A 112705-nucleotide genomic window follows, 5' to 3' on the forward strand; every position below is an offset into this window, starting at 1 on the left:
GACTCCAGCAGGCCGTCGCCCTGCACACATCGAAAGGCCGTACGGCATGATCGCCTTCGTCAGCGGCACGGTCGCCGCGCTCGCCCCCGACGCAGCGGTCGTCGAGGTCGGCGGCGTCGGCATGGCCGTCCAGTGCACGCCGAACACGCTGTCCACGCTCCGCATGGGCCAGTCCGCCAAGCTGCACACGTCCCTGGTCGTGCGCGAGGACTCGCTCACGCTGTACGGCTTCGCGGACGACGACGAGCGGCAGGTCTTCGAGCTGCTCCAGACGGCCAGCGGTGTCGGCCCCAGGCTGGCCCAGGCCATGCTCGCCGTGCACAGCCCGGACGCCCTGCGCCGGGCCGTCTCCACCGGCGACGAGAAAGCCCTCACGGCCGTCCCCGGCATCGGCAAGAAGGGCGCCCAGAAACTGCTCCTGGAGCTGAAGGACCGACTCGGCGCGCCGGTCGGCGCACCCTCCGTCGGCGCGCCGGTCAGCAGCGGCTGGCGCGACCAGCTGCACGCTGCCCTGATCGGCCTCGGGTACGCGACCCGGGAGGCCGACGAGGCGGTGGCCGCCGTGGCTCCGCAGGCCGAGGCCGCCGAGGGCACGCCCCAGGTGGGCCAGCTGCTGAAGGCGGCCCTGCAGAGCCTGAACCGCGCCCGATAGCCCGTACCGAGATTCCGAGGCACACTCCATGAACTGGGACGACACGACCGACGCCGATGCCGCCGAGCGGCTGGTGGGCTCCGTCGCCGACCGTGAGGACCAGGCCGTCGAGGCCGCCCTGCGCCCCAAGGACCTGGGCGAGTTCATCGGCCAGGAGAAGGTCCGCGAGCAGCTCGACCTCGTCCTGCGCGCCGCCCGCGCGCGGGGCGCCACCGCCGACCACGTACTGCTCTCCGGGGCCCCCGGGCTCGGCAAGACCACCCTGTCGATGATCATCGCGGCCGAGATGGGCGCCCCCATCCGCATCACGTCGGGCCCCGCCATCCAGCACGCCGGCGACCTGGCCGCGATCCTCTCCTCCCTCCAGGAGGGCGAGGTCCTCTTCCTCGACGAGATCCACCGCATGTCCCGGCCCGCCGAGGAGATGCTGTACATGGCGATGGAGGACTTCCGCGTCGACGTCATCGTCGGCAAGGGCCCGGGCGCCACCGCCATCCCGCTGGAGCTGCCCCCCTTCACCCTGGTCGGCGCCACCACGCGCGCGGGCCTGCTGCCGCCCCCGCTGCGCGACCGCTTCGGCTTCACCGCCCACATGGAGTTCTACGAACCGGCCGAACTGGAGCGGGTCATCCACCGTTCCGCGAACCTCCTCGAAGTCGAGATCGAGCCGGACGGCGCCGCCGAGATCGCCGGCCGCTCCCGCGGCACGCCCCGCATCGCCAACCGTCTGCTGCGCCGCGTCCGGGACTACGCGCAGGTCAAGGCCGACGGGCTGATCACCAAGGACATCGCCGAGGCCGCCCTCGCCGTCTACGAGGTGGACGCCCGCGGCCTCGACCGCCTCGACCGTGGCGTACTGGAAGCCCTGCTCAAGCTGTTCGGCGGCGGCCCCGTCGGCCTGTCCACGCTCGCGGTCGCGGTGGGGGAGGAGCGTGAGACCGTGGAAGAGGTCGCCGAGCCCTTCCTGGTCCGGGAGGGACTCCTGGCCCGCACTCCGCGCGGCCGGGTCGCCACCCCCGCCGCATGGGCGCATCTCGGCCTCACCCCGCCCCGCTCCCAGACTGCCGGAAACGGACAACAGGACCTGTTCGGGGCGTGACGGCGCCGTCACGGCTCCGGTACGGCGAGGCCAGTGGCCGGAGCAGGAACCCCGGTGCCATGCTGAGCGTTGTTCCATGCGCGCGGACTCGCTTAGACTCCGCCGATGCCGCCTTTGTCGGCGGCGTACACACCCCCAACCATCTGGCCGCTCACAGCGCGGTCGTGTGAAGGAAGTACCGACCCGTGAGTCTCCTGACCCTCCTCCCGTTCATCGTGCTCATCGGGGCCATGTTCCTGATGACCCGGTCGGCCAAGAAGAAGCAGCAGCAGGCCGTGGAGATGCGGAACCAAATGCAGCCCGGCAGCGGTGTCCGCACCATCGGGGGCATGTACGCCACGGTCAAGGAGGTCAACGAGGACACCGTCCTCGTCGACGCCGGCCCGGGCGTCGAGCTCCTCTTCGCCAAGAACTCCATCGGCGCCGTCCTCACCGACGACGAGTACAACCGCATCGTCCACGGCGTCGAGCACGACCTGAAGTCCGACGCCGACATCGTCCCGGACGACGCCTCCTCCCTCACCGAGACCGGCGACTCCGCCGTCGACGCCACCGCTGACGACAAGGCCGTCGACCTCGGCAAGAAGGACGCGGCCGAGGAGCCGGCCGACGACGCCCCGGCCGGCGAGGCGAAGACGGACGAAGAGCCGAAGAAGACCGACGGCGACTCCGAGGCGAAGTAGTCGCGTCCCGGGGTGCACGGGCCCGGCCCGCGCATCCCGGGACACGACCGGCTCGCACGGAGTCCCGACACCATGTGATGGCCGCCCGTCCGCCGATCCGGAGCGAGGCGGCCCGAGAGGGAGTACGAGAAGGTGGCCACACCTAAAAAGGGCCGGAGCGCGAGCGCCCAGAGCAAGCCGGGGCGCTCGCTGGCCCTGATTCTGATCGCCATCGCGGCGCTCACCGGTGGGATGTTCGCCTCAGGGCACACGAAGCCGCGTCTCGGCATCGACCTTGCCGGCGGTACGAGCATCACGCTCCGCGCGGTCCCCGAGGCCGGCAACGAAGCGGCGATCAACAAGACCAACATGGACACCGCCGTCTCCATCATGGAGCGCCGTGTCAACGGTCTGGGCGTCTCCGAGTCCGAGGTCCAGACGCAGGGCCGGGACAACATCGTCGTCAACATCCCCAAGGGCACGAACTCCGAGCAGGCCCGCAAGCAGGTCGGCACCACCGCCAAGCTCTACTTCCGCCCGGTCGTCGCCACCGAGGTGGCCGGCGGCGGTGGCGCGGCGAGCCCCTCGCCGAGCCCCACGGGAAGCCCCTCGGGCCAGCCGTCCGGCAAGGCCACCGACAAGCCCGAGGCCACCGACAAGGGCTCCGCCTCCCCGTCCGCCTCTCCCAGCACCCAGGGCCGCGCGGTCACGGACGCGCTGAAGGCCGACGCGACGCCGTCCGCGAGCGCCTCGGACAAGGCGAAGGCCAGCCCCTCCGCGTCCGGCGGCGCCGCGGGTGACGACCCGAGCAAGCTCCAGGAGCAGTACGCCAAGCTCGACTGCACCAACGAGAAGACGCGCTCCACCGTGGGCGACGGCGTCAAGGCCTCCCAGCCCACCCTGGCCTGCGGCAAGAACGCGCAGGGACAGTGGCAGAAGTACATCCTCGGCCCCGCCCAGGTCGACGGCACCGACGTCGACAAGGCCCAGGCCGTCCTGAACACCCAGACCGGTGCGGGCTGGACCGTCACGATGGACTTCACCGACGGGGGCGCCAAGAAGTTCGCGGACATCACCGGCAAGCTGGCGCAGAACCAGTCGCCGCAGAACCAGTTCGCGATCGTCCTCGACGGTGACGTGGTCTCCGACCCCTACGTGCGCCAGGCCCTGACCGGCGGCAACGCGGAGATCTCCGGCAACTTCACGCAGCAGTCCGCCCAGGAACTCGCCAACATGCTGTCGTACGGCGCGCTGCCGCTGACCTTCAAGGTGGACAGCATGACCACGGTGACCGCCGCGCTGGGCGGTGACCAGCTGAACGCCGGCCTGATCGCAGGCGCGATCGGCCTCGCGCTGGTCGTCATCTATCTGCTGGCCTACTACCGCGGCCTGTCGTTCATCGCGATCCTCTCGCTGCTGGTGTCCGCCGCACTCACGTACACGCTCATGGCCCTGCTCGGCCCGACCATCGGCTTCGCGCTGAACTTGCCGGCCGTGTGCGGTGCCATCGTCGCGATCGGCATCACCGCGGACTCGTTCATCGTGTACTTCGAACGCGTCCGCGACGAGATCCGGGAGGGCCGCTCGCTGCGCCCCGCAGTCGAGCGGGCCTGGCCGCGTGCCCGGCGCACCATCCTGGTCTCCGACTTCGTGTCGTTCCTCGCCGCCGCGGTGCTCTTCATCGTCACCGTCGGCAAGGTCCAGGGCTTCGCGTTCACGCTCGGCCTGACCACCTTGCTCGACGTGGTCGTCGTGTTCCTCTTCACCAAGCCGCTGCTGACGCTGATGGCCCGCCGCCCGTTCTTCGCCAACGGCCACAAGTGGTCCGGCCTCGACCCGAAGAGCCTGGGGGCGCAGCCACCGCTGCGCCGCACCCGCCGTCCCGCCGTCCCCGTCGACCCCAAGGAGGCCTGAGATGTCGAAACTCGGCAACCTCGGCGCCCGGCTGCACCGTGGCGAGGTCGGCTACGACTTCGTCAAGAACCGCAAGATCTGGTACGGCCTGTCCATCCTGATCACCATCACGGCCATCGTCGGCCTGGCGGTCCGCGGCCTGAACATGGGCATCGAGTTCGAGGGCGGCGCCGTCTTCAACACCCCGAAGAACACCAGCGCTTCGGTGTCCCAGGCGGAGGAGTACGCGGAACAGGCCTCCGGCCACGACGCGATCGTCCAGAAGCTGGGTGACGGCAGCCTGCGCATCCAGGTCGCCGGCATCGACACGGACGCGGCGAACACGATCAAGAACACCCTCGCCGACGACCTCAAGGTCGACTCGGAGCAGATCAACGCCGAACTGGTCGGCCCCAGCTGGGGCGAGCAGATCGCGAACAAGGCCTGGCAGGGCCTCGGCATCTTCCTGGTCCTCGTGGTGATCTACCTCGCGATCGCCTTCGAGTGGCGCATGGCGCTCGCCGCGTTCGTCGCACTGATCCACGACATCACCATCACGGTCGGCATCTACGCCCTCGTCGGCTTCGAGGTCACACCGGGCACGGTGATCGGTCTGCTGACCATCCTCGGCTACTCGCTCTACGACACGGTCGTGGTCTTCGACAGCCTCAAGGAACAGACGAAGGACATCACCAAACAGACCCGCTGGACCTACAGCGACGTCGCCAACCGCTCGATCAACAGCACCCTGGTCCGCTCCGTCAACACCACGGTGGTCGCGCTGCTGCCGGTGGCGGGCCTGCTGTTCATCGGTGGCGGTGTCCTCGGCGCCGGCATGCTGAACGACATCTCGCTGTCGCTGTTCGTCGGTCTGGCCGCCGGTGCGTACTCCTCGATCTTCATCGCCACGCCGCTCGTCGCCGACCTCAAGGAGCGCGAGCCGCAGCTGAAGGCCCTGAGGAAGCGCGTCCTGGCCAAGCGGGCCCAGTCCGCCGCCAAGGGCGAGACCGAGGTCCACGGCGACGACGAGTCCTACGAGAGTGAGCCCGAGGACGCCGCACCCGCGGTCGTCGGCCCGCGCAACCAGCCCGCGTCCCGCACTCGTGGGCGTGGCCGTCCCTCGGGGAAGCGCCGATGACCGACATCAGGGAGCTGCTGCTCAGCCGCATCAGGGACGTGGCGGACTATCCGCAGCCGGGCGTGATGTTCAAGGACATCACCCCGCTCCTGGCGGACCCGGCGGCGTTCACCGCGCTCACCGACGCCCTCGCCGAGATCGCCGAGCGCACCGGTGCCACCAAGATCGTCGGCCTGGAGGCCCGGGGCTTTATCCTCGGCGCCCCGGTCGCCGTGCGCGCCGGCCTCGGCTTCATCCCCGTACGCAAGGCGGGCAAGCTCCCCGGAGCCACCCTCGCCCAGGCCTACGACCTGGAGTACGGCTCGGCGGAGATCGAGGTGCACGCCGAGGACCTGTCCGCCGACGACCGCGTCCTGGTCGTCGACGACGTCCTCGCCACCGGCGGCACCGCCGAGGCATCGGTCCAGCTCATCCGCCGTGCCGGCGCCGAGGTCGCGGGTCTCGCCGTCCTCATGGAGCTCGGCTTCCTGAGCGGCCGGGCCCGCCTGGAACCGGCTCTGAACGGTGCCCCGCTGGAGGCGCTGCTCACGGTCTAGAAAGCCCGCGGCAGCCCGGTGAACACCGGCATGACACCGCGGAGGCGGGCCCGGAGAAATCCGGCGCCCGCCTCTCGCGTTTCTCGGGTAGACGGCCCTCACATTGGCCTGAAGGCGATCCTGGGGTCCAGGATGGCTACCATGGGGTCTCCGGAGCCTGACCGGGGGACCCGGATCGCGCACGAGGAGCCCTCTTGCCAGACGAGGCCCAGCACCTGACCGCCGCCAAGCCCGAGTCCGCCTCGGCAGCCGCGGCGAAGCCCGCGCCGAACGCGCCCCACGCGAAGAACGACACCCGCGGGCCGGTCGAGCGTGCCCAGTCGGCACCGGTCGACAAGCCGGCCGAGCAGTCGCGGCCCAAGCCCGTCCCGCCCCCGCCCGCCGTGCGCCAGTCCGGCAACCAGTCCGCCCGCACCGGCTCCTCCAACCGCGTCCGCGCCCGTCTGGCCCGCCTCGGCGTCCAGCGCGCGAACCCGTACAACCCGGTGCTGGAGCCGCTGCTGCGGATAGTGCGCAGCAACGACCCGAAGATCGAGACGTCGACGCTCCGCCAGATCGAGCGCGCCTACCAGGTCGCCGAGCGCTGGCACCGCGGCCAGAAGCGCAAGAGCGGCGATCCGTACATCACGCACCCCCTCGCCGTGACGACCATCCTCGCCGAGCTGGGCATGGATCCGGCCACCCTGATGGCCGGTCTGCTGCACGACACGGTCGAGGACACCGAGTACGGCCTGGAGGACCTGCGCCGCGACTTCGGCGACGTGGTCGCCCTGCTCGTCGACGGCGTCACCAAGCTGGACAAGGTCAAGTTCGGCGAGGCCGCGCAGGCCGAGACCGTGCGCAAGATGGTCGTCGCCATGGCCAAGGACCCGCGCGTCCTGGTCATCAAGCTCGCCGACCGCCTGCACAACATGCGCACCATGCGCTACCTCAAGCGCGAGAAGCAGGAGAAGAAGGCGCGCGAGACCCTGGAGATCTACGCGCCGCTCGCCCACCGCCTGGGCATGAACACCATCAAGTGGGAGCTGGAGGACCTCGCCTTCGCGATCCTCTACCCCAAGATGTACGACGAGATCGTCCGCCTGGTCGCCGAGCGTGCCCCGAAGCGCGACGAATACCTCGCCATCGTCACCGACGAGGTCCAGCAGGACCTGCGGGCGGCCCGCATCAAGGCGACCGTCACCGGCCGCCCGAAGCACTACTACAGCGTCTACCAGAAGATGATCGTCCGCGGCCGTGACTTCGCGGAGATCTACGACCTGGTGGGCATCCGCGTCCTCGTGGACACCGTCCGCGACTGCTACGCGGCCCTCGGCACGGTGCACGCGCGATGGAACCCGGTCCCCGGCCGGTTCAAGGACTACATCGCGATGCCCAAGTTCAACATGTACCAGTCGCTGCACACGACGGTCATCGGCCCCGGCGGCAAGCCGGTCGAGCTGCAGATCCGCACGTTCGACATGCACCGCCGCGCCGAGTACGGCATCGCCGCGCACTGGAAATACAAGCAGGAGGCCGTCGCGGGCGCCTCCAAGGTGCGCAGCGACGCCCCCAAGTCGTCCGGCAAGAGCAAGGACGACCACCTCAACGACATGGCGTGGCTGCGGCAGCTGCTGGACTGGCAGAAGGAGACGGAGGACCCCGGCGAGTTCCTGGAGTCCCTGCGCTTCGACCTGTCCCGCAACGAGGTCTTCGTCTTCACCCCCAAGGGCGACGTCATAGCGCTCCCCGCCGGTGCCACCCCGGTGGACTTCGCCTACGCCGTCCACACCGAGGTCGGCCACCGCACCATAGGCGCCCGGGTCAACGGCCGGCTGGTCCCGCTGGAATCCACCCTCGACAACGGCGACCTGGTCGAGGTCTTCACCTCCAAGGCGGCCGGCGCGGGCCCCTCCCGCGACTGGCTCGGCTTCGTGAAGTCGCCGCGGGCCCGCAACAAGATCCGCGCCTGGTTCTCCAAGGAACGCCGCGACGAGGCGATCGAGCAGGGCAAGGACGCCATCGTCCGCGCCATGCGCAAGCAGAACCTGCCGATCCAGCGCATCCTGACCGGCGACTCCCTGGTGACCCTCGCACACGAGATGCGCTACGCGGACATCTCCGCGCTGTACGCGGCGATCGGCGAGGGTCACGTCTCCGCGCAGAACATCGTGCAGAAACTCGTCCAGGCCCTCGGCGGCGAGGAGGCCGCCACCGAGGAGATCGACGAGTCGGTCCCGCCGGCGCGCGGCCGCAGCCGCAAACGCCGCTCCAGCGCCGACCCGGGTGTCGTCGTGAAGGGCGTCGAGGACGTGTGGGTCAAGCTGGCCCGCTGCTGTACGCCCGTGCCCGGCGATCCGATCATCGGCTTCGTCACCCGCGGTAGTGGCGTATCGGTTCACCGCAGCGACTGCGTGAACGTGGACTCACTCTCCCGTGAGCCCGAGCGGATCCTGGAAGTCGAGTGGGCGCCCACCCAGTCGTCGGTCTTCCTGGTCGCCATCCAGGTCGAGGCCCTGGACCGCTCCCGGCTCCTCTCGGACGTCACCCGCGTGCTGTCCGACCAGCACGTCAACATCCTCTCCGCGGCCGTCCAGACCTCCCGCGACCGCGTCGCCACCTCCCGCTTCACCTTCGAGATGGGCGACCCGAAGCATCTCGGCCACGTTCTCAAGGCGGTCCGGGGAGTGGAGGGCGTCTACGACGTCTACCGGGTGACGTCGGCACGCAACAGGTCGTGACAGGGCCGTGAGCGTCCATGACAGGTCACCGCAGTCGTAGCGACCACGCGAAAGGGGCCCCGTACACCGCGTACGTGGCCCCTTTCGTCCGGCTGCGGCTGATCAGCCTCCGAACTCCTGGAGGCCCTTCAGCGCCTGGTCCAGCAGCGCCTGGCGGCCCTCGAGCTCACGCTCGAGCTTGTCGGCCTTGGCGTTGTTGCCCTGCGCCCGGGCCTGCTCGATCTGGCCCCTCAGCTTGTCCACGGCGGCCTGGAGCTGACCGGTCAGACCCTCGGCACGCGCGCGTGCCTCCGGGTTGGTCCGGCGCCACTCGGTCTCCTCCGCCTCCTGGAGGGCCCGCTCGACCGCGTGCATACGGCCCTCGACCTTGGGCCGGGCGTCGCGCGGCACGTGACCGATGGCCTCCCAGCGCTCGTTGATCGTACGGAACGCGGCCCGGGACGCCTTCAGGTCCGTGATCGGCAGGAGCTTCTCGGCCTCCTCGGCCAGCTCCTCCTTGAGCTTCAGGTTCTCCGCCTGCTCGGCGTCCCGCTCGGCGAAGACCGAGCTGCGCGCGGCGAAGAAGACGTCCTGGGCGCCGCGGAAGCGGTTCCACAGGTCGTCCTCGTGCTCACGCTGGGCGCGGCCGGCGGCCTTCCACTCGGCCATCAGCTCGCGGTAGCGCGCGGCCGTCGCACCCCAGTCCGTCGAGTTCGACAGCGCCTCGGCCTCGGCGACCAGCCGCTCCTTGGTCCGCCGCGCCTCCTCGCGCTGCGCGTCCAGCTGCGCGAAGTGCTGCTTGCGCCGCTTGGAGAACGCCGACCGCGCGTGCGAGAACCGGTGCCACAGCTCGTCGTCGGACTTGCGGTCCAGACGCGGCAGACCCTTCCAGGTGTCCACCAGGGCCCGCAGCCGCTCACCGGCCGCCCGCCACTGGTCGGACTGCGACAGCTCCTCCGCCTCGGTGACCAGCGCCTCCTTGGCCTTGCGCGCCTCGTCGGACTGCTTCGCCCGCTGCGCCTTGCGCTCCTCGCGGCGCGTCTCCACCAGCTCGGTCAGCTTGTCCAGCCGGACCCGCAGGGCGTCCAGGTCGCCCACCGCGTGGTGCGCGTCGACCTGCTCCCGGATGTGGTCGATGGCGGCCTGGGCGTCCTTCGCCGACAGGTCGGTGGTCTTCACTCGCTTCTCGAGGAGGCCGATCTCGACAACCAGGCCCTCGTACTTGCGCTCGAAATAGGCCAGCGCCTCGTCGGGGGAGCCTGCCTGCCATGAACCGACGACCTGCTCGCCGTCGGCCGTACGCACGTACACGGTCCCCGTCTCGTCGACGCGGCCCCACGGGTCGCTGCTCACAGCGCCTCCTCCACATGATGCCTGCGAGGGGCCTCAGCACCCCCGGGCATCGTCCACAGTTTCGTCACGGCCAACATAGGCGACCGGCGGGGGGCGTGTCCGCATCCCGCGCGACCGAAATTACGCAGTTGAGGGTCAGGATTTGCTGACCGTGGCCTTGTTGATCACGACCGTCGCGTTGGGCGCCGTGTTGCCCGTCTGAGGGTCGGGAGCCTGGGCTCCGGCGTCGGCGATTTTCTTGAGGACCTTCATGCCCGCCTCGGACACCGTTCCGAACGGTGTGTAGTCGGGCGGCAGCTGACTGTCCTGATAGACGAGGAAGAACTGGCTGCCGCCGCTGTTGCGGCCCTGCTTCGTCTGGGCGTTGTACTGGTTCGCCATCGCGACCGTGCCCGCCGGGTACACCCCGCCCTTGAGGCTCTTGTCCTTCAGGTTCTCGTCCGGGATCGTGTAGCCGGGTCCGCCCATGCCGGTGCCCTGCGGGTCGCCGCACTGGAGGACGTAGATGTTCTGGTTCGTGAGCCGGTGGCACTTGCTGTGGTCGAAGTAGCCCTTGCCGGCGAGGAAGTCGAACGAGTTGACGGTGTGCGGGGCCGCCGACGCCTTCAGCGCGATGTCTATCTCGCCGCAGGTCGTGTCCAGCTTCATCGTGTACTTCGCCGACTCGTCGATGGCCAGCGCCGGTTCCTTCTTCCAGGTCTCCGACTTGACCTTGCCCGCGGCGGGCTTCTCACACGGGTCCGGGGCCTTGCTGGGCGAGGCGCTCGGGGTGACCTCCGCGCCCGCGTTCTCCGTCTTGCCGTCGTCCTCGAACGGCTTGGTCAGGTAGACCGAAACGGAGAGCACCACGACCACGCCGACAACCGAGGCGATCACGGAGTTGCGGATACGAGCCTTGCGTCGCGCATCAGTGCGTCGCTGCTGCTGCCGCAAGTACTTCTCACGGGCGAGCTGACGCCGCCGCTGTTCCTGGCTGACCACCGGGTTCTCTCCTCATGCGTCTCGAACGTCGACCGGTACGCGTGGGGCCTGTGCGCCGACCGCCTGCGTGTGCCCCGTACCGTATATGGGTTCGCTGAGGAATCGGCAGCGCCGGTAGGCTCTGACCGCAGCCGCAGCCGCCCGTATCGACACAACGAAGGACGATCGTGCTCATTGCCGGGTTCCCCGCCGGGGCCTGGGGGACGAACTGCTACCTCGTCGCCCCCGCCGCCGGTGAGGAGTGCGTGATCATCGACCCCGGCCATCAGGCCGCCGACGGCGTCGAGGAAACGATCAGAAAGCACCGTCTCAAGCCCGTCGCGGTCGTCCTCACGCACGGTCACATCGACCACGTGGCCTCGGTCGTCCCGGTGTGCGGCGCGCACGACGTGCCGGCCTGGATCCACCCCGACGACCGGTACATGATGAGCGACCCGGCGAAGGGGATCGGCCGTTCCATCGGGATGCCGCTCCTGGGCGAGCTGACCGTGGGGGAGCCCGACGACGTCAAGGAGCTGGCCGACGGTGCGAAGCTGGAGCTGGCGGGCCTGGAGCTGTCCGTGGCGCACGCGCCCGGCCATACCAAGGGGTCGGTGACCTTCGGCATGCCCGAGGCGGCGGACATCCCGCCGATCCTGTTCTCGGGCGACCTGCTGTTCGCCGGCTCCATCGGACGCACCGACCTGCCCGGCGGTGACATGGCCGAGATGCTCGACTCGCTGGCCCGCGTGTGCCTGCCGCTCGACGACTCGACCGTGGTGCTGTCCGGCCACGGCCCCCAGACGACCATCGGCCAGGAGCGCGCCACCAACCCGTATCTGCGGCAGGTGGCGGGCGGCCAGGGAGCATCTCCGGCTCCCCGACGAGGAATGTGACGAGACCTTCCGTGAGCACCTTCAAGGCCCCCAAGGGCACGTACGACCTGATCCCGCCGGACTCCGCGACGTTCCTGGCGGTCCGCGAGGCGATCGCCGCACCGCTGCGCAACTCCGGCTACGGCTACATCGAGACACCGGGCTTCGAGAACGTCGAACTCTTCGCGCGCGGCGTCGGCGAGTCCACGGACATCGTGACGAAGGAGATGTACGCCTTCGAGACGAAGGGCGGCGACAGGCTGGCCCTGCGCCCCGAAGGCACGGCCTCCGTCCTCCGTGCCGCCCTGGAGGCCAACCTGCACAAGGCGGGCAACCTCCCGGTCAAGGTCTGGTACTCCGGCTCGTACTACCGCTACGAGCGCCCCCAGAAGGGCCGCTACCGCCACTTCTCCCAGGTCGGCGCCGAGGCGATCGGTGCCGAGGACCCGGCGCTGGACGCCGAGCTGATCATCCTGGCCGACCAGGCGTACCGCTCGCTGGGCCTGAGCAACTTCCGGATCCTGCTCAACAGCCTGGGCGACAAGGAGTGCCGCCCCGTGTACCGGACGGCGCTCCAGGACTTCCTGCGCGGCCTGGACCTGGACGAGGACACCCTGCGCCGGGCGGAGATCAACCCGCTGCGTGTCCTGGACGACAAGCGTGAGTCGGTCCAGAAGCAGCTGGGGGACGCCCCGCTGCTGCGCGACTACCTCTGCGACGCCTGCAAGGCGTACCACGAGGAGGTCCGCGAGCTGATCACGGCGGCCGGCGTCGCCTTCGAGGACGACCCGAAGCTGGTCCGCGGCCTGGACTACTACACCCGCACGACGTTCGAGTTCGTCCACGACGGCCTGGGCTCCCAGTCCGCCGTCGGCGGCGGCGGGCGCTACGACGGCCTGTCCGAGATGATCGGCGGTCCCGCGCTGCCGTCCGTCGGCTGGGCCCTCGGCGTCGACCGCACGGTCCTCGCGCTGGAGGCCGAGGGCGTCGAACTCGAACTCCCCGCCACCACCAGCGTGTTCGCCGTCCCGCTCGGCGAGGAGGCCCGCCGGGTCCTGTTCGCCAAGGTCACGGAGCTGCGCAAGAACGGCATCGCGGCCGACTTCTCCTACGGCGGCAAGGGCCTCAAGGGCGCGATGAAGAACGCCAACCGCAGCGGCGCCCGGTACACGATCGTCGCCGGCGAACGCGACCTCGCCGACGGCGTCGTCCAGCTCAAGGACATGGAGTCGGGCGAGCAGACGGCGGTGGGCGTGAACGAGATCGTGGCGGAGTTGGAAGCACGACTGGGCTGAGCCACCGCTCCCGCCTGGGCGGCCTCGCCCCCTCAGCCCGTCCGGCGTTTGAGGACGAGGCCGTTCAGGCCGATGGGGCCCCAGGGGGCGGAGCCCCCTGGCGGGGTCGAAGGGGCGGAGCCCCTGGGGATGGGACGGGTAGGGGCGGCGGGGGCGAGACCCCTCAGTCCAGCCGCCCGCACCGCATCGCGCTCGTCACCGCCGCCGTCCGGTCGTCCACGCCCAACTTGCCGAAGACGCGCAGCAGATACGTCGTCACGCGACCAGAACTGCCGCCGGGCCGGCGGATCGAACCCGGTCGTCGGCTCGTCCAGAAGCAGCAGGTCCGGGCCGCCGATCACGCCGAGCGCCACGTCCAGACGCCGGCGCTGGCCCCCCGACAGCGCCTTGATCCGGCTGTCCGCCTTCGCCTCCGGACCGACCAGGCCGATGACCTCCTCCGGGTTGCGCGGCCGCGTGTAGTACCCGGCGAAGTGCCGCACGGTCTCCCGGACCGTCAACTCCGCGGGCGCCGATTCGTCCTGCCAGACGATTCCCACGCGTGAGCGCCACGCGCGCGTGCCGGTCGCCGGGTCCGACCCGAGCACGGACACCTCGCCCGCGTCCCGGGTCCGGTTGCCCTGGGGGGTCTCCACCGTGGTGCTCTTGCCCGCGCCGTTGGGTCCGAGCAGGCCGAACACCTCGCCCCGACGGATGCCCAGATCGATGCCGCCGACGGCGGTCACGTCCCCGTACCGCTTGCGCAGCCCCCGCACCTCCACGGCGAGGTCGTACCCCTGTGCTGTCATGCGACGAGCGTCGGCCGGAACGCAACCCTCAGGGACGACCTTGTGGACACGCTTATGTCCACTGAACGGTGGACACAGGCCCTCGTGCGGCAGAATGGCCCTGACCGAAGCAGTCCGGGTCTCAAGTGACGGAATCGGCGGGATGAGCAAGACGACAGTCAAGGACGTCTCCACGGAGCCCGAGCGGGAGCGCGCCGAGGTCGCGCCCCGCGCCGAGGGCGGCAGCCGGGCCCTCGCCCTGCTGCTGATGATCACCGGCGCGGCCGGACTGCTCGCCTCGTGGGTCATCACGATCGACAAGTTCAAGATCCTCGAGGCCAAGGTCGAGGGCAAGACGTTCACCCCCGGGTGCAGCCTCAACCCCGTCGTCTCCTGCGGCAGCGTCATGGAGAGCGAGCAGGCCGCCGTCTTCGGGTTCCCGAACCCGATGCTCGGCCTCGTCTGCTACGCCATCGTCGTCGGCGTCGGCGTGAGCCTGCTCGCCCGGGCCCGCTTCCCGCGCTGGTACTGGCTCACCTTCAACGCCGGCTGCCTGTTCGGTGTCGGCTTCTGCGCCTGGCTGATGTTCCAGTCCCTGTACCGGATCAACGCGCTGTGCCTGTGGTGCTGCCTGGCCTGGGTCGCGACGATCCTCATGTTCTGGTACGTGACGTCGTTCAACATCCGCAAGGGCTTCCTGCCCGCCCCGGCCTGGCTCAAGGGCTTCTTCGGCGAGTTCACCTGGGTCATGCCCGTGCTGCACATCGGCATCATCGGCATGCTGATCCTGACCCGCTGGTGGGACTTCTGGATGAGCTGAGCCGGGAGAGCACCAGGGCCCGGAGGGATTGTCAGTGCCGTGATTTAGGGTTTCTGACGTGGAGCCCGACCTGTTCACCGCCGCAGCAGAAGAACGCCAGGAGAAGGAGCCGTCCAGCAGCCCCCTGGCGGTGCGGATGCGCCCGCGCACCCTCGACGAGGTCGTGGGCCAGCAGCATCTGCTGAAGCCGGGCTCGCCCCTGCGCAGACTGGTCGGCGAGGCCTCCGGCCCGGCCGGTCCCTCCTCGGTGATCCTCTGGGGCCCGCCCGGCACCGGCAAGACCACCCTGGCGTACGTCGTCTCCAAGGCCACCGACGCCCGCTTCGTCGAGTTGTCGGCGATCACCGCGGGCGTCAAGGAGGTCCGCTCGGTCATCGACGGCGCCCGCCGCGCCTCCGGCGGATACGGCAAGGACACCGTCCTCTTCCTCGACGAGATCCACCGCTTCAGCAAGGCCCAGCAGGACTCGCTGCTCCCGGCCGTCGAGAACCGCTGGGTGACACTGATCGCGGCGACGACGGAGAACCCGTACTTCTCGGTGATCTCGCCCCTGCTGTCCCGCTCCCTGCTGCTCACCCTCGAACCGCTGACGGACGACGACATCAAGGACCTCGTCCAGCGGGCCCTGACCGACGAGCGCGGCCTCAAGGGCGCCGTCACCCTCCCCGAGGAGACCGAGAGCCACCTCCTGCGCATCGCCGGCGGCGACGCCCGCCGCGCCCTGACCGCCCTGGAAGCGGCCGCCGGAGCCGCCCTCGACAAGGGCGAGACGGAGATCGGCCTGACGACGCTGGAGGAGACGGTCGACCGGGCCGCAGTGAAGTACGACCGCGACGGCGACCAGCACTACGACGTCGCCAGCGCCCTGATCAAGTCGATCCGCGGTTCCGACGTCGACGCCGCCCTGCACTACCTGGCCCGGATGATCGAGGCCGGCGAGGACCCCCGCTTCATCGCCCGCCGCCTGATGATCTCCGCCAGCGAGGACATCGGCCTCGCCGACCCGAACGCGCTGCCGATCGCGGTCGCCGCCGCCCAGGCCGTCGCCATGATCGGCTTCCCGGAGGCCGCCCTCACCCTCAGCCACGCCACCATCGCCCTCGCCCTGGCTCCCAAGTCCAACGCCGCGACCACCGCGATCGGCGCCGCCCTGGAGGACGTACGCAAGGGTCTGGCCGGCCCCGTCCCCGCGCACCTGCGCGACAGCCACTACAAGGGCGCCACCAAGCTCGGCCACGGCCAGGGCTACGTCTACCCGCACGACCTGCCCGAGGGCATCGCCGCCCAGCAGTACGCCCCGGACGCCCTCAAGGACCGCGAGTACTACGAGCCGACCCGGCACGGCGCGGAGGCCCGCTACGCGGACGCGGTCGAGTGGACCCGGAAGAACCTCGGTCGAAAGCGGTCCTGAGCACCCTGTAAACTCGTTCGGAGTGCCGCGTCCCGTGCAGTCAGAACGGGACAGTCGGCCGGAGCCCGGTCCCCTGGGGATCGGCTCCAGGAGCGTCGCGCACCGTCGAAGGTGTCGCGGGCAGCCCACCACCCCTCGTCCTGCGGACGGGACCGGTCGGTGGGCCACTCGCGTGCTGCACGTATGTGCCCAGACCAGGGAGCGGCTGCCCGCCCCGTCCGCAGGGACGAGGAGGGTTTCCCCGGCTGCGGATGCGACCTCCCACAACCCTGACAAGCCGACACTAGGAAACGAGAAACAGTGGCGAACCAGTCCCGCCCCAAGGTCAAGAAGTCGCGTGCCCTCGGCATCGCGCTCACCCCGAAGGCCGTCAAGTACTTCGAGGCCCGTCCCTACCCGCCCGGTGAGCACGGCCGTGGCCGCAAGCAGAACTCGGACTACAAGGTCCGTCTGCTCGAGAAGCAGCGCCTGCGCGCGCAGTACGACGTGTCCGAGCGCCAGCTCGTCCGCGCCTACGAGCGTGCCTCCAAGGTCCAGGGCAAGACCGGTGAGGCCCTGATCATCGAGCTGGAGCGCCGTCTCGACGCCCTGGTCCTGCGTTCGGGCATCGCCCGCACGATCTACCAGGCCCGCCAGATGGTCGTCCACGGCCACATCGCGGTCAACGGCAAGAAGGTCGACAAGCCCTCCTTCCGTGTCCGTCCGGACGACGTCGTGCAGGTCCGCGAGCGCTCCAAGGAGAAGACGCTCTTCACGATCGCTCGTGAGGGTGGCTTCGCCCCCGACGGTGAGATCCCGCGCTACCTCCAGGTGAACCTCAAGTCCCTGGCGTTCCGCCTGGACCGCGAGCCGAACCGCAAGGAGATCCCGGTGATCTGCGACGAGCAGCTCGTCGTCGAGTACTACGCCCGCTGATCCCCGGCAGGCACGCGGTACTTCAGCCCGTCGTCTCCCCGCCCCTCCGGGCGGGCGAGGCGGCGGGCTTTCGCGAATCCGCCGTCGCCCGGCGGTAATCCGGTACGGAGCCGCAGCCCCGGCGCGATAGGCTCGTCGCACGACTTTTTCGATGTTCAGGCACGTTTTCAGGGAGCGGGTGCACACAGTGTCCGGTGGAGAGGTGGCCGGAATCCTGGTGGCCGTCTTCTGGGCGATCCTGGTCTCCTTCCTCGCCGTCGCGCTGGCGAGGCTGGCCCAGACGCTCAGGGCGACCACCAAGCTCGTGGCGGAAGTGACGGATCAGGCCGTCCCGCTGCTGGCCGACGCCTCCGCGGCGGTGCGCTCCGCGCAGACCCAGATCGACCGGGTCGACTCGATCGCCTCCGACGTCCAGGAGGTCACGTCGAACGCCTCCGCGCTGTCGACCACCGTCGCCTCCACCTTCGGCGGCCCCCTGGTCAAGGTCGCCGCCTTCGGCTACGGCGTGCGCCGGGCCCTGGGCGGCCGCAAGGAGGACGTGCCCGGCAAGGCGCCGAGGCGTACCGTGATCGTGGGCCGCACGGTCTCTCGGCGCAGCGCCCGAGGGAAGAGGGACTGAGAGCCAGCGATGTTCCGCCGTACGTTCTGGTTCACCACCGGCGTCGCCGCCGGAGTGTGGGCCACCACCAAGGTCAACCGGAAGCTGAAGCAGCTGACGCCCGAGAGCCTCGCCAGAACCGCGGGGAACAAGGCGCTCGAGGCCGGCCACCGGCTCAAGGACCGCGCGGTCGACTTCGCGCTCGACGTCCGCGACAACATGGCCCAGCGGGAGGCCGAACTGGGCGACGCGCTCGGGCTCAACGCCCCCGTCGACCCCGAACTCCCCGCACCCAGGCGGCACGCCGCCATCGAGAACCGCACAGAGCCGAAGACGTACGTCATCGACAACACGTCGTCCACGTACAAGAAGAATTCGTACAACCGGAATGAGGACCACTGATGGAGTCGGCTGAGATTCGCCGCCGCTGGTTGAGCTTCTTCGAGGAGCGCGGTCACACCGTCGTCCCTTCGGCGTCGCTCATCGCGGACGACCCGACTCTGCTCCTCGTCCCGGCCGGCATGGTGCCCTTCAAGCCCTACTTCCTGGGTGAGGTCAAGCCGCCCTTCGCCCGCGCCACGAGCGTGCAGAAGTGCGTGCGCACGCCCGACATCGAAGAGGTCGGCAAGACCACGCGGCACGGCACGTTCTTCCAGATGTGCGGCAACTTCTCCTTCGGCGACTACTTCAAGGAAGGCGCCATCAAGCTCGCCTGGGAGCTGCTCACCAGCCCCCAGGACAAGGGCGGTTACGGCCTCGACCCCGAGCGCCTGTGGATCACCGTCTACAAGGACGACGACGAGGCCGAGCGCATCTGGCACGAGGTCGTCGGCGTGCCGAAGGAGCGCATCCAGCGCCTCGGCATGAAGGACAACTACTGGTCCATGGGCGTCCCCGGCCCGTGCGGCCCCTGCTCCGAGATCAACTACGACCGCGGCCCCGAGTTCGGCGCCGAGGGCGGCCCCGCCGTCAACGACGAGCGGTACGTGGAGATCTGGAACCTCGTCTTCATGCAGTACGAGCGGGGCGAGGGGACCGGCAAGGACAACTTCGAGATCCTCGGCGACCTGCCCAGCAAGAACATCGACACCGGCCTCGGCCTCGAGCGCCTCGCCATGATTCTGCAGGGCGTGCAGAACATGTACGAGATCGACACCTCGATGGCCGTCATCGACAAGGCCACCGAGCTGACCGGCGTCCGCTACGGCGACGCCCACTCCTCGGACGTGGCCCTGCGCGTGGTCACCGACCACATGCGCACCGCCACCATGCTCATCGGCGACGGCGTCACCCCGGGCAACGAGGGCCGCGGCTACGTGCTGCGCCGCATCATGCGCCGCGCCATCCGCAACATGCGCCTGCTCGGCGCCACCGGCCCGGTCGTCAAGGACCTGATCGACGTCGTCATCGGCATGATGGGCCAGCAGTACCCCGAGCTCATCACCGACCGCGAGCGGATCGAGAAGGTCGCCCTCGCCGAGGAGAACGCCTTCCTCAAGACGCTGAAGGCCGGCACCAACATCCTCGACACGGCCGTCAGCGACACCAAGGCCGACGGCTCCACCGTGCTGCCCGGCGACAAGGCCTTCCTGCTCCACGACACCTGGGGCTTCCCGATCGACCTCACCCTGGAGATGGCCGCCGAGCAGGGCCTGTCCGTGGACGAGGACGGTTTCCGCCGCCTGATGAAGGAGCAGCGGGAGCGCGCCAAGGCCGACGCCCAGTCCAAGAAGACCGGCCACGCCGACCTCGGTGCCTACCGCGAGATCGCCGACCGGGCCGGTGCCACCGACTTCATCGGCTACACCGACACCGAGGGCGAGTCCACGGTCGTCGGCATCCTGGTCGACGGCGTCTCCTCCCCGGCCGCCACCGAGGGCGACGAGGTCGAGATCGTCCTCGACCGCACCCCGTTCTACGCCGAGGGCGGCGGACAGATCGGCGACACCGGCAAGATCAAGACCGACTCCGGTGCCGTCATCGAGGTCCGCGACTGCCAGAAGCCGGTCCCGGGTGTCTACGTGCACAAGGGCGTCGTCCAGGTCGGCGAGGTCACCGTCGGCGCCAAGGCCCACTCCGCCATCGACGACCGACGCCGCAAGGCCATCGCCCGCGCCCACTCGGCCACGCACCTGACCCACCAGGCCCTGCGCGACGCCCTCGGCCCGACGGCCGCCCAGGCCGGTTCCGAGAACCAGCCCGGCCGCTTCCGCTTCGACTTCGGCTCCCCGTCCGCCGTTCCGACGGCCGTGATGACCGACGTCGAGCAGAAGATCAACGAGGTGCTCGCCCGCGACCTGGACGTCCGCGCCGACGTCATGGGCATCGACGAGGCCAAGAAGCAGGGTGCCATCGCCGAGTTCGGCGAGAAGTACGGCGAGCGCGTGCGCGTCGTGACCATCGGCGACTTCTCCAAGGAACTGTGCGGCGGCACGCACGTGCACAACACCGCCCAGCTCGGCCTGGTGAAGCTGCTCGGCGAATCGTCCATCGGCTCCGGTGTCCGCCGTATCGAGGCCTTGGTCGGTGTCGACGCCTACAACTTCCTCGCCCGGGAGCACACGGTCGTCGCCCAGCTCCAGGAGCTGATCAAGGGCCGCCCGGAGGAGCTCCCGGAGAAGGTCTCCGCCATGCTCGGCAAGCTGAAGGACGCCGAGAAGGAGATCGAGAAGTTCCGCGCCGAGAAGGTCCTCCAGGCCGCCGCCGGTCTCGCGGAGTCCGCCAAGGACGTCCGTGGCGTTGCTGTCGTGACCGGTCAGGTCCCGGACGGCACCACCGCCGACGACCTGCGCAAGCTGGTGCTCGACGTGCGTGGACGCATCCAGGGCGGACGAGCCGCCGTGGTCGCCCTGTTCGCGGTGGCGAACGGCAAGCCGCTGACGGTCATCGCCACCAACGAGGCCGCCCGCGAGCGCGGCCTGAAGGCCGGCGACCTGGTCCGTACGGCTGCCAAGACCCTCGGCGGCGGCGGTGGCGGCAAGCCGGACGTCGCCCAGGGCGGCGGCCAGAACCCGGCCGCGATCGGCGACGCCGTGGACGCCGTCGAGCGCCTGGTCGCCGAGACGGCCAAGTAAGAAACGGGTCCGGACAATGCGCAGAGGACGTCGACTCGCGATCGACGTCGGGGACGCCCGCATCGGGGTCGCCTCGTGCGACCCCGACGGGATCCTCGCCACCCCGGTGGAGACGGTTCCCGGGCGTGACATCCCCGCAGCTCAGCGACGGTTGAAGCAACTCGTCGAGGAGTACGAGCCCATCGAGATCGTGGTCGGTCTCCCGCGCTCCCTCAAGGGCGGCGAGGGCCCGGCCGCGGTCAAGGTCCGCGGCTTCACCCAGGAACTGGCACGCATGATCGCCCCGGTTCCGGTGAGACTCCTGGACGAACGCATGACGACGGTGACGGCCAGTCAGGGACTGCGCGCTTCGGGCGTGAAGACCAAGAAGGGGCGGTCCGTCATCGACCAGGCGGCAGCGGTGGTCATCCTGCAACAGGCGCTGGAATCCGAACGGGTGTCAGGTAAAGCACCCGGCGAAGGCGTCGAAGTGGTCATCTGATCGCGATACGGTAACGTTCCGCGCGATGCGGCGGCATTCGAACAGCCGCCGCACAGCAAGAGGCGGGACGGGAGCCGAGCCGGAAGCCGCGTGACCGCCGCCTCGCGGCTCTAGGGGATCGATGACTGAGTATGGCCGGGGCCAAGGCTCCGAACCGTGGCATCCGGAGGACCCGTTGTACGGGGACGGCGGATGGGGTGGAGAGCAGGCCCACCAGGGCCAGCAGTCCCCCTACGGCGGCCAGCCACAGCACTATCCAGAGCAGCCGCAGCAGCCGCAGTACGGCGACTGGGGCACCGGTGAGCAGGCCGGATACGGTCAGGCGCAGCAGCAGTACCCGTACGACCAGCAGCAGTACGCGGCACAGGCCCACGGCCATCAGCAGTACCCGGGGCAGGGGAACCAGGGGCACCAGCAGGACCAGGGGTACCAGGACCAGGAGTACCCGCAGGACCAGGGGTACCACCAGCAGCAGTACGACAACGGCGGCTGGGCCACCGGCCCGCACCAGCAGGTCTCGTATCCCGGCGACCCCGCCGACCCGTACGGTCAGCAAACCGGTGCATACGGCCAGGGCCAGTCCGACTACTACGGCACGCCCGAGGCGTATCCACCACCGGAGCCGCCCGGGCGGCGGCGGGCCGAGCAGGAGCCGGAGACCGACTGGGACCCCGGCCCCGACCAGGGCGAACACGCCTTCTTCGCGGGCGGCGACGACGATGACGACGGCGACGAGCCGGGCGACCGCCGCCGACGCGACGACCAGCGCGGACGCGGCGGCAAGCCCAAGAAGCGCCGCAACGGAACGGCCTGCCTGGTCGTGGTCCTGGTCCTCGGCGGCGGCCTGGCGGGCGTCAGCTACTTCGGCTACCAGTTCTTCCAGGATCGTTTCGGCGACGCGCCGGACTTTGCGGGTGACGGCAACGGGCAGGAGGTGTCCGTCGAGATCCCCGAGGGAGCGCTCGGCTACAAGATCGGCCAGGTGCTGAAGGACGCGGGGGTCGTCAAGAGCGTCGACGCGTTCGTCGCTGCCCAGCAGGGCAACCCGGAAGGCAAGAGCATCCAGGACGGCGTGTACACGCTGCAGAAGCAAATGTCGGCCGACAGTGCGGTCGAATTGATGCTCAGCCCGGAGAGCCGCGACAACCTGATCATCGCCGAGGGCAAGCGCAACGCCGACATCTACCGGCTCATCGACAAGCGGCTCGAGGTCAAGGACGGCACCACCGCAGCGGTCGCCAAGAAGGACTGGAAAAAGCTCGGCCTGCCCGACTGGGCGCTCGGCCACGAGAACGTCAAGGACCCGCTGGAAGGGTTCCTCTACCCCTCCAGCTACGGCATCGCCAAGGGCGAGAAGCCCGAGGACGTGCTCAAAGACATGGTGACCCGGGCCACCCAGACGTACGAGAAGCTCGGCGTGGAGAAGAAGGCCCGGAGTCTCGGGCTGGAAGACCCCTGGCAGCTGATCACCGTCGCGAGCCTGGCCCAGGCCGAGGGCACGAGCCACGACGACTTCCGCAAGATGGCCGAGGTCGTCTACAACCGCATGAAGCCGGGGAATCCGCAGACCAACGGCATGCTGGAGTTCGACTCCACCTACAACTACATCAAGAACCAGAGCAAGATCGATCTGAGTCTGAGCGAGCTGCGGAACTACGACAACCCGTACAACACGTACTTCCACAAAGGTCTGCCGCCGGGACCGATCGACAACCCGGGGGAGGAGGCGCTCAAGGGCGCCCTGAACCCGACGAAGGACGGCTGGTATTACTTCATCTCGCTGGACGGCAAGACCAGCGAGTTCACCAAGACCAACGCCGAGCACCAGAAGCTGGTCGACAAGTTCAACGCCTCGCGGAACAACTGATCGCGGATTGACTGGTCGCGCGGAACAACTGAGGAAGACCTGATGGCCGCACATCGCCGAGCCGCCGTACTCGGCTCCCCGATCGCTCACTCGCTCTCCCCGGTGCTGCACCGCGCGGCCTACGAAGAGTTGGGGCTGACCGGCTGGACGTACGACCGATTCGAGGTCGACGAGGCCGCGCTGCCCGGGTTCTTCGAGACGCTCGGTCCCGAATGGGCGGGGCTGTCGCTGACCATGCCGCTGAAGCGGGCCGTGATCCCGCTGCTCGACGGGATCAGCGAGACCGCGGCCTCCGTCGACGCCGTCAACACGGTCGTCCTCACCCAGGACGGCCGCCGGACCGGCGACAACACCGACGTCCCCGGCATGGTCGCGGCTTTGCGCGAGCACGGCATCGACAAGGTCGAGGCCGCCGCGATCCTGGGCGCGGGCGCCACCGCCTCGTCCGCACTGGCCGCGCTGTCCCGGGTCTGCCCGGGCGAGATCGCCGTGTACGTGCGCAGCGAGGCCCGGGCCGCCGAGATGCGGCAGTGGGCCGAGCGGCTGGAGGTCTCGGTGCGCATCGCCGACTGGGCGGACGCCGAGCAGGCCCTGCACGCCCCGCTGGTGATCAGCACCACGCCGGCGGGTGCCACCGACGCCCTCGCCCGATCCGTCCCGGAGCGCCCGACGGCTCTGTTCGACGTGCTCTACGACCCCTGGCCGACCGCCCTCGCCGCCCGCTGGTCGGCGTACGGCGGCGCGGTCGTCAGCGGCCTCGATCTGCTGGTGCACCAAGCCGTGCTGCAGGTCGAGCAGATGACGGGGCGGGCCCCGGCCCCGCTGGACGCCATGCGAAAAGCGGGCGAGCGCGCACTGGCGGCCCGATAAGATCCGCTCTCGGTTCCGCAGGGGGCGGAACAGGGGAGGGAGAACCAGCCATGTCCACCGGCATGCCTCAGGCGTCCGTCAAGTCCCAGATATTCGAGTCCGTACTGGGATTCCTGCCCGACTGGGTGCAGATCACGGTGCTCGCCCTGATCGTGCTCGCGGTCCTCGCGTCCTGGGCGGTCAAGATCAAGCGCAAGATCGCCTACCGGCGGGCCGTGCGGAGCGGCGGGTCCGTCCACGCGGCGGCCCAGTACGGGCAGGGACGCGGAGCGGACTACCTGGGGGAGTACGCACCTCAGCAGGCGCAGCAGCAGGGCAGCGGAGCCGACCACCTGGGCACGTACGCACCGCAGCAGACGCAGACCGCGCAGCAGCCGAGCGGCGCGGACTTCCTGGGCGCGTACGCGCCGCAGCGGCAGACCGGTGGCCCGGCCTCGTCCGCCTGATGGACCGGCGGCCGGGTCCACGTTCCGGACGTGGCAGGATCGTGGTGGCGGACCGGGGCCGCGCACCCGGTCGGGCCGTAGCCGTACGCGATGACCTGCGTACGCTGGGCAGTAAACAGGTCGCGAACACTGAGGAGCACCGTTGAGCAGGTTGCGCTGGCTGACCGCGGGGGAATCCCACGGTCCCGCACTCGTCGCGACGCTGGAGGGTCTTCCCGCCGGCGTGCCGATCACCACGGACATGGTGGCGGACCATCTCGCGAGGCGGCGCCTGGGCTATGGGCGCGGTGCCCGGATGAAGTTCGAGCAGGACGAGATCACCTTCCTCGGCGGCGTCCGGCACGGCCTCAGTCTCGGCTCCCCGGTCGCGATCATGGTGGGCAACACCGAGTGGCCGAAGTGGGAACAGGTCATGGCGGCCGACCCGGTCGACCCGGAGATCCTCGACGGCCTCGCCCGCAACGCGCCGCTGACCCGGCCCCGGCCCGGCCACGCCGACCTCGCCGGCATGCAGAAGTACGGCTTCGACGAGGCCCGGCCGATCCTGGAGCGCGCCTCCGCGCGGGAGACCGCGGCCCGGGTGGCCCTCGGCGCGGTGGCCCGGTCGTACCTGAAGGAGACGGCCGGCATCGAGATCGTCTCCCACGTGGTGGAGCTCGCGGCCGCGAAGGCGCCGTACGGCGTGTACCCGACGCCCGCGGACGTGGAGAAGCTGGACGCGGACCCGGTGCGCTGCCTGGACGCCGACGCCTCGAAGGCGATGGTCGCCGAGATCGACCAGGCCCACAAGGACGGCGACACCCTCGGCGGCGTCGTCGAGGTGCTGGCGTACGAGGTGCCGGTCGGCCTCGGTTCGCACGTGCACTGGGACCGCCGGCTGGACGCCCGTCTGGCCGCCGCCCTGATGGGCATCCAGGCGATCAAGGGAGTCGAGGTCGGCGACGGCTTCGACCTGGCACGCGTCCCCGGCTCCAAGGCGCACGACGAGATCGTCACGACCCCCGAGGGCATCCGGCGGACGTCCGGCCGCTCCGGCGGCACCGAGGGCGGGCTGTCCACGGGTGAGCTGCTGCGCGTGCGGGCCGCGATGAAGCCGATCGCGACCGTGCCGCGGGCGCTGAAGACGGTGGACGTCGTCACCGGCGAGGCCACGGCCGCCCACCACCAGCGTTCCGACGTGTGCGCGGTGCCGGCCGCCGGCATCGTCGCCGAGGCGATGGTCGCCCTCGTCCTGGCGGACGCGATCGCGGAGAAGTTCGGCGGCGACAACGTGACCGAGACCCGCCGCAACGTCCGGTCCTACCTCGACAACCTGGCCATCCGATGAGCCCGCTGATCGTGCTGGTCGGCCCGATGGGCGTGGGCAAGTCCACCGTCGGGCAGCTGCTGGCCGAGCGGCTCGGGACCGGCTACCGGGACACCGACGACGACATCGTCGCCGCGCAGGGCCGGACGATCGCCGAGATCTTCGTCGAGGAGGGCGAGTCCGCCTTCCGCGCGATCGAGAAGCAGGCCGTGCGCGAGGCACTCGCCGGGCACGACGGTGTGCTGGCGCTGGGCGGCGGCGCCGTCCTCGACCCGGACACCCGTGCGCTGCTCGCCGGGCAGCGGGTCGTGTACCTGTCGATGGACGTGGAAGAGGCGGTCAAGCGCACCGGCCTCAACGCGGCCCGGCCGCTGCTCGCCATCAACCCGCGCAAGCAGTGGCGCGAGCTGATGGAGGCCCGCCGGCACCTCTACGAGGAGGTCGCCACGGCCGTGGTCGCCACCGACGGCCGCACCCCCGAAGAGGTCACCCGAGCAGCCCTGGACGCACTGGAGTTGAAGGAAGCATGAGTGAGGCAGTGACCCGGATCCAGGTCGGCGGCACGGCGGGCACCGAGCCCTACGAGGTCCTCGTGGGCCGCCAACTCCTCGGCGAACTGCCGGGGTTGATCGGCGGCAAGACCAAGCGGGTGGCGATCGTCCACCCCGAGGCACTGGCCGAGACCGGTGACGCCCTGCGCGCCGACCTGGCCGGGCAGGGCTACGAGACGGTCGCCATCCAGGTGCCCAACGCCGAGGAGGCCAAGACCGCCGAGGTCGCCGCCTACTGCTGGAAGGCGCTGGGCCAGTCCGGGTTCACCCGGACGGACGTCATCATCGGTGTCGGCGGCGGCGCGACCACGGACCTGGCCGGATTCGTGGCCGCCACCTGGCTGCGCGGAGTGCGCTGGATCGCGATCCCGACCACCGTGCTCGCCATGGTCGACGCGGCCGTCGGCGGCAAGACCGGCATCAACACCGCCGAGGGCAAGAACCTGGTCGGTGCCTTCCACCCGCCCGCGGGCGTGCTCTGCGACCTCGCCGCGCTGGACTCCCTCCCGGTCAACGACTACGTCTCCGGGCTCGCGGAGGTCATCAAGGCCGGCTTCATCGCCGACCCGGTGATCCTCGACCTCATCGAGTCCGACCCCGAGGCGGCCCGCACCCCGGCCGGCCCGCACACCGCCGGGCTCATCGAGCGCTCCATCCGGGTCAAGGCCGACGTGGTGTCGTCCGACCTGAAGGAGTCGGGCCTGCGCGAGATCCTCAACTACGGCCACACGCTCGGCCACGCCATCGAGAAGAACGAGCGCTACAAGTGGCGGCACGGCGCGGCGGTCTCGGTGGGCATGCACTTCGCCGCCGAACTCGGCCGCCTGGCAGGCCGGTTGGACGACGCCACGGCCGACCGCCACCGCACCGTCCTCGAAGCCGTCGGGCTGCCGCTGCACTACCGGCACGACCAGTGGCCCAAGCTGCTGGAGAACATGAAGGTCGACAAGAAGTCCCGCGGCGACCTGCTGCGCTTCATCGTCCTCGACGGTCTGGCCAAGCCCACCGTTCTGGAGGGACCCGACCCGGCCGTGCTGCTCGCCGCTTACGGCGAAGTCGGACAGTAAGTACCCGGGCGCGCCTTCCGCCCGAAATCGCCTTGCGGGGCCGGGCACTTCGGACCGCCCCCGGCCGTTCACACAACACCGGCCGGGGGCGGTACCGTTCGGTAGCAGCGGGTTCCGCCCCCGCTGTTCAGCGCCCATCGCCTGTACGAGACGGAGTGGCACCGGATGCAGCACGCAGTGGGTTCTCCGCTGCCGCCGCCCCATCAGCCGGGGCACGGACCGGCCGTCGGCTGGTCGCCGGCCGCACACCACCCGGGGTCGCACCACCCGGGTGCGCATCAGGGCTCCGTGCCCGTGCCCCCGCCGCCCCCGGCGCCGGGTTATCCCGTGCCCCCGCCCGGGCCCGCCGCGACCCCGCCGCAGGTCTCCGTTCCTCCGCCGCCGGACACCACCGGCCATGTGCCGCTGCCGCCCGGCGGTCCGGTCGCCATGCCCAGCCCCCCGCCCGCGACGGCGGTCCCCGACCCGGCCGGTACGACGCTCGCCGTGCTGCTCATCGGGCCCGCGGGTGCCGGGAAGACCAGCGTCGCCAAGTACTGGGCGGACCACCGCCGGGTTCCGACGGCGCACATCAGCCTCGACGATGTACGCGAGTGGGTCCGCTCGGGCTTCGCCGACCCCCAGTCCGGGTGGAACGACAACTCGGAGGCGCAGTACCGCCTCGCCCGCCGCACCTGCGGTTTCGCCGCGCGGAACTTCCTGGCCAACGGCATCTCCTGCATCCTCGACGACGCGGTCTTTCCCGACCGGCCCGTCGTCGGCCTCGGCGGCTGGAAGCGGCACGTCGGGCCGGGCCTGCTGCCGGTCGTCCTCCTTCCCGGGCTGGACATCGTCCTCGAACGCAACGCGGAGCGCACGGGCAATCGGCGGCTGACGGACGAGGAGGTCGCCCGCATCCATGGGCGGATGGCCGGGTGGTACGGCTCCGGTCTGCCGATCATCGACAACTCGCAGCTGGATGTGCCGGAGACGGCACGGGTGCTGGACGATGTGCTGGCCAGGTCGATCGCGAGTCCGCCGCAGTGGTAGCAGCCCGGCGTTGCTGCTGAGGCGGGTGGGTCCGCGACCCGGCGGAACGGGGTGCCGCTGCGCCCACCCGTGCCGCCCTGGGGGCACCTGGCCAGGGCCTTGAGCCACTGGGGGAGGCACGCATGCCCGTAGCTGAGCGGATGCGAACCCCCACTCGGCCCTCCCGACCGGCGGCATCTCCCCGTCGCTCGTAGGCTCGGGTCATGTCAGAGGTGTACGCGGCCCGCCGGACGCGTCTGAGGGAATACTGCAACGCGGGCGGCAGCGCGGCGGCGCTGGTCTCCCGCCCCGCCAATGTGCGCTATCTCGCGGGCGCCGCCCCGCACGGCGCCGTTCTGCTGCTGGGCAAGACCGAGGACCTCCTGGTGTGTGCCGGCCCGACGGCCGACCGCCCCACGCAGGAGCGTCCCGACGAGGCCCTGCGCGTACAGCCCCTGCCCGGTGTCGGCGGGGGCGACCCGGCCGTCGCGGCCGCCGGCCTCGCCGCGCGCCAGGGTGCCGACTCCCTCGCCGTGGAGGAACACCACCTCACCGTGGCCCGGCACCGCGCCCTCGGCTCGGTCGCCCCCGGGCTGCGCCTGGCCAACCTCTGCGGCGCGGTCGAGCAGCTCAGGGTCGTCAAGGACGAGGAGGAGATCTCCTGCCTCCGCATCGGCGCCGAGATCACCGACCAGGCCCTCGGCGAACTGCTGGAGTCCATCCTCGTCGGGCGGACCGAGCGCCACCTCGCCCTGGAGCTCGAAAGACGCCTCGTGGACCACGGGGCCGACGGCCCGGCCTTCCCCACTTCCGTCGCCACGGGGCCGAACGCCGGACGGCCCGGGCACCGGCCCACCGACCGTCGCGTCGAGGAGGGCGACTTCCTCTCCGTCTGCCTCGGCGCGACGTACCGCGGTTACCGCTGCGAGATCGGCCGTACGTTCGTCATCGGGACCGCTCCCGCGGACTGGCAGATCGAGCTGTACGACCTGGTCTTCGCGGCGCAGCGCGCCGGACGTGAGAGCCTGGTACCCGGCGCCGCCTGCCGGGACGTCGACCGTGCGGCCCGCCAGGTGCTGGACTCCGCGGGGTACACGGAGGGCCTCACGGCCCTGACCGGACACGGGGTGGGGCTCGAAATCGACGAGGACCCTCAATTGAGTCCCGCGGCCATGGGTAAACTGGACGCTTGCGTGCCGGTCACCGTCGAACCTGGGGTCCACCTCCCGGGACGGGGCGGTGTCCGGATCGATGACACGCTCGTCGTCCGCCCCGAGGCGGATGGCGGACCCGAGCTACTCACCATCACGACCAAGGAGCTGCTCGCCCTGTAGGCAGGTGCGTGCCCCGGGGTCGTACGTCAGTCCAGGAGATTCCGCAACCGTGGCTTCCACGAACGACCTCAAGAACGGCATGGTGCTCAAGCTCGAAGGCGGCCAGCTCTGGTCCGTCGTCGAGTTCCAGCACGTCAAGCCCGGCAAGGGCCCGGCCTTCGTGCGCACCAAGCTCAAGAACGTGCTCTCCGGCAAGGTCGTCGACAAGACCTTCAACGCCGGCGTCAAGGTCGAAACGGCCACCGTCGACAAGCGCGACATGCAGTTCTCCTACATGGACGGCGACTACTTCGTCTTCATGGACATGGAGACCTACGACCAGCTCATGGTCGACCGCAAGGCCGTCGGCGACGCCGCCAACTTCCTGATCGAGGGCTTCACGGCCACCGTGGCACAGCACGAGGGCGAGGTGCTCTTCGTCGAGCTGCCGGCCGCCGTCGAGCTGGTCGTCCAGGAGACCGAGCCGGGCGTCCAGGGCGACCGGTCCACCGGCGGCACCAAGCCCGCCACGCTGGAGACCGGTCACCAGATCCAGGTCCCGCTCTTCATCACCACCGGTGAGAAGATCAAGGTCGACACCCGCACCAGCGACTACCTCGGCCGGGTGAACAGCTAACCGTGGCTGCCCGCAACACAGCCCGCAAGCGCGCCTTCCAGATCCTCTTCGAGGGTGACCAGCGCGGCGCCGAGGTCCTGACCGTCCTCGCCGACTGGGTCCGGCTCTCCCGGGCCGACACCCGGCAGCCGCCGGTGAGCGAGTACACGATGGAGCTGGTCGAGGGCTACGCGCAGCGCGCGAAGCGCATCGACGAGCTGCTCGCCCAGTACTCGGTCGGCTGGACGCTCGACAGGATGCCGGTCGTCGACCGCAACATCCTGCGGCTCGGCGCCTATGAGCTGATCTGGGTCGACGAGACCCCGGACGCCGTCGTCCTCGACGAGATGGTGCAGCTGGCGAAGGAATTCTCCACGGACGAGTCGCCCTCGTTCGTGAACGGCCTGCTCGGACGGCTGAAGGAGCTCAAGCCCTCGCTCCGTCGCGACGAAGTCTGAGACGACGAGGTCTGAGACGGACAGAACGCCGGAGGGCCCGCAGCAGTCACGCTGCGGGCCCTCCGGCGTTCCCGTACCTTCGAGGGCTGCCAGGCCCTCAGAACGCCGCCGGGGTGGCCGGAACCATACGGTTCCGGCCACCCCGGCGGCACGTTTCTGCTGCCCCCCCCGAAGCGGTCAGGCGTCCTCGTGGGTGGCCACCGCGCGGCGCGCGTCCGCGTCCAGCACGCCCCAGCTGATCAGCTGCTCGGTGAGGACCGAAGGCGACTGGTCGTAGATGACGGCGAGTGTGCGCAGGTCGTCCTGGCGGATCGAGAGCACCTTGCCGTTGTAGTCACCGCGCTGCGACTGGATCGTGGCCGCGTAGCGCTGAAGGGGGCCCGCCTTCTCGGCCGGCACCGTGGCCAGCCGCTCCAGGTCCAGGACCAGCTTCGGCGGCGGCTCGGCGGCGCCGCCCGGGGTGGTGCCCGGGAGCAGCTCCTGCACCGGAACGCCGTAGAAATCCGCCAGCTCGGCAAGGCGCTGCACGGTCACGGCTCGGTCGCCGCGCTCGTACGAACCGACCACGACCGCCTTCCAGCGTCCCTGGGACTTCTCCTCGACACCGTGGAGGGAAAGGCCCTGCTGGGTGCGGATCGCCCGGAGCTTGGCCCCGAGCTGTTTGGCGTATTCGCTGGACATATAGCTCCCCGGCACTGTGTCGACGCGTCTGGCGTGGGTGCCAGGCCGCGCGGCTGGTAACTCACTGTGAGGTTACGCAGCGTTACTCTGCCGCGTCAAGCCGAATGGTCCGCACCGACTCTTCCGTGGTATCGGCACTCTGTTAGGCCGAGTGGGTGATCGGAGGGGGCCGTCCGGGCGGCAGCGGGGGCCTGCTACCGTGGATGGCGCAATCCCGACGTCCTTTAAGGTCCGTCCCGTGAGGCGGAGAAGGAGGTCCGTTTCATATGGACACGCACGACTCGCAGTCCGATGCCCGGCCCGTTCTCGAAGGGCCCGACATCGCACGGGTACTGACCCGCATCGCCCACGAGATCGTCGAACGCGCAAAAGGCGCCGACGACGTGGTGCTCCTCGGCATTCCGACCCGCGGCGTCTTCCTGGCCCGGCGGATCGCCGACAAGCTCGAGCAGATCACCGAGCGCAAGGTTCCGTGCGGCTCGCTCGACATCACCATGTACCGCGACGACCTGCGCATGCACCCGCCGCGTGCGCTGGCCCGCACGGAGATCCCCGGTGACGGCATCGACGGCAAGCTCGTCGTCCTCGTCGACGACGTCCTCTTCTCCGGCCGCACCATCCGCGCCGCCCTCGACGCCCTGAACGACATCGGGCGCCCCCGCGCGGTGCAGCTCGCGGTCCTCGTCGACCGCGGCCACCGCGAACTGCCCATCCGCGCCGACTACGTCGGCAAGAACCTCCCCACGTCGTTGCGGGAGACGGTCAAGGTCCAGCTCGCCGAGGAGGACGGTCGCGACACCGTGCTGCTCGGTGCCAAGCCGACCGCCCAGTAGCGCTTCAGGCGTACGCCGTTGTCGTACGCCGGCTCAGTGCGCGCACGCGCGCGCCCGTCTGCCCCGAATCTCCCGTTTGAACTGCCTTACGGAGCCTGACAGATGCAGCGTCATCTCATCTCGGCCGCCGACCTCACCCGCGACGACGCCGTCCTGATCCTCGACACCGCCGAGGAGATGGCCCGGGTCGCCGACCGGCCGATCAAGAAGCTGCCGACCCTGCGCGGCCGCACGATCGTCAACCTCTTCTTCGAGGACTCCACCCGGACCCGGATCTCCTTCGAGGCCGCCGAGAAGAGGCTGTCCGCGGACGTCATCAACTTCTCCGCCAAGGGGTCGAGCGTGTCCAAGGGCGAGTCCCTGAAGGACACCGCCCAGACCCTGGAGGCCATGGGCGTCGACGCCGTGGTCATCCGGCACGGCGCCTCAGGAGCCCCGTACCGGCTGGCGAACTCCGGCTGGATCGACGCGGCCGTCGTCAACGCCGGCGACGGCACCCACCAGCACCCCACCCAGGCCCTGCTGGACGCCTTCACCATGCGCCGCCGCCTGATCGGCCCGGACGCCGGGATCGGCCAGGACCTCGAAGGCAAGCGCATCACCATCGTCGGCGACGTCCTGCACAGCCGCGTCGCCCGCTCCAACGTCGACCTGCTGCACACCCTCGGCGCCGAGGTCACCCTCGTCGCCCCGCCGACCCTGGTGCCCGTCGGCATCGAGACCTGGCCCTGCGAGGTGTCGTACGACCTCGACAGCACGCTGCCCAAGTCCGACGCGGTGATGATGCTGCGCGTCCAGCGCGAGCGCATGAACGCCGCCTTCTTCCCGACCGAGCGCGAGTACTCCCGGCGCTACGGCCTCGACGGCGACCGCATGGCGCGGATGCCCGAGCACGCCGTCGTGATGCACCCCGGCCCGATGGTCCGCGGCATGGAGATCACCGCCGAGGTCGCCGACTCCGACCGCTGCACCGTCGTCGAGCAGGTCGCGAACGGAGTCTCCATCCGGATGGCCGTCCTGTACCTGCTGCTGGGCGGAAACGAACCCGCCGTCACCCAGACCCGTACCGAGGAGAAGTAAGACAGATGAGCAAGATCCTTATCCGTGGTGCGAAGGTGCTGGGCGGCGAGCCGCAGGACGTGCTGATCGACGGTGGGACGATCGCGGCCACCGCCCGGCAGGGCGAAATCGATTGGAGCGGCAGCGGGCTGTCCGCCGAGGGCGCTGAGGTCGTCGAGGCCGAGGGCAAGGTGCTGCTGCCGGGCCTGGTCGACCTGCACACCCATCTGCGCGAGCCCGGCCGCGAGGACTCCGAGACCGTCCTCACGGGTACGCGGGCCGCGGCCTCCGGCGGCTACACGACCGTGTTCGCCATGGCCAACACCTTCCCGGTCGCCGACACCGCCGGGGTCGTCGAGCAGGTCTGGCGGCTCGGCAAGGAGCACGGCTACTGCGACGTCCAGCCGATCGGCGCCGTCACCGTCGGCCTGGAGGGCCGCAAGCTCGCCGAGCTGGGCGCCATGTACGAGTCGGCCGCCGGGGTCACCGTCTTCTCCGACGACGGCAAGTGCGTCCACGACGCGGTGATCATGCGCCGGGCCCTGGAGTACGTGAAGGCCTTCGGCGGTGTCGTCGCGCAGCACGCGCAGGAGCCGCGGCTGACCGAGGGCGCAGAGATGAACGAGGGCGTCGTCTCCGCCCAACTGGGTCTCGGGGGCTGGCCCGCGGTGGCCGAAGAATCGATCATCGCCCGGGATGTCCTGCTCGCCGACCACGTCGGCTCCCGCGTCCACATCTGCCACCTGTCGACCGCCGGGTCCGTCGAGATCGTCCGCTGGGCCAAGTCCCGCGGCATCGACGTCACCGCCGAGGTCACCCCCCACCACCTCCTCCTCACCGACGAGCTGGTCCGCACGTACAACCCCGTCTACAAGGTCAACCCGCCGCTGCGCACCGAGCGCGACGTGATGGCGCTGCGCGAGGCGCTCGCCGACGGCACGATCGACATCGTCGCCACCGACCACGCCCCGCACCCCCACGAGGACAAGGACTGCGAGTGGGCCGCGGCCGCCATGGGCATGGTCGGCCTGGAGACCGCGTTGTCAGTGGTGCAGGAGACCATGGTCGACACGGGCCTGCTGGACTGGGCCGGCGTCGCCGACCGTATGTCCTTCAAGCCCGCGCAGATCGGACAGACCAAGGGGCACGGCCGTCCCGTCTCGGCAGGTGAGCCCGCCAACCTCACCCTCGTCGACACGGCATACCGTGGCTCTGTGGACCCCGCGGGCTTCGCCTCGCGCAGCCGCAACACCCCCTACGAGGGTCGTGAGCTGCCGGGCCGTGTGACGCACACGTGGCTGCGGGGCAAGGCCACGCTCGTCGACGGGAAGCTGACGTGACACCTGTACTCCTGCTGGCCGCCGAGAAGGAATCGGCGCAAGTGACCGACTGGGCCGCCCGCATCGGCTGGGTCGTCGGCCTCGCCCTGTTCGTCGCGCTCGTCTACTGGCTGATGCGCGAGGGCTGGAAGTGGCGCGGCACGCTCCAGGGCGACCTGCCCGAGCTGCCCACCACCCCGGACGAGACGGGCCCGGAGCGCCTGGCCATGAGCGGCCGCTACCACGGCTCCACCACCGCCGGACAGTGGCTCGACCGCATCGTCGCGCACGGTTTGGGCACCCGCAGCCGCGCCGAGCTGACCCTCACGGACGCCGGACTGGACGTCGTGCGCCCCGGGGCGAGCGACTTCTTCGTCCCGGCCGCCCAGCTCCGCGAGGCCCGGCTCGACAAGGGCATCGCCGGCAAGGTGCTCACCGAGGGCGGCCTGCTCGTCGTCACCTGGGAGCACGGCGACCGGCTGATCGACTCCGGCTTCCGCTCCGACCACGCGGCCGAACACAACGAGTGGGTCGAGGCCATCAACTCCATGATCGAAACGAACAGCAGGGAAGGCGCCGAACGATGACCACCTCCACCAGGGGAGCCGCCAAAACTCCCGCCGTACTCGTCCTGGAGGACGGCCGGGTCTTCCGCGGCCGCGCCTACGGGGCCGTGGGGGAGACCTTCGGCGAGGCGGTGTTCTCCACCGGCATGACCGGCTACCAGGAGACCCTCACCGACCCGTCGTACCACCGCCAGGTCGTGGTGATGACCGCCCCGCACGTCGGCAACACCGGCGTCAACGACGAGGACATGGAGTCCAAGAGGATCTGGGTCTCCGGGTACGTCGTACGCGACCCCGCGCGCGTGCCGTCCAACTGGCGCTCCCGGCGCTCGCTGGACGAGGAGCTGGCCGCCCAGGGCGTCGTCGGCATCTCCGGCATCGACACCCGCGCCCTCACGCGCCACCTGCGCGAGCGCGGCGCCATGCGCGTCGGCATCTTCAGCGGTGACGCGGTCCGCGACGACAGCGCACTCCTCGCCCGCGTGCAGGAAGCCCCGCAGATGAAGGGCGCGAACCTCTCCGCGGAGGTCGCCACCACCGAGCCGTACGTCGTCCCCGCGATCGGCGAGAAGAAGTTCACCGTCGCCGCCGTCGACCTCGGCATCAAGGGCATGACCCCGCACCGCATGGCCGAGCGCGGCATCGAGGTGCACGTGCTCCCGGCGACCACGACCGTCGAGGACGTCTACGCGGTGAACCCGGACGGCGTGTTCTTCTCCAACGGCCCGGGCGACCCGGCCACCGCCGACCACCCCGTCTCCGTCATGCAGGGCGTCCTGGAGCGCGGCACCCCGCTGTTCGGCATCTGCTTCGGCAACCAGATCCTGGGCCGCGCGCTCGGCTTCGGCACCTACAAGCTGAAGTACGGCCACCGCGGCATCAACCAGCCGGTGCAGGACCGTACGACCGGCAAGGTCGAGGTCACCGCGCACAACCACGGCTTCGCCGTCGACGCCCCGCTCGACCAGGTCTCCGAGACCCCGTTCGGCCGCGCCGAGGTGTCCCACGTCTGCCTGAACGACAACGTGGTGGAGGGGCTCCAGCTCCTCGACCGCCCCGCCTTCAGCGTCCAGTACCACCCCGAAGCGGCAGCCGGCCCGCACGACGCCGCCTACCTGTTCGACCGCTTCGTATCCCTGATGGAGGGCCAGCGTGCCTAAGCGCACCGATATCCAGTCCGTCCTGGTCATCGGCTCCGGCCCGATCGTCATCGGCCAGGCCGCCGAGTTCGACTACTCCGGCACCCAGGCGTGCCGTGTCCTGAAGGCCGAGGGCCTGCGGGTCGTCCTGGTGAACTCCAACCCGGCGACGATCATGACCGACCCGGAGATCGCCGACGCCACGTACGTCGAGCCGATCACCCCCGAGTTCGTCGAGAAGATCATCGCCAAGGAGCGCCCCGACGCGCTGCTGCCGACCCTGGGCGGCCAGACGGCCCTCAACACCGCGATCTCGCTGCACGAGAACGGCGTCCTGGACAAGTACGGCGTCGAGCTGATCGGCGCCAACGTCGAGGCCATCCACAAGGGCGAGGACCGCGACCAGTTCAAGGAGGTCGTGGAGGAGGTCCGCAAGAAGATCGGCCACGGCGAGTCCGCGCGGTCCTACATCTGCCACTCCATGGACGACGTCCTCAAGGGCGTCGAGGAGCTCGGCGGCTACCCCGTCGTCGTCCGCCCGTCCTTCACCATGGGCGGCGCCGGCTCCGGCTTCGCGCACGACGAGGAGGAGCTGCGCCGCATCGCCGGGCAGGGCCTCACGCTCTCGCCGACCACCGAGGTGCTCCTGGAGGAGTCCATCCTCGGCTGGAAGGAGTACGAGCTGGAGCTGATGCGCGACAAGCACGACAACGTCGTGGTCGTCTGCTCCATCGAGAACTTCGACCCCATGGGCGTGCACACCGGCGACTCGATCACCGTCGCGCCCGCGATGACGCTGACGGACCGCGAGTACCAGACCCTCCGCGACATCGGCATCGCCGTCATCCGCGAGGTCGGCGTCGACACCGGCGGCTGCAACATCCAGTTCGCGGTGAACCCCGAGGACGGCCGCGTCATCGTCATCGAGATGAACCCGCGCGTCTCGCGCTCCTCGGCGCTCGCCTCCAAGGCGACCGGTTTCCCGATCGCCAAGATCGCCGCCAAGCTCGCCGTCGGCTACACGCTGGACGAGATCCCGAACGACATCACGCAGGAGACCCCCGCCTCCTTCGAGCCGACGCTCGATTACGTGGTCGTGAAGGCCCCGCGCTTCGCCTTCGAGAAGTTCCCGAGCGCGGACTCCACCCTCACCACCACGATGAAGTCGGTCGGCGAGGCCATGGCCATCGGCCGCAACTTCACCGAGGCCTTCCAGAAGGCCATGCGCTCGCTGGAGAAGAAGGGCAGCCAGTTCACCTTCGTCGGCGAACCCGGCGACAAGGACGAGCTGCTCCGCGAGGCCGTGCGCCCCACCGACGGCCGGATCAACACCGTCATGCAGGCCATCCGCGCGGGCGCCACGCCCGAGGAGGTCTTCGAGTACACGAAGATCGACCCCTGGTTCGTCGACCAGCTCTTCCTGATCAAGGAGATCGCGGACGAACTGGCCGAGGCCCCCGAGCTGACCACCGACCTGCTCGCCGAGGCCAAGCGGCACGGCTTCTCCGACACCCAGATCGGCGAGATCCGCGGCCTGCGCGAGGACGTCGTCCGCGAGGTCCGGCACGCGCTCGGCATCCGCCCGGTCTACAAGACGGTCGACACCTGCGCAGCCGAGTTCGCCGCGAAGACGCCGTACTTCTACTCCTCCTACGACGAGGAGACCGAGGTCGCGCCCCGCGAGAAGGCCGCCGTCATCATCCTGGGCTCCGGCCCGAACCGCATCGGCCAGGGCATCGAGTTCGACTACTCCTGCGTCCACGCCTCCTTCGCGCTGAGCGACGCCGGATACGAGACGGTGATGGTCAACTGCAACCCGGAGACCGTCTCCACGGACTACGACACCTCCGACCGTCTGTACTTCGAGCCGCTGACGCTGGAGGACGTGCTGGAGATCGTCCACGCCGAGCAGCAGGCCGGCCCGGTCGCGGGCGTCATCGTCCAGCTCGGCGGCCAGACCCCGCTGGGCCTGTCGCAGGCGCTGAAGGACAACGGCGTGCCCATCGTCGGCACGTCCCCGGAGGCCATCCACGCCGCCGAGGACCGGGGCGCCTTCGGCCGGGTCCTCAAGGAGGCCGGCCTCCCGGCCCCCAAGCACGGCACCGCCACCACCTTCGCCGAGGCCAAGGCCATCGCCGACGAGATCGGCTACCCGGTCCTGGTGCGTCCCTCGTACGTCCTCGGCGGGCGCGGCATGGAGATCGTCTACGACGAGACGCGCCTGGAGGCGTACATCGCCGAGTCGACGGAGATCAGCCCGTCGCGTCCGGTCCTGGTCGACCGGTTCCTCGACGACGCGATCGAGATCGACGTCGACGCGCTCTACGACGGCGAGGAGCTCTACCTCGGCGGCGTCATGGAGCACATCGAGGAGGCCGGCATCCACTCCGGCGACTCGGCGTGCGCCCTGCCCCCGATCACGCTCGGCGGCTTCGACATCAAGCGCCTGCGCGCCTCCACGGAGGGCATCGCGAAGGGCGTCGGGGTGCGCGGCCTGATCAACATCCAGTTCGCGCTCGCGGGCGACATCCTCTACGTGCTGGAGGCCAACCCGCGCGCCTCCCGGACCGTCCCCTTCACCTCGAAGGCGACCGCGGTGCCGCTGGCCAAGGCCGCCGCCCGGATCTCCCTGGGCGCGACCATCGCCGAGCTGCGCGCCGAGGGCCTGCTGCCGGCCGACGGCGACGGCGGCGAGCTGCCGTTCGACGCGCCGATCTCCGTCAAGGAGGCCGTCATGCCCTGGTCGCGCTTCCGCGACATCCACGGCCGCGGCGTCGACACGGTCCTCGGCCCGGAGATGCGCTCCACCGGCGAGGTCATGGGCATCGACTCGGTCTTCGGCACGGCGTACGCCAAGTCGCAGGCGGGCGCCTACGGCCCGCTGCCCACCAAGGGCCGCGCCTTCATCTCGGTCGCCAACCGCGACAAGCGCTCGATGATCTTCCCGGCCCGCGAGCTCGTCGCCCACGGCTTCGAGCTGCTCGCCACGTCCGGCACGGCCGAGGTGCTCAAGCGCAACGGCATCAACGCCACGATCGTGCGCAAGCAGTCCGAGGGCACCGGCCCCAACGGCGAGAAGACCATCGTCCAGCTCATCCACGACGGCGAGGTCGACCTCATCGTCAACACCCCGTACGGCACCGGCGGCCGCCTCGACGGCTACGACATCCGTACGGCGGCCGTGGCACGCTCCGTGCCGTGCCTGACGACGGTCCAGGCGCTCGCGGCGGCGGTCCAGGGCATCGACGCCCTCAACCGCGGCGACGTGAGCGTCCGATCGCTCCAGGAACACGCGGAACACCTGACCGCGGCCCGCGACTAGCAGCCCCGAGGGGGACACCGGAAACGGTGTCCCCCTCTTCGTGAGGACGCCCATGTCTTCGTGAGGACACCATGTACAAGATCTTTTTCAGTCTGCTCTTCAAGCGGATGGACCCGGAGCAGGCCCACCACCTCGCCTTCCGCTGGATCCGGCTGGCCGCCCGCGTCCCCGTCCTGCGCACCTTCCTCGCGGCCGCCCTCGCGCCCCGCCACAAGGAGCTGCGCACGGAGGCCTTCGGACTGCGCATGCACGGCCCCTTCGGGCTCGCCGCGGGCTTCGACAAGAACGCCGTCGGCATCGACGGCATGGCCATGCTCGGCTTCGACCACGTCGAGATCGGCACGGTCACCGGCGAGCCCCAGCCCGGCAACCCCAAGCAGCGGCTGTTCCGGCTGATCAAGGACCGGGCGCTGATCAACCGCATGGGCTTCAACAACGACGGGTCGCTCCGCGTCGCCGCCCGCCTGGCCTCCCGGACGCCCGTCTTCAAGACCGTCGTCGGCGTCAACATCGGCAAGACCAAGGTCGTACCCGAGGAGGAGGCCGTCGCTGACTACGTGAAGTCCGCCGAGCGGCTGGCGCCCTACGCCGACTACCTCGTGGTCAACGTCTCCTCCCCGAACACGCCCGGTCTGCGCAATCTCCAGGCCACGGAGGCGCTGCGCCCCCTGCTGAGCGCCGTCCGCGAGGCCGCCGACCGCGCGGTGTCCGCGCGACGTGTCCCGCTCCTGGTCAAGATCGCGCCGGACCTCGCCGACGAGGACATCGACGCCGTCGCCGACCTCGCCGTGGAACTCGGCCTGGACGGGATCATCGCCACGAACACCACCATCGCGCGCGAGGGACTCGGCCTGAAGTCCGACTCCTCGCTGGTCGAGGAGACCGGCGGCCTGTCCGGAGCACCCCTGAAGGAACGCTCCCTGGAGGTCCTGCGCCGCCTCTACGCGCGCGTGGGCGACCGGATCACCCTGGTGGGCGTCGGGGGCGTCGAGAACGCCGAGGACGCCTGGCAGCGCATCCTGGCCGGCGCCACGCTGGTCCAGGGCTACAGCGCCTTCATCTACGAGGGGCCGTTTTACGCTCGCGCCCTCCACAAGGGGCTCGCCGCGCGCCTGCGCACCAGCCCGTACGCCACGCTCGCCGACGCGGTGGGCGCCGACGTGAGGAAGACGGCATGAGTGGTCTCGAACCCTTCGGCGCCCGCCTGCGCCGCGCCATGGACGAGCGCGGCCCGCTGTGCGTCGGCATCGACCCGCACGCCTCCCTGCTCGCCGAGTGGGGCCTCAACGACGACGTGGCGGGCCTGGAGCGGTTCAGCCGCACGGTCGTCGAGGCGCTGGCCGACCGGGTCGCCGTGCTCAAGCCGCAGAGCGCGTTCTTCGAGCGGTTCGGCTCGCGCGGCGTCGCCGTCCTGGAGAAGTCGGTGGCCGAGGCGCGGGCCGCGGGCGCGCTGGTCGTGATGGACGCCAAGCGCGGCGACATCGGCTCGACCATGGCCGCGTACGCCGAGTCCTTCCTGCACAAGGACGCGCCGCTGTTCTCCGACGCGCTGACCGTCTCGCCCTACCTCGGCTACGGCTCGCTGAGCCCGGCCGTCGCGCTGGCGCGGGAGAGCGGCGCCGGGCTGTTCGTGCTGGCGCTGACCTCCAACCCGGAGGGCGGCGAGGTCCAGCACGCCGTGCGCTCCGACGGCCGGAACATCGGAGCGACCATGCTCGCGCACCTGTCCGCCGAGAACGCGGGGGAGGAGCCCCTGGGGTCCTTCGGCGCGGTCGTCGGCGCGACGCTCGGTGACCTGTCGTCGTACGACCTGGACATCAACGGCCCGCTCCTCGCGCCCGGCATCGGTGCCCAGGGGGCCACGCCGGCCGATCTTCCCCGGGTCTTCGGGACGGCGGTGCGCAATGTCGTGCCGAACGTCAGCCGGGGAGTGCTACGCCACGGTCCCGACGCGGTCACCCTGCGTGATGCCGCGGAGCGCTTCGCGGAGGAGATCCGTCACACCGTGACCTCCTCCTGACGTCCTCCTGACCTCTTCCGGAGTCCTCCGATGAGTGGTCCGGGGCAGGCTTGAGTCTGAATACATCCTCAAATCCGGGGCAGTATGTCCTAAATGTCCCTTCAGATGAAGGCTGACCAGGACTTTTCCGCTGTTCTCGCTGACTCTGGCGGACTTGCCCGCTAGTCTCCGACGAGAGTGAACGGGCAAGCGTGTTGCTCGTAGCTCCCCAGGTGTGGGGCGACTAGGTTCCTCACCGGTCCGTATCCGACAGTTCGACATCCGAGGTGACGTAGGCGTGGCTCTTCCGCCCCTTACCCCTGAACAGCGCGCAGCCGCGCTCGAAAAGGCCGCCGCGGCTCGCCGGGAGCGGGCCGAGGTCAAGAATCGACTCAAGCACTCCGGCGCCTCCCTTCACGAGGTCATCAAGCAGGGCCAGGAGAACGACGTCATCGGCAAGATGAAGGTCTCCGCCCTCCTCGAGTCGCTCCCGGGCGTGGGCAAGGTCCGCGCCAAGCAGATCATGGAGCGACTCGGTATCTCCGAGAGCCGTCGTGTGCGCGGTCTCGGTTCCAACCAGATCGCCTCCCTGGAGCGCGAGTTCGGCAGCACCGGCTCCTGAACCGGTCCTTCCGGGGAAGCGAGTCCCGGGCACTCCGGGATTGCTGGATAATCGCTGCATGAGTGAACGTCCGCGGCTGACCGTGCTCTCCGGCCCCTCCGGGGTCGGCAAGAGCACGGTCGTCGCCCATATGCGCAAGGAACACCCCGAGGTCTGGCTCTCGGTGTCGGCGACGACCCGCAAGCCCCGCCCCGGCGAGAAGCACGGGGTCCACTATTTCTTCGTCACCGACGACGAGATGGACAAGCTGATCGCCAACGGTGAACTGCTGGAGTGGGCCGAGTTCGCCGGCAACCGCTACGGAACGCCGCGTGCGGCCGTGCAGGAGCGCCTGGAGAAGGGCGAGCCCGTCCTCCTCGAGATCGACCTCCAGGGCGCCCGTCTGGTCCGGGAGTCGATGCCCGAGGCCCAGCTGGTGTTCCTGGCTCCCCCCTCCTGGGAGGAGCTGGTGCGCAGACTCACCGGGCGGGGCACCGAACCGCCCGAGGTGATCGAGCGCCGGCTCCAGGCGGCGAAGACCGAACTGGCCGCCGAGCCGGAGTTCGATACGACCCTGGTCAACACCTCCGTCGAGGACGTGGCTCGCGAGCTGCTAGCCTTGGTGCACGTCGTGTGACCATCGCTGATCGATTCCGGGTCTCGCTGATCACCCCGACAGAATCTTTCCCATCCATCGGAAGGTAGAGCGTGTCCTCTTCCATCTCCGCGCCCGAGGGCATCATCAACCCGCCGATCGACGAGCTCCTCGAGGCCACCGACTCGAAGTACAGCCTCGTGATCTACGCGGCCAAGAGGGCCCGCCAGATCAACGCGTACTACTCGCAGCTCGGCGAGGGTCTCCTCGAGTACGTCGGTCCTCTCGTCGACACCCACGTCCACGAGAAGCCGCTCTCGATCGCCCTTCGCGAGATCAATGCGGGGCTGCTGACGTCCGAGGCCGTCGAAGGCCCGGCGCAGTAAGTACTATTTGCAGCTTGACGCTGACTTTTCCACAGGCCCGGCAGGCCGACTGCCGGGCCTGTGGTGTGTCATGGAGTCGTACGTTGTGCCGGTTGCCGAGGTCCGGGGAGAGACGTGGACAAGCCGAAGGTCGTTCTGGGAGTCAGTGGCGGCATCGCCGCGTACAAGGCCTGTGAGCTGCTGCGGCGGCTGACGGAGTCGGGCCATGACGTGCGCGTGGTGCCCACCGCCTCCGCGCTGCACTTCGTCGGCGCCGCCACCTGGTCCGCGCTCTCCGGGAACCCGGTCTCCACGGAGGTGTGGGACGACGTGCAGGAGGTCCCGCACGTCCGCATCGGACAGCACGCCGACCTGGTCGTCGTCGCCCCCGCCACCGCCGACATGCTCGCCAAGGCGGCCCACGGCCTCGCCGACGACCTCCTCACCAACACGCTGCTCACCGCCCGCTGCCCGGTCGTCTTCGCCCCCGCCATGCACACGGAGATGTGGGAGCACCCGGCCACCCAGGAGAACGTGGCGACGCTGCGCCGCCGCGGCGCCCTCGTCATCGAACCGGCCGTGGGCCGTCTCACCGGAGTCGACACCGGCAAGGGCCGGCTGCCCGACCCGGGCGAGATCTTCGAGGTCTGCCGCCGGGTGCTGGCCCGGGGCGTGACCGAGCCGGACCTGAAGGGCCGGCACGTCGTGGTCAGCGCCGGCGGCACCCGCGAGCCCCTGGACCCCGTCCGGTTCCTCGGCAACCGCTCCTCCGGCAAGCAGGGCTACGCCCTCGCCCGCACCGCGGCCGCCCGCGGCGCCCGCGTCACGCTGATCGCGGCCAACAGCGCCCTGCCCGACCCGGCCGGCGTGGACGTCGTCCCCGTCGGCACCGCCGTGCAGCTGCGCGAGGCGGTGCTGAAGGCCTCCGCCGACGCGGACGCGGTGGTCATGGCGGCGGCGGTGGCGGACTTCCGCCCGGCGGTGTACGCGGCCGGGAAGATCAAGAAGAAGGACGACCAGGAGCCCGAGCCGATCACCCTGGTGCGGAATCCGGACATCCTCGCGGAGGTCTCCGCCGACCGCGTACGCCCGGGACAGGTGATCGTCGGCTTCGCGGCGGAGACCGACGACGTGCTCGCCAACGGCCGCGCGAAACTGAAGCGCAAGGGCTGTGATCTGCTGGTGGTGAACGAGGTCGGGGAGAGCAGAACCTTCGGTTCCGAGGAGAACGAGGCCGTCGTCCTCGGCGCCGACGGCAGCGAGACCGCAGTGCCGCACGGCCCCAAGGAAGCCCTGGCCGAAACCGTCTGGGACCTGGTGGTCGAACGCCTTCGCTGATGTTTGAGTCCCCCTGCACCCCGGTGAAACCCGGCCGATCGGGGCGTGGCGCCTCTGGCCAACGCAGCACGGCATTGGGCAGAATGCCCGTGCCGCAGGTCACAGCGCTTCCGAGTGTCGAGACAGGGAGACCGTGGCCTAAGCGTGACCGATAAGCTGTTCCACGGACGGCGCCGGGTGCAGCCCCCGCCGTCCGCCAAATGATCAGCCAGCAGCCGCTGCAACCCCAGGGAGCGTTGTGTCCCGTCGCCTGTTCACCTCGGAGTCCGTGACCGAGGGTCACCCCGACAAGATCGCTGACCAGATCAGCGACACCATTCTCGACGCGCTGCTCCGCGAGGACCCGACCTCCCGGGTCGCCGTCGAAACCCTGATCACGACCGGCCTGGTGCACGTGGCCGGCGAGGTCACGACCAAGACGTACGCGGACATCGCGACGCTGGTCCGGAGCAAGATCCTCGAAATCGGCTACGACTCCTCGAAGAAGGGCTTCGACGGCGCCTCCTGCGGCGTCTCGGTCTCCATCGGCGCCCAGTCCCCGGACATCGCCCAGGGCGTGGACACGGCTTACGAGTCCCGTGTCGAGGGCGACGAGGACGAGCTCGACAAGCAGGGCGCTGGCGACCAGGGCCTGATGTTCGGCTACGCGACGGACGAGACGCCGACGCTGATGCCGCTGCCGATCTTCCTGGCGCACCGCCTGTCGAAGCGCCTGTCCGACGTGCGCAAGAACGGCACCATCCCCTACCTGCGCCCGGACGGCAAGACGCAGGTCACCATCGAGTACGACGGCGACAAGGCGGTCCGCCTCGACACCGTCGTGGTCTCCTCGCAGCACGCATCCGACATCGACCTGGACTCGCTCCTGGCTCCGGACATCAAGGAGTTCGTCGTCGACCCGGAGCTCAAGGCGCTGCTCGACGAGGGCATCAAGCTCGACACGGAGAACTACCGCCTCCTGGTCAACCCCACCGGCCGCTTCGAGATCGGCGGCCCGATGGGTGACGCCGGCCTGACCGGCCGCAAGATCATCATCGACACCTACGGCGGCATGGCCCGCCACGGCGGCGGCGCCTTCTCCGGCAAGGACCCGTCCAAGGTGGACCGCTCGGCGGCGTACGCGATGCGCTGGGTCGCCAAGAACGTGGTCGCCGCGGGCCTCGCCACCCGCTGCGAGGTCCAGGTGGCGTACGCCATCGGCAAGGCCGAGCCGGTCGGTCTGTTCGTCGAGACCTTCGGCACCGCCAAGGTCGACACGGAGAAGATCGAGAAGGCGATCGACGAGGTCTTCGACCTCCGTCCGGCCGCCATCATCCGCGACCTCGACCTGCTCCGCCCGATCTACTCCCAGACGGCGGCGTACGGCCACTTCGGCCGCGAGCTTCCCGAGTTCACCTGGGAGCGGACGGACCGTGTGGACGCGCTGCGCAAGGCCGTGGGGCTGTAAGTCCCCGCAGGACGGCGGAGCCGCAGGCCGACGCCGTCGCGGTACGTCGCGAGGCCCGGCACCCTTCGGGGCGCCGGGCCTCGTCGTGCGTCCGGTGGGCGGGCGAGGGGTACTCGGGCGCCGCCGGATGTCAGTGGTGTTTGGTAAGAATGCAAGCGTGAGCAGCGAGAACGAACAGGCGGGCGGTGGCGCGGAGGGTGCGCCGCCCGAGCAGCTCGCGCTCATCCGGGAGAGCGTGCGGAAGGCCAAGACGCCCCGGGCCAAGCCGCGGACCTGGCGGGGGGCCGCGCTGGCCAAGGACCTGCCCGTCGCGCGGGTGCTCGTCGACAAGGGCGTGCTCCATCTCGACCGGTACTTCGACTACGCCGTGCCCGAGGAGCTGGACGAGCAGGCCCAGCCGGGCGTCCGGGTGCGGGTTAGGTTCGGGGCCGGGCGGCACCGGGTGCGGGACGGTCGGCGCGAGGGCGGCGGGCTGATCGACGGGTTCCTCGTCGAGCGGCTGCCCGAGTCCGACTACTCGGGGCCGCTGGCCGCCCTCGCCCAGGTCGTGTCGCCCGAGCGGGTGCTGAGCGCGGAACTGCTGGGCCTGGCCCGGGCGGTCGCCGACCGGTACGCGGGCAGCCTCGCCGACGTCCTCCAGCTCGCCGTACCGCCGCGCAACGCCCGGGCCGAGCAGCGCCCCTCGCCCGCACCGCTGGCGCCGCCCCCGGCACCCGAGGCGGGCTCCTGGCAGCGGTACGAGCGGGGAGCGGCCTTCCTGGAGTCGCTGGCCTCCGGCGGTGCGCCACGGGCCGTGTGGAACGCGCTGCCCGGCCCGGAATGGAGCGAGGAGCTGGCCCGGGCGGTCGTGGCGACACTGGCCTCCGGTCGCGGGGCCCTCGCCGTCCTGCCCGACGGGCGGGCGGTCGCTCGGGTCGACGCCGCCCTGACCGCCCTGCTGGGGGAGGGGCGGCACGCCGTGCTCACCGCCGACGCGGGGCCCGAGAAGCGGTACGCGCAGTGGCTCGCGGTCCGGCGGGGCTCCGTACGGGCCGTGATCGGGACGCGCGCCGCGATGTTCGCGCCGGTCCAGGACCTCGGGCTCGTGGCCATCTGGGACGACGGGGACGACAGCCACAGCGAGCAGCACGCCCCGCAGCCCCACGCGCGCGAGGTGCTGCTGCTGCGGGCCGCCCAGGACAAGTGCGGCTTCCTGCTGGGCAGCTGGGGCTGCACGGTGGAGGCCGCGCAGCTCGTCGAGAGCGGGTGGGCGCGCCCGCTCGTCGCCGGGCGTGAGCAGGTGCGCGCTGCCGCTCCGCTGGTCCGCACCGTCGGGGACGGGGACCTCGCACGGGACGAGGCCGCCCGGGCCGCCCGGCTGCCGACGCTCGCCTGGCAGGTCGTCAGGGACGGCCTGCGGCACGGTCCGGTGCTGGTACAGGTTCCCCGGCGGGGATACGTGCCGCGCATGGCGTGCGCCAACTGCCGGGCGCCCGCGCGGTGCCGGCAGTGCTCCGGCCCGCTGGAGACGCGGGACGGCGGCGCGTTGTGCTGCGGGTGGTGCGGCCGTGAGGAGAGCGGCTGGCACTGCCCGGAGTGCGGTGCCTTCCGGCTGCGCGCCTCGGTGGTGGGCGCCCGGCGGACCGCCGAGGAGCTCGGACGGGCCTTCCCCGCCGTCCCGGTGCGGACCTCGGGCCGTGAACACGTGCTCGACACGGTGCCGGGGGTGCCCGCGCTGGTGGTGAGTACGCCGGGGGCCGAGCCCGTCGCGGAGGGCGGGTACGCGGCGGCGCTGCTGCTGGACGGGTGGGCCATGCTCGGGCGGCCCGATCTGCGCGCCGGGGAGGACGCGCTGCGGCGGTGGATCGCGGCCGGGTCGCTCGTCCGGCCGCAGCCGGCGGGCGGCACGGTGGTGGTCGTGGCCGAGCCGACGCTGAGGCCCGTCCAGGCCCTCGTACGGTGGGACCCCGTCGGTCACGCGGTGCGGGAACTCGCCGAGCGGGCCGAGCTGGGGTTTCCGCCGGTGTCGCGGATGGCGGCCGTGTCGGGGCAGCCGGAAGCCGTGGCCGAGTTCCTTCGTACTGCGGAACTGCCGGCGGAGGCCGAAGTGCTGGGACCGGTGCCGTTGCCCGTCCCCGCAGCGGGGCGACCGCGTCGGGCGGGGGCGCCGCCGCCCGGGGAGCAGTGGGAGCGGGCGCTGATCCGGGTGCCGCCGGGGAAGGGCGCCGCGCTGGCCGCCGCGCTGAAGGCCGCGCAGGCGGCGCGGATGGCTCGGGGGAGTGGGAGCGGGAGCGGGAGTGGCGCCGGGAGTGGGGTCTGGGTGCGGATCGATCCGGCGGACATCGGGTGAGCCACTGCCGGGGTCCGGCGGGGTGTCTTTCGCGGGCTCCGGGACGGCAGCGTCCGGAGACGTCACTGCCCTCCCGGAGGCGCTCCGGGAGGGCAGGGGTGCAAGGAGGGGGGCTGGGGTGGCTCAGCCGTTGCGCGGGCCGGGGAAGGCCGTCGGCCTGGCCTCGTCGCGGAGCGCCGGGCTGCCCGCCGTCGGCTGGGTGGGCATGGAGCGGGCCGCCGGGACCGTGGGGACCGTGGGGATGCCGGTGTTCACACTGACCGTGCGGGAGCCCGACGGCTCCGGGGTGCGCTCCGCCTCGGCCGCGGCCGGCTGGGGCGTGGCACGGCGCGCGCCGTAACGGCGGTGGACCGCCTGTTTGGTGACTCCGAGTGCGGATCCCACCGCGTCCCACGAGAAGCCGAGTGAGCGGTCGAAGTCCACGGCCGCCGTCACCAGGGTCTCGACACTGTCCCGCAGCTCCTGGGCGAGACGTACCGTCGGGGCGGGGGCGCGTCCGTAGACGACGAAGCCCGTGGAGGGGCCGGAGCGGCGCGGGCGGTAGACGTTGCCCAACTGGGCGGTGAGTGTGCGCAGTGCGTCCACCTGCCGGCGGACCCGCTCGATGTCCCGCACCAGCAAGTGCAGGCTGGCCCGAGCCTGGGCGTCGTGGGTTGCGTGGTCGGCCATGAACAAGCCTCTCGAACCGGCGTTGAAAGGGAATGGGCCGCGATCGCGGCCCGTTGTGGTCAACTCTGTCTTGACCAACGCGGATTCGCTCCGCGGGTCACGGTGTGGGGGCGTGGGGGCATATGCGTGCGCCCGTTTGCGCCGGGCGTGCGCCTCGGCCTTCGGGCTTCGGCCTTCGGCCTTCGGGCTTCGGCCTTCGGCCTTCGGCTTCGGTCTCCCACCCGCGCACCGCCCGTGACAGTTGGCCAAGAGGCTGAGGTCTCCCGCGAGGGCCGGGCGCCGTCGGCGGCTTTCCGTTCGAGGGCTCATAGACTTGGGTGTTGCCCGTCTTCGACCCCCTGCCCGAGAGGCCCCCACCACCCCATGAAGCTCGTCTTCGCCGGTACACCCGAGGTCGCCGTTCCCGCTCTGGACGCTCTTCTCGCCTCCGAGCGGCACGAGGTCGCCGCTGTCGTCACGCGGCCCGACGCTCCGGCCGGGCGGGGGCGCAGGCTCGTCGCGTCGCCCGTCGCCGAGCGTGCGGAGGAGGCCGGGATCGAGGTGCTGAAACCCGCGAAGCCGAAGGACCCCGAGTTCCTGGAGCGGCTGGGGGAGATCGGGCCGGACTGCTGTCCCGTCGTCGCCTACGGTGCTCTGCTGCCCCGTGTCGCCCTGGACGTCCCCGCGCACGGCTGGGTCAATCTGCATTTCTCCCTGCTGCCGGCCTGGCGTGGTGCCGCGCCCGTGCAGCACGCCATCATGGCCGGGGACGAGATCACCGGGGCTTCCACGTTCCTGATCGAGGAGGGGCTCGACTCCGGTCCGGTCTACGGGACGGTCACCGAGGAGATCCGGCCCACCGACACCAGCGGGGACCTGCTGACCCGGCTGGCGTTCGCCGGTGCCGGTCTGCTCGCGGCGACCATGGACGGGATCGAGGACGGCACACTGAAGGCCGTACCGCAGCCGGCCGAGGGCGTCAGCCTGGCCCCGAAGGTCAATGTCGAGGACGCCCGTATCGACTGGACCGCTCCCGCGCTGCGCGTCGACCGGATGGTGCGGGGCTGCACTCCGGCTCCCGGCGCCTGGACCGTGTTCCGCGGTGAGCGGCTCAAGCTCATCCAGGTCACCCCCGTGCCGGACCGGACGGATCTCGCCCCGGGACAGATCTCCGCCGGGAAGAACAACGTGTACGTCGGCAGCGGCTCGTACGCCGTCGAGCTGGCCTGGGTGCAGGCCCAGGGCAAGAAGCCGATGCGGGCGGCGGACTGGGCACGCGGGGTGCGGATCGCCGACGGCGAGCGGCTCGGGGGCTGACGCGGCGACACGTCCGGGGCGGCGTAGGCTGGACGGCGCACTTCTTCTCACACCCGGAGCACCTTTTTCGTGAGCGACCAGCCCCGTCGGCCCCGTACGTCAGGCAAGCCCTACCGCCGGCCCAAGAAGGACCCCGTCCGCATCCTCGCCTTCGAGGCGCTGAGGGCCGTGGACGAGCGGGACGCCTACGCCAACCTCGTTCTGCCGCCGCTGTTGCGCAAGGCGCGGGAGAAGGAGGGGCCCGAGACGTTCGACACCCGGGACGCGGCGCTCGCCACCGAGCTGGTGTACGGGACGCTGCGGCGGCAGGGGACGTACGACGCGGTCCTCTCGGCCTGCGTGGACCGGCCGCTGCGGGAGGTCGACCCGCCGGTGCTGGACGTGCTGAGCCTCGGCGCGCATCAGCTGCTCGGGACGCGGATCCCGACGCACGCGGCCGTGTCCGCCACCGTGGAGCTCGCGCGGGTCGTGCTCGGCGACGGGCGGGCCAAGTTCGTCAACGCCGTGCTGCGGAAGGTCGCGCAGCACGATCTGGACGGCTGGCTGGAGCGGGTCGCGCCGCCCTATGACGCGGACCCCGAGGACCATCTCGCCGTCGTCCACTCGCATCCGCGGTGGGTCGTGTCGGCGCTGTGGGACTCCCTCGGCGGCGGTCGCGCCGGCATCGAGGACCTGCTGCGCGCCGACAACGAGCGGCCCGAGGTGACCCTGGTGGCGCGGCCCGGCCGGGCCACCGCCGAAGAGCTGCTCGAAGAGGACGCCGCCGTGCCGGGGCACTGGTCGCCGTATGCCGTGCGGCTGACCGAGGGCGGCGAGCCGGGCGCCGTCGCGGCCGTGCGGGACGGGCGTGCGGGCGTGCAGGACGAGGGCAGCCAGCTGGTGGCGCTCGCCCTCGCCAACGCGCCGCTGGACGGGCCCGACCGGCGGTGGCTGGACGGGTGCGCGGGACCCGGAGGCAAGGCCGCGCTGCTCGGCGCCCTCGCGGCCCAGCGGGGCGCGCTGCTCGTCGCCTCCGAGAAGCAGACCCACCGCGCCGGGCTCGTGGCCAGGGCGCTGGAGGGGAACCCCGGGCCGTACCAGGTGATCGCCGCGGACGGGACGCGTCCGGCGTGGCGGCCCGGCAGTTTCGACCGCGTGCTGGTCGACGTGCCGTGCACCGGGCTCGGTGCCCTGCGGCGCCGCCCCGAGGCACGCTGGCGGCGCCGGCCGGAGGACCTGGAGGGGTTCGCGCCGTTGCAGCGCGGCCTGCTGCGCACCGCCCTGGAGTCGGTGCGGGTCGGCGGTGTCGTCGGCTACGCGACCTGTTCGCCGCACCTCGCCGAGACCAGGGCCGTGGTCGCCGATGTCCTCAAGCAGCATCCGGACACCGAGCTCCTCGACGCCCGGCCGCTGCTGCCCGGCCTACCGGACCTCGGCGAAGGGCCCGACGTGCAGCTGTGGCCGCATCTGCACGGGACCGACGCGATGTACCTGGCCCTCATTCGCCGGACCGGCTGATCCCCGCTCCGACGCTCTCCCGGGCCGCCGCACCGCCGTCCTCCCTGGCCAGCCGGTGCGGCCACCACACCTTCGGGCCCACGTCCAGGAACAGAGACGTCACCAGGACCGAGCGCACGATGAACGTGTCGATGAGGACGCCGAGGGCGACCGCGAAGCCGATCTCGGCGAAGGCGACCATCGGGAGGGTGCCGAGGGCGGCGAAGGTGCCGGCCAGGACCAGGCCGGCGGAGGTGATGACCGCTCCGGTGGTGGCGAGCCCGGTGACCACGCCAGGTCTGGTGCCCTGGCGGCCCGCCTCCTCGCGGATGCGCGTGGTGAGGAAGATGTTGTAGTCGATGCCCAGGGCGACCAGGAAGACGAAGACGAACAGCGGGAAGTCGGTCGCCTCGCCCGCGTAGTCGAAGACGTACCGGAACGCGAGCGCGCTGATGCCGAGCGCCGCCGCGAACGACAGGATCACCGTCCCGATCAGCAGCAGCGGGGCGATCAGGGCGCGCAGCAGGGCGCAAAGGATCAGCAGGACGACCACCAGCACCAGCGGGATGATCAGGATGTTGTCGTGGGTGATCGCCTTGTCCATGTCCACGAGGCCCGCCGTACCGCCGCCCACTTTGGCATCGGCGTCCGGTACCGCATGGACGGCGTCCCGTACCCGCTCCACGGTCTGTTTCGCTGCGTCACTGTCGGCCGGGGTGCTCATCGTGGCCTCGAAGAGGACCATGCCCTGGAAGGACGGTTTCGTGCCCGGTGGCAGGCCCAGCGACTCCGGGACCACGCCCGGCGTGGCGGCGACCGCGCGACCCACCTGCTCGGCCTGCGCCTGGTTGCTGACGATGACGAGCGGACTGCCGCTCCCGGCCGGGAAGTAACGTGCGGAAACCTCCTGGCCGACGATCGAGTCCGGTTTTCCTGTGAACGCGTCCGCGTTGCTGATGCCTTCCGCGCGCAGCTGGATCAGGCCCAGCGAACAGACCGCCAGGGCCAGTGCCGTGGCGGCCCAGGTCGTGCGCGGGCGGCGGGCGATACGGCGGCCCATGCGCGCCCAGATGCCGCGCTCGGTCGGGTCGGGCGTGCCGTAATGCGGGATCACCGGCCAGAAGACCCACCGGCCGAAGATCACCAGCAGCGCGGGGAAGAGGCTCATCATCGCCAGCAGGGCGACCGCGACGCCGATCGCGGCCACCGGGCCCAGGCCGCTGGTGGAGTTCATCTCGGCGGCCAGCAGCACCAGCATGCTCAGCACGACCGTCGCGCCGGAGGCGAGCACCGCGGGGCCCGCGCGGTGCAGCGCCAGGGCCATCGCCTCGTGCCGGTCCTCGTGCCGGCGCAGCTCCTCCCGGTAGCGGGCGACCAGCAACAGGGCGTAGTCCGTCCCCGCGCCGAAGACCAGCACCGTGAGGATGCCCGCGCTCTGGCCGTTGACCGTCAGGCCCGCGTGCTCGGCCAGCAGGTAGATCAGCGCCTGGGAGGCGAACAGCGCGCAGACCACCGAGACCAGGGGGATCAGCAGCAGGGTCAGGCTGCGGTACGTGATGAGCAGCATGACGATGACGACGACCATCGCCGAGAACAGCAGCGTCGAGTCGATGCCCTCGAAGGCCTCAGCGAAGTCCGCCGACGTGCCGCCCGGGCCGGTGATGTGCACGGCCAGCCCGCCGCCGCCCTCGCCGACGTCGTCCCGGATGGAGTCGACGGCGGGCGAGATCCGCTCCCAGCCCTCCTCGTCCATCGTGATCGGCACGAAGACCTGCGCCGCCCGCGGATCGTCCGGCCGGTCGAAGACCGGCCCCCGGGTCTCCGCGCCCCGGATGCCGTGGTCACGCAGCTCCTTGAGCTGCCGCACGTCCTCGGCGATCTCCGTCCGGTCCTGGGCCGTCAGCCCGCCGTCCCGGGCGTAGATCACGACCGCCGGGATCTGCTCCGGCCGGAAGTCCTCGGAGATCTCCAGCACCTGCGTCGACTCCGCGGACCCCGGCAACCAGGACGACGCGTCGTTGTCCTGCGCGTCGGTGAGCTTCATGGCGAACGGCGCGGCGACGAAGAGCACCACCACCCACAGCACCAGCACCAGCCACTTGGCCCGCCGCCCACAGACGAGGTGTGCGACGCCCTGTTTCATGGCAACCCCCTGTGCGACCCGGGACCGATGCCCACAACCCCTGGAGGGCATGGCAGTCTTAGGACATGGCCGCGCAGATCAACCCCAGCATCCTCTCCGCCGACTTCGCCCGCCTCGCGGACGAGGCGAAGGCCGTGGAGGGAGCCGACTGGCTCCACGTCGATGTCATGGACAACCATTTCGTCCCGAACCTCACGCTCGGTGTGCCGGTCGTAGAGTCGCTCGCCCGCGCGACGGACACTCCTCTGGACTGCCATCTGATGATCGAGGCCCCCGATCGGTGGGCGCCCCAGTACGTCGAAGCGGGGGCCGGTTCCGTCACCTTCCATGTCGAGGCGGCCGCCGCCCCGGTCCGGCTCGCCCGGGAGATCCGCGCCAAGGGCGCCCGCGCCTCCATGGCGCTGAAGCCCGCGACCCCCATCGAGCCGTACGAGGACCTGCTCCCCGAGCTCGACATGCTGCTGATCATGACGGTCGAACCGGGCTTCGGGGGACAGGCCTTCCTCGACATCATGCTTCCTAAGATTCGCCGCACCCGCGAGTTGATCAGCAAGCACGGTCTGGAGCTCTGGCTCCAGGTCGACGGCGGAGTCTCCGCCTCCACTATCGAGCGGTGCGCGGACGCCGGAGCCGACGTCTTCGTGGCCGGATCGGCGGTCTACGGGGCAAACGACCCGGCAGAGGCGGTACGTGCACTACGCACGCAGGCGGAGGCGAGCACGGCCAAGGCCTCCTGGGCCTGCGACCACTGAGCCACAGCAAAGTGAACGGCTCTCATCAGGGCTGATCATCCGCGCCGGATCTGCAAGGATGAACGGCGAATCCAGAGTGTGAACAGCAGTGAGGAGATCGCCGTGTCGGGTATGTCGGCGGGCCGGTCAGCCATGCGGATGGGACCCGCTGAGCTGGTGCAGGCGGCGGCCATGGCCCGCCGCTTCTACCTCGAGGGGAAGTCCAAGATCCAGATCGCGGAGGAGTTCGGCGTCAGCCGCTTCAAGGTGGCCCGGGTCCTGGAGACCGCCCTCGAACGGGATCTCGTACGTATCGAGATCCGTGTGCCTGCGGAGCTGGACGCGGAGCGCTCGGACGCGCTCCGCGCCCGCTACGGCCTCAGGCACGCTGTCGTGGTCGAGTCCCCGGCCGACGCCGAGGAGTCGCCCGACCCCGAGAACCTCGGAGAGGTGGCCGCCGACCTGCTCGGCGAACTGGTCAACGAAGGTGATGTGCTGGGCCTGGCCTGGGGCCGCTCCACCATCCACATGGCGGCGGCGCTCGACCGGCTGCCCCCGTGCACGGTGGTGCAGCTGACGGGCGTGTACGACGCCGGGACCGCCGAGCGCGGCTCGGTCGAGGCGGTACGCCGTGCCGCCCAGGTGTCCGGCGGTGACGCGCACCCCATCTACGCGCCGATGCTGCTGCCCGACGCGGCCACGGCCACGGCGCTGCGCAACCAGACGGGGATCGCCCGCGCCTTCGAGCACTTCGACAAGGTGACCGTCGCCTGCGTCTCCATCGGCTCCTGGGAGCCCGGCATCTCCACGGTGCACGACATGCTCAGCGACGAGGAGCGCGCGCACTACGCCTCCCTCGGTGTCGCCGCCGAGATGTCCGCGCACCTCTTCGACGCCGAGGGCCGGAGGGTCGGCCGCGACCTGGGCGAGCGGTGCATCACGGTCAAGGCCGACCAGCTCCGCCGTATCCCCGAGGTCGTCGCGATCGCCGGCGGACAGCGCAAGGGGCCCGCGATCGACGCGGTGCTGCGGTCCGGGCTCGTCACCAGCCTGGTGACGGACACGTCGGCCGCGGACTATCTGATCACGGCGGGCCCGGCACCGAAGTCAGCGCTCAACAGGACCGACCCGGACGGAGTCTGACGCATGGCCAGGGAGGCGCGGGAGGTGCCGGACGATCCGGCCGGCCGGATCGTGCTCGTGCTGGACCTCGAGGGGGTCACGGACAAGGCGGGACTCATGGACCGCTGCGCCCGTGACCTCTCCCTGCCCGAGTGGTTCGGCCGCAACTGGGACGCCCTGGCCGACTGCCTGGCCGACCCCGCCCTGTGGCCCGAGGGAGCCGTGGAGCGGGGGCTGCTGGTCGTCGTCCGGGGCTGGCGGGGGTACGCCGAGAAGCGGCCCGAGGAGTGGCAGGTCGCGGAGGAGATCTTCGCGGAGGCGACGGACCGGGGGCCGGGTCTCTTCGTCACCCTGGGGCTTGGAGCATCCTCCTAAGGCGCCCCTGACCAGCCTGGATGATCCGCTGGGGGACGTGCGCACATCCGGCATGGGACAATGAAGTACGTGCTCTTTCCCCCTGGCCGGCCGGTCGGGGGGTCACCTCTGATCGACTGGGATGTGCAGCACGTGCGTTTCCTCAATGACATCCAGCCCGGGTACGACCTGACGTACGACGACGTCTTCATGGTGCCGAGCCGCTCCTCGGTGGGCTCGCGGCAGGCCGTCGACCTCAGCTCCCCGGACGGCACGGGCACCACCATCCCGCTCGTCGTCGCCAACATGACCGCCATCGCCGGGCGGCGCATGGCCGAGACCGTGGCCCGGCGCGGCGGCCTCGTCGTCATACCGCAGGACATCCCGATCGACGTGGTCACCGACGTCGTCTCCTGGGTGAAGAGCCGGCACCTGGTCCTGGACACCCCGATCATGCTGGCGCCCCACCAGACCGTCGCGGACGCGCTGTCCCTGCTGCCCAAGCGCGCGCACAACGCCGGGGTCGTCGTCGACGACGACCACCGGCCGGTCGGCGTGGTCACCGAATCCGACCTGTCCGGCGTGGACCGCTTCACGCAGCTGGCCGAGGTCATGTCCCGGGACCTGCTGCTCATCGACGCGGACATGGACCCGGGCGAGGCCTTCGACACCCTGGACCACGCCAACCGCCGCTACGCCCCCGCGGTCAACAAGGACGGCACGCTCGCCGGCATCCTCACCCGCAAGGGCGCCCTGCGCGCCACGCTCTACACGCCGGCCACGGACGCGCGGGGGCGGCTGCGCATCGCCGCCGCCGTCGGCATCAACGGCGACGTCGCGGGCAAGGCCAAGCAGCTGCTGGACGCGGGCGTCGACACGCTCGTCATCGACACCGCGCACGGCCACCAGGAGTCGATGATCAGCGCCCTGAAGCTGGTGCGCGACCTCGACCCGCAGGTGCCGATCGTCGCAGGCAACGTCGTGGCCGCCGCGGGCGTGCGCGACCTCATCGAAGCGGGCGCGGACATCGTCAAGGTCGGTGTCGGACCCGGCGCCATGTGCACCACGCGCATGATGACCGGCGTCGGCCGGCCGCAGTTCTCCGCCGTCCTGGAGTGCGCCGCCGAGGCGAAGAAGTACGGCAAGCACGTGTGGGCCGACGGCGGCATCCGCCACCCGCGCGACGTGGCCATGGCGCTCGCCGCCGGCGCGTCCAACGTGATGGTCGGTTCCTGGTTCGCGGGCACCTACGAGTCCCCGGGCGACCTCCAGCACGACGCCCAGGGGCGTGCCTACAAGGAGTCCTTCGGCATGGCCTCCGCCCGGGCCGTGCGCAACCGCACCTCGGAGGAGTCGGCGTACGACCGGGCCCGCAAGGCGCTGTTCGAGGAGGGCATCTCCACGTCCCGCATGTTCCTCGACCCGGCCCGCCCCGGCGTCGAGGACCTGATCGACTCGATCATCGCGGGCGTCCGCTCCTCCTGCACGTACGCCGGCGCCGGCTCCCTGGAGGAGTTCGCCGAGAAGGCCATCGTCGGCATACAGAGCGCCGCCGGCTACGCCGAGGGCAAGCCGCTGCACGCCAGCTGGATCTGACCGCCCGCACGCTTCGTCCAGGCCCCCGATGAAAAACCGGGGGCCTGGTGCGTACGGACGCCCTACCGTCGTACGCCATGGAGATCACAGTCTGCCGGGCCGCCGATGTGGCGGTGCTCGACCAGTACATCGGTTCCCCGGGTGCCACCTCCTTCCACGCGCGCCGCTTCGAGCGCCAGGAGCGGGGCCGGAGCACGTATCTCGTCGCCTGGCTCGACGGACGGCCCGTGGGGCACACGGAGCTGCGCTGGGGCGGCTGCGACGACGCGACCGTACAAGCGGCACGGCCCGGCTGCCCGGAGATCAACGCGCTTTCCGTGTGGCCCGAGACGCTGCGCTCGCGCGGCATCGGCAGCGCCCTGGTCCGGGCCGCCGAGGAACGCGCCCGGGAGCGGGGCCGCACCGCCATCGGCCTCGGCGTCGCCGACGACAACCCGCGGGCCGCGGCCCTCTACGCCCGGCTCGGCTACCGGCCCCTCACCCCGTACGTCGGCCGCTGGTCCTACGAGGACCACGACGGCGTCACGCACGAGTGTGTCGAGGAGCTCACGTTTCTGGTGAAAGAGCTGGTCCGGACAAGTCTTGTGCAACGGACGAACGCATCCGTGCAACGAACCTCCGGCCAGTCACGAGGAACGCAATGATCTTGCGGGCACGCGCAAGGTTGCTGCATTACACGGGCAACGTCCCTGCTCGTAGGCTGTCGCCTCGTACGTGGCGTGGCGGGGACCCCGCTCGGTGGGTCCCGGCTGTCGGGCGGGGCGCTGCCGTCCCTGCCACCCGAGACCGGCAGTGACGAAGGAGTCAGCGCGTGCTCGACCAAGGCGCACCCCCGCACAGCAGTAGTCAGACCGCCCCGCCGTCCCCGGGCGTCGGCGCGCGCCTCATGCGTCGCAAGCCGGTGGAGAACCTGGTCGCGGAGGGTGGCCACGGCGAGGGAGGCTCGCTGCGGCGCACCCTCGGGCTGTGGCAGCTCACCATGATCAGCATCGGTGCCACCCTCGGCACCGGCATCTTCGTCGTGCTCGGCGAGGCCGTCCCCAAGGCGGGCCCGGCCGTCACGCTCTCCTTCGTCATAGCCGGCCTGACCGCCCTGTTCTCGGCCCTGTCCTACGCCGAGCTGGCGGGCACCATCCCGGTCTCCGGCTCCTCGTACTCGTATGCGTACGCAACGATGGGTGAGCTGATCGCCTGGATCTGCGGCTGGTGCCTGGTCCTGGAGTACGGCGTGTCGGTCGCCGCCGTCGCCGTCGGCTGGGGCGAGTACCTCAACGAACTGCTCGACGGGACCGTCGGCGTCACCATCCCGGCCGCCCTGTCCGCGCCGCCCGGCGACGGTGGAGTGTTCAACCTGCCCGCGCTGATCGTCGTCATGCTCGCGATGGCGTTCCTGCTGGGCGGCGCCCGCGAGTCCGCCCGCGCCAACACCGTCATGGTCATCGTGAAGATCGCCGCGCTGGTGATGTTCTGCGCCATCGGCGTCCAGGGCTTCCGCTCCGGCAACTACGAGAACTTCATGCCGCTCGGCATGGCCGGTGTCAGCGCCGCCGGTGCCACGCTGTTCTTCTCCTACATCGGCTTCGACGCCGCCTCCACCGCCGGCGAGGAGGCGAAGAACGCCCAGCGCGACCTGCCGCGGGCGATCATGCTGTCACTGGTCATCGTCACGGCGCTGTACGTCCTCGTGGCCGCCGTCGCGGTCGGCGCCAAGCCCTGGGAGAACTTCACCGACTCCGAGGCCGCCCTCGCCCAGATCATGCGCGAGGTCACCGGGCAGACCTTCTGGGGCACGCTGTTGGCCTTCTGCGCCGTCATCGCCATCGCGAGCGTGGTGCTGACCGTGCTCTACGGCCAGACCCGCATCCTGTTCGCCATGTCCCGCGACGGCCTCGTGCCGAAGGTGTTCGCCAAGGTCCACCCGAAGACCGGCACGCCCCGCGCCAACACCCTCATCGTCTCCCTGTTCTGCGGTGTGCTGGCCGCCGCGATCCCGCTCGGGCAGCTCGCTGACGCCACCAGCATCGGCACCCTGTTCGCCTTCGCGCTGGTCAACGTGGCCGTCGTGGTGCTGCGCCGGACCCGGCCGGACATGCCCCGCACCTTCCGGGTGCCGCTCTCCCCGCTCCTGCCCGCACTGGGCTTCGCCTTCTGCGTCTGGATGATGCGCAGCCTGCCGACCGTGACCTGGGTCGTCTTCGGTGTCTGGATGGCCGCCGGGCTCGTGTTCTACTTCGTGTACGGCTATCGCCGTTCCCGACTCGCACCATCCGAAAAGTGACCGACCCACTGTGCTGAACGATCTCGACGAACGCATCGTGCACGCCCTCGCCGAGGACGCCCGCCGCTCCTACGCCGACATCGGCCACATCGTCGGCCTGTCCGCGCCCGCCGTGAAACGGCGCGTGGACAGGCTGCGGGCCACCGGAGCCATCACCGGCTTCACCGTACGGGTGGACCCGGGCGCCCTCGGCTGGCAGACCGAGGGGTTCGTCGAGATCTACTGCCGGGGCAACACCTCCCCGGAGACCATCCAGCGGGGCCTGGAGCGCTACCAGGAGGTCGTGGCCGCGTCCACCGTCACCGGGGACGCGGACGCGATCGCCCAGGTGTTCGCCTCCGACATGCGGCACTTCGAACGGGTCCTGGAGCGGATCGCCGGGGAGCCGTTCGTCGAGCGGACCAAGTCCGTGCTCGTGCTGTCGCCGCTGCTGCGGCGCTTCTCGTCGGGCTCGCCGACCTAGCCTTCCCGCCGGCGCGTGTCGGCGGTGTCGGTGTCGGTGTCGCCGACCCTGCGCACCGCCGTCAGCAGGCGGCGAACGCCGAGCGCGTGTCCGCCCGTGGTCATGAGGAGACGACCGTAGAGGGCGCCGGCCGGGCCGGAGAACCTCGCCCGGGTCTCGGCACGCAGCAGGGTGCGTCCCGGGCCTGCCTCGTCCAGCTGGAAGAGCAGGGCGTACGTCGAGAAGTGATGACGCCCGATCAGGACCAGCTCCACACCCGGAACCGCGGAAGCCACCCGGAAACCGGGAAACGCCGAGCCCTCCGCCAAGGGACGGGGACCGGAGGCCGTGCGGTCGGCGCAGCCGACGAGGCGTGCGTACGCGGCCGCTCGGCCACCCCCGAAAGAGCGTTCCAGAACCTCACCGAGCGCGTCCCACACGACCTCTGCGTCCGCCGCGACGACCGTCGTGTGCTCGTCGACGTACGGGAGGGAGAGCAGTGCGGCGGTGTCCATGAAGACCCCCTTCACCCGACCGGTGGGGTTCGGCTTGCCCAGCCAAGTCTCGCGCGCCTGGCCGTGAGGAGGACGGCCCTCTGTGGATTCTCGCTGTGCTCCGGGCCCCGGCCCGCCTAACATCGGTGTCATGACCTGGCGACATTGATCCACCAGCCGCGCCTCCCGAGGGCCGCCTCGGACGCCGTACCTCCGGCATCCGATCCGTCCTTTCGGGAAGGCCTCATGACACTCTCACCTGCACGCGTGCCCGCCACCGGTGTCCGGCGGCTGACGACCACGCTGTACGGCTACGCGTTCCTCGACGACTTCGTCCTGCTCTACCCGGTGTACGCGCTGCTGTTCGCCGACACCGGCATGTCGCTCTGGCAGATCTCCTCCCTGTTCGCCCTGTGGTCGATCACCTCGGTGGTGCTGGAAGTGCCCTCCGGGGCCTGGGCCGACGCCATGTCGCGCCGGAGGCTGCTGTGGATCGGCCCGCTGCTCACCGCCGCCGGCTTCGCGCTGTGGGTGATCGTGCCGTCGTACTGGGCCTTCGCGGCCGGCTTCGTCCTGTGGGGCGCGGGCGGGGCGCTCGGCTCCGGTGCGCTGGAGGCGCTGGTGTACGACGAGCTGGACCGGCTCGGCGCGGCGGGCCGGTACGCGCGGGTCATGGGCCGGGCCCGGGCCGCGCGGCTGGTGGGCACCGTGGCCTCCCTCGGCCTCGCGGGGCCCGTCTTCGCCCAGGGCGGTTACGCGGCGGTCGGTGCCGCGAGCTTCCTGGCCTGTGTGCTGACCGCCGTCACCGCGACGAGGTTCCCCGAGCACCGGGTGCGGCCGGACGACGCCGGCGACAGCTGGGCGACGACCCTGCGGACCGGGCTCGCCGAGGTCCGCGGGGACCGTTCCGTGCGCGGCGCCCTGCTGTTGATCCCGGCCGTGGCCGCGGTGTGGGGCGCGCTCGACGAGTACACCCCGCTGCTGGTCCGGGACATCGGCGTCGCCGAAGCGACGGTGCCCTACCTGATCATGCTGATCTGGGCGGGCGTCACCGTCGGCAGCCTCCTGACCGGACCGGCCGAACGCCTCGGCCCGGCCGGTCTCGCCGCGCTGCTCGCGGGCGCCGCACTCGCCCTGGCCGTGGGAGCCGCGGCCCGCTCACTGGCCGGCATCGCTCTCGTGAGCCTCGCCTTCGCCGGGTTCCAGCTCGTGGAGGTGCTGGCCGACGCCCGCCTCCAGCACCGCATCGACGAGTCCCGCCGGGCCACGCTCACCTCCGTGGCGAGCCTGGGCACCGAGCTGGCGACGGTCGCCACGTTCGGCGTGTACGCGCTGCTCGGCACGGACATGGCGCACAGCACCGTCTTCGCGGTGCTGGCGATCCCCTATCTGGTGACGGCGCTGGCGCTGGCTAGAGTTCGGGCCGCCAAGGCACGACCGTGAAGTCGCCCGTCCCCTTCCTGACCTTCTCGAAGGGGGCGGAGCCCACGCACTTGGGCAGCTCCTTCGTCTCGACGGGGCTGCCCGTGGACGCCCAGCTGTAGCCGAGACGGTCGTGCCGGCCGACATCGTGGACGGTGATCCCGACCCGCTTGCCCTCGGCGCCCGGCAGGTCGGAGTCGGTGATCACGCCGGAGACGACGGCCACCTTCCCGCCGGTCAGCAGGCAGTCGACCTCGGCCTTCGCCCGGGCGCCCTCGCCGTTCAGGTAGTGGCTGAACTCGAAGGTGCCGGTCGCCTTCATCGGGTCGGCCTTGTCCTTCGCGGCCAGATGCGCGTCGAACGAGAACGTGATGTCGTCCCCGGCCGACCGGTACAGCTTGGCCTTGCCGGTGAGCGCGGCGGCCTCACGCTCGCTCTCGCCGGGGGCGGACACTCCGGCGGGAACGGCCTGGCGCTTGCTCTCGTCGGATGCGGAGGCTCCGGCGGAGCCGGCCGCGGCGGCGACGGTGAGCAGCAGCGCGGAGCCGAGTAAGGCGGCCCTCGTACGGCGGTTCATGGCGGTCCTTTCCGCAGGTGAAGCACGTCAACTGGACGGTCACCACTGTCCCGGCGCAACGCCCGCGCCACATCGCACCGGGGACGGGACCCCGCCTCCGCCGCCCGGCGGGGAAATCCGCCCGGGCCTGCGCCCACGGGCGGACCGGACGTACGACCGGAGGTGCCGCAACGAATCGCCGCGGACCCGGCGGCGAACGCAATGATCCGCTCACGGATGCGCAACGGCTGCTCCTTGTCCGGCCGGAGCCGCCGACCGTACCGTCTATCAGGCCCCCCGAAACCCCCGCGTACCGGTGAGGAACACGCATGCGCACCGCCCTGCTCCAGAGCTCCGGCCGGCCCGGCTCCACCGTCGAGAACCTCAAGGTCCTCGACGAGGCCGCGGGCCGGGCCGCCGCCGCGGGCGCCGGGCTGCTGGCCGCGCCGGAGATGTTCCTGACCGGGTACGCGATCGGCGACGACATCGCCCGGCTCGCCGAGCCCGCCGACGGCGACTGCGCGGACGCCATCGCCGAGACCGCGACCAGGCACGGACTGGCGATCGCCTACGGCTACCCCGAGCGGGCCGGCGACACCGTGTTCAACTCCGCCCAGCTGATCTCCGCCGACGGCACGCGTCTCGCCAACTACCGCAAGACCCACCTCTTCGGCTGCTTCGAGCGCGACCACTTCACCGCCGGCAACCAGCCGGTCGTCCAGGCGGAGCTCGACGGTCTGCGCGTCGGGATCCTGATCTGCTACGACGTCGAGTTCCCGGAGAACGTGCGCGCCCACGCCCTCGCCGGCACCGACCTGCTGGTCGTCCCGACCGCGCAGATGCACCCGTTCCAGTTCGTCGCCGAGTCGATGATCCCGGTGCGGGCCTTCGAGAACCAGATGTACGTCGCGTACGTCAACCGGGTCGGCCGGGAGGGCGAGTTCGAGTTCGTGGGGCTGTCCACGCTCGCCGGGCCCGACGGGGTCGCCCGCACCCGGGCCGGGCGCGCCGAGGAACTCGTCCTCGCCGACGTCGACCCCGCCTTCCTCGCCGCGTCCCGCGAGGCCAACCCGTATCTGCGGGACCGGCGCCCGGGCCTCTACGGGCCGCTCGTCTGACCTCCCCCCCGCACCTGTCTGTTTCTTCTGCAAGGAGTCCGTACCCCATGACGTCCACCGTGCCCAACGCCGTCGAGCACGCAGACGCGCAGCAGCCGCCGATCACCATGTTCGGCCCGGACTTCCCGTACGCGTACGACGACTTCCTCGCCCACCCGGCGGGCCTCGGGCAGATACCCGCGACCGAGCACGGCACGGAGGTCGCGGTCATCGGCGGCGGCCTGTCCGGCATCGTCGCCGCGTACGAGCTGATGAAGATGGGCCTCAAGCCGGTCGTGTACGAGGCCGATCAGATCGGCGGCCGGCTGCGGACGGTGGGCTTCGACGGGTGCGACGACTCCCTCACCGCCGAGATGGGCGCGATGCGCTTCCCGCCGTCCTCCACCGCCCTCCAGCACTACATCGACCTGGCCGGCCTTCAGACGCGGCCCTTCCCCAACCCCCTGGCGGAGACGACCCCGTCAACCGTCGTCGACCTCAAGGGCGAGTCGCACTACGCCGAGACGATCGCCGACCTGCCCCAGGTCTACCGGGACGTCGCCGAGGCCTGGAACCGGTGCCTGGAGGAGGGCGCCGACTTCTCCGACATGAACCGCGCCCTGCGCGAGCGGGACGTCCCGCGCATCCGCGAGATCTGGTCCCGGCTCGTCGAGAAGCTCGACAACCAGACCTTCTACGGCTTCCTCTGCGACTCCGAGGCGTTCCGGTCCTTCCGGCACCGCGAGATCTTCGGCCAGGTCGGCTTCGGCACGGGCGGCTGGGACACCGACTTCCCGAACTCCATCCTGGAGATCCTCCGCGTCGTCTACACCGAGGCCGACGACCACCACCGCGGCATCGTCGGCGGCTCCCAGCAACTGCCGCTCCGCCTCTGGGAGCGCGAGCCGGAGAAGATCGTCCACTGGGCCTACGGCACCTCGCTCGCGAGCCTCCACGACAACCGTCAGCCCCGCCCGGCCGTCACCCGCCTGCACCGCACCGCAGGCAACCGCATCACGGTGACCGACGCGCACGGCGACATCCGCACCTACCCGGCGGCGATCTTCACCGCACAGTCCTGGATGCTGCTGTCGAAGATCGACTGCGACGACTCGCTCTTCCCGATCGACCACTGGACGGCCATCGAGCGCACCCACTACATGGAGAGCTCCAAGCTCTTCGTGCCGGTCGACCGGCCGTTCTGGCTGGAAAAGGACGAGGAGACCGGGCGGGACGTCATGTCGATGACGCTCACCGACCGGATGACGCGCGGGACCTACCTGCTCGACAACGGCCCGGACCAGCCCGCCGTCATCTGCCTCTCCTACACCTGGTGCGACGACAGCCTCAAGTGGCTGCCGCTGTCCGCGAACGAGCGGATGGAGGTCATGCTGAAGTCGCTCGGCGAGATCTATCCCAAGGTCGACATCCGCAAGCACATCATCGGCAACCCGGTGACCGTCTCCTGGGAGAACGAGCCCTACTTCATGGGCGCGTTCAAGGCCAACCTGCCCGGCCACTACCGCTACCAGCGGCGCCTGTTCACGCACTTCATGCAGGACCGGCTGCCCGAGGACAAGCGCGGCATCTTCCTCGCCGGCGACGACATCTCCTGGACGGCCGGCTGGGCCGAGGGCGCCGTCCAGACCGCCCTCAACGCGGTCTGGGGCGTCATGCACCACTTCGGCGGCACGACCGACCCGGCCAACCCGGGGCCCGGCGACGTGTACGACGAGATCGCGCCCGTCGAACTGCCCGAGGACTAGGGCCTGTCGTTTGGCTCAGGCCGCAGACGCGGGGCCTGGCACGCGCACCTGCGGCGTTGTCGTCAGTCGCCAACTCCCCCACGCTCGGCTGCGCTCGCGCGGGCGGTGCCCCCATCGCGTTGACTCCCTCCTCCGCCTTGCATCTGCACGCACCAGGCCCCGCTCACCGGCGCTGAAGAGATGCCGTCGATTCCCTGCGACCTGATCCAGACGACAGGCCCTAAGGCAGGCAGGAGGGCTGCGGCAGGGGCGTGAGCAGCATGCGCCCCGCGAAGCCCACCGCCGTGTCCAGGCGGTCGGTGAACTCCTCGGCCACGTCGGGGAGCCCGCGCAGCGCCCACAGGGCCCGGGCCGCCGTCCAGGTGGCGTCCCGGGCGCGCTCCAGGCTCCACGCGCCGAGCAGATGGGTCAGCGGGTCGGCGATCTGGAGGAGGTCGGGGCCGGGCATCAGATCTTCGCGGATGCGCTCCTCCAGCGAGACGAGGAGATCACCCACCGCGTCGAACTCGTCCTCCAGCTCGGCGGGTGCGCAGTCGAGCGTACGGCAGGTGTCCACGACGGCCAGCGCGAGATCGTGCCCGATGTGCGCGTTGATGCCCGCGAGCGCGAACTGCAACGGACGTACCCCGGGATGACGGCGGAACTGGAACAGCGGCCGCCAGCAGGCCGGCGGGACCCGCTCGCCGGCCACCGCCTCGACGGCCTTCAAATACCGCTGCGCGAACCGGACGTCCAGCGTGATCGCGGCGTGCGGGTCCGCGAAAGCCCCGGTGTCGACGTACCGGTCCACCGTTTCCGTCACGGCGAGGTAGACGCGGTTGAAGACGGCCACCCCGTCCCGGGGGTGCAGAGTCGCGTCGAGGGCGCGCATACGGGAGATGACTCCGTCGACCGGAGTGTCCACGGCTGGGGGGACTTGTTCGCATCGCGGCATGCGGGCAGAGTCCCAGCTCTAGGCTGGCGGCAGTACCGGCAGGCCCGGCGCTTCCCCGGAACGGGGTAACGCCGCCCGCCGCAGGGGAGGGGGAAACGGCACCGTGTCAGGCTCGCGTGCCCACCGCCTGGCCGCCCGCAGGGCCGAGTACAGGCGCGCCGTCCGGCGGGGCGCGATGGTCGTGGCTGCCTCCGTCGTGGTCGCGACCGGCGCGGTCGCCGGGGTGCTGTCCGCCTTCGACGACCGGCCCGGCCCGGACCAGGCCAGGCACCCCGAGGTGTCCGCGTCGCCCCGCCTGGCGCCGCTGCCCGCGGTGCCGTCGGCGTCCCCGTCGCCCACCGAGTCCGTTGCCCCCACGCCCGCCACCTCCGCGCCCAGGACGCCGAGCCCCACGCCGTCGCCGTCGGCAATCCGGAAGAAGCAGGAGCGGACCACCCCCGTGAGCTCCCGGCTCTACCGCCACCCCGCCTCGCAGGTGCTCGACTGGGTCCGGTCCCACTCCGGAGACCCACGCCACGCGGTCATCGCCTCCCGCATAGCCGACCAGCCGGCCGCCGTCTGGTTCGCCGACTACTCCCCGGACACGCTCACCGCCCGGGTCGCCGCGGTGACGTCGGGCGGTGCCGCACAGGGCCGGGCGCCCGTCCTCGTGCCCTACGCGATCCCCGGCCGGGACTGCGGCGGCTACTCCCAGGGCGGAGCACCCGACCTGGACGCGTACGACGCGTGGATCGACAAGTTCGCCGACGGGCTGGGCTCCGGCGAGGTCATCGTCGTCCTGGAACCGGACTCGGTCGCCCAGGCCGAGTGCCTGTCCGCCGGTGAGCGCGCGGACCGCTTCGCCTCGCTGGCCCGGGCCGGACGCGTTCTGAAGGCCGCCAGCCCCCGGGCACGCGTGTACTTCGACGCGGGGCACTCGGGCTGGAACGCGCCCGGAAAGCAGGCGGGGTGGCTGCGGCAGGCCGGTGCCGCCTCGCCCGAGTCCTCCGACGGGATCTTCAGCAACGTCTCCAACTTCCACACCAGCGCCGCCGAGGTCGCCTACGACCGGCGGGTCCTGGACGCGCTCGGCGGCCCGCCGGGCCTGGGCGCGGTCATCGACACCAGCCGCAACGGCAACGGCGCCCCGCCCGACGGCACCTGGTGCGACCCGGCGGGCCGCAAGCTCGGCCGGGCACCGACCCTCAGCACGGGAGAGGACCGGATCGACGCCTACCTGTGGATCAAGCTGCCGGGGGAGTCGGACGGCTGCAAGGGCAAGCCGGGGACGTTCACGGCGTCGTACGCCTACGACTTGGCCTCGTCGTAGGAGCTGGTGCCCTCGTCCAGCAGCGGCCGCTGGGTCTTCAGGTGCGGCGGGGCGAAGGCCCGCAGCGCGTGGTAGCCGGTGATGACGACGAGCGTGCCGAGCGCGATGCCGCTCAGCGAGAAGGTGTCCGTGATCTTCATGGAGACGTTGCCCACGCCGATGATGATGCCGGCCGCGGCCGGGACCAGATTCAGCGGATTGCGCAGGTCGACCCCGGCGTTGAGCCAGATCTGGGCACCGAGCAGGCCGATCATGCCGTACAGGATGACGGTGATGCCGCCGAGCACACCGCCCGGGATTGCCGCCACGACCGCGCCGAACTTGGGGCAGAGGCCGAAGAGCAGGGCGAATCCGGCGGCGGCCCAGTAGGCGGCCGTCGAGTAGACGCGGGTCGCGGCCATCACGCCGATGTTCTCGGAGTACGTGGTGTTGGGCGGGCCGCCGACCGCGGTGGACAGCATCGAACCCACGCCGTCCGCGGCGATCGCCGTGCCGAGCTTGTCGTCCAGCGGGTCGCCGGTCATCTCGCCGACCGCCTTGACGTGCCCGGCGTTCTCCGCGACCAGGGCGATGACGACCGGCAGGGCGACCAGGATCGCCGACCACTCGAACGACGGGCCGTGCAGGGTCGGCAGCCCGATCCAGTCGGCCTGGCCCACGCCGGAGAGGTCGAGCCGCCAGTGGTCGGTGAGCTTGCCGCTCGCGTCCACCGAGTGGATCTTGCCGAAGGCCAGGTCGAAGACCCAGGAGACGCCGTACCCGAAGACCAGCCCCAGGAAGATCGCGATCCGGGACCAGAAACCGCGCAGACAGACGACCGCCAGCCCGGTGAAGAGCATCACGAGCAGGGCAGTCCATTGGTCCTGCGGCCAGTACGTCGAGGCCGTCACCGGCGCCAGGTTGAAGCCGATCAGCATCACCACCGCGCCGGTCACGATCGGCGGCATCGCGGCGTGGATGATCCGCGCCCCGAACCGCCGCACGGCGAGCCCCACCAGGAACAGCGCGGCGCCGACGACGAAGACCGCGCCGGTGACGGTGGCGCTGCTGCCGCCCTGGGCACGGATGACCGCCGCCACGCCGACGAAGGACAGCGAGCAGCCCAGGTAGCTGGGGACGCGGCCCCGGGTGGCGAGCAGGAACACGACGGTCGCGACGCCCGACATCATGATCGCGAGGTTGGGGTCCAGGCCCATCAGGACCGGGGCCACGAAGGACGCCCCGAACATGGCCACCACGTGCTGGGCGCCCAGCCCGGCCGTGCGAGGCCAGGAGAGCCGCTCGTCCGGGCGGACCACGGCGCCGGGCGCCGGGGTGCGTCCGTCGCCGTGCAGTTTCCAGCGGACGCCGAGATCCATGGTGCGGTTTCGCTTTCGTCGTGCGTGCGAGTGTCCGGACCATTGTCGGGGTGCGTCGGAAGCGGGGGTGACCGGGCCTGCCCGGCCCGGCGTCGTTCAGGGCCGAGGGTCGGGGACCGCCGAGTCCGGCCGGCTGGTCTTCGCCCGGTCACCGGGGCGCAGCACGGGCGCGAACGCCACCAGACCGCAGGACAGCAGCGTCACCAGAGCGAACGACACCATCAGGCTGGTCGCCTGCGCCAGCATGCCGATCGCACTCGGCGCGATCAGACCCGAGGTGTACGTGATGGTCGCGACGCCCGCGATGGCCAGGCTCGGGTTGGAGCCGCTGCGGCCCGCCGCCGCGAAGCACAGCGGTACGACGACGGCGATGCCCAGCCCCATCAGCGCGAACCCGGCCATCGCCACCGCCGGCTGCTCCGCCACGACGATCAGCAGTCCGCCGAGGACGGCGAGCACACCGCTCGCGCGCACGGTCCGCACGGCGCCGAAGCGGTCCACGATCCGGTCGCCGGCGATCCGGGCGATGGCCATGGTGAGCGTGAAGCCCGTCGTGCACGCCGCCGCGAGACCGGCCGAGGTCTGAAGCTGTTCGCGCAGATAGACCGCCGACCAGTCCAAACTGGCGCCCTCGGCGAACACCGCGCAGAACCCGATCGCGCCGATGAGCAGCGCCGACCGCGGCGGCAGGGCGAACCTCGGGGGCGGATCCTCGTCCTCGGCGGGCTGGAGGTCGAGCACCCACTGGCAGGACAGCACGCCGACGACGGTGAGGACCGCGGCGGCCAGGACGTGGTGCAACCGGGCGTCCGAGCCGAGGTGCGCGGCGAGCGTGCCGGCCGCCGAGCCGACCAGGGCGCCCGCGCTCCACATGCCGTGCAGCCCGGACATGATCGACCGGCCGAGGCGGTTCTCGACCTCGACGCCCAGCGCGTTCATCGCCACGTCCGCCATGCCCGCCGTGGCGCCGTAGGTGAACAGGGCCAGGCAGAGCGTGAGCAGGTTCGGGGCGAGGGACGGCAGGACCAGCGACAGCGTCCACAGGGCGATCAGTCCGCGCAGCGCGTTGCGGGCACCGAAGCGGTGGCTGACGCTGCCGGCCAGCGGCATCGCGACGGACGCGCCGAGCGCGGGGAAGGCGAGCGCGATCCCCAACTGTCCGGCGCTGACGCCCGCGTGGTCCTGGATCCACGGCACGCGGGTGGCGAACGAGCCGGTCACGGCGCCGTGCACCGCGAAGACGGCGGCCACGGCATACCGTGACCGTTTCACCTCGCGCTGTTCGTAGACCACGTCGCTCATTCTCCGGCCCCGTCCTCTCCTGGTTTTCCCCGCCGGCACCGCGTCTCCACGTCCAAGGCGTGCGTCGGGGTGTGTTGGCGCCTGCTGGCGCGCGTAAACTATCAGGAACCCTGCCTGATAGATAAGGGGATTACCGGCTGGCCGGAGCACACGGCCGTGCGGTCCCACCGATCTGGAAGGATCCCGGCATGCCCGCATCCCCGAGCACCGCCCGGGCCATCAACGACCGGCTCGCCCTGCGCCTGCTCCAGCAGGAGGGCCCGCTGACGGCGGGGCAGTTGAAGCAGCTGACCGGCCTCTCCCGGCCGACCGTCGCCGACCTCGTCGAACGCCTCACCGCCGCCGGGCTGATCACGGTGGTCGGCGAGTCGGGGGAGCAGCGGCGCGGGCCCAACGCCAAGGTGTACGGCATCGTCGCCGACCGGGCGCACCTCGCCGCGCTGGACATACGCACCGAGGGCGTCGCGGTGACCGTCGCCGACCTGGTGGGACGGGTGCTGGCCGAGGCGTCGGCGCCCATCGGCGACGACACGGACACGGGCCCCGCCGTGGAGCAGGCCGTCGCGCTGGTCGAGCGCGTGGTGAAGGAGGCCGGCGCCGACCGGCTGCACACCGTGGGGATCGGGGCGCCCGGCCTGATCGACCCGGCCAGCGGCGAACTCCGCGACTCGTCCGGGCTGCCGGAGTGGCACCGCCGGCTCGTCGCCGCCCTCCAGGAGCGGCTGCCCGAGGCCCGGGTCAGCGTGGAGAACGAGACCAACCTCGCGGCGCTGGCGGAGCAGCGCGACGGGGTGGCGCGGGACCGGGACACCTTCGTCCTGCTGTGGCTGGGCCACGGAACGGGCGCGGCGGTCGTCCTCGACGGCGCGCTGCGGCGCGGTGCCTCCGGCGGCACGGGCGAGATCGGCTTCCTCCCGGTCCCGGGCGCGGCAGCGCTGCCCTCCTCGACGGACTGCGAGGGCGGCTTCCACTCCCTGGCCGCGTCGGGCGCGGTCGTGGACCTGGCGGCGCAGTGCGGGGTTTCGACGGAGCGGGGGCAGGAGCCGTCGGCGGTGGGGGTCGTACGGGCGGCGGCCGGTCTGGTGCGGTCGGCGGTGCGCGATGCGCGGGGGACGGAGACGGGAGCCGGGGTGTCCGTGTCCCCGGGAACCGTCCCCGCTGCCCGTTTCCTCGACGCCCTCGCCGACCGTCTCGCCGTCGGCGTCGCCTCGGTCGTCGCGATCCTGGACCCCGGTTGCGTGGTGCTCGGCGGGGAGGTCGGCCAGGCGGGCGGCGACGATCTCGCCGCCCGCGTGCAGGACCGCATCGCCCGGATGACCCCCCTGCCCACGGAGGTACGGACGACCACCCTCGGCGGCAGCGCGGTACTACGCGGTGCCCTCCTCACGGCCCGCGACCGCGCCCAGGAGGAACTCTTCACCCCGGGGGAACGGCCCGTACGACGGTGGTAGGCCGGCCCCGGCGGTCACGCCCGGGACCGCCCGCTGCCCGCCCGCGCCCGCTCGCCCCCGTACCGCCGCGCCAGGTACTCCTCGAACGTGCCCGTGCCGGTCGCCCGCTGCGGCGTCAGGTGACCACCGCCGCGGAAACCCCGGTACGCCGCGCCCCACAGCGGCACGTTCACGACCGCCCGGCGCCGGCCGGTCGCCTTCAGATACGCGCGGGCCAGCGACTCGAGCGTCCGCACCTCCGGCCCGCCCATGTCCTCGACCCGCCCCGCCGGCGCTCCCGCCGCCAGTCCCGCCAGCCGGTCGGCGACCTCGGCCACCTCGACCGGCTGGTCCCGGACACCGGCCGGCAGGAACAGGACCGGCAGCCTCGACAGCCCCTGGAGCAGCATCACGAGCAGGTCGTGGAACTGCGTCGCCCGCAGCACGGTCCAGTCGAGCCCCGACTCCTCGACCAGCCTCTCCACCGCGAGCTTGCTCTTGTAGTAGCGGAACGGCACCCGGTCGACGCCCACGATGGAGATGTAGACGAAGTGCCGCACACCGGCCCCGCGCGCCGCGCGGACCAGGTTCGCCGCCGCCTGCTCGTCCCCCTTCGGCGACGTCGCGCAGTGCACGATCGTCTCCACACCGGCGACGGCCGCGTCCAGCGCGGCACCGCCCTCCCGCAGGTCGACCGCGTACGGCTGGGCGTGCCGGCTGAGCACCCGCACCTCGTGCCCGTCCGCGCGCAGCCGCTCGGCGACGAGCCGGCCGAGCGTTCCGGTACCGCCGGTCACCAGGATCGTGGTCATGCTGTTCAGTCCCTTCGGAACGCCGACGCTCCCGGCCGGAGCGCCCTCTACGACTGAGACCGGACAGCCCCTGCCGGATGTGACATCCCTGCGCGGCGATCGGCGCCCGTCGCGACGATCCGCGCCCGCGCCTGGCGTCCCGCGCCGACGACTCGCGGCCGGCCTGGCGATCCGCGCCCCGCCTGGCGATCTGCGTCCCGCGCGGCGTTTCGGGACCCGTCTGGCGTTCCGGGCCTCGTCCCCGGCGCGACTGGCGTCCCGCGCCGACGATGCGCGTCCCGCCCGGCGATCCGCGCCCCACGCTGCGTTTGGCGACTGTGCCTGGCGTCCCGCGCGCCCGGCGGGCCCGGCGTCCCGCGCCGACGATCCGTGACCGGCCTGACGATCCGCGCCCCGCCTGGCGATCTGCGTCTCGCGCGGCGTTTGGCGACTGCGCCTGGCGTTCCGCGCGCCCGGCGGGCCCGGCGTCCTGCGCCGACGATCCGTGACCGGCCTGACGATCCGCGCCCCGCCTGGCGATCTGCGTCTCGCGCGGCGTTTGGCGACTGCGCCTGGCGTTCCGGGCCTCGTTCCCGGCCCGACTGGCGTCCCGCGCCCGCGCCGGCGTTCCGCGACGACGATCCGCGTTCCGCGACGACGATCCGCGGCCGGCCTGGCGATCTGCGTCCCACGCGGCGCTTCGCGACCGCGTCTCGCGTCCCGCGCCGACTACCCCCGACCGGCCCGACGATCCGCGACCCCGCCCTGCGATCCGCGACCGCACCCGGCGCCCGACGTCTCACACCCCGCGATTTCGGCGTCCCAAGACCCACGACCCCCGACCCGCGACTTCGGCGTCCCACCCCCGCCGGCGATCCCGCGACCCGCCGGGCGGCCCTACGGCCGGGCGAGCTGTCGCCGCGCGAACGTCAGCTTCTCCGGGTTGACCACGGCCCGTACCCCCGCGACGAGCCCGTCGCGCACCTCGAACGCCGCCAGGCCGACGAGCGTGTCGCCCGCCCAGGTGGCGAGCCCCGTCGCGCCGTTGACCTCGGTGACGGTGAACTCCAGGCCCTCCGTGAACTTCGGGCCCCCGCCCGCCAGGAACCCGGCGAGCTTGGACCCGCCCTCGATCGGCCACCGGGCCGCGGTGACCTTCCCGCCCCCGTCGCTCCACCAGGTGGCGTCGGCGGCGAGCAGCTTCTCCAGTCCGGCCAGGTCGCCGTCGCGGGCCGCCGTGATGAACGACCTGACCAGCTCCTCCTGCCGCTCGGACGCGGCCTCGAACCGGGCCTGCGGCTCGCCCACCCGCCGCACGGCCCGCCGGTACAGCTGGCGGCAGTTGGCCTCGCTCAGATCCAGCACCCCGGCGATCTCCCGGTGCCCGTACCCGAACGCCTCCCGCAGCACGTACACCGCCCGCTCGGCCGGCGTGAGCCGCTCCAGCAGCACCAGCATCGCCATCGACACGGAGTCCCGCTGCTCGGCCGACTCCAGGGGTCCGAGCGTGCCGTCCGCGGTCACCACCGGCTCGGGCAGCCAGGTACCGACGTACGTCTCGCGCCGGGCCCGCGCCGAGGTCAGCCGGTTGAGGCAGAGGTTGGTGACGACCTTGGCGAGCCAGGCCGCCGGATGCTCGATCCCCGTACGGTCGGCGCCGCTGAAGCGCAGATACGCGTCCTGGACCGCGTCCTCCGCCTCCTCCGCGGAACCCAGCAGCCGGTAGGCGAGCGAGAACAGCCGGGGCCGGTGGGTCTCGAACTCGTCGGCGAGCGTGGTGGTCATACGCCTCACCCTGCCAGAACACCGTCCGGGCGGCGTGGGAAGGCCCGACGGCGGGCAAGGGCCGTCGTCACCGCCGCCGGGCCGGTCTGCGCAGATGCGCATGACAGTAGAAAGGACTAGACCACTGCGTCAATAGGTGCGTACCAATCCCGGGTCCGTCAAGGGTGGACGCCGACGCGGGAGTTGGACCGTCCCGTCGCGCTCGGGAAGGATCGCGACACGGTCTGTGAGGCACCCCACACCGTTCGCCCGTCTGGACGTCGATCAGGCGTGGCACACTGGCCATGTATCAGTAGCAGCGCACTCCGGGGTCGGTGAAAGTCCGAACCGGCGGTTACAGTCCGCGACCCGGTCGCCTCCAGCGGCCGGTTGACCAGGTGAAATTCCTGGACCGACGGTTAAAGTCCGGATGGGAGGCAGTGCGCGGCGAGCGGGCATACATGCGCGCCGCCGAAGAAGTCCGTCCTCCGGGCGGACTCCGTCCGGCGTCGTTCCCGGTGTCCTCGCTCGTACTTCTGTCGTCATCGACAGCCCCGGAGTCCGTGCCCGAAGAGGCAGGGAGGACCCGGGAAGTGTTCACCGGAATCGTCGAAGAGCTGGGCGAGGTCACCGCCGTCGAGACCCTCGACGACGCCTGCCGCTTCCGCCTGCGAGGCCCCGTCGTCACCCAGGGCGCGAAACACGGCGACTCCATCGCCGTCAACGGCGTCTGCCTCACGGTCGTCGACCACGAGGGCGACGAGTTCACCGCCGACGTGATGGCCGAGACCCTCGACCGCTCCAGCCTCGGCGCGCTCAAGGCCGGATCCCGGGTCAACCTCGAACGCCCCATGGCCGTCGGCGAACGCCTCGGCGGGCACATCGTGCAGGGCCACGTGGACGGCACCGGCGAGATCCTGGAACGCAAGCCGTCCGACAACTGGGAGATCGTGAAGATCTCCCTCCCCGCGGACCTCACCCGGTACGTCGTCGAGAAGGGCTCCATCACCGTCGACGGGATCAGCCTCACCGTCGTCGACGCCGGCCCCGACTACTTCACCGTCAGCCTCATCCCCACCACCCTCGACCTGACCACGCTCGGCCACAAGCAGCCCGGCGACCCGGTCAACCTCGAGGTGGACGTCATCGCCAAGTACGTCGAGCGGATGCTGGGCGACCGTGCGCAGGGGGCGGCCAAGTGAACTGGCTCAACTCCGAGGCGTTCACGCTCTTCGGCCAGCACATCAAGTGGTCGGACATGATCGGCAACGTGATCGGCCTGCTCGCCCTCGCCCTCGGCTGGCGCCGCTCCATATGGACCTGGCCCGCCCAGTTCGTCTCCGGCCTGATCCTCTTCGCGGCCTTCGCCACCGCCCACCTCTCCGGCAGCGCGGGCAAGCAGGTCGTCGTGATGCTCGTCGCCACGTACGGCTTCTGGCAGTGGAACCGCGGCCGGCAGCAGGCCCAGGACGGCTCCATCGCCGTACGGTTCGCCACCTGGCGTGAGCGCGGGGTGCTGGCCGGCGTGGCCGCCCTGGGCACCCTCGCGGTCGGCGGCCTGTTCACGGCCTTCCCGACCCTGTCCTGGGACCCCTGGCCGGACGCGTACATCTTCGTCGGCACGATCGTCGCGATGTACGCCCAGGCCCGCGGCATGGTCGAGTTCTGGTTCGCCTGGCTGCTGGTCGACCTGGTCGGCGTCCCGCTGAACTTCGCCAACGGCTTCGCCTTCTCCGGCTTCGTCTACGTCATCTACGGCGCGCTCGTCCTGTGGGGCCTGCGCGACTGGTGGCTGCGCTCCCGTGCGGCAGCGCAGCCCGCCCTGGAAGGAGCGCCGGCATGAGCACGGCACCGATCCTGTACGGCACCGACGGCTTCGAGGACTTCGCGCTCGACCCGGTCGAGCAGGCCATCGCCGACATCGCGGCCGGCCGCCCGGTCGTGGTCGTCGACGACGAGGACCGCGAGAACGAGGGCGACCTCGTCATCGCCGCCGAGAAGGCGACCCCCGAGATCGTCGCCTTCATGATGAGCGAGTGCCGCGGCCTGATCTGCGCCCCCATGGAGGGCGAGGAGCTGGACCGGCTGAAGCTCCCGCAGATGGTCCAGGACAACACCGAGTCGATGAAGACCGCGTTCACCGTCTCCGTCGACGCCTCCGCCGCGCACGGCGTCAGCACCGGCATCTCGGCCTCCGACCGCGCCACCACGCTCCAGCTGCTCGCCGACGGCGTCTCCGGACCCGACGACTTCGTCCGCCCGGGCCACATCTTCCCGCTGCGCGCCCGGTCCGGCGGGGTCCTGACGCGCGACGGCCACACCGAGGCCGCCGTCGACCTCGCCCGCCTCGCGGGCCTGCGCCCGGCCGGCGCGATCGTCGAGATCGCCGGTGAGGACGGCACGATGCTGCGCCTGCCCGAGCTGATCCCCTTCGCCCGCAAGCACGGCCTGACGATCATCTCGATCGAGGACCTGATCGCCTACCGCCGCGGCAGCGAACCCACCGTCCGCCGCGAGGCCAGGACCCAACTGCCCACCGCCCACGGCACCTTCACGGCCTACGGCTACCGCTCCACCGTCGACGGCGTCGAGCACGTCGCCCTCGTGCACGGCGAGATCGGCGACGGCGACGACGTCCTGGTCCGCGTCCACTCCGAATGCCTCACCGGCGACGTCTTCGGCTCCGCCCGCTGCGACTGCGGCCCCCAGCTCGACGCCTCGCTGGCCCGCATCCAGGCCGAGGGCCGGGGAGTCGTGGTCTACCTGCGCGGACACGAGGGCCGCGGCATCGGCCTGATGTCCAAGCTGCGCGCCTACGAACTCCAGGAGCAGGGCCACGACACCCTCGACGCCAACCTCGAACTCGGCCTGCCCGCCGACGCCCGCGACTACGCCGCAGGCGCCCGGATCCTCGCCGACCTCGGCGTGCGCGGCGTCCGCCTGCTGACCAACAACCCCGACAAGACCGACGCGCTCGTCCGCCACGGCATCGCGGTCAAGGCCCGCGTGCCGATGCCCGTGAGCGCCGGCGAGCACAACCTCCGCTACCTGCGCACCAAGCGGGACCGGATGGGCCACGACCTGCCCTGGCTCGACACGACCACCGTGCCGGCCTGCGGCAACCAGTAACACAGCACAGCAAGTCAGCACAGCAAGTCAGCACAGCGAGAAGGCTCTGAGGAGAGACGTGAGCGGCAAGGGTGCACCGGAGCTGTCCGTACGCAATGTGGGTGACCTCCGGGTCGCCGTCATCGCGGCACAGTGGCACGAGAAGGTGATGGACGGTCTGGTCGACGGCGCCCTGCGCGCCCTGCACGACCTCGGCATCGACGAGCCGACCCTCCTCAGGGTCCCCGGCAGCTGGGAGCTCCCCGTGGTCGCCAAGGTCCTCGCGGGCCGCGGCTACGACGCGATCGTCGCCCTCGGCGTCGTCATCCGCGGCGGAACCCCCCACTTCGAGTACGTGTGCCAGGGCGTGACCCAGGGCCTCACCCAGGTCTCCGTCGACACCGGCGTCCCCGTCGGGTTCGGCGTGCTGACCTGCGACACGGAGGAGCAGGCCCTGGACCGCGCCGGCCTGGAGGGCTCCAACGAGGACAAGGGGCACGAGGCGGTGACGGCGGCGGTGGCGACCGCGGCCACCCTCCGCTCAGTATCCGAACCCTGGCGCTGACGAAAGCCACATGTGGCATAGGCTGAGCGTCACCATGTCCAAGAAGACGTTCGAGGAGCTCTTCACCGAGCTCCAGCACAAGGCCGCCCAGGGCGACCCCGCCACTTCCCGCACCGCAGAACTGGTCGAGAAGGGCGTCCACGCCATCGGCAAGAAGGTCGTCGAAGAGGCCGCCGAGGTCTGGATGGCCGCCGAGTACGAGGGCAAGGAGGCGGCCGCCGAGGAGATCTCGCAGCTGCTGTACCACGTCCAGGTGATGATGGTCGCGCGCGGCATCTCCCTCGACGACGTCTACGCCCACCTGTAAGCCGCACCCCGTTCCCGCACGACACCACGCAAAGGAAGCCGACCTCATGCTGCGCATCGCCGTCCCCAACAAGGGTTCCCTGTCAGGCCCTGCGGCGGAGATGCTGCATGAGGCCGGCTACCAGCAGCGCCGGGAGTCCAAGGAGCTGCGGATCGTCGACCCGACGAACGAGGTCGAGTTCTTCTACCTCCGCCCCCGCGACATCGCCATCTACGTCGCCTCCGGCCAGCTGGACATCGGCCTCACCGGCCGGGACCTGCTGATCGACTCCGGCGCCGACGCGGAGGAGATCCTCGCCCTCGGCTTCGCCCGCTCCACGTTCCGCTACGCCGGCAAGCCCGGCACCATCGGCGGCCTGGCGGACCTCGCGGGCAAGACCGTCGCCACCTCCTACGAGGGCATCGTCGCGGCGCACCTCGCCGACCACGGCATCGACGCCTCCGTCGTCCACCTCGACGGCGCCGTCGAGACCGCCATCCAGCTCGGCGTCGCCCAGGTCATCGCCGACGTCGTCGAGACCGGCACCTCGCTGCGCAACGCGGGCCTGGAGGTCGTCGGCGAGCCGATCATGCAGTCCGAGGCCGTCGTGATCCGCCGCACCGGCGCGGACGGCGACGACCCCAAGGTGCAGCAGTTCCTGCGCCGCCTCCAAGGCGTACTGGTCGCCCGGACGTACGTGATGATGGACTACGACTGCCGCGTCGAGCAGCTGGAGAAGGCCGTCGCCCTCACCCCCGGTCTGGAGTCGCCGACCGTGTCCCCGCTGCACAACGAGGGCTGGGTCGCCGTCCGCGCGATGGTCCCGGCCAAGGAGGCGCAGCGGATCATGGACGACCTGTACGACATCGGCGCCCGGGCCATCCTGACCACGGCCATCCACGCCTGCCGTCTGTGAGGGGCGCGCACTGATGTCCGACCTGCCCACCCTGCCCGTCACCTTCCGGCCGGGCACCACACGCGCGGTGCTGCTCACGGCAGCCGTCGCGATCCTCGTGGTGATCACGGCCGTCGCGATGCTGCTGAAGCAGCTCAGCCCCGCGGAGCGTCTCAGCTTCGTCGTCACGGCGCTCCTGCTGGACGCGGTACTGCTCCTGCTGGCGCGGCCCAAGGTCGTCGCCGACGAGGACGGCGTCACCGTGGTCAATCTCACCAGCAAGCGCCGGCTGGAATGGGCCGAGATCCTTCAGGTGACCCTCCGGTCCGGCGACCCCTGGGTGTTCCTCAACCTCAGCGACGGCACCAGCCTGCCCGCCCTGGGCATCCAGCCCGGCCTGGCCAAGCAGCGCGCCATCGCCGACGCCCGGGCCCTGCGGGCGCTCGTCGAGGCCCGTTCCGTCGCGAGCCCCGAACGGCACCAGAGCTGACGCGTGGCAATCCGCACGGCGGTCGGCACTGCCGCACCGGGCGGTGTCTTGATTAATCTGTTGGCGGAGGCGCTACGGACGCGCCTCCGCCCCTGCTGCCCCGCCCGGTGCGCAGAGGCTTCCTGCTAACCGAGGAGTGACCCCCTCCGGCGATGGACGGATCGTCCTGCAGTACCTGCGCCGCCCCCTGCCGACATAGCGCGGACCGTGTCCGCGACCGTGCGGAGGCGGCGGCATCATGACCATCCCCCTGCTGCTTCTGGCAGCCGCGTTCCTGCTGATTCTCGCCAACGGATTCTTCGTGGCGGCCGAGTTCGGACTCGTGACGGTCGAGCGGCCGGAGGCCGAGAAGGCCGCCGCCGAGGGCGACCGGCGCGCCCAACGCGTCGTCGAATCACTCAAGGAACTGTCCTTCCAGCTCTCCGGCACCCAGCTCGGCATCACCATCACCTCCCTCGTCGTCGGCATGCTCGCCGAACCGGCGCTGGCCGAGCTGCTGCACGGCCCGTTCACCTCGATCGGCGTCCCCGAGGGCGCCGTCTCCGGTGTCACGGTCGTCGTCGGCATGCTGCTGGCCTCCGCCGTGCAGATGGTGATCGGCGAGCTCCTGCCCAAGAACTGGGCGGTGTCCAGGCCGCTCCAGGTCGCGCGCTTCGTCGCGGGCCCGCAGCACGTCTTCGCAGGGCTGTTCCGGCCGGTCATCGCCGGCCTCAACGCCGTCGCGAACCGGCTCGTGCGCGCCCTGGGCTTCGAGCCCGCCGAGGAACTGGCCTCGGCCCGCACCCCCGGCGAACTCGTCTCCCTCGCCCGCCATTCGGCCCGGGCCGGCGCCCTGGAACAGGACACGGCCGATCTCTTCGTCCGGACCCTGTCGCTGGGCGAGCTGACCGCGCAGCACGTGATGACGCCGCGCGTGAAGGTCAGCGCCCTCCAGTCCTCCGCCACCGCCGAGGACGTGGTCAACCTGACCCGCGCCACCGGCCTGTCCCGCTTCCCCGTCTACCGGGAGAGGATCGACGAGGTCGTCGGCATGGTCCACCTCAAGGACGCCCTGGCGGTGCCCGTGCGGGACCGGCTGCGGACCCCCGTCGGCCGCATCGCCCGCCCGGCACTGCTCGTCCCCGAGACGCTGCCCGTACGGCCGCTGCTCGCCCGTCTGCGCAGCGAGCAGCCGATCGCGGTCGTCGTCGACGAGTACGGCGGCACGGCCGGTGTCGTCACGCTGGAGGACATCGTCGAGGAGATCGTCGGCGAGGTCCGCGACGAGCACGACGGACACGACCTGCCCGAGCTGGCCTCCGCGCCGCCGGAGGACGGCAGGCCCGCCTGGGACGTCGACGGCAGCTGCCGGGTCGACATCCTCCAGCGCATAGGCCTCGACGTGCCCGAAGGCCCGTACGAGACCGTCGCGGGTCTGATCGCCGACCTGCTGGGCCGTATCCCGGCCGTCGGCGACAAGGCGGAACTGCCCGGCTGGCGGCTGTCGGTACGCCAGGTCGGCCACTACCGGGCCGAGCGCGTCCGGCTGGTCAGAACGGCCCCCGTCGCCGTGGTGGAGGCAGCCCGATGAGCGTGCTCCAACTGACCTTCGCCGCACTCCTGGTGCTCGCCAACGGCTTCTTCGTCGGCGCCGAGTTCGCGCTCGTCTCCGTACGCCGCAGCCAGATCGAACCCCTTGGCACGGCCCGCGCCCGGCAGGTCCTCTACGGCCTCGAGCGGCTGCCGCAGATGATGGCGGCGGCCCAGTTCGGCATCACGATCTGCTCCCTCACCCTCGGTGCGGTCGCCGAACCGACCGTCGCGCACCTCCTGGAGCCGGTCTTCGAGTGGGTCCACCTGCCGCACGGCATGATCCACCCGCTCACCTACGTCATCGCCCTCGCCGCCGTGGTCTTCTTCCACCTCGTCATCGGCGAGATGGTCCCGAAGAACCTGGCGATGGCGGCCCCCGAGAAGGCCGCCCTGTGGCTCAGCCCGGGCCTGGTCTGGTTCGCCCGCTTCTGCAAGCCGATCACCGCCGCTCTCGGCGCCGTCTCCCAGGGCATCCTGCGGCTCTTCCACGTCGAGCCCAGGGATGAGGTCGAGGCCGTCTTCACCAGCGAGCAGCTCAACCGGCTGGTGGAGGACGCCGGCCAGGCGGGCCTGCTCGACCCCGAGGAGGCCGAAAGCCTGGAGGACGCCCTTGAGCTGGGCTCCCGCCCGGTGACGGACGTCCTGCTGACACGCGAGTCACTGGTGACGGTCAGCCCGTCGGTCACCCCCGGCCGCATCGTCGAGCTCACCGCCCGCACCGGGTACTCCCGGTTCCCGGTCGCCGCGGAGAACGGTGTGTTCATGGGCTACCTACACGTCAAGGACGTCCTCGACCTGGAGCACTCGGACCGGGCCGTGCCGCAGCAGTTGTGGCGGCCCATGACGAAGCTGCGGTCCGAGTTGCCGTTGGACGACGCGCTGACGGTGATGCGGCGGGCGGCGACGCATCTGGCCCAGGTGGCCGACGCGTCCGGGAAGGTGCTCGGGCTGGTCGCGCTGGAGGATGTGCTGGAGCTGTTGGTGGGGGAGGTACGGGATCCCGCGCATCGGGAGGTGCGAGAGGTACGGCTGACCGAGCCCAGGTCCGGCGAGGAGGTACTGGCGACGTAGCCAAGGCCGGGTGGGGGCGCAGCCCGGCGCCGCAGGGTGCCGCCCTCTGTGGGACGGGTGCCGCCCTGGGGGCACCTCCGAGGCCCTTGAGGCACTGGGGGAGGCACGATTGCCCGCGGCTAGGCCGACGGATCCTGCGGCCCCCGCCCGGACAGCACCTCCCCGTACGCCTGCATCAGATCCGGCAACCGCAACGTCGCCAGGTCCTCCCTGCCCAGCACCCCGGGATACACGGACAACCGCAGATCCCGGTATGCGCAGCTCTTCTCGTACAGCGTCCGCAGGAACCGCCCGTTGCCCAGCTCGTCGATCCACCCCTGGTCCACCACGTGCCCGGCGATGGAGCGCAGCTCGTCGAGGGCCTCCTCGTCCCACAGGTCGCCGTTCTCCGCGGCGAGGACCTTGCCGATCTCGGTGAGTTCGAGGGGCCGGTAGGAGGGGAAGTCGACGCGGGTGGTGAAGCGGGAGGACAGCCCGGGGTTGGCGGCGAGGAGGCGGTCCATGCCCTCGGGGTAGCCGGCCAGGATCACCACGAGATGGTCGCGGTTGTCCTCCGCCCGCTTCAGCAGCACCTGGAGCGCCTCGTCGCCGTACGCGTCCCCCTTGCCGTAGCCCGAGTTGGACAGCGAGTACGCCTCGTCGACGAAGAGCACGCCGCCGAGCGCCGAGTCGATCAGTTCGTTGGCCTTCACGGCCGTCTGCCCGAGGTACTCGCCGACCAGGTCGGCCCGCTGTGCCTCCACGAGATGGTCGCCGCCGAGCAGGCCGAGGGCGTAGAACACGCGGCCGAGGATGCGGGCGACGGTGGTCTTGCCGGTGCCGGAGGGGCCGGAGAAGACGAAGTGCCGCTTGGGCGGCTGGACCGGCAGGCCCTGCCCGGCCCGCAGCCGGGCCATGTTCAGCTGTGCCGACAGCGCTTTGACCTGGCGTTTCACCGGCTCCAGACCGACCATGCGCTCAAGCTCGGCGAGCGCCTCCTCGAGTAAGGCGGGGTCGGTGGGGCCGGCGGGCAGCGACGGAGCCGGACCGGTCCGCGAGCGCACCGCGGGGTCGGCGACCGGCGGCAGGGGAGCGGAGGCCGGCGGTTCGGGATCGGGCAGTCGCAGGTCGCGGCCCTCGGTGCCGAAGAGCGGGTCGAATCCGTCCGGGCCGTCCACGGCGTCCTGCCCGGCGCCGGTGAGTGTGATCGCCGCCAGGTCCGTGGAGTCGTCGTACCCGTCGCCCTCGGCGATCGCGGCGAGCCGGGCGGAGGTGTCCATGAAGGCCGGGTCGACGCGGTGCACGGCCCGGTAGAGGGGGAGCGCGGCGGCGCTGCGGCCGGTGCCCTCGTGCGCCCGGGCCAGCCAGTAGCGCAGCTCCTTGCGCTGGGGCTGTTCGCTGCGGCAGCGCATCAGCGCGGCGGACAGCAGCGGTTCGGCCTGCCCGTACATCTCCAGGCGGACCCGGGCCATGCCGCCGAACAGGCCCGCCTCGATGCCGAGCATCGGGTCGTCGAGGAGCGGATCGGTGTGGCGGACGAGCTGCTCCCAGTCCTTGACCAGATAGGCGCGGCAGGCGTGCAGGAAGCGGACGTGGGCGTCCGTGTCCACCGGCGGCAGCCCGGCGAGGGCGCGGTCCAGCTCGGGGACGTGGCGGCCGTCCAGCCAGTGGGAGGCGTGGGCGAGCAGCAGATCGCGGGGGCTCTCCAGCACGGGCTGCACCCACCAGCCCAGCCAGTACCAGGAGTTGAGGGTGCGGTGATAGCGGGCGCGCTGCTCCCCGAAGCGGTCCCGGTGCCGGAACATCCTGAGCAGCGCGGTCGTCGTGTCGACGCGCAGCGCGTGCAGCCCGAGCCAGCCGTCGGCCATCCCGGAGTCCATCCGCACGGCGGCGCGGAACTCCTCCTCCGCCTGCGGATAGGCGCCCATGGTGTAGGCGTCCACGCCTCGCAGCCAGGCGAGGTCGGCCGGGGCCTGCGGGCCCTGCGTGCCGAAGTCCATCACGTCCCCCACGAACCGTGCCCCCGTCGGTATGCCAACGAGCCGTCCCCCAGCCGGCTGCCCTGCTCGAACCGCTGTGCCACGGACCGGAGTTGCAAGGTGAGCGACGCAACCGTCCGCAGGTCGCAACGAAGGCATCGTACCTGCGGGGGCGGCGCCCCCGTAGGGTGCCGCACGCTGCGTTCGGCGAGGTGGGAGCGGATGCGGCGCCCTCCCGCACGGTGACCGAGGGTGAGCACTCGGCGGCGCCCGGCACCCGGAAAACCGGAAGAAGACAGAACGAAGCCCCCGATCACGGGGGAACAACCGGGGGCTTCGCGTCTGTGGGCGGCTCCGAATGGCCGCACATTGAGAACGTAAGACCTGTACGGGCCCCCGGTCAAGCCGAGTTGAAGCACTCCGGCAAGTTGTTCCGCAAGGCCCTTCACAAGTTCAGCACACTGCGGGCGGTCCGTCACCGTGCGTGAGCGGCTGGTCCGGTCCAACTGGCCCCGCAGACCCCGGAGTCACCTCATATCCCTTCTCTCGCTGCCGTACCAGGAGATCGGCGAACGGCCGCGAGGGATCGCCGGCGAAATGCCGGCGTTCCGCCGGTACCCATCCGTTCCAGAACTCCCGCTGTTCCTCCCCGTCCCGCGACCGTCCCCGCGCCCAGGCCTCCTCACGGGGCACCTCCATCCACAGCAGCAGGGCCAGGTGGGGCCGCAGTGCCCGGCGTCCCGCGCCGACGCCCTCCACGAGGACCACCGGAGCGGGCGGCAGGGGGCGCGGCGGGCCGAAGTGGCGGGCGCGCCAGTCGTAGGGGGCGTAGTGCGCGGTCCGGCCGTGGGCCAGCGGCTCGATCACCTGGTCCAGCAGGCGCCCGGTCCAGCCGAACAGTTCGTCGTGGGTGGCGATGTCGTCGAGGCGCAGCACCGGCGCGCCGCCCAGTGCCGCGGCCAACTGTTCGGCGAACGTCGTCTTTCCGGAGCCGGCGTGCCCGTCGACGCCGACGAGGCGGACCGGGCCGCAGGAAGGGGGGAGGCGGCTGATCCGGGACGCCAGGTCGCGGACGGCGGGCCCCGGTGCGGGGCGGAAGGGCGGATTCATCTCGCGCAGCACTCTAACCACGGCGCCCCGGGCGCGTGCCAGTGGTCGACGCCAATATTGGTGGGCGTGGCGCGGGCCGAAGTGCTGGCGGGACCCGGCGGGCTGTGCTGCTATGTGGCGCATACACGTGTGCGACCGACCGTGCCACGGACCTGCCCCGCCCCTGCCCGACTCCGACCTCCGGGGGTACCGCCATGCGCAGAGCAGAACAGCCGTCCCGCAGAACCGTCCTGGCCGCCGCGGTCGCCGCCGCCGTCGCGGCAGGCTCAGGCCAGGCGGCCGCCGACACCGGGGAGCCCATGACGACCGACACCGCGGAGCCCGCCCGGGCGGTCCCGGCCCGCACCGTGGACAACCGGGCCTGGACCTCGTACGGCGACTGGCGCGGCGGCACCGCCAAGGGCACCACTGCCGTCGCGGGCGCCCGCCCGGGCGTGGTGATCGCGAGGCCCGCGGGAACCACCGACTACACGGACCCGCACACCGGCGCCACCGCCCGCTGGGAGTACGGCACCTGGACGTCCCCGGTCCACCGGCTCGCCGTCCCCGCGACGGAGGCGATCGTCTCCTGGAACGCGCGCACCCCGGCCGGCACCTGGCTCCAGGCGGAGATCAAGGCCGCCTACACCGACGGCACCACCACCCCCTGGTACGTGATGGGCCGCTGGGCGGCCGGTGACCAGGACATCCGGCGCACCTCGGTCGACGACCAGAGCGACGGCAGGAGCACCGTCTGGACCGACACCCTGGCGATCGACGACCCGTCGACGGGCCTGCGCCTCGCCTCGTACCGGTTGCGCCTGACCCTCTACCGCAAGCCCGGCACCAAGACCACGCCCACCGTGTGGCGCCTCGGCGCGATGGGCTCCGACGTACCCGACCGGTTCACCGTCCCGGCGTCCGTTCCCGGCCTCGCCGGGGAACTGATCGTCCCGCGGTACTCGCAGGAGATCCACAAGGGCCAGTACCCCGAGTACGACAACGGCGGCGAGGCCTGGTGCAGCCCGACGTCCTCCCAGATGATCATCGAGTACTGGGGCGGCCGGCTCACGCCGGAGCAACTGGCCTGGGTGGATCCGTCGTACGCCGATCCGCAGGTGTGCCACGCGGCCCGCTTCACGTATGACTATCAGTACGCCGGTTGCGGCAACTGGCCGTTCAACGCCGCCTACGCGGCCACGTTCAAGGACCTCCAGGCCGTGGTCACCCGGCTCGGCTCGCTCACCGACCTGGAGACGCTGATCGCGGCGGGCATCCCGGCCATCACCTCCCAGTCCTTCCTGAAGGAGGAGCTGACCGGCGCCGGGTACGGCACCGCCGGGCACCTCATGACCGTCATCGGCTTCACCGGCGACGGCGACGTGATCGCCAACGACCCGGCCTCGGAGAGCAACGAGGCCGTGCGGCGCGTCTACCGGCGGCGCGAGTGGGAGAACATCTGGCTGCGCACCAAGCGGTACAACGCCTCCGGCAAGGTCGTCTCCGGCACCGGCGGCGTCTGTTACCTGTACTTCCCGGCACGCCCGAACGTGGCCCAGCGCGAGGCGCTCACAGCCGTGGGCGTGCGCGTGTGACCAACCTCTCGGCCGCACACGCCGCTCCCGATGGCAAAGTGGACAGACCCTCCGGGGAAGTCCGTCCGCATCACCGAATCAGCGAGAAGCCATGACCGCGTACTCAGCCACCGCAGCCCGCGTCCGCACCGGCGGCCCTCAGGACGACGGCCCGAAGATCGTCGAGCACGTCGCGGGCTGGACCCTCGTCGTGGTCCTCGCGATGCTCGTGACCCAACTCGGGCTGCTGTGACCGGACGCGTCGTGCTGTGACCTGACCCACGACCCTGCCCCACGGCCTGCCATACTGCGGATGTCCCGCCTCGCCGCCCGTTGGAACCAGGGTCGAAATTGAATATCAGTCAACAGCCTGCCGCGCGTCCGAGAGCCCGCGGCACCGAGCGCTCGCTGGCGCGCCGTGCCGAACTCATCGCGATCGGGCGGAGGTTGTTCGCCGACACGTCCTACGACGCCCTGTCGATGGACGACATCGCCCGGCAGGCGCACGTCGCCAAAGGGCTGATCTACTACTACTTCCAGTCCAAGCGCGGCTACTACCTGGCCATCATCCAGGACTCGGTCACCGACCTGGTCACGCTGGCGGCGAGCGGACACGAACTGCCCCCGGTCGACCGGGTCCAGCGCACCATCGACAGCTATCTGCGCTACGCCGAGCACAACCAGGCCGCGTACCGCACCATCGTCAGCGGCGGCGTCGGCTTCGACACCGAGGTGCACGCCATCCGTGACGGCGTGCGCGCGGCCATCGTCGCCACCATCGCCGAGGGGGCGTACGGCCGCGCCGACATCACCCCGCTGGCGCGCATGGGACTGCTCGCCTGGGTGTGCGGTGTCGAGGGCACCACCCTCGAATGGATCGACCGCCCCGAACTGCCCCGCCGGACCATGTGCGAGCTGCTGGTGAAGGGGCTGGGCGGCGCCCTGCGCGCGATCGAGGACCTGGACCCCGCCTACCCGGCTCCGGAGGCCGCCCGCCAGGGCGCGTGAGTTGGGGGCGGAGGGACCGTCACGGTCCCTCCGCCCCTGTCGTCCAGGCTTACTTGATGGCCTTGATCAGCTCACCGCTCGCCGTGTCGCCGCTCAGCTCCCAGAAGAACGTGCCGCCCAGTCCCTGCTGGTTCTTGTAGTTCATCTTGGTCGCGATGGTCGCCGGGGTGTCGTAACTCCACCAGTCGCTGCCGCACTTGGCGTACGCCGTGCCGCCCACCGTCCCCGTCGCCGGGCACTTGGTCCTGAGCACCTTGTAGTCCTCGAAGCCCTGCTCGTACGTGCCCGCCGCCGGGCCGGTCGCCGTGCCGCCGGGCGCCGACTGGGTGACGCCGGTCCAGCCGCGGCCGTAGAAGCCGATGCCGAGCAGCAGCTTGGAGGCGGGGATGCCGAGGCCCTTGAGCTTCGCGATGGTCGCCGAGCTGTGGTTGTCCGCCTTCGGTATGCCGGAGTACGAGGTCAGCGGGGAGTGCGGGGCCGTCGGGCCGGCGGCGTCCCAGGCGCCGAAGTAGTCGTACGTCATCGGGTTGTACCAGTCGACGTACGGGGCGGCGCCCGCGTAGTCCGCCGCGTCGATCTTGCCGCCCGGGGTGGCGTCGGCGGTGATCGCCGCAGTGACCAGGTTCTTCGGGCCGAACTTGGCGCGCAGCGCCTGCATCAGGTTCTTGAAGGCCGCCTTGCCGCTGGTGTCGCAGGTGGCGCCGCAGGCGTTCGGGTACTCCCAGTCGATGTCGATGCCGTCGAAGACGTCGGCCCACTGGGAGTTCTCGACCAGGTCGTAGCAGGACTGGGCGAAGGCGGCCGGGTTCTTCGCGGCCTCGCCGAAGCCGGCCGACCAGGTCCAGCCGCCGAAGGACCACAGGACCTTGAGGTTCGGGTGCTTCCGCTTCAGCTCGCGCAGCTGGTTGAAGTTGCCGCGCAGCGGCTGGTCCCAGGTGTCGGCCTTGCCGTCGACGGACTCGGCGGCGGTGTAGGTGCGGTCGGTGGCGGCGTAGGCGTCGCCCATCGCGCACTTTCCGCCGGTGACGTTGCCGAAGGCGTAGTTGATGTGCGTGAGCCTGGCCGCGGAGCCCGACGTCTCGACGTTCTTGACGTAGTACTTGCGGTCGTAGGTGCCCCATTCGGTGAAATACCCGATGACCTTGGAGCCGGCGGCCTTGGCCTGGGGAGCGGCCTTCGTACCGGGGGCGGCCTCCTGAGCCGAGGCCGCCGCCGTCGCGGTCGAGGTGCCCGCGCCGGCGAGCAGGCCGGCGCCGAGAACGGCACAACAGGCCGCCGTCACGACGGCCCGGAATCGGGAGCGTTGGGGGTAGTGCATCCGGTGTCTCCTCGGGGGAGAGGGGAGCGCGCGCCGATTGGCATGAACGCGGTGAATCGGTGGTGCGAAACAGTAGGAGGACTAGACCAGTCCGGTCAATGGTTCGGACCAATTTCGCCCGGCGGGGCGCACTCGGGTATTTCTTGAAGTGAGCGGTCGTTAACTGGTGACGGGATGCCTCCGATCGGGCATACTCACAGCGCAGAGCCGCTGGTCAGCAGCTTCCGAGACCCGGGACTGCAAGCATCGGCCAGGCACCAGAACGACCAGGCGGCGCCGCCCCCACCCACGGGCCCGTCCGCCAGTGCCCGACAGGGAGGAGAGCGTCGCCATGCCCGACCGCGCCCCGCAGCCGGTGGACCGGCAACTGCCTACGGAGGAGGCCCGGGACCTGATCTCGCTCGTCCGCGACATCGCGCAGCAGGAGATCGTCCCGAAGGCGGCCGGGGAGGAGGACGCCGGCCGCTTCCCGCGCGAGCTGTTCACCCTCCTCTCGCGTTCCGGCCTGCTCGGCCTGCCGTACGACTCCGAGCACGGCGGCGGCGACCAGCCCTACGAGGTCTACCTTCAGGTCCTCGAAGAGCTCGCCGCGGCCCGCCTCACCGTCGGCCTCGGCGTGAGCGTGCACACCCTGGCCTCCTACGCGCTCTCCGCGTACGGCACCAAGGAGCAGCAGGTCGAGCACCTGCCCGCGATGCTCGGCGGCGGCCTGCTCGGCGCCTACTGCCTGTCCGAGCCGCACTCCGGCTCGGACGCGGCCGCCCTGCGCACCAAGGCGGTGCGCGACGGCGACGCCTGGGTGATCACCGGTACCAAGGCCTGGATCACGCACGGCGGGATCGCCGACTTCTACACGGTCATGGCGCGCACCGGAGAGGAGGGCCCGCGCGGGATCACCGCGTTCCTGGTGCCCGGCGACGCGCCGGGGCTCAGCGCCGCGCCCCCCGAGAAGAAGATGGGCATGAAGGGCTCGCCCACCGCCCAGGTCCACTTCGACGGCGTACGCGTCGGTGACGACCGGCGTATCGGCGAGGAGGGGCAGGGCCTCGCGATCGCCCTGTCCGCGCTCGACTCCGGGCGGCTCGGCATCGCCGCGTGCGCGATCGGCGTGGCGCAGGCGGCCCTCGGAGAGGCGCTCGCGTACGCCACCGAGAGGCGCCAGTTCGGCAAGCCGATCGCCGACTTCCAGGGGCTGCGCTTCATGCTCGCCGACATGGCGACGCAGATCGAGGCGGGCCGGGCGCTCTACCTGGCGGCGGCGCGACTGCGGGACGCGGGCCGGCCGTTCGCCATGCAGGCGGCCATGGCCAAGCTGCACTGCACGGACACGGCGATGCGGGTCACCACCGACGCCGTGCAAATTCTCGGCGGCTACGGCTACACCGCGGACTTCCCGGCGGAGCGCTACATGCGCGAGGCGAAGGTGCTTCAGATCGTCGAGGGCACCAACCAGATCCAGCGGATGGTCATCGCCCGTCATCTCGTGGGTCCAGGGGGACGCTGAACTGGTCGAGGCCCCGCCAGGGCGCCGCGAGCCGCATCCACTCCGGGTCGTGCCGGCCCGGAAGAGTGCGGCCGCGCTCGGCCCAGGCCCGCATCAGGTCGCGGTAGATCGGCGGGTCCTGGTAGCGCGGCGCGGTCGGCCGAACCGATTCTGCGGGCGGCGGGACGAACAGGAGGCGTTGACGCCCGGTCGCTGAGGAGATGGGGGTCATACCAGGGCAACGCGGAAGGGGCCGGACAGGTCACCCGCGGGCGGAATCGGGCGTGCGTTCAAGGGCGTTGTGGTGCCCGGTTTCCTGCCGACGGCCTGGTGGGCCGGCGAGGGGGCCGCGTCCGGTGGTGACCTGAACCCGGACGCACTGATCCCGCACCACGGCGGACCGCGAGCCGTGGTGCGGGGCAGTCACTGGGATGGGGCGAGCGGGCGGAAGGCGCGCGCTCAGGCCGCTTCGCGGCGCATGACGGGGACCCTGATGGGGCGTGAGCCCGGGCCGCCGACGTGCGAGAAGGGCTGCGTCCGCCAGTCGAGTCCCTGAGGGAGCGTCAACAGCAGGGCCGTATCCTGCTCCTGGGGTTCGACGGACTCGTCCGCGGGGCGGGCGTCCGTGGCCCTGCGGCCGGTTCCCGCACAGACCGTGAGTCCGAACGGGTTCCACGGCGAGGCGCACAGCGCGTGCTCCGGCAGAACCTCTTCGTCCGCCAGCAGGGCGATTGGCTGTGCGCAGTCCGGGCAGACGACCCGGAACATCTCGAAGGTGTCGTAGGCGTCGAGTTCGTCGTCGAAGGTGTCGGGTTCGACGCCCTCCGGCTCGGGCTCTACGACGAGCTGCTGCCGCTTGGGTGCGGTGCGACCTGGGCGCTTAAGACTCTGCATTGGGTTCTCCCCCTCGGGCTGGGCCGTATCAGGCACTGCGGCCTCGACCACAGCAAGCACTTCCCGTCCCCCCTGGGCGGTAATCACGAGAACATCACGGAGACTGTTCGAGCCCTGTGGCGTTCGTCACATGCCGCACGCAGGTGCCCACTGCGGCGGGTTTGTCCCCCGGACGGCTGACGGTCGCCGTCGGCCAGATCACGAACCGGTGGTGGCCTGGGCCGCTCAGGTATCGGAGGAGATCAACCGCACTGTAGGTTCTTGCGCCATGGAGGAGCTGGACCGACAGATCGTGCAGCTGCTCGTCGAGGACGGGCGGATGAGCTACACCGACCTGGGCAAGGCCACGGGCCTGTCCACGTCGGCCGTGCACCAGCGGGTGCGCCGGCTGGAACAGCGTGGCGTCATCCGCGGCTATGCCGCGGTCGTCGACCCGGAGGCCGTCGGTCTGCCCATGACCGCGTTCATCTCGGTCAAGCCCTTCGATCCCAGCGCGCCCGACGACATCGCGGACCGCCTCGCGGACGTGCCCGAGATCGAGGCGTGCCACAGCGTCGCGGGCGACGAGAACTACATCCTCAAGGTGCGGGTCTCGACGCCGCACGAGCTGGAGGAACTGCTCGCGCGGGTGCGGTCGTTGGCGGGGGTGTCCACGCGGACGACGGTGGTGCTTTCCACGCCGTACGAGGCGCGGCCGCCCAGGATCTGACCGGTGGTTCCACCCCTTCGCGGGGTGTGGAAGCCAGGCCTGTGAAACTGTGCTCCATGAGTGAGTCCAGTACGCCGCCCCAGACCGTTCTTCTCCGTCGGGGAGAGGTCCACAGCCCCGCTGATCCGTTCGCCACCGCGATGGTCGTCGAGCGAGGGCAGGTCGCCTGGGTCGGTTCCGAGGGTGCCGCCGACGCCTTCGCGGACGGGGTCGACGAGGTGGTCGATCTCGACGGAGCGCTGGTCACCCCCGCGTTCACGGACGCGCACGTGCACACCACGGCCACCGGGCTCGCCCTCACCGGCCTGGACCTGTCCGGCGCGCCCTCCCTGGAGGCCGCCCTCACCCTCGTACGGGACTTCGCCGCCGCCCGGCCGGACGACCGTGTGCTGCTCGGACACGGCTGGGACACCGCCCGCTGGCCCGGCGGCCGACCCCCGACGCGCGCCGAACTCGACGAGGCCACCGGCCACCGGCCCCTCTACCTCAGCCGCATCGACGTCCACTCGGCGGTCGTCACGACGGCCCTGCTCGACCTGGTTCCCGGCGCACCCCGCGAGGACGGACCGCTCACCGCCGACGCCCACCACGCCGTCCGCGCCGCCGCGTTCGCGGCCGTGACGCCCCGGCAGCGCGCCGACGCCCAGCGCGCCGCCCTCGCGCACGCCGTCTCGCTCGGCATCGGCACGATCCACGAGTGCGGCGGCCCGGAGATCTCCTCCGAGGACGACTTCACCGGGCTGCTGCGCCTCGCCGCCGAGGAGCCCGGTCCGCGCGTCGTCGGCTACTGGGCCGAGGAGGACGTCGCCAAGGCCCGGGAGCTGGGCGCGGCCGGTGCCGCGGGCGACCTGTTCGTCGACGGCTCCCTCGGCTCGCACACGGCCTGCCTGCACCAGCCGTACGCCGACGCCGGCCACACCGGCCGGGCCTACCTGGACACCGCCGCCGTCGCCGCCCACGTCGTGGCCTGTACCGAGGCGGGCCTCCAGGCCGGCTTCCACGCCATCGGGGACGCGGCGGTGGACTCCGTGGTCGACGGTGTGCGGGCCGCCGCCGAGAAGGTCGGTCTCGCCCGTGTCCGGGCCGCCCGCCACCGGGTCGAGCACGCCGAGATGCTCACGCCCGAGGCCGTCTCGGCCTTCGCCGAACTCGGTCTCACCGCCTCCGTCCAGCCCGCCTTCGACGCCCTGTGGGGTGGCGAGGACGGCATGTACGCGCAGCGGCTGGGGGCCGAGCGGGCGCGTGCGCTGAACCCTTACGCGGCGCTGCTGCGCGCCGGTGTGCCGCTCGCCTTCGGCTCCGACAGCCCCGTCACCCCCCTCGACCCCTGGGGCACGGTGCGAGCCGCCGCCTTCCACCGCACGCCGGAGCACCGCGTCTCCGTGCGCGCCGCGTTCACGGCACACACGCGAGGCGGCTGGCGGGCCGTCGGACGCGACGACGCGGGCGTCCTGGTGCCCGGCGCGCCCGCCGACTACGCGGTGTGGCGCACCGGCGAACTCGTGGTCCAGGCCCCGGACGACCGGGTCGCGCGCTGGTCGACTGACCCCCGCTCCGGCACCCCCGGCCTGCCCGATCTGACCCCTGGCCACGACCTGCCCGTCTGTCTGCGTACCGTGGTGGGCGGACGCACGGTCTTCGTACGGCCGGGCGAGTGATCTACGGGGGTGGCGCGCGGGCGATCCTGCGCCGAGCCCCCGTCGCGCGACCTGGGCATCCTCCGCACTGACCAGGGGTTTGCCGGGATATGCGCAGGTCAAACGGCTGTTGACAGGCGGCCGCAGGAGGCCGGTAGGTTCGGCCGAGTCCACCACCGGACGCCCGACCGGGGAACGTCCGCGCACTCGCCGCAGCGCCGCCGGGTCAGGGACGGTGTGCCGCACCGGGGCACCGCCACTGGGAGCCAGGCTCAGGCCGGCACGGCGCCGAGGCAGCGTTCCGGCCCGTCGGGGAGGTGTGACCCGGGTGGGGCCCGGGAGCTCAGTAGACAACGGCTTTCGGTCGATCCGCAGCCAGCGGATCCCAGGTCGGCCCGAAGGGCACCGGGCCCCCATCCGCCGTACGCTCGCACGCGGAGGCGCATTCTTACCCGCGTCTGGCGGATTCGACACCACGATTCGAACGTCCTGTCATGTCATCGCAGGCCGGGCCCACTATGGTGGATCCCTGCGTACGGACATGAAGGGGCATCAGTGAACGACGGCGACGGAACCCTCGCGGCAGGAGCCCAGGGGAGGAAGTTCGGCCCGCTCGGCACGGCCTTGGTGATCATCCCGACCTACAACGAGGCGGAGAACATCAAGAGCATCGTCGGCCGGGTGCGCGAGGCCGTCCCCGAGGCGCACGTACTCGTGGCCGACGACAACAGCCCGGACGGCACGGGCAAGCTGGCCGACGAGCTGACCGTCGACGACGACCACGTCCACGTGCTGCACCGCAAGGGCAAGGAGGGCCTGGGCGCCGCCTACCTCGCGGGTTTCCGCTGGGGCCTGGAGCGCGACTACGGCGTGCTGGTCGAGATGGACGCCGACGGCTCCCACCAGCCCGAGGAGCTGCCCCGTCTGCTCACCGCCCTGAAGAGCGCCGACCTGGTGCTCGGCTCGCGCTGGGTGCCCGGCGGCCGGGTGGTGAACTGGCCGAAGTCCCGCGAGGTGATCTCCCGGGGCGGCAGCCTCTACTCCCGGCTGGCGCTCGACCTGCCGCTGCGCGACATCACCGGCGGCTACCGTGCCTTCCGCCGCGAGACCCTGGAGGGCCTCGGCCTCGACGAGGTCGCCTCGCAGGGGTACTGCTTCCAGGTCGACCTCGCGCGTCGCTCGGTCAGGGCCGGCTACCACGTCGTCGAGGTGCCGATCACCTTCGTCGAGCGCGAACACGGCGACTCCAAGATGAGCCGCGACATCCTCGTCGAGGCGCTGTGGCGGGTCACGGCGTGGGGCGTGGGGGAGCGGGTCGGGAAGGTCACGGGCCGCGGCGGCAAGCCGTCGAAGCCGTAGCCGCCGGCCGAGCCCTTTCGGGACGGGCCGCTCACAGGAACAGCTGATCGTGGCCTTATCCCATGCTGAGCCGCGCCCAGGCACACTGGAGGCATGACGACTGGCGCTCAGACCCCCAGGTACCCCGCCCGGCCCCGGCGCTCCCGGCTGCGCACGTTCCTGCCGCTGGGCATCGCCGCGTGGCTGGTGCTGGAGATCTGGCTGCTCACGTTGGTCGCGGGGGCGTCGAGCGGGCTTGTGGTCCTCCTCGTTCTGGTGGCGGGCTTCGTCCTCGGCTCGGTCGTCATCAAGCGGGCGGGCAGGCGGGCCTTCCGCAAGCTCTCCGAGGCGCTGCAACAGCAGCAGAGCGGCGTGATGCCCGCGGCGTCCCGGCCGAACAGCGAGGGCAACGGCCTGATGATGCTGGGCGGACTGCTGCTGATGATCCCGGGCCTGGTGTCGGACGCGGTGGGCCTGCTCCTGCTGCTGCCCCCGGTCCAGAAGGCCGTGAGCCGCTCCGCCGAGCGCACCTTCGAGCGCAAGCTCCGCGAGGCCGACCCGGGCACCCTGGGCGGCGCCTTCCAGCACGCCCGTATGCACCAACCCGATGGCAAGGTCGTCCAGGGCGAGGTCATCAGGGACGAGCCGGGCGGCCCATCGCAGGAACCGCGCCCGCCGCTGACGCACTGAGCGTCCCGGCGTCCGGGCGCATGCGGCAGGAGCCGCAAGAGCGCGGGCACGACAAAAACCGCGGGCGCCGTACTTCACGTACGGCGTCCGCGGTCCTTGACGCGCTGTAACTTCGGCCAGACCCCGGAGGGACTTATGCCGACTTGCGGCTGTCTCGGGGATGAATCGCGATGTTCATCGCACCGGAGCGCAGAACCGCCAGGCGCTCCTCGAGGACCTCTTCGAGTTCCTCACGGGTGCGCCGCTCCATCAGCATGTCCCAATGCGTACGCGCGGGCTTGGCCTTCTTCTCTTCAGGGCCGTCGCCGTCCACGAGGAGTGCCTGGGCCCCGCAGACCTTGCACTCCCACTCCGGCGGGATCTCCGCCTCGACCGAGAAGGGCATCTCAAACCGGTGCCCCTTCTCGCATGCGTACTCCACGGCCTGGCGCGGGGCCAAGTCGATGCCGCGGTCCGTCTCGTAGCTGGTCACCACGAGGCGCGTGCCGCGAAGAGCTCGCTCACTCATGAATCGTGCCTCCCGGGCTTGTCGCCCACAGGACAGGTGTCGCTGTCGTCGTCATCCGGTCAACGTCCGGTCGGCGGTAAAGATTCCCGTTCCGAGTCCCGTTCCGGGTCATGCGTCGCCGTCGTAGCCGCCCTTGTTGTACCCACCAGCGCCCGGTTTGTCACATCTGCTAGCAGATGTAACTTAGCGTTTCGGCATCTTTGACGCGCAGTAACGGTACGCCTGGCAGGCCAAACGCGTACACTACAGCCCTTTCGCGCCGAGTGCTAAATCTTGTCAGGAACCGGGTTCCCCGCTTCTTCGATCGCACGCCGCACCGGAACCCGCGCGAGCAGGGCGAACCCGATGACGAAGAAGCCCACCAGCGAGATGATCGCGGCCCGGTAGCTCCCGGTCAGCTGGTAGGTGAGCCCGAACAGCAGTGGCCCGAGCCAGCTCATTCCGCGGTCGCTCATCTCGTACGCGGAGAAGTATTCGGCCTCCTTGCCGGGCGGGACGAGATGGGAGAACAGGGACCGGGACAGCGCCTGGCTGCCGCCGAGGACCAGGCCGATGCCCGCGGCCAGGACGAAGAACCACACCGGCGCCCCGGCCGGCAGGAAGTACCCGGCCGCCAGTGTCAGCGTCCACGCGATCAACGAGCCGAGGATCGTGCGTTTGGCCCCGTAGGTCCGGGCCAGCCGGCCCATCGTCAGTGCGCCCGCCACCGCCAGCACCTGTACGAGCAGGATGGCGCCGATCAGGGTGGACTGCCCGAGGCCGAGTTCCTCGGAGCCGTAGACGGAGGCCTGGGAGATCACCGTCTGGATGCCGTCGTTGTAGACGAGGTACGCGAGCAGGAAGGCGAGGGTCAGCGGGTGGCGGCGCATGTCGCGGACGGTCGCCGCGAGCTGGCGGAAGCCGGGCAGGGCCGCTTCCCGCGGGGCAGACCTGCGATCGCGCAGCCGCCGGAGCGGGATGAGGGCGAACGCGCCCCACCACAGTCCGGCCGACGCCAGGCAGATGCGGACCGCGGTGCTCTCGGAGACGCCGAAACTGTCGTGTCCCGTGTAGAGGGCCAGATTGACGACGAGGACCAGAGAACCCGCCGCGTAGCCGAAGGCCCAGCCGCGGGAGGAGACCGCGTCCCGCTGCTCGGGCGGGGCGATCTGCGGCAGGTAGGAGTTGTAGAGCATCATCGCCACGGACTGCGCGGCGTTGGCGACGATCAGGAGTGCCCCGCCGAGCAGATAGCGGTCGCCGTCCAGGAAGAACATGGCCGTCGTGGCCGTGGCCCCCAGGTACGCGGCGGCCGCGAGGAGGGGCTTCTTGCGGCCGGTGCGGTCGGCGGCGGCGCCCACCAGCGGCATCACCAGCACGGCCACGATCACCGACAGGGACACCGAGTACGCGAAGAAGGACCCGGCGCGCACCGGGATCCCGAGGGGGTGGACGTACCCGTCGGCGTCGGCCGCCGACTCGGCGACCGACGTCAGATACGGGCCGAGGAACACGGTGAGCACGCTCGTCGAGTAGACGGAGCACGCCCAGTCGTAGAAGTACCAGCCACGCTGCTGGCTCGTGAGCTCCGCGGCCCCGTCGGCCGGCGGTGTCCGCACGGTGTCGGTGCCCACCCGTGCCCTCGCTTCCCCGTGAACGCGCAGGGGCGCCGGGCCGGGGTCTCAGATCCAGACGCCGCGGTCCTCCATGACCTTGCGCAACGTGTCGATGTGATCGGTCATGATGCCATCCACGCCGAGGTCCAGAAGCCGGTGCATGCTCTCGGGGTCGTTGACGGTCCACACGTGCACCTGGAGGCCGCGCGCGTGGGCGGCGAGGAGGAAGCGGTGGTCCACGACCTGGATGCCGGACTGGATCTCGGGGACCTGGGCGGCGACCGCCGAGCGGCGCACCGCCGCCGGCAGCCCCCAGGAGCGCAGCCGCAGGTTGAGCACGCCCCGCGTGCCGTACGAGGTGGCCAGGCGCGGGCCGGCCAGCCGCTGGGCGCGCACCACGCGGGCCTCGGAGAACGAGCCGAGGCAGATCCGGTCCCAGGCGTTCGTCCGGCCGACCAGGTCGAGGAAGGGCAGCAGGGCGGCCTCCGCCTTGACGTCGACGTTCCAGCGCACGTCGGGGAACGTCTCCAGCAGTTCCTCGAAGAGCGGCACCGGTTCCTCGCCCGCCACGCGCGCGTGGCGCACCTCCTGCCACGGAAGGTCGGCGATCAGGCCCGCGCCGTCCGTCACCCGGTCCAGGGTCGCGTCGTGGAAGGCGACGAGTTTTCCGTCCCGGGTGGCGTGGACGTCGGTCTCGATGTACCGGTAACCCGCCTCGACGGCGCACCGGAACTGCCGCGCGGTGTTCTCCAGGCCGTCCGCGGCCCCGCCCCGGTGGGCGAAGGCGATCGGGCCGGGATGGTCGAGATAGGGATGGCGTATCCGCGGGCTCACGGACGAAGTATCGCTCCTCGGGGTTGCCCCGTGGCAACGACCGTGCTGCCGCCGGATGCCGGAGGAACGGCGAACACACGCAGGAAGAGCTGGGCGAGCGGGCCGATCGCCACCGCGTACAGGAGGGTGCCGATGCCGACGGTGCCGCCCAGGGCGAAGCCGGTCGCCACGACCGTGAACTCGATGACCGTGCGCACCAGGCGGATCGAGACGCCCGTGCGCTGGTGCAGCCCCGTCATCAGGCCGTCGCGCGGGCCCGGGCCGAAACGCGCCGCGATGTACAGGCCGGTCGCCGCGCCGTTCACGACGATCCCCGCCACCATCATGCCCACGCGCAGCGTCCAGCCGTGAGCGTCGGGCACCAGGGCCAGTGTCGCGTCCATCGCCATGCCGATGACCAGCACGTTGGAGATCGTGCCCAGGCCCGGTCGCTGGCGCAGCGGGATCCACGCGAGCAGCACCGCGGCGCCCACGATGGTCAGCACGACGCCGATCGACAGACCGGTCCGCTCGGCGAGGCCCTGGTGCAGCACGTTCCACGGCTCCAGACCGAGCCCCGACCTGACGAGCAGCGCCGAACTCGCCCCGTACAGCGCGAGACCGGCGTAGAGCTGTGTCAGTCGTCGGACCAGACGCCCGTGCGTGGCCATGATGTGCCCCCTGTGGTGGTTGTGGACTGCTGCATGACACCCTGTGGCTTGGAAGGAGAGGCCATCCATGGCCAATCCGGGGAAGGTGGACTGATTCTCATGGCGCAGTGGACCTCGGCCGTGGGCGCGGCGCAGCTCGCACGGCTGCTCAACTCCCAGCAGGACCGCCCGGCGGGGCCCGGCACGCGCCGGCCGCCCGCCTACCGCGCGCTCGCCGACGGCATCCGTCTGCTGGTGCTCGAAGGGCGGGTCCCGGTGGCCGCCCGGCTGCCCGCCGAGCGGGAACTCGCCCTCTCCCTGTCCGTCAGCCGTACGACGGTCGCCGCCGCCTACGAGGCGCTGCGCAGCGAGGGCTTCCTGGAGTCCCGGCGCGGGGCGGGCAGCTGGACCGCCGTACCGGCCGGGAACCCGCTGCCCGCGCGCGGCCTGGAACCCCTGCCGCCCGAGGCGCTCGGCTCGATGATCGACCTGGGCTGTGCGGCGCTGCCGGCCCCCGAGCCGTGGCTCACCCGGGCCGTGCAGGGCGCGCTGGAGGAACTGCCGCCGTACGCGCACACGCACGGCGACTATCCCGCCGGGCTGCCCGCGCTGCGGTCGATGATCGCCGAGCGCTACACCGCTCGTGGGATCCCGACCATGCCCGAGCAGATCATGGTGACGACCGGGGCGATGGGCGCGATCGACGCGATCTGTCATCTGTTCGCCGGGCGGGGCGAGCGCATCGCCGTCGAGTCCCCCTCGTACGCCAACATCCTTCAGCTGATGCGCGAGGCGGGGGCCCGGCTCGTGCCCGTCGCGATGGCCGATGGGCTCGCCGGGTGGGACATGGACCGCTGGCGGCAGGTCCTGCGGGACGCCGCGCCCCGGATCGCGTACGTCGTCGCCGACTTCCACAACCCGACCGGTGCGCTCGCCGACGAGGACCAGCGGCGGCGACTGGTCGACGCGGCCAGGTCCGCGGGGACCGTGCTGATAGCCGACGAGACGATGACCGAGCTGTGGCTCGACCCGGACGTGCGGATGCCGCGGCCGGTGTGTGCCTTCGATCCGGCCGGGTCGACGGTGATCACCGTGGGGTCGGCGAGCAAGGCCTTCTGGGCCGGGATGCGCATCGGCTGGGTGCGGGCCGCGCCGGACGTGATCCGCAGCCTGGTCGCGGCGCGGGCGTACGCGGATCTCGGTACGCCGGTGCTGGAGCAACTGGCCGTCAACTGGCTGTTCGGCACGGACGGCTGGGAACAGGCCGTGGAGGTGCGGCGTGAGCAGGCGCGGCAGAACCGGGACGAGATCGTGGCGGCGGTGCGGCGGGAGTTGCCCGAGTGGGAGTTCGAGGTGCCCCGGGGCGGGCTGACGCTGTGGGTGCGCACGGGCGGTCTGTCCGGGTCGCGGCTCGCGGAGGCCGGGGAGCGCGTGGGCGTGCGGGTGCCGTCCGGGCCGCGGTTCGGGGTGGACGGGGCGTTCGAGGGGTATGTGCGGTTGCCGTTCACCGTGGGGGGTGCGGTGGCTGAGGAGGCGGCTGCGCGGCTGGCCGCAGCGGCGCGGATCGTGGAGGACGGCGGCGTGGGAGCGGGCGAGTCGCCGCGTACGTTCGTGGCGTAGTCCGCGGCTGCCGCGGTCGGCCTGACCGACCGCGGCTAGGACGTCTTGGTGGTCTTCGTCAGGACGGGCACCGGCTTTCGTTCCGTCGGTTCCGTCTGCACCGGAACCGGCTCTGGTTCCGTCAGGACCGGTACTCGCTCCGGCTTCACCGGCTCGGGCTCCGTCTCCGGTTCGACCGGCTCCGGCTCGCCCTGCGTCGACTCCGGATCGGGGACCGTCTCCCCGTCCGCCGGTGTCGTGCGGGGCGGGAGGAGGTCCAGTACCGCCTGGCGGTGGGCGTCGGACGTCGCGTCGTCGTAGGGGTTGGGCGTGGCCGGGACCTGGAGGCGGTGGACCGGGCCCGTGCCCAGGCGGGCGTAGCCGCGGCCGGGCGGGACCTGGTCGACGGGGGTGGTGTGCGGGGGCGCGCCCAGGACGGATTCGACCTGCTCGGCCGTCGCCGGGCCGAGGACCACGCGCGCGCGGGTGTGCTGCCGTACGGCGCCGGTGAGGGAGTCGGCGCTGTCGAGCTGGTCGGCCACCACCACCGTCACGTTCGCCGGGCGGCCGTGCCGCAGGGGCACCTGGAGGAGGGACTGCGGGTCCTTGCGGTCGTCCGCTGCGGCCAGGTGGGTGAACGCCGTCGGGCGGTCCACGAGGATCCACAGGGGACGCTTGGTGTCGTCGGGCGGCGGGTGGCCCGCCTGATGGGCGCGGTTGGCGGCGATGAGGCGGCGCTCGGTCTCGGTCGCGGCCCACTCCAGGCTGGCCAGCACCCCGGTGAGCCCGCACTCGACGGCCAGGACGCCGTCCCGGCCGGTCAGACAGGCGTACTCGCCCGTGCCGCCACCGTCGACGATCACCACGTCGCCGTGCTGGAGGGCCTGGAGAGCGATGGAGCGCAGCAGGGTCGAGGTGCCGCTGCCCGGCTGGCCGAGGGCGAGCAGATGGGGCTCGGTCGAGCGCGGGCCCGTGCGCCAGACGACCGGGGGCACGTCCCGCCGCTGCTCGCCGTGGGTGAGGGGGAGCGTGCGCCGGACCTGCGTGGGGTCGGTGAAACCGAGGACCGTCTCGCCGGGAGTGGTGACGAAACGCTGGGCGGCGATGTCGACGGGCAGCGGCAGGAGCACGCTGACCGTCAACTGGTTGTCCTCCTCGTCCCACGTGAAGTGGTATTCGCGGCCGCGGCCCGATTTGGCCGCGAGCAGGTGCTCGATCCGCGCGCGGGTCTCGGCCTCGCCGTCGGCGAAGTAGGCCGGGTAGCGGACCACCAGGTGCGAGATCCGGCCGCCGCCGTCGAAGGCGTAGGTCGGGAAGGCCTTGTCCCACGCACCGCCGTGGGTGTAGAGCGGCTCGGGGTCCTCGGCGGTGGAGAAGTGCGGGACGAGGGCCTCGTAGAGCCCCTTGAGGCGTTCCGTCTGTGACTCGTCGGGTCCGTCGGCTGCTGCCGGGGTGCGGTCCCGGCCTTTCCAGGCCGCAGCCGCCATCAGTGTGACGGCGGCGAGCAGCGGTCCGTACGGCAGCAGCGCCACGACCAGGAGCAAGGAGGACACCAGGAACAGCAGCGCCCCCCGTCTCTCCTTGGGGGTCTCGGCCACTCTGCGCCGCCCGGCCGCTGCCAGCCGGCGCAGACCGCGCGTGATCGTGATCAGCGGGTGGAGGACGTCGGTGGCGCTGTCGGCCGCCGTCCGGGCCAGCTCCCGGCTCCGGGCGAGCTGCGCGCCGCCGTTGCTCAGGATGCGGGGGAGGGGGCGCCGGGCCACTGCTGCCTCCAGGGAGTGCGTACGGGGAGTGGGAGTGTCAGAACTTGATTCCGCCTAGGAGGCTCGCCAGGCTCTCGCCGCCCGCCTTGATGCTCGGGGCGATGGCCGTGCTCGCCAGATAGAAGCCGAACAGCATCGCGACGACCGCGTGCGACGCCTTGAGGCCGTCCTTGCGGAGGAAGATGAAGACGACGATGCCGAGCAGGACCACGCCTGAGATCGAGAGGATCATTTGAGTTCTCCTGGTTCGCGGGGACAGTCACCATGAGTACTTCCAGGCTCACAGGATGTATCCATACGATAAAAGGTGCAACTGGGTGAAATTCGTACTATTTCCCCTGAGCGGCGGAGCGGTCCCCGGCCCGGTCGCGCCGGGCTCTTATCGGGCGAGGTCTGTGGTGATCTCTACCTCGGGCGCATCGGGTCATGTGCCGCGCGAGCCAGTACCCTGGCGATTCACTCGTACGGCTGCGCTGCTCGCAGGCGTACGCACCCGACATGTGACGTGAGAGGCGGTCCGGCCGATGACCGATGCCCCCGACCCCGAGGTCGTGGAGCTGGCGACCAAGATCTTCGATCTGGCCCGGCGGGGCCGGACCGAGGCGCTCGTGGCGTACGTCGACGCGGGCGTTCCGGCCAACCTCACCAACGACCGCGGTGACTCGCTCGTGATGCTCGCCGCGTACCACGGCCACTCCGAGGCGGTACGCGCGCTGCTCGCCCGCGGAGCCGAGGCCGACCGGGTGAACGACCGGGGTCAGACCCCGCTCGCGGGAGCGGTCTTCAAGGGTGAGACGGACGTCATCAAGGCCCTCCTGGAGAGCGGCGCAGACCCGTCCGCCGGCACCCCCTCGGCGGTCGACACCGCCAGGATGTTCGGTCGGACGGAATTGCTCGAACTGTTCGGCGAGCGTTGAGCCGACCAGTCTGACCTGGAACGACAACGAAAACGGGGGAGGCGGGACGGGGCCGCCGAAATTTCGGTCGCGGCAGACGGAAGTACCGGGTCATCATGACGACGTGGTTCACGGACGTGATGGATGGGCAGGTGTTGCCGCACCGCGCGGGCCGTGACGCGGTCCGCAAGGGCCACCGACGAGAGGCAGAGGAAGATGGTCTACAGCAAGCAGGAAACGGCGGGCACTCCGACGTGTTGTCGCGCGGCCAGGTAGTACACGTCCCCGGTTGCGTCGACGCTTGATGTGAGGCTGTTTCCCATGTTCGAACCGGTCATAGCGCCCAGCGGTACGCTGCTCGGCCTGCTCCAGCGGGGCCGCGGCGACGGCACGCTGCACGCGCTCACCGCCCCGCGCCCCGAGGCGCTCGCGGCGTTGAACCACTGCGTGCTGCGCGATCCCCGCCACGACTGGCAGGTGGAGAACCGCTCCCTCTACTACGCCCGCCTCTACCTCGACCTGAACGGCGAGCTGGACGCGATCGAGGCCCACCTCTTCGGCGCCGAGGACGTCCTCGACACCGACGAGTCGCGCACCGGGCTCACCCTCGCCGTCCTCGGGCACCTCGCCTCCTACGGCAGGCGGGACGCGCTCGAACTGCTGCGCAGGTACGCCGCCCACGGCTCCAACTGGGCCTGGGCCCTCGACGAACTGGCCCTCAGGGACGACGACGCGGGCCTGCGCGCCCTCGCCGCACCCGTCCTCGCGCGGTTCCCGGCCGATCCGGAGGGCGACGCCGAGCTGGCGGCGACCGTCCGGGACGCCTTCGAACCCCGTCCGTGGCGGCTGTGGGCCGAGGATCCGCGCGAATCCATCGCCACACGCGTGCGTGCCGCCCATGAGGCGGGCTGTTTCGACCGCTGGCAGCGACAGATGCGGCCGACCGGGCCACGTCCCGGGTGGAGTGTGCAGGCCGTCTTCGAATGGGCCCAGCAAGGCCTCGAACGAGGCGCCGCACTCCACGTACCGGCCGCCCGCTGTCTCACCGCCGTGGCCGGGCCCGAGGACCGGGCCGAGATCGTCCAGGCGGCGAAGGACGGCGGCGACGGAGCCCGGTGCACCGCCCTGCGCTACCTCGCCGACGGCAACGATCCCGACGCCCTCGGCCTGATCGAGGACGCCGTGGCCACCGGCTCGACGGTCGTCGTGGACGCCGCCGTCGACGCCTTCGAGCGCATGCGCTCGCTCGCCGCCATCGACCGGGCGCGCGGCTGGGCCCGGCGGCCGGACGCGCTCGGCGCCGCCGCCGGACGCGTCCTCGCCTGCCGGGGCGGGGCGCAGGACCGCGACCTGGTCCTCGCGGCACTCCGCGAAGCCGTACGGGGCGAAGGCCCCGACGCACCGACCCTGTGGACCCTGGTCGACGGCACCGGACGGCTCGGCATCGCCTGCGCCGCACCCGTGCTCCGCCACATCTACCGCGAGACCGCCTCCTCCCATCTGCGCGGCCGGGCCGCCCGCGCCCTCGCCGCCACCGACCCCTCCTTCGCCACCGGCTTCGCCGTCGAGTGCCTGTGGGACTGCGAGGAGACCACCCGTGAGATCGCCGCCCGGCACGCCGAGACCGGAGACACCCGTGTCGTCGAGCGACTGCGCCGGCTCGCCGCCGACCCGGCCGAGGAGGCCGAGGTCCAGACGGCCGTACGCAGCCGGATCGGTCCCGAGGAGACCGCTGTGTGACCCCGCTCCGTATGAGCCTGTGACTCCCTTCGCGCAAGGACGCCGGGGCGGAATCAGGCCGCCCGGGTGAACGAGGGGTGACTCGCGGGTCAGGGGCGTATGGACGCGGCCTGACCTGCGCGGGTGCGCCTCAGAACGCTCATAGGACGTTCCTCGGCCGGAAAGATCCACGTTGACGCGGCCACGTCCGGCACGGCGACAACACGGGTATGCGTGTCGTCATCGTGACCGAATCCTTTCCCCCCGATGTGAACGGCGTGGCCCACTGCGCGCTCCAGACCGCCCGGCACCTCGTCGATCGCGGTCACGCCCCCGTCGTCGTCGCCCCGGCCCCCGCGCCCGGGAACAAGCCCGACGCCGACGTGCCGTGCCCCGTCGTCCACGTCCCCTCCCTCCCGCTCCCCGGCTACCCCCAGGTCCGCGTCGCCCTCCCCAGCCGCCGCCTGGCCGCCACCCTCATCGAGCACCGCGCCGATGTCGTCCACCTCGCCAGCCCCTTCGTCCTCGGCGTGCGCGGCATGGCCGCCGCCGCCCGCCTCGGCACCCCCGCCGTCGCCGTCTACCAGACCGACCTGGCCGGATACGCCCGCACCTACATGGGTGCCGGAGAGGCCGCCGCCTGGCGGCGGATCCGCTCCGTGCACGGCGCCGCCGACCTCACTCTCGCCCCGTCCAGCGCGGCCCTGCGCGACCTGGAGACGCACGGTGTGCCCCGGGTCGAGCTGTGGCCGCGCGGGGTCGACACCGAACGTTTCCGGCCCGACCGCCGCGACGAGGCCCTGCGTCGCGAACTCGCCCCGAACGGTGAGCTGATCGTCGGCTACGTCGGCCGGCTCGCCCCCGAGAAGCAGGTCGAACTCCTCGCCGGTGCCTGCGGCCTGGAGGGCGTCCGGGTCGTGGTCGTCGGCGACGGCCCGAGCCGGCCCGGCCTGGAGCAGGCGCTGCCCGGCGCGGTCTTCCTCGGCCGCCGTACCGGCGACGACCTCGCCAGGGTCTTCGCCTCGTTCGACGTCTTCGCGCACACGGGTCCCTTCGAGACCTTCTGCCAGACGGTGCAGGAGGCCATGGCCAGCGGCCTGCCCGTCGTGGCGCCCGCCGCGGGCGGGCCGCTGGACCTGGTCGCCCACGGACAAACCGGCCTGCTGGTGCCGCCGCGCGACACGGCCGCCGTCCGGGACGCGGTGCGTGCCCTGGCGGCCGACCCCGCGCTGCGGGCCGCTTTCGGCGCGGCCGGGCGGGCCACCGTCGAGGGCCGCACCTGGGCGGCCGTCGGGGACCAGCTGATCGGGCACTACGCGAACGTGCTCGCCGGACGCAGGACGGCGGTGGCGGCATGAGCGACTCGCGTTCGGGCGACAGCAGCCGCCAGCCGCTGCGGATCGTGCGGCTCGCCAACTTCGTCGCGCCCGCGTCCGGCGGTCTGCGCACCGCCCTGCGGGAACTCGGCAAGGGCTTCAAGGCGGCGGGGCACGAGCCCGTCCTCGTGATCCCCGGCGAGCGGATGAGCGACCGGGAGACCGAGCAGGGGCGGGTGATCACACTCCCCGGGCCGCTGCTGCCCGGCACCGGCGGCTACCGCGTGCTCGCCGACAAGCGGCGGGTGGCCCGGCTCCTGGAGGAGCTCGCGCCGGACCGGCTGGAGGTGTCCGACCGCACGACCCTCAGGTGGACCGGCAGGTGGGCGCGGCGCGCCCGGATCCCGGCCGTGATGGTCTCCCACGAGACCGCCGACGGCGTGCTGCGCACCTGGGGCCTGCCCGAGGGGGCCGCCCGGCGTGCCGCCGACGCCCTCAACGTCCGTACGGCCCACACGTACGCGCGCGTGGTGTGCACCACCGAGTTCGCCGAGCGGGAGTTCGTACGGATCGGGGCACGCAACGTCGTCCGCGCCCCGCTGGGCGTCGACCTGGTGCAGCGGCACCCCGCGCTGCGCGACCCGGAGGTGCGGGCGCGGCACGCGCGCGTGGACGAGACGCTGCTGGTGATGTGCTCGCGGCTGTCCGTCGAGAAACGGCCCGGCACGGCGCTGGACGCCCTGGAGGCGCTGCGGCGGCGCGGACGACGGGCGGTGCTGGTGGTGGCCGGGGACGGGCCGTTGCGCGCCCGGCTCGAACAGCGGGCGCGCGAGAGTGCCCTGCCGGTCACCTTCCTCGGGCACGTCTCCGACCGCGGGCTGCTCGGCGCGCTCCAGGCGTCCGCCGACGTGGCCCTGGCGCCGGGGCCCGCCGAGACGTTCGGGCTCGCCGCGCTGGAGGCCATGGCGTGCGGCACGCCCGTGGTGGCGAGCGCGTCGTCCGCGCTGCCGGAGGTGATCGGCGCTGCCGGGGCCGTCGCGGCGGATCACGGGGAGGCCTTCGCGGACGCCGTGGACCTGCTGCTGGAACGCCTGGAGGCGGACCGGCGCGAGGGGGCACGCGCGCGTGCGGAGTGCTTCGGGTGGGACGCGGCGGTCGACGCGTTCCTCGCCGCGCACGACGCGGCCGTCCCCGTACGCCCGTTCGTGCCCGGAGGCGTGGCATGAGACCCGTGCGGTTCGGGGGGTCCTCCCGGCTCGACGGGGCCCCGGATTTCGTGGCCCTCGGTGACTCGCTGACCGAGGGGGTGGGTGATCCCGTCGGCGACGGGGCGTGGCGCGGCTGGGCCGCGCTGCTGGCCGCCGGGCTCGGCGGGGGACCCGTCCGGTTCACCAACCTCGCGGTGAGCGGGTCGCAGACCCGGGACGTGCTGGAGCGGCAGTTGCCTGCCGCGCTGGAGCTGCGGCCCGGCCTCGTGTCCGTCGTCGTCGGCGTCAACGACACCCTGCGCTGCACCTTCGACATCCAGGCCGTGGCGGCCCGGCTCGACCAGGTGTACGCGGCCCTCACCGAGCAGGGCGCGGTGCTGCTCACCGCCTGCCTGCCCGACCCGGGCACCATGCTCGGGCTGCCGGGGGCACTGGCCCACCCGCTGGCTCGGCGGCAGCGCGCCGTGAACACGGTCGTCCACGCGCTGTCCGACCGGTACGGAGCTCTGCACCTGCACGCGTGCGAGGGCGACTGGATCACGGACCGCGCCCTGTGGAGCGCGGACCGGCTGCACCCCGGAGAGCGCGGGCACCGGCAGCTGGCCCTGCGCTTCCACACGCTGCTCGCGGAACACGGCCTCGCGACGGGACCCGCGCCCTCGCCCGAGCCGGAGTTCCCCGGTCCGACCAGGTCGGCGAGCCTGCGGTGGCTGGCCACGGCAGGGACCGGCTGGGTGGCCCGCCGGTGCACCGACCTGCTGCCCCAGCTCCTGACCCTAGCCGCCGACGAGCTCCGGCACCGGGCCCGGGGCACGAGCGCCCGGCTCGATCTGCGGACCTCCGCGGCCGTGTCCGCCGCGCTCGCCGCCCTGTCGGTGGCCGAGCAGCCGGACGCGGCCTGACAGGCCGGGGTGACCGGCGTGCTCCGGCCGGTTCAGCGGCGCCGTACGGCCACGAAGCGGACCGGGGTGCCCGGAACCGCCTGGGCGACTGCCGGCAGGTCGGCGGCGCGGACCACCGCGATCACCGGGTAGCCCCCGGTGGTCGGGTGGTCGGCGAGGAACACCACCGGTCTGCCGTCGGGCGGGACCTGGACCGCGCCCAGCACCATGCCCTCGCTGGGGAGTTCCCCGGGCCGGGCCCGCTCCAGGGCGGGTCCCTCCGTGCGCAGCCCGATGCGGTTGCTCGCGGGGGACACCCGGTAGGGACGTGAGAGGAAGGCGCGCACGGCCTCCGGCGTGAACCAGCCGTCGCGCGGGCCGAGTGTCACCCGAAGGACCAGCTCGGCCGGTGGCGCCGGCTGCGGGGCGACGTCCACGCGCGCGTGCGCGCCCGTCGGCCGGCCCAGGAGCAGCACCGTGCCGTCCGCGAGAGGGGGCGGGCCGAGCCCCGACAGCAGGTCCGTCGAGCGGCTGCCGAGCACCGGCTCGACCGCGATGCCCCCGGAGACGCCCACATAGCTGCGTACACCCGACACGGCAGGTCCGACGTCCAGCAGCGCCCCGGCGGGCACGTGCACCGGCGCGCCCCAGGCGACGGGCCGTCCGTCCACCGTGACCCGGCAGGGCGCGCCCGCCACGGCCGCGGTGACGGTCGAACGGGGGCGTACGGCGCAGCCGGTGAGGGTCGTCTCCAGCACGGCCGCCGCGGGTTGATTGCCCGCCAGCCGGTTGACGAGGTCCGCCGCGGGCCGGTCCAGCGCCCCGGAGCGGGGCACCCCGAGATGGGCGTGCCCGGGCCGTCCCAGGTCCTGCACGGTGGTCAGGGCCCCGGCCCGGACGACGGCGAGCGCGCGATCGGTCACGAGTGCTCCACCGGCTCGACGGGGACGAACCGCACCCGCGTGCCCGGCGACAGCAGCGCGGCCGGCACGCGCGCGTGGTCCCACAGGACGGCGTCCGTCGTGCCGATCAGCTGCCAGCCGCCCGGCGACGAACGCGGATACACGCCCGTGTAGGGGCCCGCCAGCGCCACCGACCCCGCCGGGACGGCCGTGCGCGGAGTGGCCCGGCGCGGGACGTCGTAGCGCGGTGGCAGGCCGGTGAGGTAGCCGAAGCCGGGAGCGAAGCCGCAGAAGGCGACCCGGAACTCCGTCCGCGCGTGAATGCGGGCGACCTCCCGCTCCGGCACGCCCCAGTGCGCGGCGACGTCGGCCAGGTCCGGGCCGTCGTAGCGCACCGGGATCTCGACCGCCTCACGCGCGCGTGGGGGAGCGGGCGGCAGTTCCGCGGCGGTCAGTTCGGCGGCCACCCGGGCAGGGGCGTCGAGGCCGTCGAGCAGGACCGTGCGGGCCGCGGGCACGATCTCGCGGGCGGACAGCGAGCCCTCCGCGCGGCGCCGCAGCAGCTCGGCGTGGAGGGCCTGGGCCTCGTCGCCCGAGGAGACCTCGACGAGCAGGGCGTCTTCGCCGACCGGCAGGACCCTCATGCGAAGGCCTCCACCCGGACCCCCGACGCCTCCAGCCGCTCCCGGACGCGGCGTGCCAGCTCCACCGCGCCGGGCGTGTCGCCGTGCAGGCACAGGGAACGCGCGCGTACCTCGATCCGTGCCCCCGAATGGGAGACGACCTCGCCGGAGCGGGCCAGGCCCAGCGACCGCTCCACGACGGTGTCGGGGTCGGTGAGCACGGCGCCCTCCAGGGAGCGCGGCACGAGCGTGCCCGCGTCGGTGTACGCGCGGTCCGCGAACGCCTCCGTGACGACCGGCAGGCCGGCCTGCCCGGCCAGCTCCAGCAGGCGTGAACCGGGCAGGCCCAGCACCGGCAGCGCGGCGTCCGCGAGGAGCACGCCGTCGACGACCGCGGCGGCCTGCTCCTCGTCGTGCACGACCCGGTTGTAGAGCGCGCCGTGCGGTTTCACGTAGGCCACGCCGGCGCCCGCCGCACGGGCGAAGACCTCCAGGGCGCCGATCTGGTAGGCCACCTCGGCCGCCAGTTCGGCGGACGGCACGTCCATCGCGCGCCGCCCGAACCCGGCCAGGTCCCGGTAGGACACCTGGGCGCCGATCCGGACGCCGCGCTCGGCCGCCAGCTCGCACACCCGGCGCATGGTGGCCGCGTCCCCGGCGTGGAAGCCGCAGGCCACGTTGGCGCTGGTGACGACCGACAGCAGCCGTTCGTCATCGGTGAGCCGCCAGCGGCCGAAGCCCTCACCGAGGTCGGCGTTCAGGTCGATGCAGGCCATGAATCCAGTGTCTCCTGTCAGGCCACGCGGTACTGCTCGTCGCGGGCGTCGGTGAGGAACATCTGCCCCGGGGCGTGCGTGAGGGCGAACGGCGGACGCGATGCCATCACGGCCGCCTGCGGGGTCACACCGCAGGCCCAGAACACCGGGATGTCGTCCGGTTCGGTGTCCACCGGGTCGCCGAAGTCGGGGCTGCCGAGGTCGTCGATGCCGAGCCCCGAGGGATCGCCGCAGTGTACGGGGCTGCCGTGCACCGCCGGCAGCAGACTGCTCTCCCGGATCGCCGCCGCCAGGTGCTTCGGCGGCACCGGCCGCATGGACACCACCATCGGTCCGTGCAGCCGCCCCGCCGGACGGCACTGCCGGCCGGTCACGTACATCGGGACGTTGCGGCCCTGTTCGACGTGGCGGATCGGCACGCCCGCCTCGCCCAGCGCCCACTCGAAGGTGAAGCTGCACCCGATCAGGAACGACACCAGGTCGTCCCGCCAGTACGAACGCACGTCCGCCGGCTCGTCCACCAGCTCTCCGTCCCGCCACACGCGGTAGCGCGGCAGGTCGGTGCGCAGGTCCGCGCCTCCGGCGAGCACGGTGGTCCAGGAACCCGCGTCCGTGACGTCGAGGACCGGGCAGGGCTTGGGGTTGCGCTGGCAGAACAGCAGCATGTCGTAGGCCCAGTCGGCGGGCACTGAGATCAGGTTGGCCTGGGTGTGGCCCGCCGCGACCCCGGCCGTGGGGCCCGTCAGACCCTCCCGGAAGCGGGCGCGGGCCGTTTCCGGGCTCCACGCGCGCGCGTGCTCGTCGACGAGGACGACGGGGCGGTCCCCGGTCTCGGTACTCGTGCGGTTCATGCGAGTTCCTTCCCGCGCGTCTCGGGCAGCCCCAGCAGCGCCAGGGCCGCGATGCCGTAGCCGATCGCCCCGAAGACCAGCGCGCCGCCCACGCCCCAGCTGTCGGCCAGGAAACCGACCGTCGTCGGGAAGACGGCACCCACCGCCCGCCCGGTGTTGTACGTGAAGCCCTGCCCCGTGCCGCGCACCGCCGTCGGGTACAGCTCGCTCAGGTACGAGCCGAAGCCGCTGAAGATCGCCGACATGCAGAAGCCGAGCGGGAACCCG

107 protein-coding genes and 1 riboswitch (2 of these 108 only partly in view) are annotated in these 112705 nt (G+C 71.5%); of the genes, 78 read left to right on the plus strand and 29 right to left on the minus strand.

Features of this window, described 5'->3' with window-relative positions:
• The 8 genes from ruvC to relA all read left to right on the plus strand — a co-directional run.
• Positions 1–50, plus strand: partial view of a crossover junction endodeoxyribonuclease RuvC gene (ruvC, locus tag ABFX81_RS30150; protein WP_086841037.1) — the end only. It extends 481 nt beyond the left edge of the window; 50 of the gene's 531 nt are visible here — the last part of the coding sequence; its start codon lies off the left edge, out of view; it ends in the stop codon at positions 48–50.
• Positions 47–652, plus strand: a complete 606-nt coding sequence (gene ruvA / locus ABFX81_RS30155) for a Holliday junction branch migration protein RuvA (RefSeq protein ID WP_086841039.1) — start codon at positions 47–49, stop codon at positions 650–652. Before ruvC ends, ruvA begins: the two co-directional genes overlap by 4 nt.
• Positions 653–680: 28 nt before the next feature.
• Positions 681–1751, plus strand: coding sequence for a Holliday junction branch migration DNA helicase RuvB (gene ruvB, locus ABFX81_RS30160; protein ID WP_346138929.1), 1071 nt, complete (start codon positions 681–683; stop codon positions 1749–1751).
• Positions 1752–1936: 185 nt separating this feature from the next.
• Positions 1937–2434: a preprotein translocase subunit YajC gene (gene yajC / locus ABFX81_RS30165; RefSeq protein ID WP_086854248.1), complete on the plus strand. Its 498-nt coding sequence runs from the start codon at positions 1937–1939 to the stop codon at positions 2432–2434.
• Between the two features lie 132 nt (positions 2435–2566).
• Positions 2567–4327, plus strand: a complete 1761-nt coding sequence (secD, locus tag ABFX81_RS30170; protein ID WP_086854247.1) for a protein translocase subunit SecD — start codon at positions 2567–2569, stop codon at positions 4325–4327.
• Between the two features lies 1 nt (position 4328).
• Positions 4329–5444 (plus strand): protein translocase subunit SecF, encoded by a 1116-nt coding sequence (secF, locus tag ABFX81_RS30175; RefSeq protein ID WP_086854246.1) that lies wholly within the window; start codon positions 4329–4331, stop codon positions 5442–5444.
• Complete coding sequence (locus ABFX81_RS30180; RefSeq protein ID WP_086601133.1) at positions 5441–5980, plus strand: adenine phosphoribosyltransferase; 540 nt, start codon at positions 5441–5443, stop codon at positions 5978–5980. Before secF ends, ABFX81_RS30180 begins: the two co-directional genes overlap by 4 nt.
• A gap of 194 nt (positions 5981–6174) precedes the next feature.
• Positions 6175–8700, plus strand: a complete 2526-nt coding sequence (gene relA, locus ABFX81_RS30185) for a GTP pyrophosphokinase (RefSeq protein WP_346138930.1) — start codon at positions 6175–6177, stop codon at positions 8698–8700.
• Between the two features lie 102 nt (positions 8701–8802).
• On the opposite strand, the gene ABFX81_RS30190 is transcribed toward relA, so the two are convergent.
• Both ABFX81_RS30190 and ABFX81_RS30195 read right to left on the minus strand, forming a co-directional pair.
• Positions 8803–10032 carry a DUF349 domain-containing protein gene (locus tag ABFX81_RS30190; protein WP_086846433.1) on the minus strand — a complete coding sequence of 410 codons (1230 nt, stop codon included), beginning with the start codon at positions 10030–10032 and terminating at the stop codon, positions 8803–8805.
• Positions 10033–10167: 135 nt separating this feature from the next.
• Positions 10168–11013, minus strand: coding sequence for a peptidylprolyl isomerase (locus tag ABFX81_RS30195; RefSeq protein ID WP_086846431.1), 846 nt, complete (start codon positions 11011–11013; stop codon positions 10168–10170).
• Positions 11014–11180: 167 nt separating this feature from the next.
• Between ABFX81_RS30195 and ABFX81_RS30200 the strand changes: the two genes are divergently transcribed.
• Both ABFX81_RS30200 and hisS read left to right on the plus strand, forming a co-directional pair.
• Positions 11181–11888 (plus strand): MBL fold metallo-hydrolase, encoded by a 708-nt coding sequence (locus tag ABFX81_RS30200; RefSeq protein ID WP_086846429.1) that lies wholly within the window; start codon positions 11181–11183, stop codon positions 11886–11888.
• Between the two features lie 11 nt (positions 11889–11899).
• Positions 11900–13162: a histidine--tRNA ligase gene (hisS, locus tag ABFX81_RS30205; protein WP_086846427.1), complete on the plus strand. Its 1263-nt coding sequence runs from the start codon at positions 11900–11902 to the stop codon at positions 13160–13162.
• Between the two features lie 32 nt (positions 13163–13194).
• Here the strand turns inward: hisS and ABFX81_RS30210 are convergent, their stop codons facing one another.
• Positions 13195–13950: an ABC transporter ATP-binding protein gene (locus ABFX81_RS30210; protein WP_346138931.1), complete on the minus strand. Its 756-nt coding sequence runs from the start codon at positions 13948–13950 to the stop codon at positions 13195–13197.
• 142 nt (positions 13951–14092) lie between these two features.
• On the opposite strand from ABFX81_RS30210, the gene ABFX81_RS30215 reads away from it, so the two are divergent.
• The 17 genes from ABFX81_RS30215 to nusB all read left to right on the plus strand — a co-directional run bounded on the left by ABFX81_RS30215 (position 14093) and on the right by nusB (position 30730).
• Positions 14093–14749 (plus strand): vitamin K epoxide reductase family protein, encoded by a 657-nt coding sequence (locus tag ABFX81_RS30215; protein WP_086855481.1) that lies wholly within the window; start codon positions 14093–14095, stop codon positions 14747–14749.
• A 58-nt stretch (positions 14750–14807) separates the two neighbouring features.
• On the plus strand, positions 14808–16160 hold the full coding sequence (locus tag ABFX81_RS30220; RefSeq protein ID WP_086855480.1) for an AAA family ATPase: 1353 nt from the start codon (positions 14808–14810) through the stop codon (positions 16158–16160).
• Positions 16161–16460: 300 nt separating this feature from the next.
• Entirely contained in the window at positions 16461–17075 is a 615-nt protein-coding gene (gene rpsD, locus ABFX81_RS30225; RefSeq protein WP_062925769.1) for a 30S ribosomal protein S4, read from the plus strand.
• Between the two features lie 178 nt (positions 17076–17253).
• On the plus strand, positions 17254–17694 hold the full coding sequence (locus ABFX81_RS30230) for a DUF948 domain-containing protein (protein ID WP_086855479.1): 441 nt from the start codon (positions 17254–17256) through the stop codon (positions 17692–17694).
• A 9-nt stretch (positions 17695–17703) separates the two neighbouring features.
• The gene (locus ABFX81_RS30235; protein ID WP_086855478.1) at positions 17704–18075 is read left to right on the plus strand and encodes a hypothetical protein; all 372 of its coding nucleotides are present in this window, start codon (positions 17704–17706) and stop codon (positions 18073–18075) included.
• Positions 18075–20747 carry an alanine--tRNA ligase gene (gene alaS, locus ABFX81_RS30240; protein ID WP_086855477.1) on the plus strand — a complete coding sequence of 891 codons (2673 nt, stop codon included), beginning with the start codon at positions 18075–18077 and terminating at the stop codon, positions 20745–20747. The genes ABFX81_RS30235 and alaS overlap by 1 nt, the downstream gene beginning before the upstream one ends.
• A 16-nt stretch (positions 20748–20763) precedes the next feature.
• Entirely contained in the window at positions 20764–21228 is a 465-nt protein-coding gene (gene ruvX / locus ABFX81_RS30245) for a Holliday junction resolvase RuvX (protein ID WP_086855476.1), read from the plus strand.
• Positions 21229–21349: 121 nt separating this feature from the next.
• Positions 21350–23095: an endolytic transglycosylase MltG gene (gene mltG, locus ABFX81_RS30250; protein ID WP_346138932.1), complete on the plus strand. Its 1746-nt coding sequence runs from the start codon at positions 21350–21352 to the stop codon at positions 23093–23095.
• A 42-nt stretch (positions 23096–23137) separates the two neighbouring features.
• A complete protein-coding gene (locus ABFX81_RS30255) occupies positions 23138–23965 on the plus strand; it encodes a shikimate dehydrogenase (protein WP_086854791.1) in 828 nt (275 codons plus the stop codon).
• Positions 23966–24015: 50 nt separating this feature from the next.
• Positions 24016–24411, plus strand: a complete 396-nt coding sequence (locus ABFX81_RS30260) for a hypothetical protein (RefSeq protein WP_086854792.1) — start codon at positions 24016–24018, stop codon at positions 24409–24411.
• Positions 24412–24553: 142 nt separating this feature from the next.
• Positions 24554–25738 carry a chorismate synthase gene (aroC, locus tag ABFX81_RS30265; RefSeq protein ID WP_086854793.1) on the plus strand — a complete coding sequence of 395 codons (1185 nt, stop codon included), beginning with the start codon at positions 24554–24556 and terminating at the stop codon, positions 25736–25738.
• A complete protein-coding gene (locus tag ABFX81_RS30270) occupies positions 25735–26247 on the plus strand; it encodes a shikimate kinase (protein ID WP_086854794.1) in 513 nt (170 codons plus the stop codon). Before aroC ends, ABFX81_RS30270 begins: the two co-directional genes overlap by 4 nt.
• Positions 26244–27335 (plus strand): 3-dehydroquinate synthase, encoded by a 1092-nt coding sequence (gene aroB / locus ABFX81_RS30275; protein WP_086854795.1) that lies wholly within the window; start codon positions 26244–26246, stop codon positions 27333–27335. Before ABFX81_RS30270 ends, aroB begins: the two co-directional genes overlap by 4 nt.
• A 165-nt stretch (positions 27336–27500) precedes the next feature.
• Positions 27501–28364 (plus strand): Pro-rich N-terminal domain-containing protein, encoded by an 864-nt coding sequence (locus ABFX81_RS30280; RefSeq protein ID WP_346138933.1) that lies wholly within the window; start codon positions 27501–27503, stop codon positions 28362–28364.
• 203 nt (positions 28365–28567) lie between these two features.
• Positions 28568–29677, plus strand: coding sequence for an aminopeptidase P family protein (locus ABFX81_RS30285; RefSeq protein WP_346138934.1), 1110 nt, complete (start codon positions 28568–28570; stop codon positions 29675–29677).
• Positions 29678–29726: 49 nt separating this feature from the next.
• Positions 29727–30293 (plus strand): elongation factor P, encoded by a 567-nt coding sequence (efp, locus tag ABFX81_RS30290; protein ID WP_150479770.1) that lies wholly within the window; start codon positions 29727–29729, stop codon positions 30291–30293.
• Between the two features lie 2 nt (positions 30294–30295).
• Positions 30296–30730 carry a transcription antitermination factor NusB gene (gene nusB, locus ABFX81_RS30295; RefSeq protein WP_150479769.1) on the plus strand — a complete coding sequence of 145 codons (435 nt, stop codon included), beginning with the start codon at positions 30296–30298 and terminating at the stop codon, positions 30728–30730.
• A gap of 177 nt (positions 30731–30907) precedes the next feature.
• Here the strand turns inward: nusB and bldD are convergent, their stop codons facing one another.
• The gene (gene bldD / locus ABFX81_RS30300; protein WP_020938842.1) at positions 30908–31411 is read right to left on the minus strand and encodes a transcriptional regulator BldD; all 504 of its coding nucleotides are present in this window, start codon (positions 31409–31411) and stop codon (positions 30908–30910) included.
• Between the two features lie 266 nt (positions 31412–31677).
• On the opposite strand from bldD, the gene pyrR reads away from it, so the two are divergent.
• From pyrR to ABFX81_RS30370, 14 genes are all read left to right on the plus strand, one after another.
• On the plus strand, positions 31678–32244 hold the full coding sequence (gene pyrR / locus ABFX81_RS30305) for a bifunctional pyr operon transcriptional regulator/uracil phosphoribosyltransferase PyrR (protein ID WP_086840123.1): 567 nt from the start codon (positions 31678–31680) through the stop codon (positions 32242–32244).
• A 102-nt stretch (positions 32245–32346) separates the two neighbouring features.
• A complete protein-coding gene (locus ABFX81_RS30310) occupies positions 32347–33324 on the plus strand; it encodes an aspartate carbamoyltransferase catalytic subunit (RefSeq protein WP_086840121.1) in 978 nt (325 codons plus the stop codon).
• Between the two features lie 5 nt (positions 33325–33329).
• Entirely contained in the window at positions 33330–34643 is a 1314-nt protein-coding gene (locus tag ABFX81_RS30315) for a dihydroorotase (protein WP_086840119.1), read from the plus strand.
• Complete coding sequence (locus ABFX81_RS30320) at positions 34640–35209, plus strand: PH-like domain-containing protein (RefSeq protein ID WP_086840117.1); 570 nt, start codon at positions 34640–34642, stop codon at positions 35207–35209. The genes ABFX81_RS30315 and ABFX81_RS30320 overlap by 4 nt, the downstream gene beginning before the upstream one ends.
• A complete protein-coding gene (gene carA / locus ABFX81_RS30325) occupies positions 35206–36348 on the plus strand; it encodes a glutamine-hydrolyzing carbamoyl-phosphate synthase small subunit (protein ID WP_086840115.1) in 1143 nt (380 codons plus the stop codon). Before ABFX81_RS30320 ends, carA begins: the two co-directional genes overlap by 4 nt.
• The gene (gene carB / locus ABFX81_RS30330) at positions 36341–39649 is read left to right on the plus strand and encodes a carbamoyl-phosphate synthase large subunit (protein WP_086840113.1); all 3309 of its coding nucleotides are present in this window, start codon (positions 36341–36343) and stop codon (positions 39647–39649) included. The genes carA and carB overlap by 8 nt, the downstream gene beginning before the upstream one ends.
• 71 nt (positions 39650–39720) lie before the next feature.
• The gene (locus tag ABFX81_RS30335) at positions 39721–40827 is read left to right on the plus strand and encodes a quinone-dependent dihydroorotate dehydrogenase (protein WP_086840111.1); all 1107 of its coding nucleotides are present in this window, start codon (positions 39721–39723) and stop codon (positions 40825–40827) included.
• Entirely contained in the window at positions 40824–41669 is an 846-nt protein-coding gene (gene pyrF / locus ABFX81_RS30340) for an orotidine-5'-phosphate decarboxylase (protein ID WP_086840109.1), read from the plus strand. Before ABFX81_RS30335 ends, pyrF begins: the two co-directional genes overlap by 4 nt.
• A 277-nt stretch (positions 41670–41946) precedes the next feature.
• Positions 41947–42270, plus strand: a complete 324-nt coding sequence (locus tag ABFX81_RS30345; RefSeq protein ID WP_003977346.1) for an integration host factor — start codon at positions 41947–41949, stop codon at positions 42268–42270.
• A gap of 58 nt (positions 42271–42328) precedes the next feature.
• The gene (gmk, locus tag ABFX81_RS30350) at positions 42329–42886 is read left to right on the plus strand and encodes a guanylate kinase (RefSeq protein WP_086840107.1); all 558 of its coding nucleotides are present in this window, start codon (positions 42329–42331) and stop codon (positions 42884–42886) included.
• 71 nt (positions 42887–42957) lie between these two features.
• Positions 42958–43230 (plus strand): DNA-directed RNA polymerase subunit omega, encoded by a 273-nt coding sequence (rpoZ, locus tag ABFX81_RS30355; protein WP_003988945.1) that lies wholly within the window; start codon positions 42958–42960, stop codon positions 43228–43230.
• Between the two features lie 114 nt (positions 43231–43344).
• The gene (gene coaBC / locus ABFX81_RS30360) at positions 43345–44547 is read left to right on the plus strand and encodes a bifunctional phosphopantothenoylcysteine decarboxylase/phosphopantothenate--cysteine ligase CoaBC (RefSeq protein ID WP_346138935.1); all 1203 of its coding nucleotides are present in this window, start codon (positions 43345–43347) and stop codon (positions 44545–44547) included.
• A gap of 238 nt (positions 44548–44785) precedes the next feature.
• Entirely contained in the window at positions 44786–45994 is a 1209-nt protein-coding gene (gene metK, locus ABFX81_RS30365) for a methionine adenosyltransferase (protein ID WP_086599754.1), read from the plus strand.
• Between the two features lie 157 nt (positions 45995–46151).
• Positions 46152–48323: a primosomal protein N' gene (locus tag ABFX81_RS30370; RefSeq protein WP_346138936.1), complete on the plus strand. Its 2172-nt coding sequence runs from the start codon at positions 46152–46154 to the stop codon at positions 48321–48323.
• A gap of 123 nt (positions 48324–48446) precedes the next feature.
• Here the strand turns inward: ABFX81_RS30370 and ABFX81_RS30375 are convergent, their stop codons facing one another.
• Positions 48447–48992 carry a hypothetical protein gene (locus ABFX81_RS30375; protein WP_346138937.1) on the minus strand — a complete coding sequence of 182 codons (546 nt, stop codon included), beginning with the start codon at positions 48990–48992 and terminating at the stop codon, positions 48447–48449.
• 363 nt (positions 48993–49355) lie between these two features.
• Here ABFX81_RS30375 and fmt point away from each other — a divergent pair, with 363 nt between their 5' ends.
• Together fmt and ABFX81_RS30385 are read left to right on the plus strand one after the other, a co-directional pair.
• Positions 49356–50288 (plus strand): methionyl-tRNA formyltransferase, encoded by a 933-nt coding sequence (fmt, locus tag ABFX81_RS30380; protein WP_086841899.1) that lies wholly within the window; start codon positions 49356–49358, stop codon positions 50286–50288.
• Positions 50289–50357: 69 nt separating this feature from the next.
• Positions 50358–51785, plus strand: coding sequence for a transcription antitermination factor NusB (locus tag ABFX81_RS30385; protein WP_086841901.1), 1428 nt, complete (start codon positions 50358–50360; stop codon positions 51783–51785).
• Here ABFX81_RS30385 and ABFX81_RS30390 read toward each other — a convergent pair.
• Complete coding sequence (locus ABFX81_RS30390; protein WP_346138938.1) at positions 51766–53907, minus strand: MMPL family transporter; 2142 nt, start codon at positions 53905–53907, stop codon at positions 51766–51768. The two genes, ABFX81_RS30385 and ABFX81_RS30390, sit on opposite strands and share 20 nt — an antisense overlap.
• A gap of 65 nt (positions 53908–53972) precedes the next feature.
• Between ABFX81_RS30390 and rpe the strand changes: the two genes are divergently transcribed.
• The 7 genes from rpe to ABFX81_RS30425 all read left to right on the plus strand — a co-directional run bounded on the left by rpe (position 53973) and on the right by ABFX81_RS30425 (position 60451).
• Positions 53973–54659, plus strand: coding sequence for a ribulose-phosphate 3-epimerase (rpe, locus tag ABFX81_RS30395; protein ID WP_086841905.1), 687 nt, complete (start codon positions 53973–53975; stop codon positions 54657–54659).
• A gap of 78 nt (positions 54660–54737) precedes the next feature.
• Positions 54738–55781: a sugar-binding domain-containing protein gene (locus ABFX81_RS30400; RefSeq protein ID WP_086841907.1), complete on the plus strand. Its 1044-nt coding sequence runs from the start codon at positions 54738–54740 to the stop codon at positions 55779–55781.
• Between the two features lie 24 nt (positions 55782–55805).
• Positions 55806–56135 carry a barstar family protein gene (locus ABFX81_RS30405; RefSeq protein ID WP_086841926.1) on the plus strand — a complete coding sequence of 110 codons (330 nt, stop codon included), beginning with the start codon at positions 55806–55808 and terminating at the stop codon, positions 56133–56135.
• A 132-nt stretch (positions 56136–56267) separates the two neighbouring features.
• Positions 56268–57710: a GuaB1 family IMP dehydrogenase-related protein gene (locus tag ABFX81_RS30410; protein ID WP_346138939.1), complete on the plus strand. Its 1443-nt coding sequence runs from the start codon at positions 56268–56270 to the stop codon at positions 57708–57710.
• Between the two features lie 77 nt (positions 57711–57787).
• Entirely contained in the window at positions 57788–58354 is a 567-nt protein-coding gene (locus ABFX81_RS30415) for a GNAT family N-acetyltransferase (RefSeq protein WP_086841912.1), read from the plus strand.
• A gap of 167 nt (positions 58355–58521) precedes the next feature.
• The gene (locus tag ABFX81_RS30420; protein ID WP_086841915.1) at positions 58522–59988 is read left to right on the plus strand and encodes an amino acid transporter; all 1467 of its coding nucleotides are present in this window, start codon (positions 58522–58524) and stop codon (positions 59986–59988) included.
• Between the two features lie 10 nt (positions 59989–59998).
• Positions 59999–60451, plus strand: a complete 453-nt coding sequence (locus ABFX81_RS30425; RefSeq protein ID WP_010046396.1) for an Lrp/AsnC family transcriptional regulator — start codon at positions 59999–60001, stop codon at positions 60449–60451.
• Here the strand turns inward: ABFX81_RS30425 and ABFX81_RS30430 are convergent.
• Positions 60448–60945, minus strand: a complete 498-nt coding sequence (locus ABFX81_RS30430) for a hypothetical protein (RefSeq protein ID WP_086841917.1) — start codon at positions 60943–60945, stop codon at positions 60448–60450. The two genes, ABFX81_RS30425 and ABFX81_RS30430, sit on opposite strands and share 4 nt — an antisense overlap.
• A gap of 225 nt (positions 60946–61170) precedes the next feature.
• On the opposite strand from ABFX81_RS30430, the gene ABFX81_RS30435 reads away from it, so the two are divergent.
• On the plus strand, positions 61171–62367 hold the full coding sequence (locus tag ABFX81_RS30435; RefSeq protein ID WP_086841919.1) for an MFS transporter: 1197 nt from the start codon (positions 61171–61173) through the stop codon (positions 62365–62367).
• Here ABFX81_RS30435 and ABFX81_RS30440 read toward each other — a convergent pair.
• A complete protein-coding gene (locus tag ABFX81_RS30440; protein WP_086841921.1) occupies positions 62336–62923 on the minus strand; it encodes a Repetin in 588 nt (195 codons plus the stop codon). The genes ABFX81_RS30435 and ABFX81_RS30440 overlap by 32 nt on opposite strands.
• A 308-nt stretch (positions 62924–63231) precedes the next feature.
• Here ABFX81_RS30440 and ABFX81_RS30445 point away from each other — a divergent pair, with 308 nt between their 5' ends.
• A complete protein-coding gene (locus tag ABFX81_RS30445) occupies positions 63232–64020 on the plus strand; it encodes a nitrilase-related carbon-nitrogen hydrolase (protein ID WP_086841922.1) in 789 nt (262 codons plus the stop codon).
• 47 nt (positions 64021–64067) lie between these two features.
• On the plus strand, positions 64068–65765 hold the full coding sequence (locus ABFX81_RS30450) for an FAD-dependent oxidoreductase (protein ID WP_086841924.1): 1698 nt from the start codon (positions 64068–64070) through the stop codon (positions 65763–65765).
• A 220-nt stretch (positions 65766–65985) separates the two neighbouring features.
• On the opposite strand, the gene ABFX81_RS30455 is transcribed toward ABFX81_RS30450, so the two are convergent.
• The gene (locus tag ABFX81_RS30455) at positions 65986–66699 is read right to left on the minus strand and encodes a DUF5995 family protein (protein WP_346138941.1); all 714 of its coding nucleotides are present in this window, start codon (positions 66697–66699) and stop codon (positions 65986–65988) included.
• Between the two features lie 175 nt (positions 66700–66874).
• Here ABFX81_RS30455 and ABFX81_RS30460 point away from each other — a divergent pair, with 175 nt between their 5' ends.
• Positions 66875–68008, plus strand: a complete 1134-nt coding sequence (locus ABFX81_RS30460; RefSeq protein WP_346138956.1) for a glycoside hydrolase family 6 protein — start codon at positions 66875–66877, stop codon at positions 68006–68008.
• On the opposite strand, the gene ABFX81_RS30465 is transcribed toward ABFX81_RS30460, so the two are convergent.
• Both ABFX81_RS30465 and ABFX81_RS30470 read right to left on the minus strand, forming a co-directional pair.
• Complete coding sequence (locus ABFX81_RS30465) at positions 67987–69366, minus strand: solute carrier family 23 protein (RefSeq protein WP_086851583.1); 1380 nt, start codon at positions 69364–69366, stop codon at positions 67987–67989. The two genes, ABFX81_RS30460 and ABFX81_RS30465, sit on opposite strands and share 22 nt — an antisense overlap.
• 96 nt (positions 69367–69462) lie before the next feature.
• Positions 69463–70668 (minus strand): MFS transporter, encoded by a 1206-nt coding sequence (locus tag ABFX81_RS30470; protein WP_086851580.1) that lies wholly within the window; start codon positions 70666–70668, stop codon positions 69463–69465.
• Between the two features lie 188 nt (positions 70669–70856).
• On the opposite strand from ABFX81_RS30470, the gene ABFX81_RS30475 reads away from it, so the two are divergent.
• Positions 70857–72119, plus strand: a complete 1263-nt coding sequence (locus tag ABFX81_RS30475) for an ROK family protein (RefSeq protein WP_086851578.1) — start codon at positions 70857–70859, stop codon at positions 72117–72119.
• 14 nt (positions 72120–72133) lie between these two features.
• On the opposite strand, the gene ABFX81_RS30480 is transcribed toward ABFX81_RS30475, so the two are convergent.
• Together ABFX81_RS30480 and ABFX81_RS30485 are read right to left on the minus strand one after the other, a co-directional pair.
• Positions 72134–72910 (minus strand): NAD(P)H-binding protein, encoded by a 777-nt coding sequence (locus tag ABFX81_RS30480; RefSeq protein WP_086851576.1) that lies wholly within the window; start codon positions 72908–72910, stop codon positions 72134–72136.
• 876 nt (positions 72911–73786) lie between these two features.
• Complete coding sequence (locus tag ABFX81_RS30485) at positions 73787–74674, minus strand: RNA polymerase sigma-70 factor (protein WP_086851264.1); 888 nt, start codon at positions 74672–74674, stop codon at positions 73787–73789.
• 296 nt (positions 74675–74970) lie between these two features.
• A riboswitch (FMN riboswitch) is annotated at positions 74971–75101 on the plus strand.
• A gap of 145 nt (positions 75102–75246) precedes the next feature.
• On the opposite strand from ABFX81_RS30485, the gene ABFX81_RS30490 reads away from it, so the two are divergent.
• The 9 genes from ABFX81_RS30490 to ABFX81_RS30530 all read left to right on the plus strand — a co-directional run bounded on the left by ABFX81_RS30490 (position 75247) and on the right by ABFX81_RS30530 (position 82640).
• Positions 75247–75855, plus strand: coding sequence for a riboflavin synthase (locus tag ABFX81_RS30490; RefSeq protein ID WP_086851262.1), 609 nt, complete (start codon positions 75247–75249; stop codon positions 75853–75855).
• Complete coding sequence (locus tag ABFX81_RS30495) at positions 75852–76496, plus strand: nicotinamide mononucleotide transporter family protein (RefSeq protein ID WP_086851260.1); 645 nt, start codon at positions 75852–75854, stop codon at positions 76494–76496. The genes ABFX81_RS30490 and ABFX81_RS30495 overlap by 4 nt, the downstream gene beginning before the upstream one ends.
• Entirely contained in the window at positions 76493–77782 is a 1290-nt protein-coding gene (locus ABFX81_RS30500; protein WP_086851258.1) for a bifunctional 3,4-dihydroxy-2-butanone-4-phosphate synthase/GTP cyclohydrolase II, read from the plus strand. The genes ABFX81_RS30495 and ABFX81_RS30500 overlap by 4 nt, the downstream gene beginning before the upstream one ends.
• 58 nt (positions 77783–77840) lie before the next feature.
• Entirely contained in the window at positions 77841–78326 is a 486-nt protein-coding gene (ribH, locus tag ABFX81_RS30505) for a 6,7-dimethyl-8-ribityllumazine synthase (RefSeq protein ID WP_010046367.1), read from the plus strand.
• A 34-nt stretch (positions 78327–78360) separates the two neighbouring features.
• The gene (locus ABFX81_RS30510; RefSeq protein WP_003988914.1) at positions 78361–78633 is read left to right on the plus strand and encodes a phosphoribosyl-ATP diphosphatase; all 273 of its coding nucleotides are present in this window, start codon (positions 78361–78363) and stop codon (positions 78631–78633) included.
• A 46-nt stretch (positions 78634–78679) separates the two neighbouring features.
• Positions 78680–79528: an ATP phosphoribosyltransferase gene (gene hisG / locus ABFX81_RS30515; RefSeq protein WP_086851256.1), complete on the plus strand. Its 849-nt coding sequence runs from the start codon at positions 78680–78682 to the stop codon at positions 79526–79528.
• A gap of 13 nt (positions 79529–79541) precedes the next feature.
• On the plus strand, positions 79542–79997 hold the full coding sequence (locus ABFX81_RS30520; protein WP_086851254.1) for a PH domain-containing protein: 456 nt from the start codon (positions 79542–79544) through the stop codon (positions 79995–79997).
• A 238-nt stretch (positions 79998–80235) separates the two neighbouring features.
• Positions 80236–81567, plus strand: coding sequence for a CNNM domain-containing protein (locus tag ABFX81_RS30525; RefSeq protein ID WP_086851252.1), 1332 nt, complete (start codon positions 80236–80238; stop codon positions 81565–81567).
• Complete coding sequence (locus ABFX81_RS30530) at positions 81564–82640, plus strand: CNNM domain-containing protein (protein WP_086851250.1); 1077 nt, start codon at positions 81564–81566, stop codon at positions 82638–82640. Before ABFX81_RS30525 ends, ABFX81_RS30530 begins: the two co-directional genes overlap by 4 nt.
• A gap of 119 nt (positions 82641–82759) precedes the next feature.
• Here the strand turns inward: ABFX81_RS30530 and ABFX81_RS30535 are convergent, their stop codons facing one another.
• A complete protein-coding gene (locus tag ABFX81_RS30535; RefSeq protein WP_086851247.1) occupies positions 82760–84619 on the minus strand; it encodes an AAA family ATPase in 1860 nt (619 codons plus the stop codon).
• Between the two features lie 432 nt (positions 84620–85051).
• Positions 85052–85708, minus strand: a complete 657-nt coding sequence (locus ABFX81_RS30540; RefSeq protein ID WP_086851270.1) for a hypothetical protein — start codon at positions 85706–85708, stop codon at positions 85052–85054.
• 194 nt (positions 85709–85902) lie between these two features.
• Between ABFX81_RS30540 and ABFX81_RS30545 the strand changes: the two genes are divergently transcribed.
• The 3 genes from ABFX81_RS30545 (at position 85903) to ABFX81_RS30555 (ending at position 88269) form a co-directional block, all read left to right on the plus strand.
• Positions 85903–87282: a C39 family peptidase gene (locus ABFX81_RS30545; RefSeq protein ID WP_086851245.1), complete on the plus strand. Its 1380-nt coding sequence runs from the start codon at positions 85903–85905 to the stop codon at positions 87280–87282.
• A gap of 91 nt (positions 87283–87373) precedes the next feature.
• The gene (locus tag ABFX81_RS30550) at positions 87374–87514 is read left to right on the plus strand and encodes an SCO1431 family membrane protein (protein ID WP_346138942.1); all 141 of its coding nucleotides are present in this window, start codon (positions 87374–87376) and stop codon (positions 87512–87514) included.
• Positions 87515–87612: 98 nt separating this feature from the next.
• Positions 87613–88269, plus strand: a complete 657-nt coding sequence (locus ABFX81_RS30555) for a TetR family transcriptional regulator (protein ID WP_086851243.1) — start codon at positions 87613–87615, stop codon at positions 88267–88269.
• Positions 88270–88318: 49 nt separating this feature from the next.
• On the opposite strand, the gene ABFX81_RS30560 is transcribed toward ABFX81_RS30555, so the two are convergent.
• Entirely contained in the window at positions 88319–89587 is a 1269-nt protein-coding gene (locus ABFX81_RS30560) for a glycosyl hydrolase family 18 protein (protein ID WP_086851241.1), read from the minus strand.
• Positions 89588–89918: 331 nt separating this feature from the next.
• Here ABFX81_RS30560 and ABFX81_RS30565 point away from each other — a divergent pair, with 331 nt between their 5' ends.
• Entirely contained in the window at positions 89919–91091 is a 1173-nt protein-coding gene (locus ABFX81_RS30565) for an acyl-CoA dehydrogenase family protein (RefSeq protein ID WP_086851239.1), read from the plus strand.
• On the opposite strand, the gene ABFX81_RS42255 is transcribed toward ABFX81_RS30565, so the two are convergent.
• Both ABFX81_RS42255 and ABFX81_RS30570 read right to left on the minus strand, forming a co-directional pair.
• On the minus strand, positions 91054–91302 hold the full coding sequence (locus tag ABFX81_RS42255) for a hypothetical protein (RefSeq protein WP_086851237.1): 249 nt from the start codon (positions 91300–91302) through the stop codon (positions 91054–91056). The two genes, ABFX81_RS30565 and ABFX81_RS42255, sit on opposite strands and share 38 nt — an antisense overlap.
• Before the next feature lie 227 nt (positions 91303–91529).
• Positions 91530–91964 (minus strand): hypothetical protein, encoded by a 435-nt coding sequence (locus ABFX81_RS30570; RefSeq protein ID WP_086851268.1) that lies wholly within the window; start codon positions 91962–91964, stop codon positions 91530–91532.
• Between the two features lie 268 nt (positions 91965–92232).
• Here ABFX81_RS30570 and ABFX81_RS30575 point away from each other — a divergent pair, with 268 nt between their 5' ends.
• From ABFX81_RS30575 to fxsA, 4 genes are all read left to right on the plus strand, one after another.
• Complete coding sequence (locus tag ABFX81_RS30575; RefSeq protein WP_086851235.1) at positions 92233–92673, plus strand: AsnC family transcriptional regulator; 441 nt, start codon at positions 92233–92235, stop codon at positions 92671–92673.
• A gap of 56 nt (positions 92674–92729) precedes the next feature.
• Positions 92730–94331, plus strand: coding sequence for an amidohydrolase family protein (locus tag ABFX81_RS30580; protein ID WP_086851266.1), 1602 nt, complete (start codon positions 92730–92732; stop codon positions 94329–94331).
• 534 nt (positions 94332–94865) lie between these two features.
• Positions 94866–95669, plus strand: coding sequence for a glycosyltransferase (locus ABFX81_RS30585; RefSeq protein ID WP_086851233.1), 804 nt, complete (start codon positions 94866–94868; stop codon positions 95667–95669).
• Between the two features lie 93 nt (positions 95670–95762).
• Positions 95763–96338 (plus strand): FxsA family membrane protein, encoded by a 576-nt coding sequence (fxsA, locus tag ABFX81_RS30590; protein ID WP_346138943.1) that lies wholly within the window; start codon positions 95763–95765, stop codon positions 96336–96338.
• 133 nt (positions 96339–96471) lie between these two features.
• Here fxsA and ABFX81_RS30595 read toward each other — a convergent pair whose 3' ends face one another.
• The 4 genes from ABFX81_RS30595 to yczE form a co-directional block, all read right to left on the minus strand.
• On the minus strand, positions 96472–96846 hold the full coding sequence (locus ABFX81_RS30595; protein WP_010046329.1) for an RNA polymerase-binding protein RbpA: 375 nt from the start codon (positions 96844–96846) through the stop codon (positions 96472–96474).
• Between the two features lie 266 nt (positions 96847–97112).
• Positions 97113–98459, minus strand: a complete 1347-nt coding sequence (locus ABFX81_RS30600; RefSeq protein ID WP_346138944.1) for an MFS transporter — start codon at positions 98457–98459, stop codon at positions 97113–97115.
• 48 nt (positions 98460–98507) lie between these two features.
• Positions 98508–99275, minus strand: a complete 768-nt coding sequence (locus ABFX81_RS30605) for a glycerophosphodiester phosphodiesterase family protein (protein ID WP_086851606.1) — start codon at positions 99273–99275, stop codon at positions 98508–98510.
• Positions 99272–99925: a membrane protein YczE gene (yczE, locus tag ABFX81_RS30610; protein ID WP_086851609.1), complete on the minus strand. Its 654-nt coding sequence runs from the start codon at positions 99923–99925 to the stop codon at positions 99272–99274. Before yczE ends, ABFX81_RS30605 begins: the two co-directional genes overlap by 4 nt.
• Before the next feature lie 99 nt (positions 99926–100024).
• Here yczE and ABFX81_RS30615 point away from each other — a divergent pair, with 99 nt between their 5' ends.
• Complete coding sequence (locus ABFX81_RS30615; RefSeq protein ID WP_086851612.1) at positions 100025–101524, plus strand: SCO1417 family PLP biosynthesis transcription factor; 1500 nt, start codon at positions 100025–100027, stop codon at positions 101522–101524.
• Between the two features lie 35 nt (positions 101525–101559).
• On the opposite strand, the gene ABFX81_RS30620 is transcribed toward ABFX81_RS30615, so the two are convergent.
• Together ABFX81_RS30620 and ABFX81_RS30625 are read right to left on the minus strand one after the other, a co-directional pair.
• Positions 101560–103266, minus strand: a complete 1707-nt coding sequence (locus tag ABFX81_RS30620; protein WP_346138945.1) for a hypothetical protein — start codon at positions 103264–103266, stop codon at positions 101560–101562.
• A gap of 37 nt (positions 103267–103303) precedes the next feature.
• Positions 103304–103498, minus strand: a complete 195-nt coding sequence (locus ABFX81_RS30625; RefSeq protein ID WP_059416083.1) for a hypothetical protein — start codon at positions 103496–103498, stop codon at positions 103304–103306.
• Positions 103499–103790: 292 nt separating this feature from the next.
• Between ABFX81_RS30625 and ABFX81_RS30630 the strand changes: the two genes are divergently transcribed.
• The 5 genes from ABFX81_RS30630 to ABFX81_RS30650 all read left to right on the plus strand — a co-directional run bounded on the left by ABFX81_RS30630 (position 103791) and on the right by ABFX81_RS30650 (position 109307).
• On the plus strand, positions 103791–104183 hold the full coding sequence (locus tag ABFX81_RS30630; protein WP_086855276.1) for an ankyrin repeat domain-containing protein: 393 nt from the start codon (positions 103791–103793) through the stop codon (positions 104181–104183).
• Positions 104184–104483: 300 nt separating this feature from the next.
• Positions 104484–105902 carry a hypothetical protein gene (locus ABFX81_RS30635; RefSeq protein WP_086855274.1) on the plus strand — a complete coding sequence of 473 codons (1419 nt, stop codon included), beginning with the start codon at positions 104484–104486 and terminating at the stop codon, positions 105900–105902.
• 209 nt (positions 105903–106111) lie between these two features.
• Entirely contained in the window at positions 106112–107239 is a 1128-nt protein-coding gene (locus tag ABFX81_RS30640; RefSeq protein WP_346138946.1) for a glycosyltransferase family 4 protein, read from the plus strand.
• Positions 107236–108423 carry a glycosyltransferase gene (locus ABFX81_RS30645; protein WP_086848026.1) on the plus strand — a complete coding sequence of 396 codons (1188 nt, stop codon included), beginning with the start codon at positions 107236–107238 and terminating at the stop codon, positions 108421–108423. Before ABFX81_RS30640 ends, ABFX81_RS30645 begins: the two co-directional genes overlap by 4 nt.
• Positions 108420–109307: a GDSL-type esterase/lipase family protein gene (locus tag ABFX81_RS30650; RefSeq protein ID WP_086848024.1), complete on the plus strand. Its 888-nt coding sequence runs from the start codon at positions 108420–108422 to the stop codon at positions 109305–109307. Before ABFX81_RS30645 ends, ABFX81_RS30650 begins: the two co-directional genes overlap by 4 nt.
• 32 nt (positions 109308–109339) lie before the next feature.
• Here the strand turns inward: ABFX81_RS30650 and ABFX81_RS30655 are convergent, their stop codons facing one another.
• The 5 genes in view from ABFX81_RS30655 to ABFX81_RS30675 are tightly spaced (at most 17 nt apart) and all read right to left on the minus strand, a layout consistent with a single transcriptional unit that may run on beyond the window.
• A complete protein-coding gene (locus ABFX81_RS30655) occupies positions 109340–110209 on the minus strand; it encodes a 5-oxoprolinase/urea amidolyase family protein (RefSeq protein ID WP_086848021.1) in 870 nt (289 codons plus the stop codon).
• Positions 110206–110832, minus strand: a complete 627-nt coding sequence (locus ABFX81_RS30660) for a carboxyltransferase domain-containing protein (protein ID WP_086848019.1) — start codon at positions 110830–110832, stop codon at positions 110206–110208. Before ABFX81_RS30660 ends, ABFX81_RS30655 begins: the two co-directional genes overlap by 4 nt.
• Complete coding sequence (locus tag ABFX81_RS30665) at positions 110829–111587, minus strand: 5-oxoprolinase subunit PxpA (RefSeq protein WP_086848017.1); 759 nt, start codon at positions 111585–111587, stop codon at positions 110829–110831. Before ABFX81_RS30665 ends, ABFX81_RS30660 begins: the two co-directional genes overlap by 4 nt.
• Positions 111588–111604: 17 nt before the next feature.
• Entirely contained in the window at positions 111605–112438 is an 834-nt protein-coding gene (locus tag ABFX81_RS30670; protein WP_086848015.1) for a putative hydro-lyase, read from the minus strand.
• Positions 112435–112705, minus strand: the final stretch of a protein-coding gene (locus ABFX81_RS30675; RefSeq protein ID WP_086848013.1) for an MFS transporter. It continues 1031 nt past the right edge of the window; only the last 271 of its 1302 coding nucleotides appear in the window; its start codon lies off the right edge, out of view; the stop codon is at positions 112435–112437. Before ABFX81_RS30675 ends, ABFX81_RS30670 begins: the two co-directional genes overlap by 4 nt.

It is taken from the genome of Streptomyces coeruleofuscus (genome assembly GCF_039532725.1).
Taxonomy (GTDB): domain Bacteria; phylum Actinomycetota; class Actinomycetes; order Streptomycetales; family Streptomycetaceae; genus Streptomyces; species Streptomyces coeruleofuscus.

What these genes read in the sequence shown, in the direction of transcription:
- ruvA (WP_086841039.1), top strand. Translation starts at nt 47, where the DNA reads ATGATCGCCTTCGTCAGCGGCACGGTCGCCGCGCTCGCCCCCGACGCA.
- ruvB (WP_346138929.1), top strand. Translation starts at nt 681, where the DNA reads ATGAACTGGGACGACACGACCGACGCCGATGCCGCCGAGCGGCTGGTG.
- secF (WP_086854246.1), top strand. Translation starts at nt 4,329, where the DNA reads ATGTCGAAACTCGGCAACCTCGGCGCCCGGCTGCACCGTGGCGAGGTC.
- ABFX81_RS30180 (WP_086601133.1), top strand. Translation starts at nt 5,441, where the DNA reads ATGACCGACATCAGGGAGCTGCTGCTCAGCCGCATCAGGGACGTGGCG.
- ABFX81_RS30210 (WP_346138931.1), bottom strand. Translation starts at nt 13,950, where the DNA reads ATGACAGCACAGGGGTACGACCTCGCCGTGGAGGTGCGGGGGCTGCGC.
- ABFX81_RS30215 (WP_086855481.1), top strand. Translation starts at nt 14,093, where the DNA reads ATGAGCAAGACGACAGTCAAGGACGTCTCCACGGAGCCCGAGCGGGAG.
- ABFX81_RS30235 (WP_086855478.1), top strand. Translation starts at nt 17,704, where the DNA reads ATGTTCCGCCGTACGTTCTGGTTCACCACCGGCGTCGCCGCCGGAGTG.
- alaS (WP_086855477.1), top strand. Translation starts at nt 18,075, where the DNA reads ATGGAGTCGGCTGAGATTCGCCGCCGCTGGTTGAGCTTCTTCGAGGAG.
- ruvX (WP_086855476.1), top strand. Translation starts at nt 20,764, where the DNA reads ATGCGCAGAGGACGTCGACTCGCGATCGACGTCGGGGACGCCCGCATC.
- mltG (WP_346138932.1), top strand. Translation starts at nt 21,350, where the DNA reads ATGACTGAGTATGGCCGGGGCCAAGGCTCCGAACCGTGGCATCCGGAG.
- ABFX81_RS30255 (WP_086854791.1), top strand. Translation starts at nt 23,138, where the DNA reads ATGGCCGCACATCGCCGAGCCGCCGTACTCGGCTCCCCGATCGCTCAC.
- ABFX81_RS30260 (WP_086854792.1), top strand. Translation starts at nt 24,016, where the DNA reads ATGTCCACCGGCATGCCTCAGGCGTCCGTCAAGTCCCAGATATTCGAG.
- ABFX81_RS30270 (WP_086854794.1), top strand. Translation starts at nt 25,735, where the DNA reads ATGAGCCCGCTGATCGTGCTGGTCGGCCCGATGGGCGTGGGCAAGTCC.
- aroB (WP_086854795.1), top strand. Translation starts at nt 26,244, where the DNA reads ATGAGTGAGGCAGTGACCCGGATCCAGGTCGGCGGCACGGCGGGCACC.
- ABFX81_RS30280 (WP_346138933.1), top strand. Translation starts at nt 27,501, where the DNA reads ATGCAGCACGCAGTGGGTTCTCCGCTGCCGCCGCCCCATCAGCCGGGG.
- ABFX81_RS30285 (WP_346138934.1), top strand. Translation starts at nt 28,568, where the DNA reads ATGTCAGAGGTGTACGCGGCCCGCCGGACGCGTCTGAGGGAATACTGC.
- bldD (WP_020938842.1), bottom strand. Translation starts at nt 31,411, where the DNA reads ATGTCCAGCGAATACGCCAAACAGCTCGGGGCCAAGCTCCGGGCGATC.
- pyrR (WP_086840123.1), top strand. Translation starts at nt 31,678, where the DNA reads ATGGACACGCACGACTCGCAGTCCGATGCCCGGCCCGTTCTCGAAGGG.
- ABFX81_RS30310 (WP_086840121.1), top strand. Translation starts at nt 32,347, where the DNA reads ATGCAGCGTCATCTCATCTCGGCCGCCGACCTCACCCGCGACGACGCC.
- ABFX81_RS30315 (WP_086840119.1), top strand. Translation starts at nt 33,330, where the DNA reads ATGAGCAAGATCCTTATCCGTGGTGCGAAGGTGCTGGGCGGCGAGCCG.
- carA (WP_086840115.1), top strand. Translation starts at nt 35,206, where the DNA reads ATGACCACCTCCACCAGGGGAGCCGCCAAAACTCCCGCCGTACTCGTC.
- ABFX81_RS30335 (WP_086840111.1), top strand. Translation starts at nt 39,721, where the DNA reads ATGTACAAGATCTTTTTCAGTCTGCTCTTCAAGCGGATGGACCCGGAG.
- pyrF (WP_086840109.1), top strand. Translation starts at nt 40,824, where the DNA reads ATGAGTGGTCTCGAACCCTTCGGCGCCCGCCTGCGCCGCGCCATGGAC.
- gmk (WP_086840107.1), top strand. Translation starts at nt 42,329, where the DNA reads ATGAGTGAACGTCCGCGGCTGACCGTGCTCTCCGGCCCCTCCGGGGTC.
- ABFX81_RS30375 (WP_346138937.1), bottom strand. Translation starts at nt 48,992, where the DNA reads ATGGCCGACCACGCAACCCACGACGCCCAGGCTCGGGCCAGCCTGCAC.
- fmt (WP_086841899.1), top strand. Translation starts at nt 49,356, where the DNA reads ATGAAGCTCGTCTTCGCCGGTACACCCGAGGTCGCCGTTCCCGCTCTG.
- ABFX81_RS30390 (WP_346138938.1), bottom strand. Translation starts at nt 53,907, where the DNA reads ATGAAACAGGGCGTCGCACACCTCGTCTGTGGGCGGCGGGCCAAGTGG.
- rpe (WP_086841905.1), top strand. Translation starts at nt 53,973, where the DNA reads ATGGCCGCGCAGATCAACCCCAGCATCCTCTCCGCCGACTTCGCCCGC.
- ABFX81_RS30415 (WP_086841912.1), top strand. Translation starts at nt 57,788, where the DNA reads ATGGAGATCACAGTCTGCCGGGCCGCCGATGTGGCGGTGCTCGACCAG.
- ABFX81_RS30430 (WP_086841917.1), bottom strand. Translation starts at nt 60,945, where the DNA reads ATGGACACCGCCGCACTGCTCTCCCTCCCGTACGTCGACGAGCACACG.
- ABFX81_RS30435 (WP_086841919.1), top strand. Translation starts at nt 61,171, where the DNA reads ATGACACTCTCACCTGCACGCGTGCCCGCCACCGGTGTCCGGCGGCTG.
- ABFX81_RS30440 (WP_086841921.1), bottom strand. Translation starts at nt 62,923, where the DNA reads ATGAACCGCCGTACGAGGGCCGCCTTACTCGGCTCCGCGCTGCTGCTC.
- ABFX81_RS30445 (WP_086841922.1), top strand. Translation starts at nt 63,232, where the DNA reads ATGCGCACCGCCCTGCTCCAGAGCTCCGGCCGGCCCGGCTCCACCGTC.
- ABFX81_RS30450 (WP_086841924.1), top strand. Translation starts at nt 64,068, where the DNA reads ATGACGTCCACCGTGCCCAACGCCGTCGAGCACGCAGACGCGCAGCAG.
- ABFX81_RS30455 (WP_346138941.1), bottom strand. Translation starts at nt 66,699, where the DNA reads ATGCCGCGATGCGAACAAGTCCCCCCAGCCGTGGACACTCCGGTCGAC.
- ABFX81_RS30460 (WP_346138956.1), top strand. Translation starts at nt 66,875, where the DNA reads ATGGTCGTGGCTGCCTCCGTCGTGGTCGCGACCGGCGCGGTCGCCGGG.
- ABFX81_RS30465 (WP_086851583.1), bottom strand. Translation starts at nt 69,366, where the DNA reads ATGGATCTCGGCGTCCGCTGGAAACTGCACGGCGACGGACGCACCCCG.
- ABFX81_RS30470 (WP_086851580.1), bottom strand. Translation starts at nt 70,668, where the DNA reads ATGAGCGACGTGGTCTACGAACAGCGCGAGGTGAAACGGTCACGGTAT.
- ABFX81_RS30475 (WP_086851578.1), top strand. Translation starts at nt 70,857, where the DNA reads ATGCCCGCATCCCCGAGCACCGCCCGGGCCATCAACGACCGGCTCGCC.
- ABFX81_RS30480 (WP_086851576.1), bottom strand. Translation starts at nt 72,910, where the DNA reads ATGACCACGATCCTGGTGACCGGCGGTACCGGAACGCTCGGCCGGCTC.
- ABFX81_RS30485 (WP_086851264.1), bottom strand. Translation starts at nt 74,674, where the DNA reads ATGACCACCACGCTCGCCGACGAGTTCGAGACCCACCGGCCCCGGCTG.
- ABFX81_RS30500 (WP_086851258.1), top strand. Translation starts at nt 76,493, where the DNA reads ATGAGCACGGCACCGATCCTGTACGGCACCGACGGCTTCGAGGACTTC.
- ABFX81_RS30510 (WP_003988914.1), top strand. Translation starts at nt 78,361, where the DNA reads ATGTCCAAGAAGACGTTCGAGGAGCTCTTCACCGAGCTCCAGCACAAG.
- hisG (WP_086851256.1), top strand. Translation starts at nt 78,680, where the DNA reads ATGCTGCGCATCGCCGTCCCCAACAAGGGTTCCCTGTCAGGCCCTGCG.
- ABFX81_RS30520 (WP_086851254.1), top strand. Translation starts at nt 79,542, where the DNA reads ATGTCCGACCTGCCCACCCTGCCCGTCACCTTCCGGCCGGGCACCACA.
- ABFX81_RS30525 (WP_086851252.1), top strand. Translation starts at nt 80,236, where the DNA reads ATGACCATCCCCCTGCTGCTTCTGGCAGCCGCGTTCCTGCTGATTCTC.
- ABFX81_RS30530 (WP_086851250.1), top strand. Translation starts at nt 81,564, where the DNA reads ATGAGCGTGCTCCAACTGACCTTCGCCGCACTCCTGGTGCTCGCCAAC.
- ABFX81_RS30535 (WP_086851247.1), bottom strand. Translation starts at nt 84,619, where the DNA reads ATGGACTTCGGCACGCAGGGCCCGCAGGCCCCGGCCGACCTCGCCTGG.
- ABFX81_RS30540 (WP_086851270.1), bottom strand. Translation starts at nt 85,708, where the DNA reads ATGAATCCGCCCTTCCGCCCCGCACCGGGGCCCGCCGTCCGCGACCTG.
- ABFX81_RS30545 (WP_086851245.1), top strand. Translation starts at nt 85,903, where the DNA reads ATGCGCAGAGCAGAACAGCCGTCCCGCAGAACCGTCCTGGCCGCCGCG.
- ABFX81_RS30550 (WP_346138942.1), top strand. Translation starts at nt 87,374, where the DNA reads ATGACCGCGTACTCAGCCACCGCAGCCCGCGTCCGCACCGGCGGCCCT.
- ABFX81_RS30560 (WP_086851241.1), bottom strand. Translation starts at nt 89,587, where the DNA reads ATGCACTACCCCCAACGCTCCCGATTCCGGGCCGTCGTGACGGCGGCC.
- ABFX81_RS30565 (WP_086851239.1), top strand. Translation starts at nt 89,919, where the DNA reads ATGCCCGACCGCGCCCCGCAGCCGGTGGACCGGCAACTGCCTACGGAG.
- ABFX81_RS42255 (WP_086851237.1), bottom strand. Translation starts at nt 91,302, where the DNA reads ATGACCCCCATCTCCTCAGCGACCGGGCGTCAACGCCTCCTGTTCGTC.
- ABFX81_RS30570 (WP_086851268.1), bottom strand. Translation starts at nt 91,964, where the DNA reads ATGCAGAGTCTTAAGCGCCCAGGTCGCACCGCACCCAAGCGGCAGCAG.
- ABFX81_RS30575 (WP_086851235.1), top strand. Translation starts at nt 92,233, where the DNA reads ATGGAGGAGCTGGACCGACAGATCGTGCAGCTGCTCGTCGAGGACGGG.
- ABFX81_RS30580 (WP_086851266.1), top strand. Translation starts at nt 92,730, where the DNA reads ATGAGTGAGTCCAGTACGCCGCCCCAGACCGTTCTTCTCCGTCGGGGA.
- fxsA (WP_346138943.1), top strand. Translation starts at nt 95,763, where the DNA reads ATGACGACTGGCGCTCAGACCCCCAGGTACCCCGCCCGGCCCCGGCGC.
- ABFX81_RS30595 (WP_010046329.1), bottom strand. Translation starts at nt 96,846, where the DNA reads ATGAGTGAGCGAGCTCTTCGCGGCACGCGCCTCGTGGTGACCAGCTAC.
- yczE (WP_086851609.1), bottom strand. Translation starts at nt 99,925, where the DNA reads ATGGCCACGCACGGGCGTCTGGTCCGACGACTGACACAGCTCTACGCC.
- ABFX81_RS30615 (WP_086851612.1), top strand. Translation starts at nt 100,025, where the DNA reads ATGGCGCAGTGGACCTCGGCCGTGGGCGCGGCGCAGCTCGCACGGCTG.
- ABFX81_RS30625 (WP_059416083.1), bottom strand. Translation starts at nt 103,498, where the DNA reads ATGATCCTCTCGATCTCAGGCGTGGTCCTGCTCGGCATCGTCGTCTTC.
- ABFX81_RS30630 (WP_086855276.1), top strand. Translation starts at nt 103,791, where the DNA reads ATGACCGATGCCCCCGACCCCGAGGTCGTGGAGCTGGCGACCAAGATC.
- ABFX81_RS30635 (WP_086855274.1), top strand. Translation starts at nt 104,484, where the DNA reads ATGTTCGAACCGGTCATAGCGCCCAGCGGTACGCTGCTCGGCCTGCTC.
- ABFX81_RS30640 (WP_346138946.1), top strand. Translation starts at nt 106,112, where the DNA reads ATGCGTGTCGTCATCGTGACCGAATCCTTTCCCCCCGATGTGAACGGC.
- ABFX81_RS30645 (WP_086848026.1), top strand. Translation starts at nt 107,236, where the DNA reads ATGAGCGACTCGCGTTCGGGCGACAGCAGCCGCCAGCCGCTGCGGATC.
- ABFX81_RS30650 (WP_086848024.1), top strand. Translation starts at nt 108,420, where the DNA reads ATGAGACCCGTGCGGTTCGGGGGGTCCTCCCGGCTCGACGGGGCCCCG.
- ABFX81_RS30660 (WP_086848019.1), bottom strand. Translation starts at nt 110,832, where the DNA reads ATGAGGGTCCTGCCGGTCGGCGAAGACGCCCTGCTCGTCGAGGTCTCC.
- ABFX81_RS30665 (WP_086848017.1), bottom strand. Translation starts at nt 111,587, where the DNA reads ATGGCCTGCATCGACCTGAACGCCGACCTCGGTGAGGGCTTCGGCCGC.
- ABFX81_RS30670 (WP_086848015.1), bottom strand. Translation starts at nt 112,438, where the DNA reads ATGAACCGCACGAGTACCGAGACCGGGGACCGCCCCGTCGTCCTCGTC.